The sequence below is a fragment of the Symbioplanes lichenis genome (assembly GCF_030709675.1).
GTDB classification, from domain to species: Bacteria; Actinomycetota; Actinomycetes; order Mycobacteriales; family Micromonosporaceae; genus Actinoplanes; species Actinoplanes lichenis.
On record NZ_JAUZQD010000017.1, the window covers coordinates 1 to 115343 of the forward strand.

100 protein-coding genes (1 of these 100 running past the window's edge) are annotated in these 115343 nt (G+C 72.8%); 43 read left to right on the plus strand and 57 right to left on the minus strand.

The genetic code is table 11. The features are described 5' to 3' along the window. Positions 1–54: 54 nt before the first annotated feature. The 3 genes from RAN62_RS33565 to RAN62_RS33575 all read right to left on the minus strand — a co-directional run bounded on the left by RAN62_RS33565 (position 55) and on the right by RAN62_RS33575 (position 5030). The gene (locus RAN62_RS33565) at positions 55–1914 is read right to left on the minus strand and encodes an HNH endonuclease signature motif containing protein (RefSeq protein ID WP_369077224.1); all 1860 of its coding nucleotides are present in this window, start codon (positions 1912–1914) and stop codon (positions 55–57) included. 102 nt (positions 1915–2016) lie between these two features. After that, entirely contained in the window at positions 2017–4716 is a 2700-nt protein-coding gene (locus RAN62_RS33570; RefSeq protein WP_305788860.1) for a helix-turn-helix transcriptional regulator, read from the minus strand. A 32-nt stretch (positions 4717–4748) separates the two neighbouring features. Then, positions 4749–5030, minus strand: a complete 282-nt coding sequence (locus RAN62_RS33575) for a peptidoglycan-binding protein (protein WP_305788861.1) — start codon at positions 5028–5030, stop codon at positions 4749–4751. A gap of 113 nt (positions 5031–5143) precedes the next feature. Between RAN62_RS33575 and RAN62_RS33580 the strand changes: the two genes are divergently transcribed. Beyond that, positions 5144–5932: a phytanoyl-CoA dioxygenase family protein gene (locus RAN62_RS33580; protein ID WP_305788862.1), complete on the plus strand. Its 789-nt coding sequence runs from the start codon at positions 5144–5146 to the stop codon at positions 5930–5932. A gap of 141 nt (positions 5933–6073) precedes the next feature. Continuing rightward, positions 6074–6703: a class I SAM-dependent methyltransferase gene (locus RAN62_RS33585; protein ID WP_305788863.1), complete on the plus strand. Its 630-nt coding sequence runs from the start codon at positions 6074–6076 to the stop codon at positions 6701–6703. A gap of 34 nt (positions 6704–6737) precedes the next feature. On the opposite strand, the gene RAN62_RS33590 is transcribed toward RAN62_RS33585, so the two are convergent. Together RAN62_RS33590 and RAN62_RS33595 are read right to left on the minus strand one after the other, a co-directional pair. Beyond that, on the minus strand, positions 6738–7460 hold the full coding sequence (locus tag RAN62_RS33590) for a DinB family protein (RefSeq protein ID WP_305788864.1): 723 nt from the start codon (positions 7458–7460) through the stop codon (positions 6738–6740). A gap of 90 nt (positions 7461–7550) precedes the next feature. Beyond that, entirely contained in the window at positions 7551–8126 is a 576-nt protein-coding gene (locus RAN62_RS33595; RefSeq protein ID WP_305788865.1) for an RNA polymerase sigma factor, read from the minus strand. Between the two features lie 219 nt (positions 8127–8345). Between RAN62_RS33595 and RAN62_RS33600 the strand changes: the two genes are divergently transcribed. Then, positions 8346–9254, plus strand: coding sequence for a TIGR03619 family F420-dependent LLM class oxidoreductase (locus RAN62_RS33600; RefSeq protein ID WP_305788866.1), 909 nt, complete (start codon positions 8346–8348; stop codon positions 9252–9254). 67 nt (positions 9255–9321) lie between these two features. Here the strand turns inward: RAN62_RS33600 and RAN62_RS33605 are convergent, their stop codons facing one another. Beyond that, positions 9322–10227: a lytic polysaccharide monooxygenase auxiliary activity family 9 protein gene (locus RAN62_RS33605; RefSeq protein ID WP_305788867.1), complete on the minus strand. Its 906-nt coding sequence runs from the start codon at positions 10225–10227 to the stop codon at positions 9322–9324. 113 nt (positions 10228–10340) lie between these two features. Here RAN62_RS33605 and RAN62_RS33610 point away from each other — a divergent pair, with 113 nt between their 5' ends. Beyond that, a complete protein-coding gene (locus RAN62_RS33610) occupies positions 10341–10709 on the plus strand; it encodes an FKBP-type peptidyl-prolyl cis-trans isomerase (protein WP_305788868.1) in 369 nt (122 codons plus the stop codon). A 362-nt stretch (positions 10710–11071) separates the two neighbouring features. On the opposite strand, the gene RAN62_RS33615 is transcribed toward RAN62_RS33610, so the two are convergent. From RAN62_RS33615 to RAN62_RS33635, 5 genes are all read right to left on the minus strand, one after another. Next, positions 11072–11935: a hypothetical protein gene (locus RAN62_RS33615; RefSeq protein WP_305788869.1), complete on the minus strand. Its 864-nt coding sequence runs from the start codon at positions 11933–11935 to the stop codon at positions 11072–11074. A gap of 126 nt (positions 11936–12061) precedes the next feature. Then, positions 12062–12913 (minus strand): carbohydrate ABC transporter permease, encoded by an 852-nt coding sequence (locus tag RAN62_RS33620; RefSeq protein WP_305788870.1) that lies wholly within the window; start codon positions 12911–12913, stop codon positions 12062–12064. After that, complete coding sequence (locus tag RAN62_RS33625; RefSeq protein ID WP_305788871.1) at positions 12910–13866, minus strand: carbohydrate ABC transporter permease; 957 nt, start codon at positions 13864–13866, stop codon at positions 12910–12912. Before RAN62_RS33625 ends, RAN62_RS33620 begins: the two co-directional genes overlap by 4 nt. Next, a complete protein-coding gene (locus RAN62_RS33630) occupies positions 13863–15224 on the minus strand; it encodes an ABC transporter substrate-binding protein (protein ID WP_305788872.1) in 1362 nt (453 codons plus the stop codon). The genes RAN62_RS33625 and RAN62_RS33630 overlap by 4 nt, the downstream gene beginning before the upstream one ends. A 63-nt stretch (positions 15225–15287) precedes the next feature. Beyond that, positions 15288–15500: an RNA-binding S4 domain-containing protein gene (locus tag RAN62_RS33635; protein WP_305788873.1), complete on the minus strand. Its 213-nt coding sequence runs from the start codon at positions 15498–15500 to the stop codon at positions 15288–15290. Between the two features lie 80 nt (positions 15501–15580). Between RAN62_RS33635 and RAN62_RS33640 the strand changes: the two genes are divergently transcribed. Then, positions 15581–16432, plus strand: coding sequence for a DUF1775 domain-containing protein (locus tag RAN62_RS33640; RefSeq protein ID WP_305788874.1), 852 nt, complete (start codon positions 15581–15583; stop codon positions 16430–16432). Positions 16433–16657: 225 nt separating this feature from the next. Here the strand turns inward: RAN62_RS33640 and RAN62_RS33645 are convergent, their stop codons facing one another. Continuing rightward, a complete protein-coding gene (locus RAN62_RS33645) occupies positions 16658–17641 on the minus strand; it encodes a DHH family phosphoesterase (RefSeq protein WP_305788875.1) in 984 nt (327 codons plus the stop codon). A 159-nt stretch (positions 17642–17800) separates the two neighbouring features. On the opposite strand from RAN62_RS33645, the gene zwf reads away from it, so the two are divergent. Next, positions 17801–19297 carry a glucose-6-phosphate dehydrogenase gene (zwf, locus tag RAN62_RS33650; RefSeq protein WP_438874588.1) on the plus strand — a complete coding sequence of 499 codons (1497 nt, stop codon included), beginning with the start codon at positions 17801–17803 and terminating at the stop codon, positions 19295–19297. 52 nt (positions 19298–19349) lie between these two features. Here zwf and RAN62_RS33655 read toward each other — a convergent pair whose 3' ends face one another. Then, on the minus strand, positions 19350–19811 hold the full coding sequence (locus RAN62_RS33655) for a peroxiredoxin (RefSeq protein WP_305788877.1): 462 nt from the start codon (positions 19809–19811) through the stop codon (positions 19350–19352). 133 nt (positions 19812–19944) lie between these two features. On the opposite strand from RAN62_RS33655, the gene RAN62_RS33660 reads away from it, so the two are divergent. The 4 genes from RAN62_RS33660 (at position 19945) to RAN62_RS33675 (ending at position 22823) form a co-directional block, all read left to right on the plus strand. Continuing rightward, a complete protein-coding gene (locus tag RAN62_RS33660; protein WP_305788878.1) occupies positions 19945–20277 on the plus strand; it encodes an STAS domain-containing protein in 333 nt (110 codons plus the stop codon). Between the two features lie 61 nt (positions 20278–20338). Beyond that, entirely contained in the window at positions 20339–21340 is a 1002-nt protein-coding gene (locus RAN62_RS33665) for an SEC-C domain-containing protein (RefSeq protein ID WP_305788879.1), read from the plus strand. Between the two features lie 175 nt (positions 21341–21515). Further along, positions 21516–22256, plus strand: a complete 741-nt coding sequence (locus RAN62_RS33670; protein WP_305788880.1) for a class I SAM-dependent methyltransferase — start codon at positions 21516–21518, stop codon at positions 22254–22256. 72 nt (positions 22257–22328) lie between these two features. Continuing rightward, positions 22329–22823, plus strand: coding sequence for a hypothetical protein (locus RAN62_RS33675; RefSeq protein ID WP_305788881.1), 495 nt, complete (start codon positions 22329–22331; stop codon positions 22821–22823). Positions 22824–22892: 69 nt separating this feature from the next. On the opposite strand, the gene RAN62_RS33680 is transcribed toward RAN62_RS33675, so the two are convergent. Both RAN62_RS33680 and RAN62_RS33685 read right to left on the minus strand, forming a co-directional pair. Continuing rightward, positions 22893–24809, minus strand: a complete 1917-nt coding sequence (locus RAN62_RS33680; RefSeq protein ID WP_305788882.1) for a PPC domain-containing protein — start codon at positions 24807–24809, stop codon at positions 22893–22895. Between the two features lie 116 nt (positions 24810–24925). Continuing rightward, entirely contained in the window at positions 24926–25969 is a 1044-nt protein-coding gene (locus tag RAN62_RS33685) for an ROK family protein (RefSeq protein WP_305788883.1), read from the minus strand. 115 nt (positions 25970–26084) lie between these two features. On the opposite strand from RAN62_RS33685, the gene RAN62_RS33690 reads away from it, so the two are divergent. Together RAN62_RS33690 and RAN62_RS33695 are read left to right on the plus strand one after the other, a co-directional pair. Further along, the gene (locus tag RAN62_RS33690) at positions 26085–27572 is read left to right on the plus strand and encodes a DUF1800 domain-containing protein (RefSeq protein WP_305788884.1); all 1488 of its coding nucleotides are present in this window, start codon (positions 26085–26087) and stop codon (positions 27570–27572) included. Positions 27573–27577: 5 nt separating this feature from the next. Beyond that, the gene (locus tag RAN62_RS33695) at positions 27578–28834 is read left to right on the plus strand and encodes a DUF1501 domain-containing protein (protein ID WP_305788885.1); all 1257 of its coding nucleotides are present in this window, start codon (positions 27578–27580) and stop codon (positions 28832–28834) included. Positions 28835–28988: 154 nt separating this feature from the next. Here RAN62_RS33695 and RAN62_RS41290 read toward each other — a convergent pair whose 3' ends face one another. After that, positions 28989–30428: a response regulator gene (locus RAN62_RS41290; protein WP_369077225.1), complete on the minus strand. Its 1440-nt coding sequence runs from the start codon at positions 30426–30428 to the stop codon at positions 28989–28991. Between the two features lie 86 nt (positions 30429–30514). Here RAN62_RS41290 and RAN62_RS33710 point away from each other — a divergent pair, with 86 nt between their 5' ends. Further along, the gene (locus RAN62_RS33710) at positions 30515–31219 is read left to right on the plus strand and encodes a hypothetical protein (protein WP_305788886.1); all 705 of its coding nucleotides are present in this window, start codon (positions 30515–30517) and stop codon (positions 31217–31219) included. A gap of 40 nt (positions 31220–31259) precedes the next feature. On the opposite strand, the gene RAN62_RS33715 is transcribed toward RAN62_RS33710, so the two are convergent. From RAN62_RS33715 to RAN62_RS33755, 9 genes are all read right to left on the minus strand, one after another. Then, positions 31260–32759 carry a type 1 periplasmic-binding domain-containing protein gene (locus RAN62_RS33715; RefSeq protein ID WP_305788887.1) on the minus strand — a complete coding sequence of 500 codons (1500 nt, stop codon included), beginning with the start codon at positions 32757–32759 and terminating at the stop codon, positions 31260–31262. After that, positions 32756–34564 carry a hypothetical protein gene (locus tag RAN62_RS33720; RefSeq protein WP_305788888.1) on the minus strand — a complete coding sequence of 603 codons (1809 nt, stop codon included), beginning with the start codon at positions 34562–34564 and terminating at the stop codon, positions 32756–32758. The genes RAN62_RS33715 and RAN62_RS33720 overlap by 4 nt, the downstream gene beginning before the upstream one ends. A 13-nt stretch (positions 34565–34577) precedes the next feature. Continuing rightward, entirely contained in the window at positions 34578–34889 is a 312-nt protein-coding gene (locus RAN62_RS33725) for an aminotransferase class III-fold pyridoxal phosphate-dependent enzyme (protein ID WP_305788889.1), read from the minus strand. Positions 34890–34996: 107 nt separating this feature from the next. After that, a complete protein-coding gene (gene mmsB, locus RAN62_RS33730) occupies positions 34997–36247 on the minus strand; it encodes a multiple monosaccharide ABC transporter permease (RefSeq protein ID WP_305788890.1) in 1251 nt (416 codons plus the stop codon). Beyond that, positions 36244–37758, minus strand: a complete 1515-nt coding sequence (gene mmsA / locus RAN62_RS33735; RefSeq protein WP_305788891.1) for a multiple monosaccharide ABC transporter ATP-binding protein — start codon at positions 37756–37758, stop codon at positions 36244–36246. Before mmsA ends, mmsB begins: the two co-directional genes overlap by 4 nt. Before the next feature lie 23 nt (positions 37759–37781). Next, entirely contained in the window at positions 37782–38909 is a 1128-nt protein-coding gene (gene chvE, locus RAN62_RS33740; protein ID WP_305788892.1) for a multiple monosaccharide ABC transporter substrate-binding protein, read from the minus strand. A gap of 133 nt (positions 38910–39042) precedes the next feature. After that, positions 39043–40530, minus strand: coding sequence for an L-arabinose isomerase (gene araA, locus RAN62_RS33745; RefSeq protein ID WP_305788893.1), 1488 nt, complete (start codon positions 40528–40530; stop codon positions 39043–39045). Next, positions 40527–41198 (minus strand): L-ribulose-5-phosphate 4-epimerase, encoded by a 672-nt coding sequence (locus RAN62_RS33750; RefSeq protein ID WP_305789074.1) that lies wholly within the window; start codon positions 41196–41198, stop codon positions 40527–40529. The genes araA and RAN62_RS33750 overlap by 4 nt, the downstream gene beginning before the upstream one ends. Positions 41199–41698: 500 nt before the next feature. Continuing rightward, positions 41699–42766, minus strand: a complete 1068-nt coding sequence (locus tag RAN62_RS33755; protein WP_305788894.1) for a LacI family DNA-binding transcriptional regulator — start codon at positions 42764–42766, stop codon at positions 41699–41701. Positions 42767–43027: 261 nt separating this feature from the next. Between RAN62_RS33755 and RAN62_RS33760 the strand changes: the two genes are divergently transcribed. The 3 genes from RAN62_RS33760 to RAN62_RS33770 all read left to right on the plus strand — a co-directional run bounded on the left by RAN62_RS33760 (position 43028) and on the right by RAN62_RS33770 (position 46441). Continuing rightward, on the plus strand, positions 43028–44455 hold the full coding sequence (locus RAN62_RS33760; RefSeq protein WP_305788895.1) for a DUF2252 domain-containing protein: 1428 nt from the start codon (positions 43028–43030) through the stop codon (positions 44453–44455). Then, the gene (locus RAN62_RS33765; protein ID WP_305788896.1) at positions 44452–44862 is read left to right on the plus strand and encodes a pyridoxamine 5'-phosphate oxidase family protein; all 411 of its coding nucleotides are present in this window, start codon (positions 44452–44454) and stop codon (positions 44860–44862) included. The genes RAN62_RS33760 and RAN62_RS33765 overlap by 4 nt, the downstream gene beginning before the upstream one ends. 511 nt (positions 44863–45373) lie before the next feature. After that, positions 45374–46441: a glycoside hydrolase family 43 protein gene (locus RAN62_RS33770; RefSeq protein WP_305788897.1), complete on the plus strand. Its 1068-nt coding sequence runs from the start codon at positions 45374–45376 to the stop codon at positions 46439–46441. Between the two features lie 549 nt (positions 46442–46990). Here the strand turns inward: RAN62_RS33770 and RAN62_RS33775 are convergent. Next, positions 46991–48016 carry a hypothetical protein gene (locus RAN62_RS33775; protein WP_305788898.1) on the minus strand — a complete coding sequence of 342 codons (1026 nt, stop codon included), beginning with the start codon at positions 48014–48016 and terminating at the stop codon, positions 46991–46993. 342 nt (positions 48017–48358) lie between these two features. Between RAN62_RS33775 and RAN62_RS33780 the strand changes: the two genes are divergently transcribed. Together RAN62_RS33780 and RAN62_RS33785 are read left to right on the plus strand one after the other, a co-directional pair. Beyond that, complete coding sequence (locus tag RAN62_RS33780; protein ID WP_305788899.1) at positions 48359–48796, plus strand: hypothetical protein; 438 nt, start codon at positions 48359–48361, stop codon at positions 48794–48796. Positions 48797–50043: 1247 nt separating this feature from the next. Beyond that, positions 50044–56454 (plus strand): hypothetical protein, encoded by a 6411-nt coding sequence (locus tag RAN62_RS33785; RefSeq protein ID WP_305788900.1) that lies wholly within the window; start codon positions 50044–50046, stop codon positions 56452–56454. Positions 56455–56595: 141 nt separating this feature from the next. Here RAN62_RS33785 and RAN62_RS33790 read toward each other — a convergent pair whose 3' ends face one another. From RAN62_RS33790 to RAN62_RS33800, 3 genes are read right to left on the minus strand one after another with little or no spacing between them, the layout of a single operon-like run. Next, complete coding sequence (locus RAN62_RS33790) at positions 56596–57948, minus strand: GGDEF domain-containing protein (protein WP_305788901.1); 1353 nt, start codon at positions 57946–57948, stop codon at positions 56596–56598. Between the two features lie 43 nt (positions 57949–57991). After that, a complete protein-coding gene (locus RAN62_RS33795) occupies positions 57992–59176 on the minus strand; it encodes an ABC transporter permease (protein ID WP_305788902.1) in 1185 nt (394 codons plus the stop codon). Further along, positions 59173–60192 carry an efflux RND transporter periplasmic adaptor subunit gene (locus RAN62_RS33800; protein WP_305788903.1) on the minus strand — a complete coding sequence of 340 codons (1020 nt, stop codon included), beginning with the start codon at positions 60190–60192 and terminating at the stop codon, positions 59173–59175. Before RAN62_RS33800 ends, RAN62_RS33795 begins: the two co-directional genes overlap by 4 nt. A 227-nt stretch (positions 60193–60419) precedes the next feature. Here RAN62_RS33800 and RAN62_RS33805 point away from each other — a divergent pair, with 227 nt between their 5' ends. Then, on the plus strand, positions 60420–60617 hold the full coding sequence (locus RAN62_RS33805) for a hypothetical protein (RefSeq protein WP_305788904.1): 198 nt from the start codon (positions 60420–60422) through the stop codon (positions 60615–60617). Positions 60618–60721: 104 nt separating this feature from the next. Then, complete coding sequence (locus RAN62_RS33810; RefSeq protein ID WP_305788905.1) at positions 60722–61429, plus strand: DUF8817 family protein; 708 nt, start codon at positions 60722–60724, stop codon at positions 61427–61429. 189 nt (positions 61430–61618) lie between these two features. Here the strand turns inward: RAN62_RS33810 and RAN62_RS33815 are convergent, their stop codons facing one another. Together RAN62_RS33815 and RAN62_RS33820 are read right to left on the minus strand one after the other, a co-directional pair. Continuing rightward, a complete protein-coding gene (locus RAN62_RS33815) occupies positions 61619–62365 on the minus strand; it encodes a L,D-transpeptidase family protein (RefSeq protein WP_305788906.1) in 747 nt (248 codons plus the stop codon). A gap of 111 nt (positions 62366–62476) precedes the next feature. Next, the gene (locus RAN62_RS33820) at positions 62477–63394 is read right to left on the minus strand and encodes a CAP domain-containing protein (RefSeq protein ID WP_305788907.1); all 918 of its coding nucleotides are present in this window, start codon (positions 63392–63394) and stop codon (positions 62477–62479) included. Positions 63395–63672: 278 nt separating this feature from the next. On the opposite strand from RAN62_RS33820, the gene RAN62_RS33825 reads away from it, so the two are divergent. Continuing rightward, entirely contained in the window at positions 63673–64899 is a 1227-nt protein-coding gene (locus tag RAN62_RS33825) for an acyltransferase family protein (RefSeq protein ID WP_305788908.1), read from the plus strand. A 1-nt stretch (position 64900) separates the two neighbouring features. On the opposite strand, the gene RAN62_RS33830 is transcribed toward RAN62_RS33825, so the two are convergent. Further along, positions 64901–65560: an SDR family oxidoreductase gene (locus RAN62_RS33830; RefSeq protein ID WP_305788909.1), complete on the minus strand. Its 660-nt coding sequence runs from the start codon at positions 65558–65560 to the stop codon at positions 64901–64903. Positions 65561–65603: 43 nt separating this feature from the next. Then, positions 65604–66476: a LysR family transcriptional regulator gene (locus RAN62_RS33835; protein ID WP_305788910.1), complete on the minus strand. Its 873-nt coding sequence runs from the start codon at positions 66474–66476 to the stop codon at positions 65604–65606. A gap of 68 nt (positions 66477–66544) precedes the next feature. Between RAN62_RS33835 and RAN62_RS33840 the strand changes: the two genes are divergently transcribed. The 7 genes from RAN62_RS33840 to RAN62_RS33870 are packed head-to-tail and all read left to right on the plus strand — an operon-like array spanning position 66545 to position 75484. Then, complete coding sequence (locus RAN62_RS33840; protein ID WP_305788911.1) at positions 66545–67036, plus strand: chemotaxis protein CheW; 492 nt, start codon at positions 66545–66547, stop codon at positions 67034–67036. Continuing rightward, a complete protein-coding gene (locus tag RAN62_RS33845) occupies positions 67033–68415 on the plus strand; it encodes a CheR family methyltransferase (protein ID WP_305788912.1) in 1383 nt (460 codons plus the stop codon). Before RAN62_RS33840 ends, RAN62_RS33845 begins: the two co-directional genes overlap by 4 nt. Beyond that, a complete protein-coding gene (locus RAN62_RS33850) occupies positions 68412–68942 on the plus strand; it encodes a chemotaxis protein CheW (protein WP_305788913.1) in 531 nt (176 codons plus the stop codon). The genes RAN62_RS33845 and RAN62_RS33850 overlap by 4 nt, the downstream gene beginning before the upstream one ends. Then, positions 68942–70408: a methyl-accepting chemotaxis protein gene (locus tag RAN62_RS33855; RefSeq protein WP_305788914.1), complete on the plus strand. Its 1467-nt coding sequence runs from the start codon at positions 68942–68944 to the stop codon at positions 70406–70408. The genes RAN62_RS33850 and RAN62_RS33855 overlap by 1 nt, the downstream gene beginning before the upstream one ends. After that, positions 70405–72468, plus strand: a complete 2064-nt coding sequence (locus tag RAN62_RS33860) for a hybrid sensor histidine kinase/response regulator (protein ID WP_305788915.1) — start codon at positions 70405–70407, stop codon at positions 72466–72468. Before RAN62_RS33855 ends, RAN62_RS33860 begins: the two co-directional genes overlap by 4 nt. Further along, on the plus strand, positions 72465–73529 hold the full coding sequence (gene cheB / locus RAN62_RS33865) for a chemotaxis-specific protein-glutamate methyltransferase CheB (protein WP_305788916.1): 1065 nt from the start codon (positions 72465–72467) through the stop codon (positions 73527–73529). The genes RAN62_RS33860 and cheB overlap by 4 nt, the downstream gene beginning before the upstream one ends. Beyond that, positions 73526–75484 carry a response regulator gene (locus RAN62_RS33870; protein WP_305788917.1) on the plus strand — a complete coding sequence of 653 codons (1959 nt, stop codon included), beginning with the start codon at positions 73526–73528 and terminating at the stop codon, positions 75482–75484. Before cheB ends, RAN62_RS33870 begins: the two co-directional genes overlap by 4 nt. A gap of 1421 nt (positions 75485–76905) precedes the next feature. Here the strand turns inward: RAN62_RS33870 and RAN62_RS33875 are convergent. Both RAN62_RS33875 and RAN62_RS33880 read right to left on the minus strand, forming a co-directional pair. Next, positions 76906–77559 carry a response regulator gene (locus RAN62_RS33875; protein WP_305788918.1) on the minus strand — a complete coding sequence of 218 codons (654 nt, stop codon included), beginning with the start codon at positions 77557–77559 and terminating at the stop codon, positions 76906–76908. Beyond that, positions 77556–78722 carry a sensor histidine kinase gene (locus tag RAN62_RS33880; RefSeq protein WP_305788919.1) on the minus strand — a complete coding sequence of 389 codons (1167 nt, stop codon included), beginning with the start codon at positions 78720–78722 and terminating at the stop codon, positions 77556–77558. The genes RAN62_RS33875 and RAN62_RS33880 overlap by 4 nt, the downstream gene beginning before the upstream one ends. Before the next feature lie 147 nt (positions 78723–78869). Between RAN62_RS33880 and RAN62_RS33885 the strand changes: the two genes are divergently transcribed. Beyond that, positions 78870–79616: an ABC transporter ATP-binding protein gene (locus tag RAN62_RS33885; RefSeq protein WP_305788920.1), complete on the plus strand. Its 747-nt coding sequence runs from the start codon at positions 78870–78872 to the stop codon at positions 79614–79616. After that, positions 79613–82165, plus strand: a complete 2553-nt coding sequence (locus tag RAN62_RS33890; RefSeq protein ID WP_305788921.1) for an ABC transporter permease — start codon at positions 79613–79615, stop codon at positions 82163–82165. The genes RAN62_RS33885 and RAN62_RS33890 overlap by 4 nt, the downstream gene beginning before the upstream one ends. Here RAN62_RS33890 and RAN62_RS33895 read toward each other — a convergent pair. Then, complete coding sequence (locus RAN62_RS33895; RefSeq protein WP_305788922.1) at positions 82134–82772, minus strand: hypothetical protein; 639 nt, start codon at positions 82770–82772, stop codon at positions 82134–82136. The two genes, RAN62_RS33890 and RAN62_RS33895, sit on opposite strands and share 32 nt — an antisense overlap. Positions 82773–82982: 210 nt before the next feature. Between RAN62_RS33895 and RAN62_RS33900 the strand changes: the two genes are divergently transcribed. Beyond that, a complete protein-coding gene (locus tag RAN62_RS33900; protein ID WP_305788923.1) occupies positions 82983–83753 on the plus strand; it encodes a PP2C family protein-serine/threonine phosphatase in 771 nt (256 codons plus the stop codon). A gap of 112 nt (positions 83754–83865) precedes the next feature. Here the strand turns inward: RAN62_RS33900 and RAN62_RS33905 are convergent, their stop codons facing one another. Further along, positions 83866–84393: a hypothetical protein gene (locus RAN62_RS33905; protein WP_305788924.1), complete on the minus strand. Its 528-nt coding sequence runs from the start codon at positions 84391–84393 to the stop codon at positions 83866–83868. A 975-nt stretch (positions 84394–85368) separates the two neighbouring features. On the opposite strand from RAN62_RS33905, the gene RAN62_RS33910 reads away from it, so the two are divergent. Beyond that, positions 85369–86508: an outer membrane protein assembly factor BamB family protein gene (locus RAN62_RS33910; protein WP_305789075.1), complete on the plus strand. Its 1140-nt coding sequence runs from the start codon at positions 85369–85371 to the stop codon at positions 86506–86508. A gap of 126 nt (positions 86509–86634) precedes the next feature. Here RAN62_RS33910 and RAN62_RS33915 read toward each other — a convergent pair whose 3' ends face one another. The 7 genes from RAN62_RS33915 to aceA all read right to left on the minus strand — a co-directional run bounded on the left by RAN62_RS33915 (position 86635) and on the right by aceA (position 93746). Continuing rightward, on the minus strand, positions 86635–87141 hold the full coding sequence (locus RAN62_RS33915; RefSeq protein WP_305788925.1) for a GNAT family N-acetyltransferase: 507 nt from the start codon (positions 87139–87141) through the stop codon (positions 86635–86637). A gap of 32 nt (positions 87142–87173) precedes the next feature. Continuing rightward, positions 87174–87656, minus strand: coding sequence for a MarR family winged helix-turn-helix transcriptional regulator (locus RAN62_RS33920; RefSeq protein WP_305788926.1), 483 nt, complete (start codon positions 87654–87656; stop codon positions 87174–87176). A 28-nt stretch (positions 87657–87684) separates the two neighbouring features. Next, the gene (locus tag RAN62_RS33925; protein ID WP_305788927.1) at positions 87685–88206 is read right to left on the minus strand and encodes a DUF305 domain-containing protein; all 522 of its coding nucleotides are present in this window, start codon (positions 88204–88206) and stop codon (positions 87685–87687) included. After that, complete coding sequence (locus RAN62_RS33930; protein WP_305788928.1) at positions 88191–88934, minus strand: lytic polysaccharide monooxygenase; 744 nt, start codon at positions 88932–88934, stop codon at positions 88191–88193. The genes RAN62_RS33925 and RAN62_RS33930 overlap by 16 nt, the downstream gene beginning before the upstream one ends. 278 nt (positions 88935–89212) lie before the next feature. Continuing rightward, entirely contained in the window at positions 89213–90691 is a 1479-nt protein-coding gene (locus RAN62_RS33935) for a mannitol dehydrogenase family protein (RefSeq protein WP_305788929.1), read from the minus strand. 164 nt (positions 90692–90855) lie between these two features. Continuing rightward, on the minus strand, positions 90856–92457 hold the full coding sequence (gene aceB / locus RAN62_RS33940) for a malate synthase A (protein ID WP_305788930.1): 1602 nt from the start codon (positions 92455–92457) through the stop codon (positions 90856–90858). Then, positions 92457–93746 (minus strand): isocitrate lyase, encoded by a 1290-nt coding sequence (gene aceA, locus RAN62_RS33945; protein ID WP_305788931.1) that lies wholly within the window; start codon positions 93744–93746, stop codon positions 92457–92459. Before aceA ends, aceB begins: the two co-directional genes overlap by 1 nt. A gap of 114 nt (positions 93747–93860) precedes the next feature. Here aceA and RAN62_RS33950 point away from each other — a divergent pair, with 114 nt between their 5' ends. After that, positions 93861–95303, plus strand: a complete 1443-nt coding sequence (locus RAN62_RS33950) for a helix-turn-helix domain-containing protein (protein WP_305788932.1) — start codon at positions 93861–93863, stop codon at positions 95301–95303. A 9-nt stretch (positions 95304–95312) separates the two neighbouring features. Further along, a complete protein-coding gene (locus RAN62_RS33955) occupies positions 95313–95738 on the plus strand; it encodes a nitroreductase/quinone reductase family protein (protein ID WP_305788933.1) in 426 nt (141 codons plus the stop codon). On the opposite strand, the gene RAN62_RS33960 is transcribed toward RAN62_RS33955, so the two are convergent. Next, positions 95729–96622: a LysR family transcriptional regulator gene (locus tag RAN62_RS33960; protein ID WP_305788934.1), complete on the minus strand. Its 894-nt coding sequence runs from the start codon at positions 96620–96622 to the stop codon at positions 95729–95731. The two genes, RAN62_RS33955 and RAN62_RS33960, sit on opposite strands and share 10 nt — an antisense overlap. 70 nt (positions 96623–96692) lie before the next feature. Between RAN62_RS33960 and RAN62_RS33965 the strand changes: the two genes are divergently transcribed. The 4 genes from RAN62_RS33965 to RAN62_RS33980 all read left to right on the plus strand — a co-directional run bounded on the left by RAN62_RS33965 (position 96693) and on the right by RAN62_RS33980 (position 99975). Further along, on the plus strand, positions 96693–97817 hold the full coding sequence (locus RAN62_RS33965; protein ID WP_305788935.1) for a TDT family transporter: 1125 nt from the start codon (positions 96693–96695) through the stop codon (positions 97815–97817). 192 nt (positions 97818–98009) lie between these two features. Beyond that, positions 98010–98603: a GNAT family N-acetyltransferase gene (locus tag RAN62_RS33970; protein ID WP_305788936.1), complete on the plus strand. Its 594-nt coding sequence runs from the start codon at positions 98010–98012 to the stop codon at positions 98601–98603. Positions 98604–98880: 277 nt separating this feature from the next. Continuing rightward, positions 98881–99582: an AzlC family ABC transporter permease gene (locus RAN62_RS33975; protein ID WP_305788937.1), complete on the plus strand. Its 702-nt coding sequence runs from the start codon at positions 98881–98883 to the stop codon at positions 99580–99582. Positions 99583–99666: 84 nt separating this feature from the next. Continuing rightward, entirely contained in the window at positions 99667–99975 is a 309-nt protein-coding gene (locus RAN62_RS33980; protein ID WP_305788938.1) for an AzlD domain-containing protein, read from the plus strand. On the opposite strand, the gene RAN62_RS41295 is transcribed toward RAN62_RS33980, so the two are convergent. After that, complete coding sequence (locus RAN62_RS41295; protein WP_369077227.1) at positions 99894–100217, minus strand: pentapeptide repeat-containing protein; 324 nt, start codon at positions 100215–100217, stop codon at positions 99894–99896. The genes RAN62_RS33980 and RAN62_RS41295 overlap by 82 nt on opposite strands. Next, entirely contained in the window at positions 100156–101055 is a 900-nt protein-coding gene (locus RAN62_RS33985) for a hypothetical protein (protein ID WP_305788939.1), read from the minus strand. Before RAN62_RS33985 ends, RAN62_RS41295 begins: the two co-directional genes overlap by 62 nt. 82 nt (positions 101056–101137) lie before the next feature. Between RAN62_RS33985 and RAN62_RS33990 the strand changes: the two genes are divergently transcribed. Further along, a complete protein-coding gene (locus RAN62_RS33990; protein ID WP_305788940.1) occupies positions 101138–101293 on the plus strand; it encodes a hypothetical protein in 156 nt (51 codons plus the stop codon). 59 nt (positions 101294–101352) lie between these two features. Next, positions 101353–101526 (plus strand): hypothetical protein, encoded by a 174-nt coding sequence (locus RAN62_RS33995; RefSeq protein ID WP_305788941.1) that lies wholly within the window; start codon positions 101353–101355, stop codon positions 101524–101526. On the opposite strand, the gene RAN62_RS34000 is transcribed toward RAN62_RS33995, so the two are convergent. After that, complete coding sequence (locus tag RAN62_RS34000) at positions 101513–101944, minus strand: hypothetical protein (protein ID WP_305788942.1); 432 nt, start codon at positions 101942–101944, stop codon at positions 101513–101515. The genes RAN62_RS33995 and RAN62_RS34000 overlap by 14 nt on opposite strands. Before the next feature lie 93 nt (positions 101945–102037). Here RAN62_RS34000 and RAN62_RS34005 point away from each other — a divergent pair, with 93 nt between their 5' ends. Genes RAN62_RS34005 through RAN62_RS34015 form a run of 3 tightly spaced genes read left to right on the plus strand, consistent with a single transcriptional unit; the run spans position 102038 to position 108171 of the window. Further along, positions 102038–103633, plus strand: coding sequence for an acyl-CoA dehydrogenase family protein (locus RAN62_RS34005; RefSeq protein ID WP_305788943.1), 1596 nt, complete (start codon positions 102038–102040; stop codon positions 103631–103633). 39 nt (positions 103634–103672) lie between these two features. Continuing rightward, a complete protein-coding gene (locus RAN62_RS34010) occupies positions 103673–105910 on the plus strand; it encodes a putative bifunctional diguanylate cyclase/phosphodiesterase (protein WP_305788944.1) in 2238 nt (745 codons plus the stop codon). 14 nt (positions 105911–105924) lie between these two features. Beyond that, the gene (locus RAN62_RS34015; RefSeq protein WP_305788945.1) at positions 105925–108171 is read left to right on the plus strand and encodes a putative bifunctional diguanylate cyclase/phosphodiesterase; all 2247 of its coding nucleotides are present in this window, start codon (positions 105925–105927) and stop codon (positions 108169–108171) included. Here RAN62_RS34015 and RAN62_RS34020 read toward each other — a convergent pair. The 9 genes in view from RAN62_RS34020 to RAN62_RS34060 are tightly spaced (at most 60 nt apart) and all read right to left on the minus strand, a layout consistent with a single transcriptional unit that may run on beyond the window. Then, complete coding sequence (locus tag RAN62_RS34020) at positions 108125–108367, minus strand: hypothetical protein (RefSeq protein ID WP_305788946.1); 243 nt, start codon at positions 108365–108367, stop codon at positions 108125–108127. The genes RAN62_RS34015 and RAN62_RS34020 overlap by 47 nt on opposite strands. A 60-nt stretch (positions 108368–108427) precedes the next feature. After that, positions 108428–108883: a GNAT family N-acetyltransferase gene (locus RAN62_RS34025; protein ID WP_305788947.1), complete on the minus strand. Its 456-nt coding sequence runs from the start codon at positions 108881–108883 to the stop codon at positions 108428–108430. Next, positions 108880–110364, minus strand: coding sequence for an ATP-binding protein (locus tag RAN62_RS34030; RefSeq protein WP_305788948.1), 1485 nt, complete (start codon positions 110362–110364; stop codon positions 108880–108882). Before RAN62_RS34030 ends, RAN62_RS34025 begins: the two co-directional genes overlap by 4 nt. Positions 110365–110416: 52 nt before the next feature. Beyond that, positions 110417–111169 carry a DUF427 domain-containing protein gene (locus RAN62_RS34035; RefSeq protein WP_305788949.1) on the minus strand — a complete coding sequence of 251 codons (753 nt, stop codon included), beginning with the start codon at positions 111167–111169 and terminating at the stop codon, positions 110417–110419. Then, positions 111166–112230, minus strand: a complete 1065-nt coding sequence (locus tag RAN62_RS34040; protein ID WP_305788950.1) for an MSMEG_0565 family glycosyltransferase — start codon at positions 112228–112230, stop codon at positions 111166–111168. Before RAN62_RS34040 ends, RAN62_RS34035 begins: the two co-directional genes overlap by 4 nt. Next, the gene (locus RAN62_RS34045; protein ID WP_305788951.1) at positions 112227–113054 is read right to left on the minus strand and encodes a carbon-nitrogen hydrolase family protein; all 828 of its coding nucleotides are present in this window, start codon (positions 113052–113054) and stop codon (positions 112227–112229) included. The genes RAN62_RS34040 and RAN62_RS34045 overlap by 4 nt, the downstream gene beginning before the upstream one ends. Further along, positions 113054–113866, minus strand: a complete 813-nt coding sequence (locus tag RAN62_RS34050; RefSeq protein WP_305788952.1) for a carbon-nitrogen hydrolase family protein — start codon at positions 113864–113866, stop codon at positions 113054–113056. The genes RAN62_RS34045 and RAN62_RS34050 overlap by 1 nt, the downstream gene beginning before the upstream one ends. Next, positions 113863–115215, minus strand: a complete 1353-nt coding sequence (locus tag RAN62_RS34055; protein ID WP_305788953.1) for an MSMEG_0567/sll0787 family protein — start codon at positions 115213–115215, stop codon at positions 113863–113865. Before RAN62_RS34055 ends, RAN62_RS34050 begins: the two co-directional genes overlap by 4 nt. Then, a protein-coding gene (locus RAN62_RS34060; RefSeq protein WP_305788954.1) for an MSMEG_0568 family radical SAM protein crosses the window boundary here: on the minus strand, positions 115212–115343 show its 3' end. The gene runs 921 nt beyond the window's last position; 132 of the gene's 1053 nt are visible here — the last part of the coding sequence; its start codon lies off the right edge, out of view; its stop codon occupies positions 115212–115214. The genes RAN62_RS34055 and RAN62_RS34060 overlap by 4 nt, the downstream gene beginning before the upstream one ends.

Sequence of the window (115343 nt, forward strand, 5' to 3'; positions counted from 1 at the left end):
GGCAGCGGGCAGCGGGCAGCGGGCAGCGGGCAGCGGGAGTATCGCCGGCCGGGCCTATTGGCGCGGGTGGTAGAGGTTGCGGCGGGGGTGCTGGGCCGGGTCGATGTCGGGCGGGGGTACGAAGTCGGGGTGGCGGTCGGCGCCGAGGCGGATGTGCCAGCCGGCGGTTGGGTCGTGGGCTGCGCGGTGGTGGCGGCGGCACAGTAGGACCAGGTTGTCCAGGCTGGTGGGGCCGCCGGCGGTCCAGGCGGTGAGGTGGTGGGCGTCGGTCCAGCGGGGCGGGAGGTCGCAGTCGGGGAACGCGCAGCCTCGGTCGCGGAGGCTCAGAGCTCGGCGGAGAGTGGCGTTGGCCAGCCGGCGGGTGCGGCCCAGGTCGAGCACTTGGCCGGCGCCGCCGAGCACTGCGGGCAGGATTCGTGCGTCGCAGGCGAGGCGCCGCACTGTCGTGGCGGAGAGGCGTTGCCCGGCGTCCGTGGTGGCGACGCCGAGGGCACGGGTGAGCGGCTCGTAGGCGACGGTGACCGCGAGCTGGGCCGGCTCTCCTCCGCTCTCCGGCAACTCGCCGGTGCGCAGGGCGAGCCGGCAGATGTCGACCAGCGCATCCGCGCGCCGCTGGGCCGGGCTGCGGAGATCGCGAGCGTCCGCGGCGGCACGATCGGCGGCCACGAAACCCGCGGCATCGGCAACCCAGGCAGCGGTGGGCGCGACGACGCCAGCAGCGGTGGGCGCGACGGAGCGGGCGGTGGGCGCGACGACGCCAGCAGCGGTGGGCGCGACGGAGCGGGCGGTGGGCGCGGCGGAACCAGCGGCGGGCGCGACGGAACCGGCGGCGGGCACGGCGGCGGAACCTGAGGCGAAGAGCGTGGCGGAGTGGGCGGGGGCGGGGGTGCACAGGGGGTGGAGGGCGGCTTGGACGAGGGCGGCGTCTTCGGTGCCCAGGTAGCCGGACAGGCGGACGAGGCCGTTGACCGGGGTGGACAGGGTGAAGCCGCGGGAGTGGTGGGCGCGGGCTTCCTCGCGGGCCAGGGCTTGCTCGTCGGCGCGGTCGGCCAGGTGGGGAGCCACGTGGGTCAGGATGCGGTCGCCGACTCGGCGTAGCTGGTGGGCGGACAGGCGGGCGGCCATGTCGATCATGGTTGCTTCCGCCTCGTGCAGGATGCGGGCGGCTGCGGGCGGGTCGAGCGCTTCGGCGGCGTCGGCCATGGCCGGAGCGGCGACGACACCGGCGGCGGCGTCGCGGCCGGCACCCGGACAGTCCGCGACACCGGCGGCAGCACCAGCACCAGCGGCAGCAGAAAGAGCGGCAGCACCAGCGGCGGCAGAAAGAGCGGCGTCAGCAGACCGAGCGGCAGCACCAGCGGCATCAGCACCGGCATCAGCACCAGCGGCATCAGCATCAGCGGGATCAGCGACGCCAGAAAGTGCATCAGCACCGGCAGCGGCGGCAGAACGAGCACCAGCACCGGCGGCAGCAACAGCACCGGCGGCGGCAGGGTGAGGGGCGGCGGCCAGCTCGGACAGGACGGCGGCGACGGTGTCGAGGGTTGCGGCGATCACGGCCGCCTGGCGGGCGTCCGTGTGGCCGTCGAGCCAGGCCTGCTCGACGGCGGAGTGGCGGGACAGGACGGCGGCTCGGTCGGCCAGGTCGCGGGCGGGGGCCGGGTCGAGGCGAAACTCGGTGCGGAGCCAGGCGGCGGTGGTGCGGTGGCCCCGGGCGGTGGGGAGGCCGCGGGTGCCGGCGTGCTGCAGCAGGCGGGTCTGGAGGGCGAGGACGGCCTGCTCCGCCCGGAACGCGGCGTGGAGGCTGGCGGTCACCTCGTCGTCGGCGAGCGGCCACAGCGGGGACACGGCGAGCTTCGCCGCGTCCTGCGCGAGGTGGTGCACGTCGGCCAACACGCGACCATCTTCGAACACACGTACGACAGAAAGCCAATCGGAAGCGCTCCCACCACCCCCCGATTCACCATGTGCACACCGCCATCCGGCACATCGGCTCCGAGCAGGGGATACAGCGGATCAGGCGGCCGCGGCGGTGAGGACGGCCAGCTCCGTACGCGACTTGATGTTGGCTTTCCGATAGATGTTGCTCAGGTGGTACTCGATCGTCTTCTGGCTCAGGAACAGCGTCGCCGCGGCTTCGTGGTTGGTGGCGCCGCGGGCCACGACCAGGGCGACCTGGAGCTCCTGGGGCGTCAGGCCGGGCAGGGCGGGCTCGGTCGCGGCGACGGTAGTGCCGGTGGCGCGGAGCTCGGTGCGGGTGCGGTCGGCCCACGGCTGGGCGCCGAGGCGGTCGAAGACGTCGAGGGCGGCGCGGAGGTGCTCGCGGGCCTGGGCGCGTTGCTTGGCGCGGCGCAGGCGTTCCCCGTACGCGAGATGGGTCCTGGCCTTCTCGAAAGGGAGCGCCGTGGCCAGCGCGGTCTCGAACAGCCCGGCCATGTCCCCGGGGTCCGCCAGCAGGGCGTGACAGCGCCCGGCCGCCGCGGCGACCCACGCGCCGGAGCCGGACGCGAAGGGCGACGACAACAAATTGTGCGCGTCGCCGGGGCGGCCCGCGCGTACATAGGCTTCCACCAGGTCGAAGACCCACGGCACGATGTGCGGGTCGTGGATGTGACTCGCCACGGGCAGCGCGCGCACCGCCTCGAGACAGCGGATCACCTCGGCCGTGTCGCCCGTGCTCATGGCGAGCAGCGCGCGCTGGTGACCGGTGTAGACGGGCATGCAGCCGATGCCGAGCCGGTCCGCCACTTCGTCCGTACGGTCGGCGTGCCGCAGGCAATCGGCAGCGCGACCCTGCACCGCGTCGAGCCGGCCCGCGAAGAAGCGCGCGTAAAGGTGCGCCGAACGCGTCTCCTCCGCCAGGCGCAACGTCTCCGCCGCGGCGGCCCGGGCGTCGTGCCAGCGGCCCTGCCGATAGTGCAGCTCGGACTGGATGCCGAGGGCCTGCGGGAGCACGCCGAGCGCCCCCGTGGCCCGCGCCGCACCCGCCACCCGGTCCAGCAACGCGGCCGCCCGGTCGTACCCCTCCAGCCAGATCCAGGTCAGCGCCGCGTGGCACATCTCCTGCGCGCGTTGCAGCGGATCGGTCCGCAGGAGCTCCTCGTGCACTTCATCGAGCAGCCGTACGGCCTCCGCCCGCTCCCCCTGCAACGCCCGGCCACCCGCGTACGCGACCGTCGCCACCAGTCGCGCGCGCCCGCCCACCCGGACGCCGAGCTCGTAGCCGCGGGCGACCGCCACCTGCAGCTCGTCGAGCCGGCCGACCATGAAGGACGGGGTGGCCGTGTCCGAGTACATGAGCGCCGCCCGGGCCGGATCGGCCTGCTCGACCTCCTCGGCGGCGGCGGTGAACGCGGTCAGCACCTCGTCGGGGCGGCCGCGCCACATCCGTACGTGTCCGCACATGTGCTGGACCAGCGCCCGGCGGCCGGGGTCGTCGGTGAGCGGCAGCGCCTCGTCCAGCAGCGGCAGCACCTGCTCGTTGTGCCCCGCGAGCTGCCAGCAGCGGGCGGCGCGCAGCAGCCGCCGGGGCCGGTCGGGGCCGCGGCTGAGCCGGGCGGCGTGCGTGAACGCCCGGGCCGCCGCCACATAGCCGGCCCGCTGGTCGGCGCGCTTGGCCGCGAGCTCGAGCTCCGCCGCGACCTCCTCGTCCGGTTCGAGGGTGGCCGCGGCCAGGTGCCACGCGCGGGCGTCGGCGGCGGCATCGCCCGGTTCCTCCGCGAGGGCGGCGGCGAGTACGGCGTGCGCCCGGCACCGTTCGTCGGTGCTGGCGCCGTGGTAGACCACCGAGCGCAGCAACGGATGCCGGAAGTCGACCCGGCGCGCGTCGATCGTGACCAGTCCCGCCTGCTCGGCGGGCGCGAAGTCGGCGAGTCCGAACCCGCTCGCCCGGGCCGCGGCGAGCAGCGTCCCCACGCCCGCGTCGGCGGCTGCGGCCGCGAGGACCAGGGCGGTTCTCGTGCGTACGGGCAAGGGGTCGAGCCGCCCGGCCAGCGCGCGCTCGATCCGGGAGCCGGTGGGCATCGCGGGGTCCGCCGCCGGATCGATCCACTCGTGACAGAGCTCGATGACCGCGAGCGGGTTCCCGGCGGTCGCCGCGTGCAGCCGCGCCGCCGCCCCCTCCGGCGTGACGTCCAGGTTGACCCGGACCAGCGTCTCGACCTCGGGTACGGACAGCCCGGTCAGCGTCAGCGCCGGTGACCGCAGCTCCGAAGCGTCGGCCGGGTCGCGCGTGGCGACCAGCAGCGCGATGCCCTCCGCCTGCAGCCGGCGCCCGGTGAAGAGCACGGCCTCCCGCGACGACGCGTCCAGCCACTGCAGATCGTCGACCACCACGAGCAGCGGCTGCCGCTCGGCCGCCGCCGCCAGCAACCCCATTGTCGCGGCGCACACGGAGAACCTGTCCCCGGCCACCGGCGGACCCAGCGCCAGCGCACTGCGCAACGCCGCCGCCTGCGGGCCCGGCAGATCGTCGAGCCCGGACAGCACCGGGCGCAGCAGGTCGGCCAGCCCCGCGAAGGGGATCTCCGCCTCCGCCTCCCAGCCGCGCGCCGTCAGCACCCGCATGCCACCGGCGTTGTCGATCGCGTACTTGACCAGGGTCGTCTTCCCGATCCCGGGCTCGCCGGTGAGGACCAGGGCGTCGCTGCGCCCCGCGCGGGCCCCCGCCAGCAGGGCGTCGATCGATGCGCGTTCGGCACTGCGCCCGAGCATCATGCGGCGAGTCTAAGCCCGCCGCGGCGATTCCCTCAGGCCGCCAGCCCCCGCAGCCCGCTCATCTGATCGGCGTAACGGACCAGGGCGTGCACCGTCTCCGGCCCGGCGACCCCGTCCGGCGCCAGCCCGGCGTGCTCCTGGAACCGCGCCACCACGGCCGCCAGATCCGCCTCCTCCGGCCCGACCCGCACCCCGAACCGCAGGAACAGCTCCCGCACGTCCGCCGGATCCGCCGCGGGCGCGGGCTCGTCGCTCCACCCGATCAGCCCGCCCACGGCCGTACCGACGACGCTGAACATTCCTCGTGCCGACATCGCGCCTCCTCCGCTGGCTTTCCTCCAGCATCCGCGGCGAGACTGTGCGCGACCTCTGCCCCGGGGCCCGAAAATCTGTGCGTCGCCTATGACTTCCGGCCGATACTCGGCGCATGGACATCGAAGCCTTTGTCCGTGACGGCTGGACCGTGATCCGCGGCGCCTTCGCCGCTCAGACCGCTGCCGCGTGTCGCGCGAGCGTCTGGGAGACGCTTGCCACCCAGGGTGTACGCCCGGACGACCGCACCACGTGGCAACGTCCCGTGGTCCGGGTCGACACCCCGCGCACCGAGCCGTTCCGGGCCGCCGCCGCGTCCCCGGCCCTGACCGCCGCCTACGACGAGCTGATCGGCGCGGGCCGCTGGCGGGCCAACCCCCACGTCGGCGGCACGATCCCGGTCCGCTTCCCGTCCGAGCAGTTCCCGGGCGACGCCGGCTGGCACATCGAGGGCTCCTGGTGGGGCGGCACCGAGTACTGGAGCAACGTCCGCAGCCGCAACCGGGGCCTGCTCGGCCTCTTCCTCTTCTCCGATGTCGGCCCCGACGACGCACCGACCAAGCTCATCCCCGGCTCGCACCACTACGCTGCCGCGGCCCTCGCCACCCGGGGCGAGCAGGGCATGCCGGGCGGTGACGTGCCCGGCCTCCTGCGCCCCTCGACCTTCGTCCGCACCACCGCCGAAGCCACCGGCACGGCCGGCGACGTCTACTTGTGCCACCCCTTCATCGTCCACACCGCCACCTGGCCGCACCGGGGCACCGAACCCCGCATGATGGCTCAGCCCGCCATCACCGCCCCCGACGGCTTCACCCTCGACGGCACCGACCCCTCCCCCGTCGCCCGCGCCATCGTCGCCGGCCTGGCCGACACCAGTCAGCTCCGCCCCACGAGACAGGTCTGACGGACTCCCGCGTCGGCCACACCGTCACGCCGGGTAACGCCCGGGCGTCAAGCCAGCGACCGGGCGAGCGGATCCGGGGCGTGCCTCCGTGGTCCCGCGCGTCCTGGGATCGGCAGGTCCTGGAACAGGCGGTGATCAACAGTGACAGTGGATCAGCGCCGGGACGGGCCGGGGCACTGGTCCGGGGAGTTTCTGGTGTCGTTCCTGCTGGAGTTCGTGCGTGATCCGCTGACCGTCGGTGCCGTGCGGCCGAGCGGGCCGGCGCTGGCGGAGGTGGCCACGGCGGTGGTGCCGCGGACGGGGGCGCCGACCGTGGTGGAGCTGGGGCCGGGCACCGGGGCGTTCACCGGAGCCATCCAGCGGCGGCTGGCCGGGGCGGGGCGGCACATCGCGGTCGAGCTGAACCCGCGGCTCGCGGCGCACCTGGCCGCGCGGCATCCGGCGGTGGACGTGGCCGTCGCGGACGCGGCCGCGCTGGGTGATGTGCTGGCGGCGCGAGGTGTCGGGCGGGTCGATGCCGTGGTCAGCGGGCTGCCGTGGGCGGCGTTCGGGGCGCAGTCGCAGCGGGACGTGCTGGCCGGGGTGGTCGCGGCGCTGGACCCGGCGGGTGTGTTCACGACGTTCGCTTATGTGCACGCGCGGTGGGCGCCGCCGGCCCGGCGGTTGCTGCGGTCGTTGCGGTCGCGTTTCGATGAGGTCGTGGTCAGCCGGACCGTCTGGGCGAACGTGCCGCCCGCCCTCGTCTACGTCTGCCGCCGCCCGATCGCCTGAGAGCAGGAACGGGCGGGCTCACAAGCTGCGCTGCCTACGAAGCGTCCTGCCGCGCCAGCTTGTCCAGGTCGCGTACACAGAAGCCGTGGTGCTCCCGCTCCTCGTTCAGCACGGTCCTGAGGCATTGCCGCACGCTGCGCCCCTGTGCGTACGGGGGCCAGCGGTCGTCGTCCGGCACCGGCGCGGGCGCGGCGAGCTGCCCGGGGGTGACCGCGGCCAGCCACGCCTCCCGCTCCGCCGCCTGCCGGTCCCGCACGGCCAGCACCTCGTCGAGGGCCGGCGCGGCGGAGGTGTCCAGCCCCAGCCCCTGGTGATCGGGCACGAACGGCGACGCCAGCCCCAGGGCCGTGAACGGCTCGGTCATCCCCAGCACGCAGCGCCGGAACCACGAGTCGTGGACGAAGACGAGATGCCGCAACGTCTGCACCATCGACCACTCGCCGTCGACACCGGCGTGTTCGCTGCCCTCGGGCATCGACCGGATCCGTGCGACGGTCTCCGCCCACGCCGCCCGGAGCTGCCGCCCGGCCTCGCGCAGGTCGGCCGGCTCGCCGGACCGGATGAGCAGCCGCACGGGATGCCGCCGGTCGAGCTCCGCCTCCACGTACGGCATCACGTCCACGCCGTTGACCACGAGGTTGGTGACCAGGCCGTCGATCTCGGCGTCCTGCATCACCACGCCGACCAGCCGCGCCCGGCTCAGGTCGCACTCGCGGAACTCCGCACCGGTGAGATCTTCGTCGTCGAAGCGTCGCATGCGGACAGACTAGGGTCTGTTTCGGACACAACGGCGCGAACGAGCCGCCGCCCGGACCGGCCCCGTGGTCCGGTCCGGGCGGCGGCTCCGTCAGTGCCAGGCGTACGGGCCGAGGCCGCTGCCCTCGAGCTCGCTGCGCAGCTTGCGCAGCGAGCGCATCCGGGTCGGGCCGATGCTGCCGACCGGCATCCGGGCCGTCCGGGCGTACTCCGCGTAACCCGGCGCGTTCCCGCTGGTCAGCGTCGTCACGAGGGCGCGAGCCGGCGCCGGGAGGCGGTTGACGTGCTCCCAGAGCAGGGCGTTCATGGCGTGGTCGACGGCGACGCGTTCCGGATGGGGCGCGCGGTCGTCGGCGGGGTCGGTCTCGGCGGGAAGGCCGATGACCTCGCGCCGGCCCGAGCGGAGCAGGCGCAGGCATTCGCGGCGGGCCACGGTGACGAGCCAGGCGCCGGTGCGGGCCGGATCACGGATCTCGGGGAGGTGCTCCACGAGGCGCAGCCAGGTGTTCTGGACGGCGTCCTCGGTGTCGGCCTCGGACAGGCGGAAGGTGCGGACCGTACGCCGCACGGCCGTGTCGAAGGTGCGTACCAATGTCTCGTAGGCCCGGGTGTCGCCGGACTGCGCGTCCAGCACGGTCTGCCGCAGGTCGTCTTCGGTGATCGTCATCGCGCCGTTCCTCCTCCGCCGCGTTCGTGCGCCGCCCTCCACACGCGCGAGTACTACTCAGAAGGCGGTGATCGAAGTGCTCAACTGCCGCCGGCGGGCGAACCACCGGCACCCAGACGACGCTAGGCGGGCCCGGCCCCGGGGGAATCCGGGAAAGCACCCTGGTCGTCCCCGAACCCACCCTGGGGCCGGCGGGACCGGCCCTTAGGATGACCGTCCATGCGCATCGGCCTGAACCTGCCGCACTACGGGGCGCTCACCGGCCCGGAGGACATCACCGAGGTCAGCCGGGCGGCCGAGGACATGGGGTACGACAGCCTGTGGACCGGCGACCGGCTGCTCTCCCCGGTGCATCCCCGCGACCGCTACCCGGGCGGGAACGGCGAGATGCCCGCGGAGATGAACGTCTACCTCGACCCGTTGACGGCCCTGAGCTTCGCGGCGGCGTCGACCCGGCGGGTCCGGCTCGGGACCAGCACGCTGAACGCCGGCTGGTACCCCCCGGTGCTCCTCGCGCGTACCCTCACCACGCTCGACGTGCTGAGCGCGGGCCGGCTCGACGTGGGGCTGGGCCTGGGGTGGTCACGCGACGAGTACGAGGCCGTGAACGTCCCGTGGGAGGACCGGGGCGGCCGCCTGGACGAGATCCTCGACCTGCTGGAGAAGATTTGGGGCGGCGGGGTCGTCGCGCACGAGGGGGCCCGTTATCGCGTACCCGCAAGTGGCATCGAGCCGAAGCCGGTGCAGCTGCCGCGCCCACCGGTCCTGCTCGCGGGGCTGCAGCCGGCCGCGCTGGGCCGCGTCGCGCGCCGGGCCGACGGGTGGCTCGCGGTGGGCCTGCCGCTGCCGGTCCTGACGGCGATGTGGCAGAAGATCCAGACCCAGGCCGAGGAGTACGGCCGGGAGCCCGGCGCCGTCCGCATGGTCCAGCGGCTCAACCCGCGCCTCACGGCCGGGCCGGTCGGCGACGCTCAGGTGCCGGCGCGGGGAACCCTCGAGCAGATCGCCGAGTACGCGAAGAGGGCCGCGGCCGACGAGGTCTTCATCGACCTGACGCTGACCGTGACCGGCCGGGCGCAGATGCTCGATCTGGCCGGCCGGTTCCTGGAGCTGATGCGGGCGGGCTGATTCTCGTCGGTGCCCGGGCGCCCCGCGCCCGGGCTTCAGTGCGCCCGGGCTTCCCCGCGCCCGGGCTTCAGTGCGCCCGGGATGATCGGGTGGCGAAGCCGACGACGAGGGCGACGACGATCACCGCGAGCGCGCCGCCGATGATCCAGTGGCCGAGGGACGCGTCGTCGGTGCTGTGCGAGGCCACCGGGTCGAGGGCGGGCGGCTCGGTCGTCCGGGTCGCCTTGCTCGCCGGGGCCGTCCTGCTCGGCGGTCCCGCGGAAGCCGGCGCCGTGGTCTCCGGAGCCTTCGACGGCTTCTTCGTGGCCTTGATCGCGGGCGCCTTCGTGGTCGGGGCGGGGGTCGCCTTCTCGGCCGGGAAGATCAGGTCGGAACACGAGTAGTACGTGTCCGGCGTGCTCGACGTCTCCCACACCACGTAGAGCACGTGCCGCCCCGAGCGGTTCTCCGGCAGCTTCACGCTCATCCGGTACGAGCCGTCGCGCAACGGCGGGTCCGTCACCTCGGTCACCGGGTCGGTCGTCAGGTCGCCCCAGCTCAGCGGCTCGGAGGGGTCGTAGCCGGCCTTGGTGAGATAGAGCCGGAACGTACCCTTGTGCGGGATCGTGCCCGCGTAGCGCACCTTCAGCGTCGTGCCCGGCTCCACCTCGGTCGCCGGCCAGTCCGTCCGCGCCAGGTCCAGGCCCCGATAGTCGTCGAGCCCGCCGCTGCACAGCTCCCCGTCGGGCACGACTCTCTTGTCGCGGCCGCCGACGTTCGCGATGCGCAGATTGTCGAAGTTGCCGAGCGAGCCGCCGTTCGCCTTGCGCGCCGCCTGGCACGCCTTGGCGCGGGTCTCCTCGCCGCCCGAGGCGCAGGCGGCCGTGCGACTGATCGGCTGGGTGGGCGCCCCGTGCGCCAGGGCCGGCGCGGCGGGGGCCAGCGCCACTGCCGCCAGGATGCCGGCGGCGGTGGCCAGACCTACGAACCTCATGAGCGGGGGTACGGACGGCAGCCGCCAATCGTTCACTACGGTGCGTCGTGCTCGTGGTTACAGGTGGGCGCTGTGGTTGCATGGGGTGGAGGAACTCGGACAGAGGAGTACACATGGAGAAGCCCGACGTCGGCCCCATCACCGGTGAGCCGCCCGCCGAGCTCGTCGTGGAGGACCTCGTCACCGGCGACGGCGACGAGGCGAAGCCCGGACACCAGGTCAGCGTCCACTACGTGGGCGTGGCGTTCTCCTCCGGCAAGGAGTTCGACGCCTCGTACAACCGGGGTGAGGCCTTCGACTTCGGCCTCGGAGCGGGCCAGGTCATCGCCGGCTGGGACCAGGGTGTCGCCGGCATGAAGGTCGGCGGCCGCCGCAAGATCACCATCCCGCCGCAGCTCGGCTATGGCCAGCGCGGCGTGCCGGGCGTCATCAAGCCCGGGGAGACGCTCATCTTCGTGGTGGACCTGCTCGGCGTCAGCTGACCGGCAGGCAGGCACGACGACGGGCGGGACCCACGTGGTCCCGCCCGTCGCCCTTTGTCAGGCGATCGCTGCCGGGGCGGGATCTCGGCCGAGGTTCCGCCCGCCGCTCGTCAGCGCGGCGCGTATTCCGGGCGGGCGACCCGTCGTGAATTTCCGGTCCGGCCGCTCGTAGCGGCCGATCGGCTCATGCAGGACCCAGCTTCACGAGAAGCGGCGCGGCGGGCCGGGGCGGCGGGAGCTGAGCCAGGGGCGGCAGGCCGGGCGGGCCGGGGCAGGGAGGGAATGCCCCGGCCCGGGGCCCGCGCCGCCCGGGGGTGCGGCGCGGGGGGTCTCGTCCGGGTCGAAGGGTTCGTCGATCGGGGTCACGAGGCGGACTTCAGGGCGTCGCAGCCGGTCTCGTCGGGCAGGAGCGGCCGCAGCCGTACGGCATAGCCCTCGTTGTTCCACACCCACGGCGTGGTCTGCGTCGCCTCCTTGGCCGCCTTGAGCACGGCGTCGCGCTCGGCCCCGGTGGCCGTGACGCAGGAGAGCTTGAGCCCGTCGGCGATCGACAGACCGGGCAGCGCCGGACCGGGCCACTCGACGGTGCGGGGGCGGCCGACGGAGTCGTCGTTGTGGACATAGGGGCTGACCACGGCGGCGAGGATCTCGGGCGTGTAGGGGACGGCCTCCTGCGCCTGGAAGCCGTTGGTCAGGTCGTCGAGCTTGGTGAGGAACGCCTTGACCTTGGTGCGGGCGGCCTTCTGCGCGGCGGTCAGCTGGGGATCGTCCGCCCGGGCCTCGTTCAGGGCCTCCACCCCGACGACGGTCTCGCCGACGGTGAACTGGGTGGTGGGGACGTCCGCGACGCCGGGCCGCCCGAAGTCGGCGCCCGGGACCAGGCCGGCCGCCCCGGCCTCGGTGACGAGCTGCCGGGCCCGTTCCGGCGAGATGCTCGCGACGACGACGTTGGGCACCGCCGGGCCCGGATAGATCGCCGGCTCGGGGCCGAGGAAGATCACGCGGCCGTCGGCGTACACGCTGGTGGTGGGCAGGCGGCCCGCACGCATGTCCGGGGTCACGAAGCCGCCGGCCGAGGCCACGCGCAGGAGGAGGTCGTCCGCGCCGCCGGGGCTGGGGAGGCTCGGCGGCGCGGACGACGGCGAGGAGCCCGCGGCGCCGGTGGCTGCCGGCTGCGCGCAGGCGGCGAGGAGCAGGATCGTGGCGGTTGCAGCGGCGGTCCGCAAGCCGCGAAATGTCGTCATACCGGGTGGGACGCACCCTCCGTCCCGACGGTTCCGGCCCCGGCGAAAAAAGGGCGGTGGCCGGCCCCCACGAGGAGGACCGGCCACCTGACAGGGCGGGGGAAAGGTCTATTTCACCGAGCCGAGCGACAGCCCCTGCACCAGCTTGTCCTGCGCCGAGAAGCCCGCCACCAGCACCGGCAGCGAGATCACGAACGCCGCCGCGCACAGCTGCGCCAGGAACAGCCCCTGGCTCGTGACGAAGCTGGTCAGGAACACCGGCGCGGTCTCGGCCACGGTGGCGGTGAGGACGCGGGCGAAGAGGAGCTCGTTCCAGCTGAAGATAAAGCAGATCAGCGCGGTGGCCGCGATCCCGGGCGTCACCACCGGGGCGATGACCGAGCGCAGGGTCTTGCTCAGGCCGGCGCCGTCCATCGCGGCCGCCTCGAGCATCTCGACCGGCACCTCGGACAGGAACGAGCGCATCATCCACACCGCGATCGGCAGGTTCATCGAGGTGTAGAAGACGATGAGCAGCCAGATGTTGTCGAGCAGCCCGGTGTTCTGGGCGAACAGGTAGAGCGGCAGCAGCCCGGCGACGATCGGCAGCATCTTGGTGGAGAGGAAGAAGAACAGGACGTCGGTCCACTTCTTCACGGGCTTGATCGACAGCGCGTACGCGGCGGGGAACGCCAGCAGCAGCACCAGCGCCGTGGAGAGGACGCTGGCCGTCAGCGAGTTGAGCAGCGGCGGCCACGGCGAGGCGCCGCCCGAGAAGAACTCCCGGTAGCCCTCCAGCGTGAGCGGCGCGAAGACGGCCGGCGGGTTCGTGGCGGCGTCGGCCTCGCTGTGGAACGACGTGAGCACCATCCACACCACGGGCAGCACGAACAGCACGCCGATGACCCACGCGAGCAGCGTCAGCCAGATGCCGCCGCGTTCCTTCTTCTTCGGCCCGGATACCGCTGTGAGCGTACTCATCGGCCGGTGTCCTCCTTGAAGAGCGACGAGACCGTCCGCAGGGCGAAGGTCGCGATGATCATGGTGCCGATGACCACGATCACGGCCGCCGCGGAGGCCCGGCCGTAGTCGTGGGCCTGGTAGAAGATCTGATAGATCGTGTACGGCAGGTTCGCCGTGCCCAGGCCGCCGGACGTGATCGTGAAGACGGCGTCGAAGTTCTGCACGATGTAGATCGAGCCGAGCAGCGCACCGAGCTCGAGGTATTGCCGCAGGTGCGGGAGCGTCATGCTGCGGAAGATCTGCCAGTTGTTCGCGCCGTCGATGCGCGCGGCCTCGATGACGTCCAGCGGGCGCCCCTGCAGCCCGGCCAGCAGGATCAGCATCATGAACGGGGTCCACTGCCACACCAGCGCGAAGATCACCGACCAGAGCGGGGCGTTGCTGATCCAGTCGGGCTGCGGCGGGCTGTCCGAGCCGAACCAGCCCCACACCCGGGTCAGCGCGCCGTTGAAGAGCCCGTACTCCGGGTTGTAGAGCGCGTGCTTCCACAGCAGCGCCGCCGCGACCGGGACGACGAGGAAGGGCGCGATCATCATCGTACGGACGGCGCCGCGGCCCCGGAACTTGCGATCGAGCAGGAGCGCGACGCCGAGCCCGAGGACGAGACTGATGAGCACGACACCCGCGGTCAGCAGGATCGTGGTGACCACCGCGTCGCGCATGTTGATGTCGGTGAACACCCGCCGGAAGTTGTCGACGCCCGCGAAGCCGACCTCGTCGGGGTAGTACGCGTTCCAGTCCATGAACGAGATGACCAGCGTCGCCAGGAACGGCAGCTGCGTCACGACGATCATGAAGACGAGCGCCGGGAGCAGCGGCGCGCGACGGGCCCAGTTGCTCGCCTTGCGCACGGCCCCCTGCGGCGGCGGCTGGGTCGTCGCCTGTCCCGGCCGTTCAGTTACCGAGGTCATCGGTTCTCCTCCCGGGACTGGTAGCGCTCGGCGACGTCCTCGGCGAGGCGCTGGCCGCGGTCGAGGGCCTCGGGCACGCTCAGCTGCCCGGCGATGGCCGAGCTCACGTACTGCGACACCTGCGTCCCGAGATCGGTGAACTCGGGGATGTCGACGAACTGGATGCCGATCGCGGGGCGGGGCTGCACGCCGGGGTTGCGCGGATCGGCACTCTCGATCGACTGCCGGGTCGGCTCGGCGAAGGCGCCGGCTTCGGAGAGATAGTCCTGATTGGTGTACGTGGACGCGCGCTTGCCCGCCGGAACGCGCGACCATCCGAGCTGCGCGCCGACCAGCTCCTCGTACTGGCGGCTGGAGGCCCACGAGATGAACTTCCAGGCGTTGTCCTTCTTGGTGCTGGCCTGCTGGATGCTCCACGACCACGCGTAGAGCCACCCGGAGCTGGCCGTCTTGACGACCGGGGCGGCCACGTAGCCGATCTTGCCCTTGACCGGCGAGTCGGCCGCTTCGAGGGAACCCGCCGCGCTCGTGGCGTCGTACCACATGGCGACGTTGCCCTGGATCAGGTTGTTGAGGCATTCGGTGAACCCGGCCTGGGGCGCCCCGGTCTCCCCGTGCTCGCGGACCAGGTTGACGTAGAACTCGGTCGCCTGGCGGAACTCGGGCGAGTCGACCCGCGCGTTCCAGTCCGCGTCGAACCACGTACCGCCGAAGGTGTTGACCACCGTCGTGAGCGGGGCGAAGATCTGGCCCCAGCCGGGCTGGCCGCGCAGGCAGATGCCGGCCATGCCGGGTTGCTTGCCGTCGACCCGGGCCGCGATGTCCGCCACCTGCTGCCAGGTCGGCTTCGCCGGCATCGGTACGCCCTGCGCGTCGAGCACGTCCTTGCGGTACATGAGGAACGACGACTCGCCGTAGAACGGTTCCCCGTAGAGCTTGCCGTCCTCGGCGGTCAGCGACTGCGTCATCGGCGGCAGGACGTCGGCCTGGTCGAAGACGCTGTCCGCGGTCACGTAGTCGTCGAGCGGCGCGATCCACTTCGACTTCGCGTAGATCGGGATCTCGAAGTTGCTCAGCGACGCGACGTCGTACTGGGCGGCCTGGCTGGAGAACTCCTGGCTGATCTTGTCCCGGACATCGTTCTCGGGCAGGACCGTGAAGTTGACCTCGATGCCGGTCTGCTTCGTGAAGTTCGCCGCGGTCAGCCGTTGCAGGTCGATCATCTGCGGGTTGTTGACCATCAGCACGTCGATGCTGTTCGCCCCGCCGGACCCGCCGCCGCCCCCGCCCCAGCCCGCGCATCCGGCCGTTCCGGCGATCAGCAGTGCCGCGGTCGCGGCGGCCAGTGCGCGAGCCATGGGGCCTCCCCACTGAGGCGTACGTCACATCGGCCCCAGTAGATGCCCTTTCTTAACTCAAAGTCAACCTCTCGTCACTCGCGCCTCACGGCCCTGGACGGCCACCACGTCGCCGTGCCGCAACTGGCGGCCACGGCGGGTGTCGACCTCGCCGTTGACCGTCACGTCGCCCTCGGCGATCAGCACCTTGGCCTCGCCGCCCGTGTCGATCAGGTCCGCGAGCTTGAGGAACTGTCCGAGTCTGATCACGTCGTCACCGACGGGTACTTCGCGCATGGTCACATTGTCGTCGACGGGCCGCGGAAAAAATCTCGCGGGCTTTGAACCTTTCCCCGCCCCGGCCCGAACTACTTCCCGTGAGCCGACTCTTCGAGCACCTCCGGGCGGGCGCCCTGGCCGCCACCGCCGCCGCCGGTGTGCTGGGCTTCGCGGCCCCCGCCGCGGCCGACGCGACCGTCACGCCGTCGATCGTGCCGCAGGGCACCGGGCAGAACATCCTCTTCCACGTGACCAACACGGCCAAGAGCCCGATCACCAAGGTCAAGGTCACGCTGCCGAAGGAGATGCCGGTCGCGGAGGTCTATCCGCTCTCGGTCAACGACTGGGCGCCGCTGATCGACAGCATGACCCTGGACACGCCGCTGACCACGATTCACGGCGGCACCCCGGTCAGCTCGACCGCGGCCGCGATCACCTGGGTCGCCGTGAAGGGCAAGGAGCTCCCGCCCGGCCAGTCCGCCGATCTGACCGTCTCCCTGGGACCGATCCCCACGACCGGCACCGAGATGAAGTTCACGATCGAGCCCACGTACGCGAACCCGGCCCAGGGTGCGCCGATGCCGCCCGTGACGCTGGAGCTGGCGCCGCCGAGCGCGGCCGACCAGCAGTCCACGCACTCGGGGCACGACGGCGGCACCGGCACCACGTCGGCCGACGACGAGGCGATGTTCGCGGCGCTGGCCGAGGCGGCGCAGGACGACGGGCCGGGCTTCTGGACGATCGCCGGCTGGGTCCTGGCCGGCCTGATCGCCGTCGCGGGCGCCGTGGTGCTCCTGCGGGGACGCCGAAAGGAAGAAGCGGCCGACGACTCGTCCTCTCCCGAGGCTGACAAGTCGGACGATGAGCTGGTCAGCGTCGGTGCCGGGGCGACCGGCAAGGCCAAGAAGTCGAGCTGGCGCTACCAGGAAGACGGCCCGTCGAAGGAGTAGAAGCGTGTCCGCGCAGGTGGGCGCGGGCGCAACGAGGATTTGTTCGCGGCGGTGGAGATCAGGCGTCTCCCCTGCGCAAGTGCCACTTCAGGTGGGCCGCGAAAAACCCTCGGTCGTGAAAAAGCGCGTGGGGCGCGGAACACGACATGCAAGTGGGGTCAAGGGCAAGATCCGCGACTTGCGTCCGGCGGGGTGGGAGGCGACTCCCACCCCGCCGTTTAACGTCTAGGCAGCTTTGGCGGCGGCCGCGGCGGTCGTCACGAAGCCCTTGAAGAGGGCCGCCTGCGGCGTCTTGAGCGCCTCGATGATCTCGCGCTCGACCCGGGCGGACTCCTCGTGCGGCACCTGGCACGTGCCGGCCGCCAGGTGACCGCCGCCGCCGTACTTGAGCATGACCGAGCCGATGTCGACCGGTGACGTGCGGTCGAGGATCGACTTGCCGCACGCGAACACCGTGTTGACCTTGTTGCGGCCCCAGATGCAGTGCACGGAGACGCGGGCCTCGGGATAGAGGGCGTAGATCATGAAGCGGTTGCCCGCCATGAGCGTGTCCTCGTTGCGGTAGTCGACGATGACCACGTCGCCCTCGACCCGGCTGACCCGGCGCAGCTGCTCGACGAAGAGGGCGGAGCACTCGCGGTACATCTCGGCGCGCTCGGCGACGTCCTTGAGCTCGAGGATCTCGTCGACCGAGGCCATCTGGATGCAGGCGTCGATGAGCAGCATCATCAGCTGGTAGTTGGAGATCCGGAACTCGCGGAAGCGGCCCAGCCCGGTGCGGCTGTCCATGAGGAAGTTGAGCAGCGTCCAGCCCTGCGGGTCGAGGATGTCGTGCAGCTCGTACTGGGCGGCGTCGGCCTGGTCGACCGCGCGCATCAGGTCGTCGGACACCTCGGGGAAGCGCTCGGCGCCCCCGTAGTAGTCGTAGATCACCCGGGCCGCCGACGGCGCGTCGGCGTCGATGACATGGTTGGTGCGCTCGTCGCCCTCGTTACGGATAGTTTCCGAATGGTGGTGGTCGAAGACCAGGTGAGCGCGGGCGTCGTACGGCAGGTTGGTGAGAATGTCACGGTCCGTGATCTCGACGACGCCGTCCTGCACGTCCTTGGGGTGGACGAACATGATGTCGTCGGTCAGGTCGAGCACGCGCAGCAGCACGGCACACACCAGGCCGTCGAAGTCGCTGCGGGTCACGAGCCGATACTTCACGAGGTCTCCTCTGCCGGGTTGGCGGCTTACCCGCCATATTGCCACTTTTGAGGCTATGGCTTTGGACGCATCGGCAAGGTCGTTTGATCCCTGAGGACACCTTGCTGCGTAAAGTCGGGAGCAAGCGCACACGTACTCGGTCGGAGGATGACCAGAACGATGGACAACGCTCCCCAGCTCGCCGCCCCGGATCGCAACGCGCCCCCCGCCACCCTGGTGATCTTCGGGGCCTCCGGCGACCTGACCCGCCGCAAGCTGCTCCCCGCCGTGGAGAGCCTCGCCCGGCACAACCGCCTGCCGAACGAGTTCGCCCTGGTCGGCGTGGCCCGCACGCCGATGGAGGACCACCAGTTCGCCGCGAGCGCGCTCGGCAGCCGCAGCCTGGCCGACAAGGCGCAGCTGCAGGGCGGCATCCGCTACGTCTCCGGCGGCTACGACGACCCGGCCACGTACAAGCGGCTGGCCGAGACGCTCGACGAGCTGGACGCCACCCGGGGCACCGCCGGGAACAGGATCTTCTACCTCTCGACGCCCGCCGAGGCCTTCGAGCCGGTGATCAACGGCCTGGCCGGCGCCGGGCTCAACGTCGCACGCGAGGGCTCCTTCGCGCGGCTGGTCATCGAGAAGCCGTACGGGCACGACCTGGCCAGCGCCCGCGAGCTCGACGGCATCGTGCACGCGGCGTTCGACGAGCCGCAGGTGTTCCGCATCGACCACTACCTGGGCAAGGACACCGTCCAGAACGTGCTCGCCCTGCGCTTCGCCAACGCCATCTTCCAGCCCATCTGGAACCGCTCGTGGGTCGACCACGTGCAGATCACCGTGGCCGAGACGCTGGGCGTCGGCACCCGCGGCGGCTTCTACGAGCACGCCGGCGCCATGCGCGACATCGTGCAGAACCACGTGCTCCAGGTGCTCGCCCTCGCGCTCATGGAGCCGCCGGCCTCCTTCGACGCCGAGGGCCTGCGCAACGAGAAGGTCAAGCTGCTGCAGGCCATCCGCCTGCCCACCGACCGGGACATCGCCGACGTCGCCGTCCGCGGCCAGTACACGCGCGGCGGCACGCGTGAGGACCTCATGGCCGGCTACCGCGACGAGGTGGGCGTCGACCCGCTGTCGCGTACGGAGACGTACGCGGCGATGCGTCTCAACGTCGACAACTGGCGCTGGGCCGGGGTGCCGTTCTACGTGCGGACCGGGAAGCGGCTGCCGGCCCGGCTCACCGAGGTCGCGCTGCAGTTCCAGCGGCCGCCGCACCTGCCGATCCCGACCAACCAGCTGACCGATCTCGAGGCGGACGCGCTGATCCTGCGCATCCAGCCCAACGAGGGCATCTCGCTCCGCTTCGGGGCCAAGGTCCCCGGCCACTCGTTCCGGGTGCGGACGGCTTCGATGGACTTCTCGTACGAGCAGACGTTCCGCGAGGAGTCCCCGGAGGCGTACGAGCGGCTGCTCCTCGACGCCCTGCTCGGCGACCCGACGCTGTTCATCCGCACCGACGAGGTCGAGCAGTGCTGGCGCATCGTCGACCCGATCATCGAGCACTGGGCGGCCGACAAGTCGCCCATCCCGACGTACGAGGCCGCGAGCTGGGGTCCCACCGACGCCGACCGCCTCATCGGCCGCTCCGGCCGCAAGTGGCGCAACGAGGTCTGAGCCGCCGCGGGTCGCGCCGCTCGCCCTTCGGGGGCGCGGCCCGCTGCCTGCCCTACGCGCCGCTCGCCACCTCGAGGGCGCGGGCGGCGTGCTGGTTCATGTCCAGCTCGCTGTGGATGACGTCGAGGATGCGCCGGTCGGGGCCGATGACGAAGGTGAGCCGCTTGGTGGCGATCGGCCCGAGCGGAATCCGGCGCTTCACGCCGTACGCCTCGATGGTTGTCATCCCGGGGTCGGACAGCAACGGATAGTCGAAGCTGAACTTGTCGGCGAACTCCTTCTGCTTTCCGACCGGGTCCTTGCTGATGCCGATCCGCTGGACGCCGGCCGCGCGGAACTCGGCCGCCAGGTCGCGGAAATTGCACGCTTCGGCCGTGCAGGCGCGGGTGAGCGCGCCCGGATAGAAGAAGAGCACCACGGGCCCGTCTTGCAGCAGCTCACTGAGCCGCCGGGGCGTGCCGTCCTGGTCGGGCAGCTCGAAGTCGGGCGCGATGTCGCCCTTGCCGATACTCACGACGATCACCGTACGCCGCCGCGCACGATTCGCCCGTGAGCGCGCGCTCGCATAGGGTGTAGTGACCACCGCCACTCGATCCCTCGAGTTCCACGGCTGACCCCTGCCCTCCCCCAGAAAGCGACACCCCACGATGCAGGTCTCGGTCGCGCACCACCCGCCGAACACGGCCGTGCTGACCCTCCGCGGCTCCCTCGACATCGACACCGCCCCGGCGTTGAAGGCCAACATCGGGCGGCTCGTCGAGCGCTCCACCCCGCACATCGTCGTCGACCTCTCCGGGCTCGACTTCTGCGACTCCATGGGCGTCGGCGTCCTGGTCACGGCGCACGGCCGCGCGATGGAGCGCGGCGGCTGGGTCCGGCTGGCCGCGCCGTCCGGCTTCCTGCGCCGGCTGCTCGACACGCTGGGACTCACCAGCTATCTGTCGTTGCACCCCGACGTCGAGACGGCGATGAAGGAATGACTCGCCAGAGTGAGATGCAGATCAACATCCACGCGGGGACGGTCCGCAGTAGCGTAGCGGCGTGCTGACTTCAACCGACCTGACCAACGACGGTCTCCGGGAGCTCCGCCAGACCGCGCTCGGCCGCCCCGACCCGCTGGGCCTCGCCGCCGAGCTCGCCGAGGCCGCGGAGGCCGGGCGCCTCGCCGAGCCCGACGACAGCGGCACCGCCCTCGTGCTCGCCGCCGAGATCGCCGAGGCCCGCCACAAGTTCGACGCCGCGCTGCGCTATGCCGACCGGGCCGTCGCGTTCTACGGCACCCGCGACGACGGCCCCGCCGTCACCGCCAAGGCCGCGCACGCCCGCATGCTGTTCCAGGCGGGCCGCCCGGACGACGCGCTGGCCGAGCTCGAGCCCCTGCGCCCGGCGCTGACCAAGCACTCGGACGCCGCGGCCTACATCAGCGCCGCCCTCTCGATCGGCGGCCGCAACCGGATCGCCCTCGACTGGCTGACCGAGGCCGTCGAGGAGGCCCTGGCCGAGCGCAAGGCGTCCGGCGGCACCGCCGAGCCGTCCAGCGCGGACGACGCGGGCCTGCTGTTCTTCCTGCTGCAGCAGCGCCACCGGGTGCGCCACGCCCTCAACCTGCCGCACGACACGCACGACAACCTCGCCGACCGCCTGGAGACCCGCCTGGCCAACGCCGCGACGGCGACCCAGGCCGACAGCCTGCTGTTCTTCCCGCAGGCCGAGTTCGACAAGGTCGTCGCCCAGTGGCCGGCCCTGTCCGAGTCCTACGGCAAGGACTGGGAGGAGCACCGCGCCCGGCTCGAGCGCGAGCTGGTCCGGCTCACGGGCACCGGCCGCACCGGCCTGACCGTCCTCTCCGGCACCGCCGACGGCCTGACCCGCGCCGCGGCCGACGGCGACGACCCGGCCGACCCGAAGTCCCGCGCCGCCTACGCCCGCCAGCTGTCCGGCGGCACGAGCCAGATCCCGTGGCCGCCGGAGCGCAACGGGGCGTGCTGGTGCGGCTCGGGCAACAAGTACAAGAAGTGCTGCCTGCCCCGCTCCCGCAGCTGACACTGATCCGCATCGGCCGGTCGCGCGGCTCCTCGCGCGGCCGGCGACGGGCTCGTCCGCAGCCCGGCGTTGTGCGCGGGCAGCTTCGCGCGCGGGCAGCTTCGCGCGCGGGCAGCTTCGCGCGCGGGCAGCTTCGCGCGCGAGGCGGGCGGCCGGGGGCGGGTACCCTCGGGCCGTGTTCTCTCCCCGCGGCCCGTCCCTGCGTGAGCTCACCGTCCAGGCCCTGTCCTCGGTCGAGCACGGCTACGACCTGCTGGCGCCCAAGTTCGACCACACCCCGTTCCGCACCCCGGAAAGCGTCCTCGAGGCGACCGCCGCGGCGCTCACCGGGCTCGGCCCGTTCCACCGCGGCCTGGACGTCTGCTGCGGCACCGGCGCCGGCCTGCGCGTCCTCGACGGCCTCTGCCCGGAAGGGATCACCGGCGTCGACTTCAGCGCCGGCATGCTCGCCCAGGCCCGCGCCGCCCGCCCGCACGCCACCTACGTCCGCGCGGACGCCCGGTCCCTGCCCTTCACCGGCGAGTTCGACCTGGCGGTCACCTTCGGCGCCCTCGGCCACTTCCTCCCGGAGGAACGCCCCGCCGTCTTCCGCGGAGTGCACCGCGCCCTGCGCCCCGGCGGCCTCCTCGCCTTCCCGATCGGCTCCCCGCCCCCGATCACGTCGGTCGCCTACTGGGCCTACCTCGGCTTCGACCTGACCATGCGCGTCCGCAACGCCGTGTGGCGCCCACCCTTCGTCATGTACTACCGCACCATGACCCTCCCGGCGATGCGAGCCGACCTCACGGCGGCGGGCTTCGACGTCCGAACTGTGCCCCTGCCGGTCCCCGGTCTCGCCCGCGACGGGAGCATCACCGGCCTCGACGGCACCGGCACCGCCCGCGCCCATCTCGTCCTGGCCGGCAAGCCCGGCTGACGGTCTCCCCCGAAGCTGCCAAGATCCCTTGATCCAGGGCGCCTCGCGGACGGGCGCCCTAGGGTGGGCGCCATGGAGATCGCCGCTGTGCCGCTGGCCACGCCCGACTTGAGCGGGGCCAATCCGTTCGCGATCGCTTACGAGGTGGTGCGGGCGGTCGGCACGTTCCTGGGCGGGGCCTGGCCGTACCTTCTGCTGTTCGTGGCCATCATGGTGGCGATCCTGTTCGCCGTGTCGTGGGTGCTGCGGCGCTGGACGGCCCGTCGCGCCGCCGACTCGGCCGGGAGCGGTGACTCGGCCGATGGCGGTGACGACGCCGCGGGCGGTCACGACGCCGAGGGCAGTCACGACGCCGCGGGCGATGACGGCGCTGGGCTCGCCACGATGGCAGCCATCCCGCCGGTCGAGGCGGAGGAGACGACCGAGATGATCGCCACGCACGAAGCGACCGAAGCCATCGCCGTGGAGGAAGCGACCGACAGGATCGCTGTGGACGAGGCGACCGCCCTGACCACGGCGGACGACACGCGGTCGCGCGAGGTCGGCGTAAGTATTTTCCGAAGCTGAGGGCGGGCGGCGGACGCACAGCGGCCGGCCCCCGGGAGGGAGCCGGCCGCCGCCGGGTGCGGTGAGGTCCTAGCTGGTCAGGCCGAAGGCGATGCGGCCGAGGGTGTCCTCGGTGCCGATGAAGCCCTCGGCGGGGCTGAAGCGGTCGAGACCGAAGTCGACGTCAGTGTCGTCCGCGGTGCCGCCGATGCCGTCGGGGCCGACGCCGAAGAGGGCGTCGAAGTTGGCGCCGCCGGCGTCCTGCAGGTTGACGTCCGGGCTGGCGTTGTCGGTGTGCCAGTTGCCGAAGAAGTGGCCGGCCTCGTGGGCGATGACGTTGCCCTCGGCCTGGGCGACGAAGGCGATCCGGTCGCTGGCCGGGGTCAGATAGGTGTTGAGCGAGGCCGGGGTGTCCTCGCCGCCGGGCTCGCTGAGGACGTCCTGGAGGACCAGGGCGGTCTCCTCGGTGCCGAAGTTGCCCGGGTCGATGCTCTGGGCGATGCCGATGGTGGGCACGCCGCTCTCGGCGATGGTGCCGCCGACGACGATGCGGCTGACGTTCTCCTGGCCCCACGGGTCGGCGTGGTCCTTGCTGTTGAGGATGCGCAGCTTGAACCGCTTGTTGAGACCGCTGTCGATCATGTCCTGCTTGAGGTTCTCGGTGACCTCGGCGACGATCCCGTCGATGAGCTCGTCCTCCTGGGCACGCGGGATGCCCCACTTGGCGACGAAGGCCGAGAACGGCGACAGGGTGACGTTGCCCGTACCCCCGAAGATGCCGGTGTTGACCCGGCCGCCGTCGAAGTCCAGGAACAGCGTCTGGGTCGGCTTGGCGCCCTCCAGCGGCGGGCGGTAGGCCTCGACCGTGATGTCGTACGCGCCGCTGCCCGAGGTGACGCCGACGTAGTGCCAGCCGGCCTTGGTCGCGACGTGGTCGGTGGCCGCGTTGCCGCCGCCCGGCAGCGGGGACTGCGGCGGGTAGATGGAGGTCGCGTCCTGGCTGGAGCCGTGGACCTCCTTGGGGTCGGTGTCGTAGACGGTCAGGTAGGTCGCGGAGCCCTTGACCGACGCGCCGAGCACGTCACCCGGCTTGAGCTGGATGGCGTAGAAGTCCGTGTCGGCGACCGCGGCGGAGATGGTGACCGAGTACGCGCCCTCGGTGCCCGGCGCCAGGCCGCTGCCCGAGTCGAAGGGGTCCTGCGGCTGGCTGGGCCATCCCTCGACGGCCACGTAGTAGGCGCCCGCCGTGGTCACCCGGTAGGTCGCGAAGCTGTCGAAGGTCTCCAGCGACTGGTCGTCGTTGAAGGCGACCCGGGTGCCGTCGGCCGCGTAGATCGCGACCATCGTGTCGAGCGGGCCGTCCGGATCGGTGAGGGTGTCGGCGGTGATCGTCTGCCCGGCGGCCGCGTCGACCCGGTAGAAGTCGAAGTCGCCGGTGCCGCCGGCGGCCCGGCCGTGCGGGCCGTCGCCGATCTGGGCGGCGATCGTCGCGGCGCCGGAGGCGGGACCGACGCCGGAGGGCCCGGCGAGCGGGATGGAGCCGTCGTCCTCCGGGTTCGCGGCCCGCGTGACCGGGGTGACGGCCTCGTTGTCGAGCTGCCCGAGGATCCGGATCGCCGCGTTCTGCTTGGCGCCGGTGCCGAAGTTGCGGACCCGCTGCGCGTCGGCCGGGGTCTCGTTGCTGCCGCTGGTGCCGTCGGGCTCGTCCTCGTCGACCACGACCGCGGCCGCGGCCTTGGCGGCCAGCGAGGTGCCCTGGCTCTTGAGACGGGCGGCGGTCTTGGCGGCCGCCTGCGTCTTCAGGTACTTGGCCCAGCCGAGATAGTCGGGCTGCGCGCCCGGCGGCAGCTCGGCCAGGAACGGGTTGGGGCCCTTGGGTTTGGCGCCCGGTGCGGCCTTGGCGGTGGCCGCCTGGGCCGGCTCCGGAGCGGCCTGGGCGACGCCGGGTGCGAGCGTGGCGAGCCCGAGCGCGGCCACCGATGCGGCCGCGATGGATCGTCTCTTCACGAATTCCCCCTTCGGCGCGTCCGGGACCCCCGCCCCGGACGGGCACAGTGGACGCTACCGATGAGGGTGATCAATATCCAGTGGTGTCAATACTTCGATGGACATGTAAATCCTGGTCAGACCACCGCGACCGAGTCGAGGGCGGCCACGGCGGCTCCCCGCGCCCCGGCCATGTCGAGATCGGGGACCAGGGCGAAGGCGGCCGCGGCCTGCTGTTCCCGCCGCAACTGGGTGTGCTCGCGGACGGTGTTGAGGAACCACTGGCGGAAGTGCGGGGCGGCCTCGACCACTCCCCCGCCCAGGAAGTACGCGTCCGGATCCGTGAAGTTCGCCGCGATGGTGAACAGCGACCCGATCGCCTTGGCCTGCTGCCCGAAGACGGCGAGGGCGAGCGGGTCCTCCTTCTCGCCGTAGCCCCGCAACAGCTTGGCGGCCCGGTCGATCGGCTCGGCGGCGAGCGGGTGGTCCGGGAAGCGCGGCAGCCAGTACGGCAGCAGGTTCTTCTTGATCCCGGTCAGCGACGCGATGCTCTCCACGTCGCCGGTGAACCCGCAGTTGCACAGGGGCAGCGGCTGGTCGTCCTCGAGCACCCCGTGCAACGGGATCTGCACGTGACCCAGCTCGCCGGCCATGCCCGCGGCCCCGCTGACCACCTTGCCGTCCACGACCACCCCGCCGCCGAGGCCCGTGCCCACGATCGCCGCGACGGAGGATCGGTTCGCGGAGTCCGTACCGAAATGGCGGTTGTGGGCGAACAGAGCCGCCGCGTTGGCGTCGTTCAGATAGACGACGGGCAGGCCGAGGCGCGCCTCGAGCGCGCCGCGGATGTCGAAGCCGTGCCACGAGACCTGGGAGAAGTTGGTCGAGCCCTTGGACGAGATGACGCCGTCGGCGCTGGCCGGGCCCGGGGTGTCCAGGCCCACCGCGCGCACCAGGCTCAGCGGCGTGCGGGTCAGCTCGAGGATGTCCTCGAACGCCTGGGCCAGCGACTCGACCGCCGACTCGGGCCCGTCCTGGACCCGGCTCGGGTTCTCGACCAGCCGGTCCACCAGGTAGCGCCCGGTGGCGTCCAGCACGGTCGCGTTGTTGCAGGTGCCGCCGTTGTCGAGACCCACCACGACCCAGGAGGAGGGGGTCCGCACCGCATCAAGACCATCCACGATCCCGAGCGTACGACGGGAGCGCGCCGGAAGCGACGGGTGCGCGTGGATTGCGATGGGGAAGCGTTGGGGTGCAGGGTTGCTTCGATAAACCGCGGAAGCCGAACTGCCCGGCATGCAGACGACTCGACGTGCCGTTCTCGCCGGAGCCGCCGCCACCGCCGCCGCCGTGCTCATCCCCCAGTCGGTCGCCCTCGCGGCGGAGACCCCGGCCACGGACCCGATCCTGCACCTGCTGCGCCGCGCGACGTTCGGCCCGACGCCCGCGAGCATCGCCGAGGCCACCAAGCTCGGCGTGGCCGGCTGGCTCGACAAGCAGCTGGCCCCGGCGACGATCGCCGACACCCAGCTGGACGCGCTGCTCACCCGGCTGCCGCTGGCCAATGCCGACATCGCCACCGTACGCGCGAAGCTGCCCGTCCACTCGTACGACGCCTTCGGTCAGCTGGGCCGCGCCGCCGTGGCCCGCGCGATCTGGAGCAACCGCCAGCTGTTCGAGGTGACGGCCGCGTTCTGGGCCAACCACCTGCACATCGCCGCGCCCTCGAGTGGCGTGTGGGACAGCCGTTCCGACTACGACCGGGTGCTGCGCACGCACACGTTCGGCAAGTTCTCGGACATGCTCAAGGCGTCCGCCCGGCACCCCGCCATGCTCACGTACCTCGACAACCGCTCGAGCACCAAGACGCTGCCCAACGAGAACTACGCCCGCGAGGTCATGGAGCTGCACACCGTCGGCCTGATCTACAGCGAGGCCGACGTGAAGGCGGCCGCCAAGCTGCTCACCGGGCTCACCGTGGGCTCGGCCGGCACGTACACCTACACCGCCGCCAAGCACATGACCGGCGCGGTCCAGATCCTCGGTTTCAGCCACGCCAACGCGACCGCGGAGGGCGGCGAGGCGGCGGCCCTGGCGTTCCTCGACTACCTGGCCACGCACCCCGCCACGGCCGAGCGGATCGCCACCAAGCTGTGCGTGCGGTTCGTCGCCGACGAGGCCCCGGCGACGCTGGTGGCCCGGCTGGCCAAGATCTACCTCGACAACGGTACGGCCGTCGCCCCCGTGCTCAAGGCGCTGTTCACGTCGCCGGAGTTCGCCGCGGCGGCCGGGCAGAAGACGCGCACGCCGTTCGAGGATCTCGCGGCCTCCGTGCGTACCCTCGGGCTGGGTCCGGAGACCTCGGGCGTCGCCGGGCTGGACGCGCTCTACAACGCCCTGGTCAACGCCGGGAACGCGCCCTTCCGCTGGAGCCCGCCCAACGGCTTCCCCGACGTGGCCGCCGCGTGGGCCTCGCCGTCGGCGTTCCTGCTGCGCTGCAACAACCACCTGAACCTGGCGACCGGCTGGTACTTCAAGCAGCTCACCCGGCCCGCCGACCTGCTCAAGTCGCTCGTGCCCGTCCTGCCCGCCACGTACGGCGCGCTAATCGACGCGCTTGCCGTCCGCCTGGTCGGCGCGAAGTTGCCGGCCGATCACACCGCCGCCGTGCTCAGTGTCGCGCAGAAGCTGCCGACCAGTCCTCTGACCGCGTCCTCCGTCGCAAGCCACGTCCCCTATCTGGTGGCGCTGGTTCTCGACGCGCCCGCCTTCCAGCTGAGGTGATCTCTGTGAGTTGCTGTGACTTCCTCTCCTCCCGCCGCACGTTGCTGAAGCGCACCGCCGTGGCCGGTGGGGCGGCCGCGCTCACCGGGCTGGTCGGCGAGGGGCTGTCGACCCGGCTGGCGTTCGCCGCGGGCACGTACACGGCTGACACATTGATCGTCCTGTCGCTGCGCGGCGGCTTCGACGGCCTGAGCGCGATCGCGCCGATCGGCGACGCCGGCTACTACAAGGCCCGGCCCACGATCGCGCTGCCCAAGAGCCAGGCGATCGGCGGCAACGAGATGTTCGGCCTGCACCCGGCCCTCGCGCCGCTGCTGCCCATGTGGAAGAGCGGCACGCTCGGCGCCGTGCACGCGGTGGGCCAGCCCAACCCGACGCGCTCGCACTTCGCGGCGATGGAGGAGATGGAGCGGGCCGCCGCCGGCACCTCCCTGCGTACGGGCTGGCTCGACCGCATGCTCGGCATGACCGGCGCCACGGGACCCCTCGCCGGGGTCTCGCTCGGCGGCGCGATGCCCACCCGCCTGTTCGCCGGGCCGTCGGCCGACGTGTCCATGGCCTCCGTCGACGGCTTCACGCTGGCCGGCGAGAGCGCCAAGCGCCCGATGGCCGCGGCCCTGCGCAGCATGTACGCCACCGCGCCCGCCCCGCTCGCCGGCCCGGCCCTCGCCGCCGACGCCGCCCTGACCGCCACCACGTCGATCCGCGCGACCGCCTACGCGCCCGCCAACGGCGCCGTCTATCCCAAGACCGAACTGGGCGCCGCCCTGCGCGACGTGGCCCGCCTGGTCAAGGCCGACGTGGGCCTGGCCGCGGCCGCCGTCGACTCCGGCGACTGGGACATGCACGAGGGGCTGGGCACTGCCACCAAGGGCCAGCGCATGTACGACAACCTGGCCGAGGTGGCCGAGGCCCTGGCCGCCTTCGCCACCGACCTCGGCCCGGCCGGCATGAACAAGGTCACGCTGGTGACGGTCAGCGAGTTCGGCCGGCGCGTCGCGGAGAACGCCAGCCGCGGCGTCGACCACGGCCACGGCAACGCCATGCTGCTGATGGGCGGCGGGGTCCGGGGTGGCACGGTCTACTCGCAGTGGCCGACCCTCGCCCCGGCCGCCCTGGCCGACGGCGACCTGGCCGCCACGACCGACTACCGCGCGGTGATCGGCGAGATCCTCCAGCAGCGCTGCGGCTTCGGCGCACTGACCGACGTCTTCCCCGGCGTCAAGCCGTCGTCGTTCGGGCTGGCCGCGGCTCGCTCATGAGCGTCTGGGTGCCCAGCACCGTCGCCAGCCGTAGTCGCTCGGCGCCGCAGGGACCGGTCGGCCGGACAGCGGGCCGGCGCGTCGCGCCTACCCTCCGTCCCCATGCGCGACCCCGAGTACGCCGCCCGCTACATGGCCGAGACCCGGGCACTCCTCACGACGCCGTGATCAGGCCGGCCTCGTACGCGGCGATGACCAGCTGGGCGCGGTCACGGGCGTGCAGCTTGCTGAGCAGGCGACCGATGTGGGTCTTCACCGTGCCCCGGGTGATGTGCAGCTCGCGGGCCAGCTCCGCGTTGGACCGGCCCCGGGCGATCAGTACGAGCACCTCGCGTTCGCGCTCGGTCAGCAAGCCGAGCAGCGGGCGGCAGGCGGTCCCCGGGGCGAGCAGTGTCTGGCCCCCGGCCACCGCGCGCACGGCGTCGAGCAAGGCGGCGGCGCTGACATCTTTGACGAGGAAGCCGCTGGCCCCCGCCTGCACCGCCGCGTGCACGTAGTCGTCGAGGTCGAAGGTCGTCAGGATGATCACCCGGGGCAGCGGTCCGGCGGCGGTGAGGCGCCGGGTGGCCTCGAGGCCGTCGAGGCGGGGCAGGCGGATGTCCATGAGCACGACGTCCGGCCGGCAGGCCCGGCCGGCCGTGACCGCTTCGAGGCCGTCGCCCGCCTCGCCGACGACCACGAAATCCGGCGAGCTCTCGAACAGCAGCCGGAAGCTGTTCCGCACCACCGTGTGATCGTCGGCCAGCAGCACCCGGATGCTCATGACGCGTACGGCAGGGTCACCGGGCCGGCTTTGCCGCGGTTGTACGGCAGGGTCGCCGTCACTGAGAAGCCGCCGCGATCGTGGGGGGCCGGCGCTGAGCGTCCCGCCGTAGAGGGCCACCCGCTCCCGCATGCCCGTCAGCCCGTGCCCGGCCCGCGGCTCGCGCGGCGCGTCCCGGCCGTCATCGGTGACCTCGACGGCGAGCCCGTTCTCCCGGGTGAACACGGCCACCCGGCACGACCCGGCCGCCGCGTGCCGCACGACGTTGGTGAGGGCTTCCTGCACGATCCGGTACGCCGTCAGGGCCACCGCCTCGGGCACAGCGTCCTCCGCCCGTACGTCCAGAGTGGTCTCGACGCCCGCGGCCCGCGCCGAGTCACACAGTGCCCCGAGCTGCGCGAGCCCCGGCACCGGCTCCAAGCCCGGCTTGAACGTGTTCAGCAGCCGGCGTGTCTCCTCGAGCGCGGCCCGGCTGATCTCCTCGATGTCGGTCAGCGCGGCCTGCACCTGGTCGGGCCGCGTCGCCGCGACATGGTTGGCGACGGTCGCCTTCACCGCGATCACGCTCATGCTGTGCCCGACGATGTCGTGCAGGTCCCGCGCGATCCGCAACCGCTCGTCCGCGACGGCCGCCCGGGCCCGCTGCGCCGCGACCTCCCGCCGCCACCGCACGACGGCACCGGCCACCCAGCCCGCGACGAGGAACACCACCGTCTCGTCCAGCGCGTGGACGACCGGCGTCACAGCCAGGCTGCCGGCCAGCGCGAAGATGCTGGGCGTGGTGGCGAGGATCAGCGCCAGCCCGGCGGCCGGCCACACATCAACCCTCACGGCTGCACGCTAACCCCGCGCGACCCCCTGACGCGTCTGCCCACGGTCCGATGTGTACGCCGCCCCGCCGCGCCAGGGTGGCCGCCATGACCTACTCGTTCCCCGGGCGCTGGCTCGGCGGCTCCGCGCTGGTGCTCGGTCCCGTGCTCGTGCTGGCCGGCGTCCTGCTCCGGATCCGGTTCGGCTTCTTCTTCCCGGCACAGTTGGCGGCGTACGCGGCGCACCCGCAGTTGATCGTCACGGCCATGAGTCTGTTCACCGGCGGGATGCTGGTGCTCGCCCCCGCAGTGCTCCTGCTGGGACGCATGATCGGGGTTCACCGGCCCCGCTGGGCAGCCTGGGGCACGGGCCTGGTCCTGCTGGGCCTGTTCACCCGGACCTTCCACGGCGGCATCGACCACCTGGCGTACCAGCTCGTCCGCGTCCAGGGCCCCGCCACCGCCGTCCAAGCGGTCGCCGGCAGCTACGGCGCGTGGCACCTCTACCGCATGCCGGCGCTGGCCGTGGTCACCGGCTGGGTGGTGCTGGCGGCGGGCGCCTGGCGGTCGGGCGTGCTGCCGCTGTGGCGCGCGATCGCCCTGGCCCTGATGTCGGCGCTGGCCCTGGGCACCCTCAAGGGCACCCAGGTGCCGCAGTCGTTGATCGCCGTGGGCGGCCTGTGCGTGGCCCTCGTCCCGCTGGGCGTGACGGTGCTGCTGACCGGCCCACGCCCGTCCGGCCGGGCCGCCACCGTAGCCGCCCTGGTCGTCGCGGCGCTCACCCTCCTGTACTTCTTCGGCCCCGAAGGCTGAGCCGAGCCTCGCCGATCTGCTGAAGCACGGCTCGTCATGGTCAGCAGGCCTGCGCGGGGGTGCCGGGGTAGCGGCGGTCCATGAACTCCACCTTGGCCTCCGGGAGCAGGGTGATGATGGGGACGGCCTTGTTGACGGCGTCGCCCCGGCGGCCGGGTTCGGTGGCGAAGGCGACCGGGCCGGCCGCGCCGCAGTACGGGTCGCCCGTGGTGATCTGGCTGAAGCCGTTGACCAGGGAGCCCAGGGACGGGGGGCTGCCCGCGGCGGCCACCGAGCGGATCGCGCGGACGGTGACCGAGACGGCGTCGTAGGACATCATGGCGATGCCGTCGCGGTAGTCGAGGCCCACGTGGCCGGCGCGGTCCGCGATCCAGTCCTGGAGGGTTTCGAGGGCGGCCGGGCGTACGGGTGAGTCTCGCCACTCGTCGGGGTGGGCGAGGCCGGTCATGAAGAGCGAGAAGACGCCGCGGCCCAGGGCGGCGCGCAGGGCGGGGTCGGTGCTGTCGATCAGGTCGCTGGCGTCGTCGCCGGTGAGGACGGTGACGCGGCCGGGGCGGGCGCAGGCGGTGCCGAGCTCGACGAGGAAGACGCGCAGGTGGGCGGAGCGGGCGGCGAAGTAGACGGCCACCGGATCGGGGCGGCTGCAGACCTCGCGGGCGATCGCCGCGACGGCTTCGGTCCAGCCCAGGGCCGTGGGGTCGAAGGAACGGGTGGCGTACCCGTCGACCTTGCTCTCGAAGGCGGTGCGCAGCTGGCGGACGTACGCGTCGCCCGGGTCCTCCGCCACGGCCAGGTAGGTCTGCTCCTTCGGGTCGTGCCGGCGGGTGGCCAGGAAGGACAGCAGCACCTTCACCTCGTCGGAGTTGTCCGGGCCGACCCGGTAGAGGTGCGGGAAGTCGTGGCCGTTCAGGTCGTCGGCGGTGATCGTGGAGCCGACCATCGGCAGCTCGGCGTCGGAGAGGACCCGGGCGAGGCGCTTGGTGTTCTCGAGGCTGGCGCCGAGCCCGGCCACGGCGGTGATGCGGTCCTCCTCGCGCCGGTCGAGCAGCTGGTCCGCCACGGTGCGCCAGGCCTGCCCCTGGCGGCCGATGTTGGCGACGAAGAGCTTCAGCTTCGGTGTGCCGTCGCCGTTGTTGCCGGCGTTGGCCTGCGCCTGGGCCGCGTACGCGCCGGCCAGCTGGTGGACGATGTGCTCGTCGCTGACCACCCCCTGGCCGGCCCACGGCATGGGCAGGACGAGCACGATCGTCCGGTAGGAGGGGTCGTCGACCGCCTCGTTCTCCGCCGCGATCAGCCGCTGGAAGTCGAGCAGCCCGGGCACCTCGCCCGAGGCGCCCAGCGTGAACAGGTAGCCGCCGTCCGAGACGCCGACGCACTCGGCCGGGTCGTCGTCGGTGCGGGCGATCGCGCGGCCGTCGCAGTGGGCGGCATTCCAGCGCAGGACCAGCACGAGCCCGGCGACCGCGAACACGGCGAGCACCGCGCCGGCGGCCAGCAGCGGGCGCAGCCACTTGTTGCGCGGGACGATCTGGCTGGTCATCCGGGCAGCTCCTCGTGTCGGGCGTACAGGGCCTCGGACAGGGTCGGGTGGCTGCGCGCCACCTGGCCGGCCACGTCGCCGTACCGCCGGCGCACGTAGGCGTCGAGCCGATCCGGGCCGAGCGGGTCCGCGCGCAGCCACTCGCCGGCCACCAGCCGGGCCAGCGGATAGATCAGCGCGGGACCGGTCCGCCGGACCGGCTCGACCAGCCGGTCCGGGTCCGCGGGCACCGGCCCGGCGAGCGGGTTGGGCGCCGCGACCGTCGCGTCGAAGGCCGCCAGCCACCCCTTCGCGTCGTCGCTCAGCAGCTCGTAGAGCGCCGTCGTCACCTCGTCGATCCGGCACCGGGCCAGCGCGTGATAGCGCGCGCGGTCGCGGTCGTAGCGGTGCTCGTAGTGCAGTTGCAGGCGCCTGTGCGTCGCCTCCCACGCGTCCGGCTCGGACTGCAGCCGCAGCAGGAGCAGGCGGCGCAGGAGGGGATGCAGGCTTGCCGGTCCGGCGCCGTCCCCCCTTTTGTACGCCCACAGCCCGCCGATCATCGCGGTCCGCAACGGTACGAAGTCCGCCTCGAGCCCGGTCCCCTCGGTCGCCACGTGTTCCGTGGTCGCCGTCAGCTGATCGGCCGCCGCCGTGTGCACGAGCCGGCGCAGCGTCGTGGCATCGGGCCCGGCGAGGTCCGGCAGCAGCTCGCCCACGAGGAGTCCGGCGGACTCGTTCTGCCGCAGGGCGGCCAGCGCCGGATCGTGGCGCAGCAGCCAGCCGAGCCCGCCGGGGTGGCCGCGGGTGAGCCGGTGCAGCGCCGCGACCACCGCGGGATCCCGGACGTCGTGCTGCTCGGCCAGCAGCGCGGTCTCACCGACGGTCAGGCCGGCCAGCGGCTGGGGGTCGAAACAGCCGCGGGCGGTGTCCGTACCGTCGAAGGAGAAGGACCCGACCGGCGCGCCCGCCGCGGCAACCACGGTGAGCGGGTCGGGGGCCGGCGTCTCCTGCCGCACCCGCGCGAGGAGATCGAGCAACTCCCAGCCTGCGCCGTGCTCCACGTTGTCCAGCAGGACGACCGCGGTGAAGTCGTCGGACGGCCGCCACCACCGCTCGCCGTAGGCCGCGCGCAGGTCGGCCAGGAACGCCCGCACCAGCAGCTCCTGCGACTGCGCCCAGCGGTGCGAGGCCGGCCCCTCGTGGATCCGGCTGTTGAGCTCGACCAGCACGTCCGCGGCCGGGCGCCCGCGCTGCGCCCACCAGCGCTCCCCCGCGGTCCGGCGCCGGCTCAGACCCGAGGCCAGCGCCGACACGAGTACGTCCCCCACGCCCGTCGCCGTGGTTCCGAGCGCCCCGGCCACCACGTCGGCCGCTCCCCCGGCGAGATCGCGCACGTAGTCGGGCAGCTTCGGCCGCTTCTGATCATCGAGCAGCCGCTGCACGAGCTGCCGCGTGACGTCCCGCCGGTCGCTGGGGGCCGGCTGGAGGGCGAGCAGCCCGAGCACGTACCGGGGGAAGCTGAGCCGGCGCAGGTTGGCCCGGTGGCCCATGAGCTCGTACACGAGGACGGTCAGCAGCGCGGCGATCGGCGACCGCCCCGGCCCCGGGGTCCCGGTGGCGGCCAGCCGCCCGGCCGCGAGATCGACGTACGCGGCGTGCAGATGTTCGGTGGTCTCCTCGACCTGCCGCAGGAACGTCGTCTTGCCCCCGCCGCTGGGCGCCCCGACCAGCGTGATCGGCGGACTCTCGGCCACCGGCCACGCCAGCCGCGCACGCACGACCGCGTCCAGTCCCTCCCGGACGACAGTGCGTGCTCGATCGGTCACCCATCCATTGTCATCACGCTGTCCACAGTGCGCTGCCCCGGTGTGACGCGAATCGCGAGGTGACCTCGGTGAGGGCCTGGTCGAGGATCTCCAGGCCGAGGTCGAGCTCGCCCGTGGTGGAGGTCAGCGCCGGCGCGATCCCGTCCGGCGTGGTGATGTCCGGCCGGTAGGTGGCGTTGGCGGCCGCCTGGGTCATGCCGTGCCAGGACCGGGCGAACGACACGATCTCGTGCTTGCCGGTGACCAGCTTGGCCATCCGGATCGCGGCCTCATTGCTCTCGGCGCCGGTGGTGAGCAGGAGCACCTTGCTCAGCGGCTCGGGCACGAAGGGCCGGGGCCCGGAAACGCGGACCGCGCCGGCACCGTCATGGATCCCGGTACCGGCGCGGAGTGCGCGAGCCGCGCCGGGAGAGCCCCCCGCGCGGCGGTGGATCAGCGGGACGCGCCCGCGCGGCGCTTGGTGTAGACGTCGAAGGCGACGGCCGCGAGGAGCACGGCGCCCTTGACCAGCATGACGCGCTCGGACGGGGCGCCGAGCAGCTGCATGCCGTTGTTGATGACACCCATGATGAGGCCACCGGTGATGGCGCCGACGACCTTGCCGACGCCGCCCTGGACCGCCGCGCCGCCGATGAAGGCCGCCGCGATGGCGTCGAGCTCGGCGTTGTTGCCCGCGGTCGGGCCCGCCTGGTTGAGGCGGCCGGCGAAGACGATGCCGGCGACCGCGGCGAGGACGCCCATGTTGACGAACAGCCAGAAGGTGACGCTCTTGACCTTGACGCCGGACAGCGTCGCGGCCTGCAGGTTGCCGCCGATGGCGTAGATCTGCCGGCCGAAGACCGCCCGGTTGGTGTAGATCGAGTAGCCGATGATCAGGGCCGCCAGCAGCACCAGGACCCAGGGCAGGTTGTGGTAGCGGGCGAGGGCGACCACGACGAACATCACGACGACCGCCGCGACCGCGATCTTCGTGATGAACAGCCAGACCGGGTCGACCGCCTGGTTGTACTTGAGCCGGCCGGCCCGCTGACGCCACTGGGTCCAGGCGATCGCGGCGACCGCGAGGATGCCGACGATCAGCGTGAACAGGTCGGCGCCGCCGAGCGCGCCCAGGCCGATGTTGCCCAGGTAGCCGTCGGTGAAGCCGTTGGCCAGCGTGCGGACGTCGTCCGGGATCGGGCCGATGCCACGGTTGCCCAGGATCGTCAGCGTGACCGCGCGGAAGAGCAGCATGCCCGCGAGGGTCACGATGAAGGCCGGGATCCCGAAGTACGCGACCCAGTAGCCCTGCCACGCGCCGATGAGGCCACCGGCGATCAGCGTCGCCAGGATCGCCACCGGCCACGGCACGTTGTGGTTGACCATCAGCACCGCCGCGAACGCGCCGGTCGCGCCGACCACCGAGCCGACCGAGAGGTCGATGTGGCCGGCGATGATGATCAGGATCATGCCGATCGCGAGGATCAGGACGTACGAGTTCTGGACGATGATGTTGCTGATGTTCTGCGGCGCCAGCATGTCGCCGCCGGTGAGGATCGTGAAGAGCAGCACGATCGCCGCGAAGGCGAGGTAGATGCCGCTCTCGCGGAGGTTGAAGTTGAACTTCCGCGGCGAGTTCCCCGGCTGGCTGGCCGAGGGGGTGCCGAGCGCGAGGTCGGCGTTCGTGGGTGCCACGCTCGTCACCGCGCGACCTCCTGTCCTGTCATCAGGGTCATGAGACCCTCCTGGGTCGCGTCGGCCCGGGCCACCTCACCGGTGATCCGTCCCTCGGCGAGGGTGTAGATGCGGTCGCAGAGCCCGAGCAGCTCCGGCAGCTCGCTGGAGATCACCAGCACGCCCTTGCCCTCGTCGGCCAGGCGGTTGATGATCGTGTAGATCTCGTACTTGGCACCGACGTCGATGCCGCGGGTCGGCTCGTCGAGGATCAGCACGTCCGGATCGGTGAAGATCCACTTGGACAGCACGACCTTCTGCTGGTTGCCGCCCGAGAGCTTGCCGACGATGCTCGCGACGTTGGGCGCCTTGATGTTCATCGACTTGCGGTAGTCGTCGGCGACCTTGTATTCCTCGTTGTCGTCGACCCAGCCGCCCTTGGCCAGCTTCTTGAGCCCGGCCGCGGACACGTTGCGCTTGATGTCCTCGATGAGGTTGAGGCCGTAGCGCTTGCGGTCCTCGGTGGCATAGGCGAGCCCGTGCTTGATGGCGTCCTGCACCGACTTGACCTGGATCTCCTTGCCGTCCTTGAAGACCCGGCCGGAGATGTTGGTGCCGTAGGTGCGGCCGAAGACGCTCATGGCCAGCTCGGTCCGGCCGGCGCCCATGAGCCCGGCCAGGCCGACGATCTCGCCCCGGCGGATGCTCAGGTTGGCACCGCGCACGACGACCCGCCCGTGCTGGGTGGGGCTGTGCACGGTCCAGTCCTCGATCCGCAGCACCTCGTCGCCGATGTGCGACTCGTGCGGCGGGAACCGGTTGTCCAGGTCGCGCCCGACCATGCCCGCGATGATCTTGTCCTCGGTCACCTCGTCGGTGGCCAGGTCCATCGTCTTGATGGTCTGCCCGTCCCGGATGATCGTCACCCGGTCCGCGATCGCCATGACCTCGTTGAGCTTGTGCGAGATGATGACGCAGGTGATGCCCTCGTCCCGCAGCCCGCGCAGCAGCTCGAGCAGGTGCGCGGAGTCGTCGTCGTTGAGGGCCGCGGTCGGCTCGTCGAGGATGAGCAGCTTGACGTCCTTGGTGAGCGCCTTGGCGATCTCCACGAGCTGCTGCTTGCCCACGCCGATGTCGAGGACCTGGGTGGTGGGGTTCTCGCGGAGGCCGACGCGGCGCAGCAGCTCGGCGGCCGCCGCGTTCGTCTTGTTCCAGTCGATCATGCCCCGCGTCGCCTGCTCGTTGCCGAGGAAGATGTTCTCGGCGATCGAGAGGTTGGACGCCAGCGCCAGCTCCTGGTGGATGATGACGATGCCCTTGTGCTCGCTGTCGCGGATGCCGGCGAACCGGCACGGCTCGCCGTCGAAGAAGATCTCTCCGTCGTACGAGCCGTGCGGGTACACGCCCGACAGCACCTTCATCAGCGTGGACTTGCCGGCGCCGTTCTCTCCGCAGATCGCGAGGATCTCGCCGCGACGCACGTCCACGTTGACGTCCGACAGGGCCTTGACGCCAGGGAACGTCTTGGTGATGCCCTGCATCCGAAGGATGATGTCGGCTTCGGTCACTTCAGGTCGGCCTCGGTGTAGTAGCCGGTGTCGATGAGCTCCTTCTTGTAGTTCTCCTTGGTCACGATGACCGAGTCGAGCAGCTGCGAAGGAACGACCTTGACGCCGTTGTTGTAGTCGGTGGTGTTGTTCGTCTTCGGGGTCTGGCCCTTCAGCACGGCGTCGGCCATCTCGACGGTGGCCTTGGCCAGCGCGCGGGTGTCCTTGTAGATGGTGCTGTACTGCTCACCCTTGATGATCGACTTGACCGAGGCGGCCTCGGCGTCCTGGCCGGTCACGGTCGGGTAGGGCTGCGAGGCGGTGCCGTAGCCGCTGCTCTTGAGCGCGGAGAGGATACCGATCGACAGACCGTCGTAGGGCGAGAGCACGCCGTCGACCTTGGCGCCCGAGCGGTAGGTCGAGGTCAGCAGGTTCTCCATGCGGGCCTGGGCCGTCTCCGGCTTCCAGCGCAGCGTGGCGGCCTGCTCGAACTTGGTCTGGCCGGACTTGACGACCAGGACCTTCTTGTCGATGTACGGCTGGAGCACGCTCATCGCGCCGTTGAAGAAGAACGTCGCGTTGTTGTCGTCGGGCGAGCCGGCGAAGAGCTCGATGTTGAACGGGCCCTTCTTGTCGGTCTCCTTGCCGGACGCGTCGAGCACGCCGAGGCCGGTCAGCAGCGAGGTGGCCTGCTGGACGCCGACCTTGTTGTTGTCGAAGGTGGCGTAGTAGTCCACGTTCGGGCTGTTGCGGATGAGGCGGTCGTACGCGATGACCGGGATGTTGTTGGACTTCGCGCTCTCCAGCTGCGTGGTGATCGCGGTGCCGTCGATCGACGCGATGACCAGGAGCTTGGCGCCCTTGGTGATCTGGGTGTCGAGCTGCTGGGTCTGGGTGGCGATGTCGTCCTCGGCGTACTGCAGGTCGACCTTGTAGCCCAGCGCCTCGAGCTGCTGCTTGACGTTGTCACCGTCGGCGATCCAGCGCTCGGACGACCGGGTCGGCATGGTCACGCCGATGAGCGCGCCCTTGTTGTCGGTGCTGCCGGCCTCCTGGTCGACGGTCTTCTCGCTGGAACCGCAGGCGGCCATCGCCGCGGCCAGCGTCACGGCCGTGGCCACGGACGCGAGACGGGTGAACCTCATCGTTCTCTCCTTGGGAGGGGGTTATGTGGAGTGACGATCGATACGCACGCACAGATGAGACGACTATCACGCACGTACGATCAGAAGTGAACAGCTCTGCACACTGTTGTTAGCGGGGCGTTACCTTCTCGGCTCAACGGGCGTACTGGCGGTAATAGGCCTGATTCCAGCGCACGCGGTCCGCGAAGTCATGGGGTGTCGTGGTCTCGTCGATCACGAGCAGCTCGGTGTGCAGCATGGTGGCGAAGTCGCGCAACGCCTCCACGCCCACCGCCTGGGTCAGCACCGTGTGGTGCGGGCCGCCGGCCGTCAGCCAGCACTCGGCCGACGTGGACAGCGACGGCTGCGGCTTCCACACCGCGCGGGCCACCGGCAGCTTCGGCAGCGGCTCGTCCGGCGCGGTCACCTCGATGGTGTTGGCCACCAGCCGGAAGCGGTCGCCCATGTCGGCGATGCCGATCACCACGCCGGCGCCGGCCTGGGCGTCGAAGACCAGGCGCACCGGGTCCTCGCGGTTGCCGATGCCGAGCGGGTGGATCTCGCAGGACGGCTTCGCCGACGCGATCGACGGGCACACCTCGAGCATGTGCGCGCCGAGGATCTTCTGGTCGCCCGGGCCGAAGTGGTAGGTGTAGTCCTCCATGAAGGAGGTGCCCGCCCCGGTGCCCGTACCCATGGCCTTCACGGCCGTGAGCAGCATCGAGGTCTTCCAGTCGCCCTCGCCGCCGAAGCCGTAGCCGTCGGCCATGAGCCGCTGGACGGCCAGGCCGGGCAGCTGGCGCAGGCCGCCGAGGTCCTCGAAGTTGGTCGTGAAGGCGCCGAAGTCGCCCTCGGTCAGGAACTTGCGCAGGCCGGCCTCGATCCGCGCGGCGTAGCGCAGCGAGTCGTGGCGGTCGCCGCCCCGGGCCAGCTCCGGCGCGAGCACGAACTGGTCCGCGTACTCGTCGACCAGCGCGTCGATGTCCTTGTCCCCGACGCCGTCGACGACCTCGACCAGATCATTGACGCCGTACGTGTTGACCGAGACGCCGAAGACCAGCTCGGCCTCGACCTTGTCGCCCTCGGTCACCGCGACGTTGCGCATGTTGTCGCCGAACCGGGCGAGCCGCAGCCCGCGCAGCTTCGCGTACCCGGTGGCCGCCCGGGCCCAGCCCTCGACGCGCGCCGCGACCGACGGGTCCGAGGCGTGCCCGGCGATCGTCTTGCGGGCGACGCCGATGCGGGTCTGGATGTAGCCGAACTCCCGGTCGCCGTGCGCCGCCTGGTTGAGGTTCATGAAGTCCATGTCGATGGACGACCACGGCAGCGCCTGGTTGAGCTGCGTGTGCAGGTGCAGCAGCGGCTTGCGGAGCACGTCGAGGCCGGTGATCCACATCTTGGCCGGCGAGAACGTGTGCATCCAGGCGATGACGCCGATGCAGTTCGGGTCGGCACTGGCGTCGATCATCACCTGACGGATCGCGCCGCTGTCGGTCAGCACCGGCCGGCCGACGAGCTCGGCGCTCGTGATCTGGGCGGCCAGCATGTCCTGGATCTGCCGGGACTGGTCGGCGACCTGCTGCAGGGTCTCCGGGCCGTACAGGTGCTGGCTTCCGGTCAGGAACCAGATCTGGGGCTTCACTTCTTGGGCTCCTGTCCGTAGACGTTCTGGTAGCGGGCGTACAAGGAGTCGATGTGCTCCTGGGCGATGGGCACCGGCTCGCCGATCTGGCGGGCGATGTGCACGGTCCGGGCGACGTCCTCGCACATGACCGCGGCCTTGACCGCGGCGGCGGGGTCCGGCCCGATGGTGAAGACGCCGTTGTTGCGCAGCAGGACGGCCGGCGAGCGGTGGCCGTCGAGGGTCTCGACGATCCCGCGGCCGACCTCGTCGTCGTCGCCGTCCGGCGCGGACGGCCCGACCGGGATCTCGCCGCCGAACTCGTCGGCGATCACGGTGAGGACGCAGGGGATCGCCTCGCCGCGGGCGGCCCACGCTGTCGCGTACGTGGAATGGGTGTGCACCACGCCGTTGACGTGCGGCATGTGCCGGTAGACGTAGGCGTGGGCGCCCGTGTCGCTCGACGGGGCGAGATCGCCCTCCACCACCGTGCCGGCGAGATCGGTGACGACCATGGCGTCGGCCGTGATCTCGTCGTAACGCACGCCGGAGGGCTTGATCACCAGCAGGTCCGCGCCGGGGACCCGGGCCGAGACGTTGCCGGCGGTCCAGACCACGAGTTCGTTGCGCGGGAGCTCGGCGTGCAGGTCGGCAACCTGCTGCCGGGTCTCCTTGATGTCGGCGCTCAAGCTCACCGTGCCACCTTGGGCATGCGCTCCTGGCCCTCGCCGCCCAGGCCGTCGCCGTCCTGCGCCGGGTGCAGCTCGGTGCGGTCGGTCATGCCGCAACCTGCACGGGGGCCGGCGAGCGGGCACTCGGACATCGTTCTGCTACCTCCGGGGGACGAACCGGGCGTGTCCCAGGACACACGCCGGGCGGCGTGGTCCGAGTGTGAGCGCTAACAATTCGCGTGTCAACAGCGCGGAGCAACGTCGTGGCAATCTTGTCGAAATGACGTGGCTCACGGCGCCGGTCCTTCGATCGGGACCTTACGCTCACTCGTGCGGGTGAGCTGCCCCTTACCGCGCCCTTCACCCGGGCGGCGCTGCCGGCCTTCTTCCGCGGCGCTGCCGACCTTCTTCAGCGGCGCTGCCGGTCCTTCCGCGCGGCGCCCCTGCCTCTTCTGCGCGGCGCCCCTGCCCTCCCGCGGCGCTGCCGGCCCTCGGCAGCGCGGTCCTCGGCGCGGCGGCTACTGCTCGACGGGGCGGCGCTCCGGCTCGCGGGGGCGGGGCGCGACCGGGCGGACGGCGGGCGGGGCCACGCTCGACCGCTCCACCAGCGACGGGGCGATGACGATCCGCTCGGGCGGCGCGTCGGGGTCGGCCAGCTGGGTCAGCAGCGAGTCCAGCCCGGCCTGCGCCACCTCGGCGAAGGCGGGCCGCACGGTCGTCAGCGGCGGGATGAAGTACGCGGCCTCGGGCACGTCGTCGAAGCCGACCACCGACACGTCGTGCGGCACCCGGCGGCCGTGCTCGCTCAGCGCCCGGAGCAGCCCGAGCGCCTGGTGGTCGTTGGCCGTGAAGACCGCAGTGACCTCCGGCATGCGGGCCAGCATGCGCCCGGCGTCGTAGCCCGAGGCGGCGGACCACTCCCCCGCGACCGTCGGCGGCACCTCGGCCCCGGCGGCTTCCAGGGCGGCTCGCCAGCCTTCGATCCGGCCCGCGGCGTCGTACCAGTCCGGAGGGCCGGAGACGTGCCAGACCGTCCGGTGCCCCGCGGCCAGCAGGCACTCGACGGCGAGCCGGGCGCCGGCGGCCTGGTCGACCGTGACCAGCGAGTGCGGGCGCAGCGGGTTGCCGTCGATGGTGACCAGCGGGACGTCGGCCGGCATGTCCTCGAGCGCGTCGTCGGCCGACGCGACCGGGGCGATGACGACGAGCCCGGCGACCCGCTGGTCGAGGTGGCGCTCCACGGCACCGGCGATGGACTCGCGGTCGAGCCGGCCGACGCTGCCCACGCTCACCGCGAAGCCCGCCTCGGCCGCGGCCTGCTCGAACGCGGCGAGCAGCGAGGCCGGGCCGTACAGGGTGCTGTTCTGCGCGACGACGCCGATGAGCTGGGAGCGGCCGGTGACCAGGGCCCGGGCGGCGCGGTTGGGACGGTAGCCCAGCTCGGCGATCGCGGCGCGCACCCGCAGGCGGGTCTGCTCGCGGACGTTGGGATGGTCGTTGAGCACCCGGGAGACCGTCTGGTGGGACACCCCCGCCAGCTTGGCGACGTCGGTCATGGCGGGGCTGCGGGCTCCCCTGACGTCCATCGCCGCACCTCGTCCCTGTAATGTGCGGTCGCAACCGCGAGGCACGGCGGCGCCGGTCGATGTGTGACCGGACGATCACGCCGTGATCACCGCATCGTAACGCCGGACCGGGCGCTCTTGTCCATCCGCCGCGGCGTCCCGCCATGTGGACCCGTGCAGGCATTGTTAGCGATAACAAGGCGACCGTCAACGGGCTCCGCTTGATCGACTTTTCCCGGCTGCGTACGTGCGGCTTTTCCCGGCTGCGTACGCTCGGCGCTGATGGACGTTCCGATCGAAGCGCCGCCCAACGGCCATGTCGTGCTCGACACCCGCCGGGACGAGGGCTTCACCTCCCTGCGCCGCCCCGCCCCGCCCCGGGCCGAGCGCTACGAGCTGGGCCGTTCCCTGCGCGACCGCTCCCCCCGCTCCGACCTGGCGCACTGGCGACCGGCGAGCGGGCGCGTCGATCCCGTCACCCAGCTCGCCGAGGCCCACCAGGGGCGGCTCGACCGGCTGATCCCGGTGCGGGTCGGGCGCATGCACGCGTCGCCCTACGCCTTCCTGCGCGGCTCGGCGAACATCATGGCCGACGACTTCGCCACCCTCCCGCACACCGGCATCACCCCGGTCATCTGCGGCGACGCGCATCTCGGCAACTTCGGTTTCTACGCCTCGCCGGAGCGGGAGCTGGTCTTCGACCTCAACGACTTCGACGAGGCCCACCCCGGCGCCTGGGAGTGGGACCTGCGCCGGCTCGTCACCAGCGTGCACGTCGCCGGGCGCCAGAACGGCTTCCGCGAGCACGCGTGCGCCGACGCCGTACGCCATTGTGTCGAGGAGTATCGCGAGCAGATCCAGTACCTCGCCGAGCAGCCGCTGCTGGCCCGCTCCTTCGACACGCTGGACGTCGACGACCTGCGCAAGGCGGCGAGCAAGGCGTCCTTCAAGGACGAGATCGAACGGGCGGCCCGGCGGGCCCGGCGCCGCACGAGCGACCGCGCGCTGCCCCGCTTCACCGAGCAGCGCGACGGCACCGCCCGCCTCGTGCAGGAGCCGCCGCTGATCACCCGGCCCAGCGACGAGGACCTCGAGCGGCTCGCCGGGGCCCTGGACGGCTATCTCAACACGCTGCCACCGCACTGGGCGCGGATCCTGGCCGGCTACCGGATCGTCGACATCGCGCACAAGGTGGTCGGCGTCGGATCGGTGGGGCTCCGGGCGTACGTGGCGCTGTGTGAGGGAAGCAGCCCCGACGACGTCGTCTTCCTCCAGCTCAAGGAGGCCCGGCGGTCCGTCGTCGCGAAGCACCAGCACGGCGCCGCGGCGTGGCACCGGCACCAGGGGCAGCGCGTCGTCGAGTACCAGCAGGCGCTGCAGACGGTCAGCGACCCGCTGCTCGGCTGGACCACGGTCGGCGACCACCAGTACTACGTGCGGCAGTTCCGCGACATGAAGGGCGCCATCCTCGTCGAGGACATCAGCGCGTCCGCCCTCGAGGACTACGCCGGCATCTGCGGCTATCTGCTGGCCAAGGGCCACGCCCGGACCAGTGGCGCCTCGATGATCGCCGGGTACATCGGCGGCAGCGACAAGCTGGACGACATGCTGAGCCGGTTCGCCCGGGCGTACGCGGACCAGGTCGAGGCCGACCACCAGGTGCTGGTGGACGCGGTGCGGCGAGGAGCACTACCGATGGAGATCGCATGAGTGGGCAACTCGACCTCGGGGCGCCGCAGGTTCAGGAGTTCTGGACCGAGCGGCATCTCTGCACGCTGACGACGCTGCGGGCGGACGGGTCGCCGCACGTCGCCCCGGTCGGCGCGACGCTCGACCTGGCGGCCGGACTGCTGCGCGTCATCTCGTCGGGCGAGTCGGCCAAGGTGCGCCACATCCGCAATGGGCAGACCCGGGTCGCCGTCTGCCAGTTCGAGGGGCCGCGCTGGTGCACGGTCGAGGGTGTGGCGATGGTCAACGACGATCCGGAGGCGGTGGCCGAGGCGGTCAAGCGGTACGCCGAGCGCTACCGTCAGCCGCGCCCCAACCCGCGCCGCGTCGCCATCGAGATCACGATCACGAAGGCGCTCGGCTCCGCCTCCCTCGGCGCGCCGCGGTAGGCCTCTCCCAGCTTCGCGAACCGGCCGCGGTAGCCCCTTCCCGGCTTCGCGAACCGGCCGGGGATTCCGCAACAATCCCCGGCCGGCCCACCTGTCATCGTAGAGAACCTCAAGATCGTTCGGCTCGTGCTCGCGGCCGTCCCGGTTCCGGATCTCGGCCGGGGCCGATCCGCCCTTCCAGGGGTGGCGTGCCCCGCCTCGCCGCCCGTGGTCGTCGTCGGTGTGGCGCCGGCCTTCCTCCCGGGCGGCGTGGCGCCGGCCTCCCGCCCGCGCGGACCCTTCCCGGGCGGATCCCTCTGGGCGGATCCCTCTGGGCGGATCCCTCCCGGGCGGAGATCCATCACGGGTCGATTTATCCGGGTGGATTGACATCGATGAGAGTGAGATCGATGCTCGGGGCACGGTCAGGGCTGCTTCCCCGTCCCGCCGCCCCGCGCAGCCTGCCCGGACGTCATCCCCGCCGGCCCCCACCGGCACGGCGTCGCAACGGCGGCAGACCCCGGATGTGACCATGAAGATTCCCCGCCGTCTGTTCGGCCTCGGCGCGCTCGCGCTCGCCGGTGTGCTGGGCCTCACCCAGGTGGTGACGATGGCCGGCCGTGCCGACGCCGCCCAGACCTCCCTCCGCGCGGCCGACCCCAGCGTGCTGCGGGTCGGCTCCACCTACATCTCGGTGCAGTCGGCCGGCAACGGCATCCAGGTGCGCCAGGCCTCCTCTCCCGACGGGCTGGCCGCCGCCGCCGCGACGCGCGTCTATCAGGACCCCGGCCTCGGCGAGCTGTGGGCCCCCGAGATCCACTACGACGGCGGGCGCTACTACATCTACTTCACCATGGGTACGGGCTCCGCCCACCGCATGTACGTGATCAGCTCCACGTCCCCGGCCTCCGGCTTCGGCGCCGCCACGAAGCTCAACCTGCCCGACGACAAGTGGGCCATCGACGGCACCATGTTCACCTTCAACTCCCAGCGCTGGTTCGTCTGGTCGGGCTGGGCGGGCGACACCAACGTCGAGCAGAACCTCTACATCGCCCGGATGAGCAGCCCGACCGCCGCCACGGGGGCGCGCTATGTGATCTCCCAGCCCCGCGAGAGCTGGGAGCGGGTCGTCGGCAACCCGTTCATCAACGAGGGCCCCGAGGCCATCAAGGACCCGAACGGCCAGCTGCACATCGTCTACTCCGCGAACGGCAGCTGGAGCGACCAGTACTGTCTCGCCGACCTCCGCCTGCGCGCGGGCGGCGACCCGACCTATGTCTGGGACTGGTACAAGAGCAACGGCTGTCTCTTCGGCAGCAACCGCAGCACGATGATGTCCGGCTGGGACCCGACCCTCAATGTCAACGGGCCTGGTCACCACACCTTCGTCCTCCTCAACGGCGACATCAACACCAGTCCCCCGGCCGGCCCCCGCTTCCCCCTGATGTTCCACGCCGTCCCGAAGGGCACCCCGTACTCCTGGGCCAACCGCTACTGGTACACCGGCACCTTCACCTGGTGGGGCAACACCACCTACACCCGGGCCAACGTCCCCGGTGCCACGACCAACACAGGCTGGAGCCTCAAGTTCTTCGAGTGACCCACCCTCGGATCGGGCCGCTTCCCCTCGCGGCCCGGCCCGGTGTGACACTCGGGCCCGGCTGACCGCGCCCACGGCCCCGGGTCAATCGGCGCCATGAGCATGGCTCGTCCCGCCACGAATCCCGGCCGCTCATGCTCGCGGCTCCGCAGTGCCGGCGACGCGGCTCGGCTCATCGCGCCATGGCTCAGGTCCGCCGGCGCGGCTCAGGGCGAGGCCGGCGCGGCGCTGCTCAGGGGGCCGTCGAAGCGCGGCTCAGGACGGGCCACCACGGCGCGGCTCAGGACGGGGCCGTCGGAGCGCGGCTCAGGGCGATGCCGGCGCGGCGCGGCTCAGGACGGGGCAATCACGGCGCGGCTCAGGGCGAGGCTGGCGCGGCGCGGGTCAGGGCGCCGCCGGCACGCGGCTCGGGGTCGCCGGGACGCAGCTCGCACTCGCCGAAACGCAGCTCGGACCCGCCGAAACGCAGCTCGGACCCGCCGAAACGCAGCTCGGACCCGCCGAAACGCAGCTCGGACCCGCCGAAACGCGGCTCGGCGGGTGGCCGGGTTATTGGAAGGTGACGAGCTCGGGGACGTTGCTGAACTTGAGGAGGTCGCGGGCGCCGTAGCGCTTGATGTCTTCGTCGTAGAAGAGCTTGTAGCCGAGGTGGAACTGCTGGGGACGGCGGAGGCGGTCCCAGGTGGCGTCCTTCTCGGAGCGGGTGCCGAAGCCGTCGACGTGCTGGACGAGGGCGAGGCCGGGGCGCTTCTGGATCTTGCTGATGTCGGGGAGCATCGAGGACCGGAACTGGTGCACGACGAACAGCTTCTCGGGCAGCCGGTGCTGGGCGACGAGGCCGGACACGTACGCGGAGACGCGGTTGACCTCGGCCGCGCTCACCTTGCCGATCGTCTTGCCCGGGACCTTGCCCGCGGGCATGCGCCACTCGGGGTCGAGGGCGAGGCCGACGTGCGGCTGGACGAGGAAGCGCTCGAGCTGCTTCGCCTGGGGCAGGAAGTCGCCGCGCCCCGGCTGGAGGTCGAGGATGACCATCACCTTGTTGCGGCGGGCCTGATCCACGTACTGCTGAATCTTGCTCAGCGGGATCATCTGGCTGTAGTCGCCGTCCCGGCCGGGGCCGGCCTGCGCCACGCTGGCGATCAGCTCGTAGGCCGGCTGGATCTTGCGGTCGCCGGCGAACGGCTTGGCGGCCGCGCGGAGCTTGGGCAGCATCGTGTCGGGGCTGCCCTCGCCGAGGACGCCGAGCGTGCCGGTGCCGGCCGTGCCGTAATAGGCGACCACGCGGTAGTCGGGGAAGATCTTCGTGCCGCCCAGGGGCAGCTGCTGGGTGTCTCCGCCCGCAGTGGACGGCGCGGCAGCCGACTGGCCCGGCGCCACGGATGCCGCCGCCGAACCGGAGGGCACGGCAGCCGGGTCCGAAGGTGTGGCAGCCGCGTCGGAGGGCGCGGCCGATGCCCCCGGACCACCGGAGGGGTTGCCGGCCGACGGCGCGGCCGAGGAGTCGGCGTCGTTGGTGCCACAGGCCGCGAGGGCGGCCACGAGCAGGACGGGCAGAACACGGCGCACCAGCACATCGACCTCCTTTGTCGGCGAATTGGGGGCCACCGTAGCGCGACCGGCGGGCATCGGCAGCTCGGAGAAGCGGGTTGAGCGGCCGGGAGGACGGTGTCCGGGCAGGTCACCGGGCCTGCGAGAAAGAGGCATGACGCCTGCCACGCCGCTACGTGAGGTTTGTGCGGAAGCGAGCCGCGGGCGGGCCGGGGACAGCAGCGGAAGCGGGCCGCGGGCGGGGCGGAACAGCAGCGGAAGCGGGCCGCGGGCGGGCCGGAACAGCTGGTGACGACGTATTGACGGGTCGGCGGGGGCGGCGGATCGTGGAGGTACGCCCGTTTCGCACGGGGTGAGGAGTTCGCCGTGAACCTTGTCGACGTCGGGAAGCTGGCCATCATCACGTTGACGCCCACGTTGCTCGGGGCGGCGGTGGTCTTCGGGCCCCGCGTCTGCTCGGCCGTCGCCCGCGTGTGGACCGACCGGACTCCGCACGATCCGGAGCCGCTCGGCCCGCCCATCGAGCAGCTCGCCGCGGACCTGCGCCGGCTGTTGCGGCTGCACGATCATCTGACCCGGTCGGCGCATCTCGCCATGCGGGCGCACCGGCTGTGGGCGGTGGAGGCGGCCATCGGGACACGCGCGGTGGAGACGGCCCGGGCGCTCGGCGTTGCGCATCCGGAGCCGGAGCGGCCCGGCGACCTCACCCGGGTCGAGCTGGCGGCGCTCCTGCGTTCGCTGACCGCGGCGGGTCTGGTGCTGCCCGAGTCGATCGGGCACTTCACCAGCGACGGGCGCCTCTGAGCCCCGCCGCCGCGCCGACCGGCGAGAGGGGACACACGGCCGGAAGCAGAGGACGCGGGGCCGGCGCGAGGGGGCCGCCGTCGGCGTGACGAGGACGCGCGGACAGCAAGAGGGGAACGCGCGGCCGGCGCGGGGAGACAAGGGACGGCCGCCTCCCACGGGGGCGAAGGAGACGGCCGTCGTTTTCCTCGATCGAAACGGGGCGAGGAGGAGCGCCACCGTTTCGCGGGCCCCGGCGGGCTCAGCGGGGGGGAGCCGGCACCGGCCGGGGAGTTTCTGGCGCACCGCCGCCGGACAGAGCCGGAGCGGCTGAGACGCGGACCGCAGCTCTGGCTGGGCCGCGGTGGCACGGCCCGGGAACGGGCCGCGACAGCTGCCGCCGGCCCGGAACCGTGACGGCCCGGCGTCAGGCGCGGGGCGGTTGGTTGGTGAGGGTGTCGAGGGTCCAGGCGTCCAAGCGGCGGAGGGCCGTCCGGAACGTGGCGCGGACGGCGCCGAGGTCGAGGCGCGGCATGGTCCGCTCCTTTCGGTCGGTGTCGTGTATCTGTCAGTCGGCGGCTCACGGATCGAGCCCACCGGGAACCGGCACTGCGCCGGGCCGGTCACCTCCACAACCGTGACACCGGCACCGGCCATGATCCGTGGCTCGCGGACGTGTCCCTCGCCACGCTCGCCCGGGCACCCCGGGCGGGTGCACATAACGGACGATCCAGGAGGGACACCGGCGGTTCCGTCACGGTACGTGTTCGTAACTTCGGGACCCGTGGTGGCGTACCCAAGGGAAGTTGTTGTGAGGGGTCTCAGCCGTGTCTTAAGAATGGGTTAATTCGGAGCCTGATCCATGGCGGCGAAACGCTTGGGGCGCTTGAGAGGAGGCGTTGCACCCGCGAATGTCGCCATCACTCTCCGTCGAGGACTTTCGATCGAGGCTCCGGCGCGCCGCTGAAAAGACGCTGGATGTGAACCGAACGGGCGTCGGACCCGTACTGTGCGTCGAAGAGCTTTTCCCGGCGGCCGCGGCGACCGGGCGGCCCGGCGGCGCCAGGGGGCGTCCTCGGGTCGGGTGACTAGCCTCCGTGGGCGGTAGCGCGCGGCGTAAATCCGTGGTTAACCTTCCAACCCGACCGGGCTGAGGGGAGCCCGGCCGCGCGGGCGACCGCACGCGGGAGCGAGGACGGGGGGACACGGATGCGGCAGCAGCAGGCCGGATCGCAGCTCCTCCACGCCCGCCTCGGCGGGGTGATCCGATGAGCTACGAGGACGACGAGTACTGGGAATCCGAGTACGACGACAAGCGCCGGCGCAAGCCGTACGTGGAAACGACCGCTACGGCCCGTGACTCGTACGCGGATGCGGCTGTCGAGTCGCGCTGGGGTCCCGAGGTGCGCCGCCCCGTCGCGCGCGAGGACGACGCGCCCCGCCCGCCCGAGACCCCCGACTCCGAGCCGGCCGTCGACGAGCTCGCCGAGCGCCGTCAGCGCCGCCAGGGCGGTTACAAGCGGTCACGAAGCCGCGACAAGCAGATGGAGCAGGCCTTCGACGCCGACCGGCCGAGCTGGCTGGACGACCCGGGGTTCGAGGCCGCCGATCTCGACACCGCCCCCGTCTCCCCCGCCATGGGCCTGGGCGGCTGGGAGATCCGCAGCATCGACTTCGACGAGCTCGAGTACGACGACCGCGAGTTCGACGCCGACGACTGGGAGACCCAGCGGCGCTACACCGCGGCGCAGCGGGCCAAGCGGATCGAGACGTCGTCCTTCTGGGACGGTGACCTCGAGGCGGAGCAGGAGCCCCCGCGCCAGCCTCGGCGCGACGACGACTCCCGGCCCGCGGCCCGTGGCAGCCGATCCCGGGCGGACTACGACACGCCGGAGGAAACGGACGACGGGCGCCGGGAGGTTCCGGGCGAAGGTGGCAAGCGGAAGCGGTTCGGGCGGCGCGATGCCGGGGCCGAGCGCGGCGGGTCCGCGGATCGTTCGGCCGGTGAGCGGCGGCGCGATGACGCCGGTGCTTCCGATGAGGGGCGGCGGGGGCGTGGGTCGGCGCCGGCTGCGTTCCGGCGGGAGGACGAGGCGCCGCGCCGGGACAGCGAGTCGCGGCGGCGGGATGTCGACCGTCGGGGCGCGGAGCGGCGGGACTCTGAGCCGGCTGATCGGCGGGACGCGGATCGGCGCGAGGCTGACCGGCGGGACTCTGCGCGGCGGGACTCCGACCGGCGGGACGACCGTGGGCGGCGGGGTGATTTCGCTGCTCGCGATGAGCGGGGGCGGGTTGACGCCGAGGGGCGCGGGCGGGTTGACGCCGGCGGCCGGGCCCGGGTCGATGGCGGGCAGGGTCGTGCCGGTCTCGACGGACGGGATCCCGGCGCGCGGGATCGTGGTGCGCGTGAGCCTGGTGGGCGGGATCTGGGCGCGCGGGATGCCGGGCGGCGGGACGAGTTCGGGCGGGATCTCGGTGGGCGGGACGACCGGCGGCGTGTCGGTTCCGGTGGGCGGGACGAGCGGCGGCGCGGGGAGTTCGACGAGCGGGACGGCTGGGGCTTCGACGAGCGCCGGCGGGGACGGGTGGAGTTCGTCGGCGACGGCGGTTATCCGCGACGCGCCGAGGGTGGATACGACGAGGCGGCGCGTTATCCGGTTCGCGAGGACGCCTCGCCGCAGCGGGACGACGCATATCCCCGGCGGGACGAGGCGGCGGCTTTCCGGCGTGAGGACGAAGCTGCCGCGTACGCTCCGGAGCGCTCGAGTGACGCGCCTCAGCGCGAGCCCGTGGTGTTGCAGGGCGAGTTCTACGAGCACGACACGCCGGCCGTGGCGCCCGGGAACGCCGGGCGGTTCGCGGCGGCCGCACGGGTCGGCGAGACCATTCGTTACGACGACGGCGTGCCGGTGGTGGACGAGAACCGTCGGCGTGTCGAGGAGACGGCTCGCTTCGATCAGGACGGCGCCGCTGCTGGGACCGGACCGCGCGCTCAGCTCGAGGGTGCTCCCGGCCAGGACCAGCGGGAGGGCGCCGGGGCGGATGATCCGCATGCGCCGTACCGTCCGCCGGCCGCGCCTGCCGCCTCCGTGCAGCAGCGGGACACCCAGGAGGACAACCCGCAGGGTGCTGCGCCCCGGGTGATCAGCCGGGCCACTCCACCGCCCGCGCCTCGGGTGATCAGCAAGGCGACGCCGCCGCCTGCTCCCCGTGTGTTGAAGGCCGAGCCGCCGGCGCAGCCTCGGGTGGTGGGGGCGCCTTCGGAGTCCGCGCCTACTTCGCCGGCTCCGGCGTTTGCGCCTGGGTCGCCCGTTCCGGGGCAGCCTGCGGCGGCGGCACAGGGTCCGGGTGGGTCCGGCGCGCCGAATCAGCAGGCTGGCTCTCACGGCGTGCCGAACGAGCAGGCCGCGTCTTACGGCACGCCCAACGATCAGGGCGCGTCCTATGGCATGCCGAGCGAGCAGGCTGTCCCTTACGGCGCGCCGAATGAGCAGGGCACGTCCTACGGCGCGCCGGGGCAGCAGGGCGGTTCGTACGGCGCGGCGGGGCAGCACGGCGCTCCGCCGGCGGGTCAGCAGCGATCGGCGGGTGCGGCTCCGGCGGCGCATGAGGACGCGCGGGGTGGGGCACGTCCGGCGCGTGTCGGGTACATCACGTCGGACGGGCCGATCATTCCGCCGGGGCAGGATCATGCTCAGCGGTCGCGGGCTTCGGCGCAGGTGCCTCAGCAGTACGGCCGGCCCGAGGGTGCGGACCAGCAGTGGGGGGCGTACGCGCCTGGTGCGGCGGCGGCCGGTCAGCAGTGGACGCCTGGCGCGGACGGCTCGGGTCAGGCTGGCGCCGTGCCGCAGCAGCCTGTTTCGGGGCCGCCGCCCGGGCTGGTCTCTCAGCAGCCTGGTTCTGTGCCGCCGTCTGCGCCTGTATCTCAGCAGCCGGTTCCTCGTACTGCTGGCGCCGGTGCTGGTTCTGCGGCGCAGTGGGACGGGGGGCGCCAGCAGTGGCCGGTGCCTTCTCAGGAGCAGCGGTCAGATGAGCGGGCGCCGGTTTCGCCTGCCGCTTCTTACTCGGCTGGCGCGGCGGGGGTTGCGTACCCTCCGGTGTTGCCGGAAAGCGCGCCCACTCCGGTGCCGCCGGCGGCCACTCCCCCGGTGCGACGGCCTGCCGCTGGTGCGCTGCCGCAGCGGCAATCGGGCGCTGCCGTGCCGCCTTCGGCGGGTCCGACATCCGCGGCTCCGCCTTCCGTGGTCTCGCCTTCCGCGGCTCCGCATTCCGCGGTTCCGCCTTCCGCGGCTCCGCATTCCGCGGCGGAGACGAGGGCTTACCCGCCGCAGGCGCCTACGTCGGGTGGCGCGCTGGCAGGTTCTGTCCACGGTGGGCAAGGGGCGTTGCCGCAGCCTCAGGCATGGCAGGCGCCGCAGACTTATCCGCCGGGCGCGTATCCGGAGCAGGGGCAGACCTATCCGCCGGGGGCTTACCCGGAGCAGGGGTGGCAGGCGCCTCGGCAGCACGCTCACCCGGAGCAAGGCCGGCAGGCGTGGAACGAGAACGCGCAGCCGCAGGGTCATGGCACGCCGGACGGTTCGTCGTGGGCAGCGCAGGCGGGGACGCCGCAGAGTGGGCTTCCGTACGCTGGACCGGCGCAGAACGGCATGCCGCAGAGTGGCGCTCCGTATGGTGGGGCGCCGCAGGGCGAGGGGATGCCGCAGAGCGCCGTGCCCTACAGCGGCGGTCCGCGGGGTGCTGTGCCGCCGGGACATGCGGGGCCGGCGGCCGGGTCCTGGGGTGAGCAGGGCGCTTCCGGTCCGGCGGCTGGGCCTTGGGGTGGGCAGGCGGCTTCGGGGCCGGGCGACGAGTGGCGCGGGTCCGAGACGGTGGAGCGGCCGATTGTCGGTGGGCCGCGTACGGCGATGATTCTGCCTACCGGCGACGGGATGCCCGTGCCTCCTTCGCTGCGGCCGCCGTCGCGGATGGCGCCGGTCAGTGGGGCCGGGGTCCAGCAGGATCGGCCCGTCAGTGGTGGGGCCGGCCAGCGTCCGGTGAGTGCTACGCCGCAGCCGCCGATCAGTGCGATGCCGCAGCAGCCCGGCGGGGGTGTGCCTTCGCAGCCTGGCAGCTTTGCGCCGCAGCCGCCGATCAGTGGTGCGCCTCAGCAGGTGCCTGGGAGCGTTCCGCCGCAGCCGGGAGCGCCGGGCGGCGAGGGGCCGACGATGCCGATGGCTCGGGCTGGGGTTGTTCCGGTGCCGGCGCAGCGGGGGCCGCAGTCGGATCGGGCGCTGCAGCCGGGTCAGGACGAGGTTGCGCGGCAGGTTGAGGCGGCCCGGCGGGCTGAAGAGGCTCGGCGGGCGGAGGCGGCTCGGCAAGCCGAAGAGGCTCGGCAGGCTGAGGAGGCTCGGCGCGTCCAAGAGGCTCAGCGGGCTGAGGCTGCGCGACAGGCGGAGGATGCGCGCCGTGCCGAGGCCGCACGCCAGGCCGAGGAGGCTCGGCAGGCAGAAGAGGCTCGGCGGGCAGAGGCAGCACGGCAAGCCGAAGCCGCGCATCAGGCCGAGGTCGCGCGACAGGCTGAGGAAGCTCGACAGGCGGAGGCTGCGCGGCAGGCTGAAGCGGCGCGCCTGGCTGAGGAAGCACGTCGGGTCGAGGAAGCCCGGCAGGCGCAGTTGGCCCAGCGGGCTGAGGAAGCGCAGCGGGCTGAGGCGGCAAGGCAGGCTGAGCAGACGCGGCAAGCTGAGCAGACGCGGCAGGCTGAAGAGGCTCGGCGCGTGGAAGAGGCACGCCGGGCCGAGGAGGCTCGCCGGGCGGACGAGGCACGCCTTGCTGAACAGACACGCCAGGCTGAGGCGGCGCGACAGGCTGAGGAGGCTCGGCAGGCTGAGGCTGAGGCTGCGCGGCAGGTGGCGGCTTCTCGGCAGATGTTGCAAGGGCAGGCTGGGGCGTCCGGGCCGGGGCAGGTTTCCGTGGTGCCGCCGGCTTCGCGGCCGGGGCCCAATCCGGCGGCCAATGCGTTGCCGATCGGGCGGCTTGCGGTTTCCGGGCCGGACGCGCCTCGGAAGTATGCCGATCAGGAGTTGGGTGCCACCTGGTTCGGGGCCAAGCCGGAGGGCGGGTCAGCCGAGGCGGGTTCGGCCGGCGACGGCTCGAGCCTCGACAGCGCTGCGGATTTGGCCGGCGACCGATCGGGCGTCAGTGGCGCTGCGGATTCGGCCGGCGACGGTTCGGGCGAGAGGGGCGCTTCGGGTACGGACGGTGCTGGAGGCGGGGCGGTCAGTGCTGTTCGCGCCGAGGGCGGTGCCACGGGCGGCGCGGTGTCGGGTGGCAGTGCGGCCGGTGACCAGGTAGCCGGTGCTGGCGCCGAGGGACGTGGCGCTGGCGGGGATGGCTCGGAAGCTCCGGGAGCTACAGAACCTGCGGGCGCTGCGGGTGCTGCGGGTGCTGCCAGTGCTGCGGGTGCTGCCAGTGCTGCGGGTGCTGCGGGTGCTGCCGGCGCTGCAGCTCAGGGTGCGCCGGAGGCTTCGGGGGCTTCGGCCGAGCGCGGGGCGGAGTTGCCGGATGCGCGCGGGGTCGTACTTGATCTGGACATCACCGGGCTCATGAGTGGGATCGTTGCTGCGGCCGACATGGTGCGGCCGTTGCAGGCGGGCGCCGAGACCGAGAGTGTGCTTGGCGCGGAGTCGAAGGGCCGAGCCAGCGCGCAGACGGGCGAACGAGCCCACGCACAGACGGGTGAACGAGCCCACGCGCACACCAGCGAACAAGCCAGCGCCGAGGCGGGCGATCGAGTCGGTGCGGATGCGGTTGACCAAGCCGGCGAGCCGGTGGCAGGCTCGGTCGAGCGGCAGCCGGGCAGCGCGGGCGGCGCCGGGACGGGCGGCACGGCCGGGACGGAAACGGGTGGCGTCGCCGGGACGGAAACGGGCGGCGCGGCTGGGACGGAGCCTGGGGCGGACGGCGCCGGGTCGAGGGACGCTGGAGCGTCGGAGCGGGATTCTCGGGCGGTTCCTCTGATTGCGGGCGAGGCTCGTGGGCGGGGCCCGCGGGTGCCGGTGAAGGAGAAGCCGCGGCCGTTGGGGCCGGAGGATCTGGCGGCGATCCGGTGGCGGTTGGACGGAGCGACGCTCAAGGAGATCTCGGACGACCGGGATGCGTTGCGGGAGCTCGGGGAGCGGCTGGACGGGCCGCTGGCCGACGAGCTGGACAACGTGGCGCGGGCGGGATTGTTGAGCGTGCGGGCCGAGGTGTACCGGCTGCTGGACGAGTTGGGCATGGCCGCCGCCGCCAGTCGGCTGGCGCTGGCGCACGCCGAGTCGGCCGGGGACGTGCAGGCGATTGTCATCGCGCAGGCGGAGCTGGCGCATGTGCTGCGGTTGCGGGGCGACTATCAGGAGGCGGACCGGCTGTTCGAACAGGCGGCCAGCTCGGAGGCGCCCGATCAGCTGCGCAGTGTGGTGCACGAGAACGCCGGGCGCAGCGCCTTTGATCAGGGGCGGCACATGGAGGCGCTCGATCACTTCACGCGGGCCGTGCGGTTGGGGCTGCCCGAGGATCAGGAGCTGATCCAGCGGATCGATGTGGCGCTCGAGGCGATCTACATCCACGTGCTGCGGGACGGGTGGGGGCCCTATCCGCGGCTGCGGCGGGAGATCCTGGGCCTCGTCAAGGCCGCCGACGCCGAGCAGGGCAGCTGACCCCGAGCCGGCGACGGCCGACGGCGACGTGCAGCACGCTGCGGACGACAGCTGGCGACGACATGCAGCGCGCGGCGGACGACAGCTGGCCACGGTCGACGACGACGTGCAGCGCGCTGCGGGCGACAGCTGACGGGGGGATCAGGGGCGAGGGTGGGGGACGGCCGGCGTGATCGTCGGGACGGCGTCCACGTTCTGTCTCGGGCCGGCCAGGGTTGTGCGGCCTCGGCCGGTGGATTTGGCTTCGTAGAGGGCGGCGTCGGAGGCGGCCAGGAGTTCGTCGATCGTGGTGGCGTCGGCGGGCAGGGTGGCTATGCCGATGCTCAGGCTGGGCGGGCCGCCGGGTAGGTCCGTGTTCGCGGCCACCAGGCTTCGCAGGTCTTCCGCGTAGCGGGCGGCGGTGAGGCGGGCGACCGGGCCGGCCAGCAAGGTGGAGGGACTGGCGAGCGAGGCGTCAAGGCCGGCGGACGAGGCGGCAAGACCGGCCGGCGAGACGCCAGGACCGGCGGGTAAGGCGCCAGGACCGGCCGGCGGCCCGAGCCGCAGGAGCAGGACGAACTCGTCGCCGCCCAGGCGCGCCGCGATGCTGCCGGCTTCGGGAGGCGAACTCGAGCCGGCGGGCGCTGCCTCGAGAAAGCCCACACTGCCCGAGCCACGCGCGGACCCCACGCCGCCCGAGCCAGGCGCAGACCCCACGCTGCCCGAGCCACGCGCGGACCCCACGCCGCCGGGGCCGGGCGCGGATCCCACAAGCGGGCCGGTCAGCGTACGCAGGGAATCGGCGACCGCTTGCAGGGCCGCGTCGCCGGCGGGGTGGCCGTACGTGTCGTTGATGATTTTGAAGTGGTCGAGGTCGATGCTGAGCAGGGCGAGGCTGCCGCCGGTGCGCCGCGCCCACTCCCCCGCCTCCGCCAGCGACCCGGTGAACGAGCGCCGGTTGGCCAGCCCCGTCAGCGGGTCCGCGTTGGCCTGCTGTTCGAGGTCGGCGCGCAGTCGACCGGCCCGGGCGCGGAGACTGGACACGACGATCGTGGTCATGGTCATGGCCAGGGTCATCGCCACCCAGTCGGACAGGCCCTGGGCGGCGCCGAGCACGTGGAGCACGACCGCCGCGTGACCGGCGAAGACGAGGGCCAGGTTGGCGTAGAGCTGGCGGCGGGGCAGGAAGTTGGCCGCGTACAGGACGGGCCACAGATAGAAGAGCTGGGCGCCGGTGCTCGCGTCGCCGGTGCCCAGGTTCAGCCCGGTGACCAGGGCCGTGGCGACGACCGGGGCCGCGTACCAGAAGAGGGGCGGGAGGATCGCCGGGCGCAACCAGCAGATCAGACCGGTGGCCGTCATGAAGAGGGCGGCGGCGACCACGGCCGCGATGCCGGCCGCCGGGACGGTGGGCCAGATGACGCCGGTGACGAGCACGTACGGGGCGCCGGCCAGGGTGAGGTACGCGATCGCGCGCGCCGCGCCGGGCTGGTCGCGCAGCCGGGCCTCCCTCACCCACACGTCCGTCAATCGGCCGGCGGGGGCCCGAGGTGAGGGTTTACTCGGTGCGGAGGGCCTCGACGGGATCCAGCCGGCCCGCGCGCTGAGCCGGAACCACCCCGAAAAGGATCCCCACGGCGGCCGACACCCCGAACGACAGCGCCAGCGACCACCAGGTGATCGCGGCCGGGACCGGCGACAGGGCGTCGACGAGCAGCGCCGCCGTGCAGCCGAGGGCCATGCCGAGGACGCCGCCGATCGTGGTGAGGAGCACGGCTTCGAGCAGGAACTGGATCCCGATGTCGCGCGGGCGGGCGCCGACCGCCTTGCGCAGGCCGATCTCGCGGGTGCGTTCGCGGACGGAGACCAGCATGATGTTGGACACGCCGACCCCGCCGACCAGCAGGCTGATCCCGGCGATCGCGGCGAGGACCCCGGTCAGCACGCCCAGGATGTCGCCGAGCACGCCCAGGATCTGCTGCTGCGTGACGGCGCTGAAGTCCGTGCCGGGGTGACGTTCACCCAGCGTACGAACGATCCGCGCACCAAGCTCGTCGATGCGCGCCCGGTCCGGGGCCCGGATGGCCAGCCCGTCGATCCGGTCCGTGCCGAGGAGCCGCTGCGCGGCGGTCACGGGTACGTGCACCTCGCTGTCCCGGTCCACGCCGAGGCTCTGCCCCAGCGGCTCGAACGTGCCGATCACCCGGAACCGCACCCCGCCCACGGTCACCTGGCGCCCGATCGGATCCCGGTCCCCGAAGAGTGTGTCCGCCACGGTGGCGCCCAGGACCACGACGCGGCGGCCGGTGCTCACGTCGGAGCGGGTCAGGTACGCCCCGCGGTCGAGCCGGCGGACGAACACGCCCGGCGTCGTCTCGAGGACGCCCTGCATGCTGCCGAAGACCGAGCGGCTGCCCGCGCGTACCGTCTCGCCGGAGGCGATGGTCACCGCGACGCGCGACCGGTCGCCGACCACCCGCGTGACCGCGTCGGCGTCGTCCAGCGTGAGCGTGCTGACCGCAGGCGCGGATCCGGCCTCGAGCCGACCGGGTACGACGATGAGCAGGTTGGATCCGAGCCCCTCGACCTGCTGTTCGATCTGGCGCCGGGTGCCCGTGCCGATGGAGACGAGTGCGACGACGGCCGCGACGCCGATGACCACGCCGAGCATGGTGAGCAGGCTCCGCAACCGGTTGGCCCGCAACGCGCCGACGGCGACCCGCCACGCCTCGGCAACCCTCACGGATGCACCCGGTACGACACCCCGCCGCGCGCGGACGTCGTCGGCAGCAGATCCACGGACCGTACCGTCGCGTCCCACGTCACCCCGGGCGCCGCGTCCAGCTCGACCGTCCCCTTGCCGCCCGGCTCGACCAGCAGGATGTCGGTCTCGTCGACCTCCGCGGTGACACCCGGCGCGCTGATGTCGACCACGGTCAGGATCGGCGTGCCCACACCCACGGGCGCGCCCACCGGCAACGCCTCGCTCACCCCGGGCAACGGACCGGAATTTCCGGCGGCCGCCGTCGGCAATAGGTCGGTCAGCGCGGGGCCGGTCATTGTCCCGCTGCCCCCGAGCTGCACCACCCCGGCGACCGGAGCGCGCAGGGTCAGGGCGTCCACGGCGGCCTCGGCCAGGTCGTACGCCTGCCGGGCCTGCACACGCTGCGCGGTGGAGAGCGCCGCGACCGCCTCACCCACGCCTGCCACCCCCCGCTGCAGCGCCCGTACGGTCTCCGCGGCCGCCGTGGAAGCCGCCAGGTACTGCTTCCGCGCCGCGTCGAGCTGGGCCGTCAACGCCTTCGCCACGGCCGGATCGGTCACCTCGGCGGCGTGCTCGCGAGCCGTGGCGAAGGCTTGCTCCGCCGCCGCGTCGGTGCGGACGCGTACGGCCTCGAAGTCGGACCCGGCAGCGACCGTGCCCCCGCCGGTGGAGGTGGCGTCGAGGGCTTCCGCGGCGGCTTCGAAGCGCTGCTCGGTGGCGGGCGATGCGATCACGGCGACGACCTGCCCCTTGCGCACCCGGCCGCCGGGCTCGACCCGCAGCGCGGCGAGGGTGCCCTCGGCGGGTGACGTGACCGTTCCGGCGGCGCGCGCGGTGACCGCCCCGGAGGCCTCGACGATCTCGGTGACCGTGCCGCGCGTGGCCTGCCCGAGCGTGATGCCCGAGGGCTCGTCGGTGCAGGAGGCGGCCGTCAGCGGCGGCAGCAGGAGGCACGCGGCGAGCGCCACCGCGGCCCGCCGGGGGGTCGAGACCACGACATCACTCTATGCCACGGAAAGAGCACAGATCGGCGCGAAGCCTGCCGATTGCTATCACTATCGGACAGCTCCGGAAAGGATCTAGACAGATACATCAGCCAGTGACATGTTCTTGACGGCGAGTGTTGCACCCGGGTGCCACGCTGGCCGAAAGGTCATTTCAGACGTCACGATGAACCGCGCGACCCCCGCGCCACGTAACCGCGTACGTGAAGGGAAGTGACATGCCCACGATGCAGCGCGCCGACGAACTGACCGTCGTGCACCACGACGACACGGTCAGCAGGTTCACCGACGTGACCTACTCCCTGAGCCGCGAGGGCCTGCGCGTCATCACCGCGACCGGCGACGAGAAGGCCTTCCCCTGTCACGACATCCTGACCACGCACGTCCGGTACGCCCACGACAGCCTGGCCGCCTGAGGCGGCCGCGCTTGGTTTCCGGTCATCGGCCGAAGGGCCGGCCGACGGCGATGATCGGTCATTTCCATGTGCGACGGGCATGCCACGCCGTCTAGGCAGGACGCATGGCCAACGAGACAACCGTCCCCCTGCTGCCGTGCGCGTCCATCGACGACATCGAGAGCTTCTACGGGGTGCTCGGCTTCCGCACCACGTACAAGCAGCGCAAACCCAACCCGTGCGTCGGGGTGCAACGCGAAGGCCTGCACCTGCAGTTCTTCGAGATCGCCGGCTTCGACCCGGAGCAGTCCTACGGCTCCTGCCTCGTGATCACCGAGGACATCGAGGGCTTGCACCGGGCCTTCACGGCCGGCATGCGCGCCGCGTACGGCAAGGTCCTGGTGTCCGGAACGCCCAGGATGACCCGCCCCCGCGCCCGCAAGAACGCCGACGGGATCGGCGGATTCAGCGTCATCGACCCCGGCGGCAACTGGATCCGAGTCTTCAGCAGGACCGCCACCACTCCGGCCCCGGCCGGCCGGCTGGCGAAGGCCCTCGCGAACGCCGTCGTCCAGGCCGACTCCCGGGGCAACCCCGAGCAGGCCGTACGGATCCTCGACAGCGCACTGGCCCGCCCCCGAGCCGGCGACGACCCGGTCGAGCAGGTGGAAGTCCTCGTCTACCGCGCCGAACTCGCGCTGGTGCTGCACGACCCGGAAACCGCAACCGCCATGCTGGCCCGCGCCCGATCCGTCCCGCTCACGGAGGCCGAATCCGAACGAGCGGCGCCCGCCTTCACCAACGCCGCCGACGTCGCGACAGCCGTGGAATAACCCGAAGCACGGCTTTCGGGCGCTGAGGGCCGAACCCCACCCTCCCTGGGGGAGCCCCCGCTGAACAGTGTGGCGGAGAGCGCGGCCAGCTGCGGGGCAGCCTGTGGACAACTTCCCGATGTGGAAAACGCGCGCCGGGCACGGCAACAGCCCGCCGGCAGGAACGCCGGCGGGCCGGGGTGGATCCGATCAGGTGCCGGGGCGACGCCCGTAGACCTTGACCGTGGATCCGATCTTGCCGATGGAGTACCAGGTCTTGGCGTCGGCCGGGAGCATGTTGATGCAGCCGTGGGAGCCGCGCCAGCCGTCGTGGATGTAGGTGGTGGTCTGGTGGAAGCCGATGCCGCCGACGAAGCGCTGCCAGTAGGGCATCCACACCTTGTAGGGGTTCGACCATTCCTTCTTGGTGCGCTTGTTGATTTTGTACGTGCCGGTCGGGGTGCGGTAGCCCTTCATGCCGCTGCGGATCACCGTCGGCTTCTTGAAGACCTTGCCGTTCTTCATGACGAAGGTGGTCTGCTGGGTCAGGCTCACGCAGAACGTGACGCCCTTCTTCCTGGCCTTGCACGCGGCCGTGTTCGTCGAGGCGAGGCGCTTGGCCACGCCGTAGGTCGTGGGGCCGGCGAGACCCGCGGCGGGCTTGATGCCGTACCTCTGCTGGAATTTCTTGATGGCCTTGCAGTCGGCGGCGGACTGCTTGCCGTCGACCGTGACGGCGCCGAAGCCGCCCAGCTTCTTGAGGTAGCCCTCGACCTGCTTCTGGTACTTGCCCTTGGCGCACGAGGCCGCGGCGGCCTTCGTGACGACGACGGCGGCCACCGGCGCCGCCGTGACCACGGGTGCGGCGGTGGCCGCGCCCGGGCTCACGACGGCGGCCAGGCCACCGCCGACCGCGCATGCCGTCAGAACGGCGGCTGTTCGTCCGGAAACCCCCACAGTGTGCCCCTCCCCAGGAAGCCGGAAGACGTGTCTCGATATAGAAACACACCGAAGCGGGGAGGAAGATCGGCAAATTGACTGGTGGCACGAAGCCGGGAGGGCGGAACCTCACTGCGGAGTGGCGAAATCCTGCACCCAGTAGGGCGTACGGTCCGGCGCGAAGGCCAGACCGAGACCGACCTGCTGCAGCTTGCAGTCCATGATGTTCTCGCGGTGCTCGGGGCTGTTCATCCAGCCCTTGACCACCTCGTAGACGCTGTCCTGGCCGCGCGCGATGTTCTCGCCGTAGCGCTTCCAGCGGTAGCCGGCGCCCTCGACCCGCTCGCCGGCCATGTCGCCGTTGGGGCTCTCGTGGGCGAAGTAGCCCCGGCGGGCCATGTCGGCGGCGTGCTCGTTGGCCGCCCGGATCAGCCGCCGGTCGGCGCTGACGCCGCCACAGCCGCCGTCGCGCCGGTTCTGGTTGACGAGCTCGAGGGCCTGGCGCTGGACGTCGCCGCGGGGATCCGACGACAGCGCCTGGCTCTTGGTCACGTCGCGGTGCGCGGCGGCCGTGAGCGATCCGGCCCCGGGCTCGGCCTGCTGGGCGGCGGCCCGCTGCGGTTGCTGGGCCGGGCGCTGGAACGCGGCCGGCCGCCGCGGGCGCTCGACCGGGGCAGCGCCGGCCGGCTCGTCCGACGGAGACGGCGCGGGGCCTCCGGGCCGCCTGGGCGTCCGGGTCGCGGCGGCGGAAGGCTCGCCATCACCAGCGGGATCGTCCCCGGGCGAGGGATCATCCGCAGCAAAGGATGCCGGGCCGCGATCGTCCGCAGCAAAAGAAGCCGGGTCGCGGTCGTCCGCAGCAAAGGAAGCCGGGTCGCGGTCGTCCGCGGGCAGCTCCGGCAGATCCGGTACGTCGTCCATGGCACCGGCCGCGGGGATCGCCGGCAGGTCCGGAGCAGTCTCCGCACCGGCCGTGGTGGCGACCATGACTCCGCCGGCCAGCACCGCCGACACCGCGACGGCCACGACGACAGCGGGCTTGCGCATGCCGTAGTTCCCTTCGTTGTCCTCGTCGGTGGCACGCCTGGCGCCACCCTCGACGGGGTCCAACGCGGCGAACCCGGCGGGGTGACTACTGGATCATTTCCGGCCCCTCGGCGAGAAACCGCGTAACATGCGCGCTGACCTGGACAAACCTCGAACGGCCCGACGCACAGTCGCACCGGCAAAAGGGACGCTTCATCCGTACGGGGTAACCCGGCCGGGCCCTCTTGCCGACCGACCGAACGGTCCCGCCGCCCCGGCGCCGTGGCTACCGTTCCACGGTGCGCAACCGCTACCTGGACCTGCTGAGGGCCGCCGCCATCGCGCGGGTCGTGGTCTACCACCTGTTCGGCTGGCCGTGGCTGTCGATCCTGCTGCCCGCCATGGGCATCATGTTCGCGCTGGCCGGGTCGCTGACCGCCGCCTCGCTCGACAAGCGTGCGGCCAAGGCCGTGGTGACCTCCCGCGTGCGCCGCCTGCTGCCCCCGTTGTGGCTGCTGGGGGCGATCGCCGTCCCGGCCATGCTGTACGCCGGATGGGAGGGCGAGTCCCCGTACAGCTGGAAGCTGGCGTTGTGGATCCTGCCGCTCGGTGACCCGCCCGGCAGCACGGCCGGCATCGACGTGTGGGAGCCGCTCTGGTACATCCGGGCGTACCTGTGGTTCGTGCTGCTGACCCCCCTGCTCTACGCGGCGTGGAAGAAGGCGTCGTGGGCGCTGGTCGCCGTCCCGATCCTGCTGCTGGCCGGACTGGACAAGACCGGCTTCGAGCTGCCGTTCGGGCGGGCGGACGCGGCGATGTGGGACTTCGTCACGTACGGGGCGTGCTGGATCGCCGGCTTCGCCCACCACGACGGGCGCCTGCACCGCCTGCGCGGCGGCGTCGTGTATCCCGTCGCGATCGTTCTGGGTGCGCTGGCCCTCTACTGGTTGCACGGTCACCCGGGCGAGGGCGGCTGGGACCTCAACGACGTGCCGGAGTCGCAGGCGCTGTGGTCCCTCGCCTTCGTGCTGGTGGTGCTGCGCTGGCAGCCGGACATGACGTGGCTGGCCTACCTGCGCCCGGCCGACCGGACCGTGAGCCTGCTCAACAACCGCGCGGTGACGATCTATCTGTGGCACAACATCGCCATCGCCGCCATCTGGCCGGTGCTGACGCTGCTCGCCCTGGACGACCTCGGCGGCGGCATGGAGGGCCCGGTCTCGCTGGCGATGACGCTGGTGCTGACGGCGCTCGCGGTGCTGCTCTTCGGCTGGGCGGAGGACCTGGCCGCGAAGCGCCGCCCGCGCCTGTGGCCGGCCGCCGCGACACCCCGCCCGCCCCGCGAGCCGGTCGCCCCCACCCCGGATCCCGCACCGGCGGCCCCGGTTCACCCGGACGGCCCGCCGCTGTCCGAGCGCACCACGATCAATCTGCACCCCGGGCCGCCGCCGGTCAGGGAGGAGCCCCGCGACCCCTACGGCGAGGAGCCCGTGGTCTCGTGGTTCGGCGACAGAGACCGCCGGTGACCTATTTCAGGACGCTGCCGCCGTCGACGAGCGCCACGGTCCCGGTCACGTAGTCCTGGTCGAGCAGCGCCACGTACGCCTTGGCCGCGTCCGACGGCTCGGCCACCCGTCCCAGGAGCGTGCCCGCGCCGAGCCGGTCGAGCAGCCCCTCCGGCGCCTGGGACCACAGCGGCGTCCGCACGATCCCGGGGGCGACGACGTTGACCCGGATCGGCGCGAGCTCGATGGCGAGCGATCGGGCGGCGGCGATCACGGCGCCCCCGATCGTGGACCCGAGCAGCCGGCCCGGGCCCCCGTGGAACGCGGCGGCGCCGGCGGTCAGCGTCACGGATCCACTCGCGCCGAGGGTCGGCAACGCCAGCCGTACGGCATCCAGCGCCCGGAACAGCCGTACGTCGAAGAAGTCCCGCGCCCGTACCGGGTCGTACTCCGTGATCGGCCCGCTGACCAGCTCGTCGCCGGCGGTGTAGACGAGGTGGTCGAAGGCGCCGGCCGCGGCGAAGAAGGCGGCCAGCGACGCCGGCGAGGTGACGTCGGCGCCGGACGAGCGGGATCCCACGGTGACCCGGGCGCCGGTGGCCGCCGCGGCCTCGGCGACGGCCCGGCCGATGCCGCTGGAGCCGCCGAGGACGATGACATGGGATGCAGCACTGAGTGACATGCGTCCAGCCTCGCGGCCTCGGCCGGGCCACGTCCAAGACCGATCAGGCGTCAGTTGATGCCGCATCGGCATGAGCCGCGCGCAGCAGCCCGGGCCCGGCGGCCATCAGCTCGCGCAGTACCGGCGACCGGCGGCGGGCGTCGGTCACCAGGCAGACCTGCGCGGGCGGCAGGTCCCTCACCCGCGCGAACGTCACGTCCGGCCGCCGGTAGTAGCGGGTGGCCGACTCGGCGATCACGACGACCCCGCGACCGGCGGCGACCTGCTCGAACTTCTCCTCCACGGTCGGCGTGACGGCGCAGCTCGCCGGGAGCGTGACCGGGCCGGGCCAGCCGGGCACGGCCGCCGCGGGCTGGGCCAGCGCGTCCCCGGCCAGGTCGGCCAGGGAGACCTCACCCTTCCCGGCGTACGGGTGACCGACCGGCAGGGCCACCGCCCGCGGCTCGGCATAGAGGTCCACCACGGTGAGCCCGTCGTCGTCGAACGGCCGCTGGGCGAGACAGGCGTCGAACCGGCCGTCGCGCAGGCCGGTGAGCTGGTCGGTCCACGAGGTGCGCAGCATGTCGACGCGCAGCCCCGGGAAGCGCCGCTCCAGGTGGCGCACCACCGGGGTGAGGATCGACCCGGGCAGGAAACCGATGGTCAGCGTCTGCCCCTCGCGTACCCGGCGTTGCAGGGTCTCGGCCGCCCGCAGCAGGCCGGGGGCCTCCCGCAGGAGCCGCTCCCCCGCGGCCGTCAGGCGAGTGCCGGAGCGCGACCGGTCGAAGAGCGTGACCCCCAGCTCGCGCTCCAGGGCCGTGATCGCGCGGCTGAGCGCCGGCTGGGCGAGGTGCAGCGCCTCGGCGGCCCGCCCGTAGTTGAGGGTGCCGGCCAGCGTGACGAAGTACCGCAGCCGGCGCAGGTCCAGATCAGCCACGGGGAACGACGATAGCCGAGTGAAACAATCTCGCCATAAACGACTGATTTGCCCGCTAGCCTGAGCGAATGGTGCAGCCCGGACAAACGGCTACCGCCGCGACCGGTGGGCCGGGCGAGGCGTCGGCCCTGGTCTTCCGGGCCGGCACGCTGCTGTGCGCGCTGCGCCTCGACGAGGTCATCGAGACGATGCGGCCGCTGGCCACGCATCCGCTGGCCGGCACTCCGCCCTATGTGAGCGGGATCTGCATCATGCGCGGCCTCCCCACGCTGGTCGTCGACGTGGCGCGGCTGCTCGGCGGCGGGACGGCGGACGTCACGCGGTTCGTGGCGGTGCGGTCCGAGCGCGGTCCGGTGGCGTTCGCGACGGGCGAGATCTCCGGGGTCCGGGCCGTGGCGGCGGATCCGCAGGCCCGGCACGAGGCGCTGCTCGGGGACGCCCCGGCGCGGCTGGTGGCGGCGGTCGGCACGATCGACGCCGAGCCGGTGCTGCTGTTGCAGAGCATGCGGCTCGTACCCGACGAGGTGTGGGCGGCCGCGGCCGCGGCGGGGTCGCCATGATCGCGCAGGCGGGGGTGCCCCGCTTCCGGCGGGTGCTCGCGGCCCGGCTGGGCTGGAACTTCGACGACAACGACGCCGGCCACCTGGGTCAGGTGCTCGGACGGCGGGCCGAGGCGACCGGGTACGGCACGGACGTCTATCTGGACCGGCTCGGGACCGGCGACTGGGACGCGGAGACGACCGTGCTCGCCGAGCTGCTGACCATCAACGAGACGTACTTCTTCCGGCACGCCGAGCAGTTCCGGGCCCTGGCCGAGGTGGCGCTGCCCGAGCGGATCCGCGACCGGGAGGCGCACCGGGTGCTCCGGATGCTGTCCGTCGGATGCTCGTCGGGCGAGGAGGCGTACACGCTGGCGATCGTCGGGCGGACCGTCCAGCGCGATCCCGGCTGGACCGTCTCCGTGCTGGGTCTCGACGCGAGCCCGGCGGTGCTCGCGCGGGCCGAGGCGGCGCGCTATTCCGCGTGGTCGCTGCGGGAGACACCGGACGGCGTACGCCAGCGCTGGTTCCGCCCCGACGACAGCCACTACGTGCTCGACGAGCGGATCCGCCGGGCCGTGCGGTTCAAGCTGTGCAACGTGGCCGAGGCGGACGATCCGGTGTGGCGCCCCGGCCAGTACGACGTCGTCTTCTGCCGCAACCTGCTGATGTACCTGACGCCCGAGGTGCAGGCCGGGCTGATCCGGCGGATGACGGACGCGCTGGCCCCGGGCGGCTTCCTCTTCCTGGGCCACACGGACACGCTGGGCAGCCGCCCCGAGGGGCTCGAGCCGCAGCACACCCACGGGACGTTCTACTACCGGCGGGGTGCGAGCGGGGCCCCGGCACCGAGGCGGGAGCCGGTGGTGGTGCACACCCCGGTGATCGAGCCGCCCGAGCCGGAGCCGGACCGCCGGACGTACGACCGCGCCTACACGCTGCTGCGCGACGAGCGTTTCACCGAGGCGCTGGCCGTGCTGGTGCCCCGGGACCGGCGTGACCATCTGCTGCGCGGCGTGCTGCTGGTGCAGGCCGGGCGGCTCGACGAGGCGGAGACGGACGCGCGGCGGCTGGTCGCCTCGGACGGGCTGGATCCCGACGCGCACCAGCTGCTGGGCGTCTGCGCGGAGGGGCGCGGAGCGGACGCGGTGACGGCGGCGGAGCAGTACCGGCTGGCGGCGTACCTGGACACGGGCTTCGCCATGCCACGGCTGCGGCTGGGCCTGCTGGCCCGGCGCCGGGGCGACAACCGCTCGGCCGCCGGCGAGCTGGAGCAGGCGCTGGTGCTGCTGAACCGCGAGCGCGAGGACCGGATCGTGCTGTTCGGCGGCGGGTTCGGCCGGGTCGCCCTGGCCACGCTGTGCCGCACCGAGCTGGACGCGTGCGGGGTGCGCCGGTGAGCCCCGAGGTCCGGCAGCGGCTCGACACGCTGCGCACGGACTTCGACCGGTCGTTCGCCGAGCCCGCCCGGCGCCACGAGGAGCAGTTCGCCGAGCTGCTGGCGGTGCGCGCGGGCGGGCGCCCGTACGCGCTGCTGCTCTCCCAGGCGTCGGGGCTCTATTCCGACAAGCCGGTGACGCCGTTGCCGGGGCCGCAGGTCGCCCTGCTGGGGCTGGCCGGTTTCGGCGGCGCCACCGTCCCCGTCTACGACCTGGCCGCCCTGCTCGGGCACGCCCAGCCGGAGCGTCCCCGCTGGCTGGTCTCGGCGGCCGGGTCGCCGCCGCTCGCCCTGGCCTTCCACGAGCTCGACGGGCACTACCGCATCACGACCACCGAGATCGTGGGCGCCACCGGCGGAGCCGGGCGCGAGCTGGTCAGCGGCATGGTCCCGCTGCCCGGCGGCACCCGCCCGCTCATCGACCTGCCGGCGGCGCGGGCCGTGGTGCACCGCCTGACCGGCCACACCGACGTACGCGAGGAGCACTGATGGCACGGCGCACCTTCGGCAACAAGCTCGCGCTGAGCTTCGGCATCACCGTGGCGCTGACCCTGGTCATGGGCGTCGCGTCCGTGGGCGCGCTCACCCTGGTGGTGAACGCCAAGGACGACGCCATCAGCCTGGCCTCCGGCGCGCTGGTCGACGCCGAGCACCTGACGACCAAGGCCGAGACCCGGATCGGCGACTGGCGGCTCTATCTGCTGACCGGCTCGCAGGAGAACCTGGACCAGGCCGACGCGGACCGGCAGGACTTCCTCGACATGCTGGCCAAGCTGCGGTCGACGCTCACCGACCCGGCCGCGCTGTCGTTGCTCGCCACGGTCGCCGCGGCCGAGGAGAAGCACGCCGCGGCCCTGCAGACCGTCGCCGAGACCCGGGCCAAGCTGACCACCTTCGCCGATGTCGGGCAGCTCAACGCCACTGCGGTCGGGCCCCTGCGCGACGAGCTGCGCAGCGCGATCGCCGCCCTCATCGGCCGGGTCCGTACGGACGTCGAGGCCGCCCGCGAGCAGTCCTCCACCCGCGCCACCCAGTCGATCGTGATCATCGTCGTGGTCGGCCTGCTGTCGATCTGCTTCTCGGCGGCGGTCGCGTGGCGGCTGAGCCGGGACCTGCGCCGGGAGGTCGGCGCGGCCGTCGGGCACATCCAGAGCTCGTCGGCGCAGCTCGAGGCGGCCGCGTCGCAGCAGGCCGGGGGCGGCCGCGACCAGGCCAGCGCCATGAACGAGATCACCACGACGATCAGCGAGCTGCTCATCACCTCGCGGCAGATCGCCGACAGCGCCCAGCGGGTGTCGCAGATCGCCGAGGAGACCTCGGACGCGGCCCGCACGGGTGACGCCACCATCGACCAGACCCGGGCGTCGATCGCGGCGATCCGGACCCAGGTCGACCAGATCGTGCAGCACATGCTGGCCCTGGGCGAGAAGTCGCAGCAGATCGGCAGCGTGGTGGACCTGGTCTCCGAGCTGGCCGAGCAGACCAACATCCTGGCCATCAACGCGACCATCGAGGCCAGCGGGGCCGGGGAGTGGGGGCGGCGCTTCGCGGTGGTCGCCGAGGAGATCCGCAAGCTCGCCGACCGTACGGCCGGATCGGCCAAGGAGATCCGCGCGCTCATCGAGGACGTCCGCGGCGCGGTCAACACGACCGTCATGGCCACCGAGATCGGGGCGAAGTCGGTCGACGCGGGCGCCCGGCAGTTCGACGACGCCACGAACTCGTTCCGGCGCATCGCCCAGCTGGTGGCGACCACGAACGACGCGACCCGCGAGATCGAGCTGTCGACCAAGCAGCAGACCACGGCGGTCGAGCAGGTCAACGTCGCCGCCTCCGACACCGCCCGGGTGACCCGGGAGACCGAGGCCAGCGCGGTGCAGACCCGCCAGACCGCGGCGCACCTGTCCAGCCTCTCCGGCGACCTGCTCGAGCTGGTGGGCACCGGCCGGTCATGAGCCAGGACCCGTTGCGGTACTTCCGCGTCGAGGCGCGCGAGCTGGTCGACCAGATCAGCGCGGGCGTCCTCGACCTCGACCAGCAGAGCGGCACCGAGCCGGTGGCGCGGCTGCTGCGGTTCGCGCACACCCTCAAGGGCGCCGCGCGGGTGGTGCGCCAGCAGGAGATCGCGGACCGGGCGCACGCCTTCGAGGAAGTGCTGGTCCCGCACCGCGACGAGGACGCGCCGCTGGCCGCCGAGGAGCTGCGCGAGCTGCTGCGGCTCAACGACGAGATCGAGTCGTACGTGGCCGCGCTCGAGCCCCGGGCCGAGCCGCCCGCGCCTCCCCCGCCGGTCGTCGAGCCGGTGCCGGAGCCGCCGCCGGAACCCCGGCCGGAGCCGGCCGCGCCCGCCGCGCGCGGGGCGACCGCCGACGTGGACGAGCTGCTGGACGCCATCGGCGAGGCGCACGCCCGGTTCGCGCCGCTGCGCACGCGGGGCGCCTCGATGGAACGGCTGCACCGCACGGCCGAGTCGCTCGTGGACCAGCTGCGCGTGGGCCGGGCCCCCGCGGAGACGACCCGGGCGACGGCGGCCCGCCTGGCCACCGACCTGCGCACCCTGGGCCGGCAGCTCACCGACACCGTCGAGCAGGTGGAACGCGAGCTCGACGAGGTCCGCGGCCGGGCCGAGCGGCTGCGGCTGGTGCCCGCGTCCAGCATCTTCACCGCGCTGCACCGGGCCGTGCGCGACGCCGCCGACGCCGAGGGCCGCCGGGTCCGCTTCGAGGGGCGCGGCGGCGACCTCCGGATGGATCCGCAGGTCCTCACCCTGGCCTCCGGCGCGCTGCTGCACGTGGTCCGCAACGCCGTCGTGCACGGGCTGGAGGACGAGTCGACCCGCCTCGCGGCCGGCAAACCCGCGGAGGGCCAGGTCGTCGTGACGGTCGAGCGCCGCGGCCGCTACGCGGCGTTCAAGTGTACGGACGACGGGCGCGGCTTCGACCTGGCCGCCGTGCGCCGGACGGCCGAGGCGCGCGGGCTCCTCACGCCCGGCAGCCCGGATCCGGGTGAGGCCGTGCTCCTGGATCTCGTCCTGCACGGCGGCATCAGCACCCGGTCCACCGTGGACGAGGTGTCCGGTCGCGGGATCGGGCTCGACGTGGCGCGCGACGTCGCGGACCAGCTCGGCGGCGACGTGACCGTCCGGTCCGATCGGGGCCACGGCAGCACGGTCGAACTGGTCCTGCCGCTGGCGTTGCTCGCCCTGCACGGGCTGGTCGTGGAGGCGGCGGGGACCGTGGCGACGGTACCGCTGGACGCCGTGCGTACCTGCCTGCGGCTGGAGCCGGACCAGGCAGCGGCCGCGGCCGTGACCGGCAAGCTCGCCCACGACGGCACCGCCCTGCCCTTCCTGCCGCTGGCCCGCGCGCTGTACGCGCGCACCGAGGTCCTGGACACCGGCAGCCCCGGCGTGGCCGTCGTCGTCGCGGCCGACGGGGTCGCGGTGGCCGTGGGCGTGGACCGGCTGACCGGCACCTCCACCCTCGTCCTGCGGCCTCTGCCCGAGCTGGCGCCGGCCGCCCCCGTGATCGGCGGCGTGTCCATGGACCTCGACGGGAACCCGCAGCTCGTGCTGGACGCGCAGGGCCTGGTCGCCGAGGCGGCCCGGCCGGGCACCGGCGTGGCCCCGCCCCAGAAGGCGCCGGAGCGGCTGCCCATCCTCGTCGTCGACGACTCGCTGACCACCCGGATGCTCGAGCGCAGCATCCTCGAGTCGGCGGGCTACGAGGTGGACCTGGCCGCGTCCGGCGAGGAGGGACTGGAGAAGGCGCGCGCCCGCGAGTACATGCTCTTCCTCACCGACATCGACATGCCGGGCATCGACGGGTTCACGTTCGTCGCGCAGACCCGGGCCGACCCGCAGCTGGCCCACGTGCCCGCGATCCTGGTCAGCTCCCGGGCCAGCGCCGAGGACCGGGCGCGGGGCGCGGCGGCCGGCGCCGGGGCGTACGTGGTCAAGGGCGAGTTCAACCAGGAGGAGCTGCTCGCCCACATCCGCCGGCTGGTCCCGGCATGATCCGGGTGCTGCTGGTCGAGGACTCGGCCACGATGCGCGCGCACCTGCGCGAGTCCCTCGCGGCCGACCCCGAGTTGCAGGTCGTCGGCGAGGCCGTGGACGGCGCGCAGGCCGTCGAGCTGGTCGGGCGGCTGCGTCCCGACGTGGTGACCATGGACATGATGCTGCCCGCGATGAGCGGCCTCGAGGCGACCGAGCACATCATGGCCGAGTACCCGACGCCGATCCTGGTGGTGTCCTCGGCCGACCGGCGCGAGCTGTTCACCACCTACAACGCGCTCGCCGCCGGGGCCGTCGACGTGATGGAGAAGCCGCGCGGCGACGCGTCGGACGCCGGCTGGGCGCTGCGGCTGTGCTCGGCCGTCCGGATGGTGTCCCGCATCCGCGTCATCCGGCATCCCCGGGCGCGCCTCAACAGCAGCCGGGCGGCCCGGGTGGATCCCATGCCCACACCGGCGCCGCTGACCAAGGCCGGGCTCGGCGTGGTCGCCGTCGGCGCCTCCACGGGCGGGCCCGGGGCGCTCACCGACCTGCTGCGCGCGTTCCCGCCCGGCTTCCACACGCCGGTCCTGTGCGTGCAGCACATCGCGTCGAGCGAGCCCTTCGCCGTCGCCTTCTCCGACTGGCTCGCCGGGCACAGCGGCCGGGCGGTCAGCTATGCGGTGGACGGCACCCCGGTCAGCGCCCTCGGCGGCCGGGTCGTGCTGGCGCCCCCGGACCGGCACCTGCTGGTCCGGGACGGGATCCTGCGGCTGAGCGACGCCCCGCCCCGGCACTCCTGCCGGCCCGCGGTGGACGTGCTCTTCGAGTCGGTGGCCACGGAGTTCGGCCCGGCCGCGGCGGGCTGCCTGCTGACCGGCATGGGCCGCGACGGCGCCCAGGGACTGCTGCACATGCGCAACGCCGGCGCCGTGACCTTCGCGCAGGACGAGGCGAGCTGCGTCGTCTACGGGATGCCGCGCGAGGCCGCCCTGCTCGGCGCGGCCATGTACGTGCTGCCGCCGGCCCGGATCGCCGCCCGGGTGGCCGACATCGCCGCGGCACCGGGGGTGCGGCGATGACCGCTCCGACCGTGCTGATCGTGGACGACAGCCTCACCGTACGGATGGACCTGCACGAGGCGTTCGAGAACGACGGCTGCACCACCATCCTCGCCGCCGACGGGGCCCAGGCCCGCGCGGCCTTCGCCACGGGCGGCTTCGACATCGCCGTGCTCGACGTGCTGCTGCCCGACGCCGACGGGGTGGAACTGCTGCGCGAGCTGCGCGCCACGGCCGGCGGCGACGACGTCGTCGTGATGCTGCTGTCCAGCGAGGCCGAGGTCGCCGACCGGCTGCACGGGCTCAACACCGGCGCGGACGAGTACGTCGGGAAGCCGTACGACGCGGGGTATGTCGTCGCCCGCTCCCGGCAGCTGCTCGCGAACCCGCTCCCCGCCGCGGCGGGCTCCACGACGGTGCTGGTCATCGACGACAGCACGACCTTCCGCGAGCGGCTGCGCGAACTGCTCGAACCCGAGGGGTACGCCGTCATCACCGCCGCCTCGGGCGAGGAGGGCCTGCGGACGGCCGCCGACCGGCGCCCCCAGGCGGTCATCGTCGACGGCGTCATGCCCGGCATCGACGGGGCCACCGTGATCCGGCGGCTGCGGCTGGACCCGGCCCTGCGCGACACCCCGTGCCTGCTCATGACGGCGGCCGACGACTACGCGACCGAGGTGCAGATGCTGGAGGCGGGCGCCGACGCGTTCGTCCGCAAGCAGCAGGACCTCGCCGTGGTCATCGCCAAGCTCGCCGCCGTCCTGCGCACCAGCGCCGAGCAGCTGCCGATCGAGGCCACCGGCAGCCTGCACGGGCCGGGCAAGGTGCTCGTCGTGACCCCGCACCGCGACCTGCTGACCGGCCTGGGCGACGCCCTGCGGGCCGACGGGTACGACACCGTGGCCGCCGCCCACGGCGACGACGCGCTGGACCTGCTGGCCGCCCAGCCGGTCGACTGTGTCGTCCTGGGCCTCGACGACGATGCGCTCGCCACCTGCCGCCGCCTCAAGGAAGTGCCCCGCATCGGCGACACGCCGGTCGTCATGACCGGCGACCAGGAGGACGCCCTCCTGGAGTGCCTGGCCGCGGGGGCCGACGACTACGTCCGCTGGACCGCCGGCGCCGACGCCCTGCGCGCCCACGTCCGCTCCCAGATCCGCCGCAAGCAGTCCCTCGACGAGAGCCGCCGCATCCGCGAGGAGCTGATGCGCCGCGAGCTCGACGCCGCCGCCGAACGCGCCGCCCGCCAGCTCGCCGAGACCCGCGCCGCCCTGGTCGAGGAGCTGGAGTGGCGCAACCGCGAGCTGGAGGCCTTCAGCGGCTCGGTCTCCCACGACCTGCGCGGCCCGCTCCAGGTCATCAGCAGCTTCGCCGAGACCATGCTCGACGAGGACGACGAACCGCTCGGCCCCCAGGCCCGCCACCGCGTCCAGCGCATCCACGCCGCCGCCGGCCGCATGGCCGACCTGGTCGAGTCGCTGCTCATCCTGGCCCGCGCCAGCCGCGGCGACCTGCGCCGCCGCCGCTTCGACCTCACCGCCACCGCCTGGCAGGTCGTCCACGAGGTCGAGGCCCGCGACCCCACCCGCAAGGTCGACTTCCAGGTCGCCGACACCATGTCCGCCGACGGCGACGAGGGCCTGGTCCGGGTCATCCTGGAGAACCTGATCAACAACGCCGTCAAGTTCACCCGGAAGGTCGAGCACCCGGTCGTCGAGATCGGCTGGACCGGCCCGGCCGAGAGCCCCCGCTACTACGTCAAGGACAACGGCGCCGGCTTCCCGTCGGGCAAGGCGATCGAGTTGTTCCGGCCGTTCGCCCGCCTGCACAGCGCGGCCGACTTCCCGGGCACGGGCATCGGCCTGACCACCGTCCACCGCGCCGTCGAACGCCACGGCGGCGAGATCCAGGCCGAGGGCGAGGACGGCCGCGGCGCCACCTTCTGGTTCACCCTGCCGCCGGTCCGGAAGCCATAGCTTTCCTGCTACGCCCGGCCGGGCGCGGTGTGCCGGTCGTGGCCCCTTCGGCGATTGTTGTCCTCTCGTTCGCATGACCCAGGCGCATTGTGGTACGAGACGATCGTCACGATTCCCGGCATGATCAGAAGCGAATCCGAGTCGATGTTTTCCGGGCCGGGCGGGGACAATTACCGGCATGGGGCAGTTGCAGATGTTCTCGGCGGCGCAGGTGGCTTGCATGCGCGATCGGACGAGGTCGCGCACCCATTCTCCCGAGCGTGACGAGTTCCGTCGTGGCCACGAGGTCAGGCGCGCGTGGGGCAAGTTCCGGCGGCACACGCGGCGGCAGCGCGAGTTGCTCGCCCGCGGTGAGGGCTTCGCCCCGGTCAGCCTCGCGGGCCCGGACGAAGTGGTGACTGTGGTGCCGGCGCCGCCAGCACGCCCGTCGTTGACAGCCGGGCAGCCTTCGCCCCGGCCGGCTTCGGCTTCGGCTCCGGCTCCGATCGTGCGTCCTCCGCTGCCACCCGCGCACTCATCCGCGTTGGCCGCGGAGCCTTCACCCTCGCCCGGGCGACTCTCATGGCCGCCGGCGCCGCTGCCTCCGGCTCCGTCCGTGCGAGCCGTTGTTCCTTCTGCGCTCACTTCGGTCCGCCCTGTGCGTGCCTCGGTCCCGACCCTGCCCAGCTCGGCGCCGGGCCAGCGGCCTTCGTCTCCGGCCGTCGCCGCGCCGGCTTCGGCCCCCGCCGCGCACGCTTCGGCCCTTGCCGCGCACGCTTCGGCCCTTGCCGCACCCACTTCGGCCCTCGCCGCCCGCTCCGCCCCGCCGCCCGCTTCGGCCTTCGCCGCTTGCCGCGGTGCTGGGCGATCCGCGGGTCAGCGTCGACTCGGTCCGGGCGGCTGCTTCTCGACCGGTCGCTTCCGCCCCGCCGTTGACGGTGGGCTGCCCGACGGTCCTGTCGCGTCGAGCGGTGCCCGCGCTCCCATGTCGGCGCGCCTCGGAGTCGCTCGCGCCGGCACGCCCCGGAGTCGTTCGCTGCTTCGGCGCGGACCGGCGTTACTCGTCGCTTCGGCGCGGACCGGCGGCACTCATTGCTTCGGCGCGGACCGGCGGCACTCGTCGCTTCGGCGCGGCCGGGGCGGGCCCTGATGGGCGGCGGATGCACCGCCCGCGGGTCGGTTCACCGTCGAGATGGTCGTCCGGCGCGGCTCCACGATCGCGTGAGGAGACGGCGGCGAAACGAAGACCCGAAGCGACGCCTACAGAAAAAGAACCGACAGGGAGTGTGCCTTTTTCATGGGGCCGGAGGGGCATGCCCATTCGATAGGGCGGCGCGCGACAATTGTTCATGCCGCGCGAGGATTGGCGCAGCGTCTCTCGTCGGCGAATCCGGATGTCCGTGGAGACAATGCCCTGCGTGATGGGCCGGGGGCGGCGTGGGTCAGCCGACGAGGCGGCGTTCCCAGGCCCAGGCGGCGATCTCGACGCGGTTGCGGGCGCCGAGTTTGGTCTGGACGCTGCCCAGGTGGGTCTTGACCGTGCCGACGGAGATGAAGAGCTGGGTGGCGATCTCGGCGTTGGTGAGGCCCCGGGCGGCCAGTTTGACCACGTCGAGCTCGCGCGGGGACAGGCCGCCGTCGTCGGTGGTGGGGGCCGGGGGCGACAGGTGCTCGAGCAGCCTCACGGTGATGGAGGGGCTGATGAGGGCGTCGCCGGACATGGCGGCCCGGACGGCTTCCACGAGGAGGGCGGGGCCCGAGTCCTTCAGGAGGAAGCCGGCTGCTCCGTTGCGGAGGGCCTGGTGGACGTACTCGTCGAGGTCGAAGGTGGTGACGACGACCACCTTGACCGGGTCGGTGACGCCGGGGCCGGCCAGGAGGCGGAGGGCTTCGAGGCCGTCCATGCGGGGCATGCGGATGTCGAAGAGGGCGACGTCGGGGCGCAGCTTGCGGGCCAGGGCGACCGCCTCGACGCCGTCGGCGGCCTCGCCGACGAGCTCCATGTCGGGCTGGGCGCCGATGATCATGCCGAAGCCGGTGCGGACCATCGCCTGGTCGTCGGCGATGAGCACGCGGATCTTGTCGCCGTCGGTCACCCGAGTCCTTTCGCAGAGCCCAAGGGCAGGGCGGCGTCCACCACCCAGCCGCCGTCGATGCCGGGGCCGGCGGTGATCCGGCCGCCCAGCGTGCGGACCCGCTCCTGCAGGCCCACCAGACCGTAGCCGCCGTCGCCGCGCGGCGCCGCACCGGGCGGCGGGCCGTCGTTGGAGATCCGGACCAGCAACCATCCTTGCGTACGCCGGACCCAGACGTCCGCCACCCGGGCCTGCTGGGCGTGGCGGCGGATGTTGGTCAGCGCCTCCATCGCCACCCGGTAGGCGGACGTGGACACCTCGACCGCCAGGCCGCCGAGATCCCCGTCGGTGTGCAACCGCGTGTACGGGCCGCCGACCTCGTTGAACTGGTCGACCAGCGCGCCGAGCTCGGCGACGCCGGCCAGCGGGGCGAGCGGGGCGTCGGGGGCGGCCTGGGGGTCGCGGAGCACGCCGACCATCCGGCGCATCGACGCCATGGTCTCCGCGCCGGCGGCCTCGATGCGCTCGAGGGCCTCCGCCGCCCGCTTCGGATCCTGCTCGGCGATGTAACGGGCGCCCTGCGCCTGGACGACGATGCCGGTGACGTGGTGGGCGATGAAGTCGTGCAGGTCGCGGGCGAACTCGGCGCGCTGCTCCGCGCGTACGGCATCCATCGCTCTTTGTCTGTTGGTCGCGATGAACCGCACGTAGACGCCCGCGGCGATGACGGCGGCGGCGACGAGACCCTGGACCAGGCCGACGACGATCAGCACGTAGTCGAGGCCGCTGCGCAGCGGCATGAAGCCGACGGCGAGGGCCAGCGCGAGGACGGCGCCGATCGACCACTGGGCCTCGCCGCGCCGGGCCACCACGTAGAGGACGGCGAGCAGGCCGGCCGTCTCCGCGAACCCGTACGACCCGCCCGTCCCGCTGGCCGCGCCCGTCAGCACGGTAAGCAGCAGGGATCCGATCGCCAGGCCCAGGGCGACGATCGGCAGCCGCCGGGATCCCTGCTCGTGCCGGCGCAGGAAGACGACCGCCGTGGCGATCGCGGCGCCGACCTGGAGCAGTCCCAGCGGGCCGGAGATGCCGCCGGAGGAGACGTCGAGGAGCCCCAGGCAGAACATCGCGAACAGGGCCGCGAGCTGCCCGAGCCGGAAGAGCACTTGTCGTTGCGTGACCATCGTGAGCCCAGCGTAAACGCGGGCGACGGCCCGGGCCCTCGGCCGAAAGTAAGAGCCGGGTCCCTGTCCGTGGTCCGATGCGCGTGGTGTCCGCTCTCCGCCAGTGTGTGCCCCGTCCCCGGCCCATCGCATCCCAGGAGTCAGAACATGCATCCGGAGAACGGCCACACCGCCGTCGCCGCCGTCGACCTCGTCAAGGTCTACGGCAGCGGCGACACCGCCGTGCACGCCCTCGACGGCGTGACCGTCGGCTTCGCCCGCGCCCGCTTCACCGCGATCATGGGCCCGTCCGGCTCCGGCAAGTCCACGCTCATGCACTGCCTGGCCGGGCTGGACACGGCCACCTCCGGCCGCGCGCTGCTGGGCGGCACGGACCTCACCGCGCTCAGCGACAAGGTGCTGACCAAGGTGCGGCGGGAGCGGATCGGCTTCGTCTTCCAGTCGTTCAACCTGCTGCCGCAGCTGACCGCCGAGCAGAACATCACGCTGCCGCTCGACCTGGCCGGCCGCAAGCCCGCCCCCGGCCTGCTCGCGCAGCTCGCCGGGGTGCTGGGCATCACCGGGCGGCTGGCGCACCGGCCCAGCGAGCTCTCCGGCGGTCAGCAGCAGCGGGTCGCGCTGGCCCGGGCGCTGGTGTCGCAGCCCGAGGTGGTCTTCGCCGACGAGCCGACCGGCAACCTCGACTCCCGCTCCGGCGCGGAGGTGCTGGGCTTCCTGCGCAACTCGGTGCGGGAGTTCGGCCAGACCGTCGTCATGGTCACCCACGACCCGGGCGCCGCCGCGTACGCCGACCGCGTGGTCCTGCTCGCCGACGGCCGCATCGCCGGCGACCTCGACAACCCCGACCGCGCCGTGGTCGCCGACGCGCTGCAGACGCTGGGGGCGCCGCGATGAGCGTCCTGCGGACCCAGCTCGCCGGCGTGGCCCGGCGCCCGTCGCGGCTGCTGCTGACCGGCCTGGCCGTGCTCGTGGCGTCGTTCGTCGTCTACGCGACCGTGCTGGCCCGCGACATCACCGAGAAGACCCTGCTCGACCAGGCCTCCGGTACGCCCGCCGCGGCCGGACTGGTCGTCGGCGCCGACCCGGCCACCTACGACGGCGTCGTGATCAAGGGCGCGGACTTCACCCGGCTCAAGGCGCTGCCCGGGGTCGCCGGGGCCGAGGGCCGGTTGTCGGCGGGCGGGCAGGTCGGCACCGACTACCTGTCCGTGGACGCCGACCCCGGCGCGGGACCGCTCGCCAAGTCCCGCCTGCGCGAAGGCAAGTATCCCGCGCGTACCGGCGAAATCGCGGTGACGCCCCGGACCGCCGACCGGATGGGCATGCCCGTCGGCACGACGCTCACCATGACCACCGAGTGGACCGACGAGGGCAAGCCGGCCAAGACCAAGAAGCTGACGGTCACCGGCATCGTGGACACGCCGGAGGACTACGGCAGCGCCGCGTACGCCCCCCAGTCCGTCGTCTCCGCCCTCGCGGGCACCACCGACCTCAACCAGGTGGAGCTGGTGCTGGCGCCAGGAGCAGACCCTTCAGCCGTACGGGCGGCAGCCGAGCAGATCATCGCCGCCGGACCCGCTCCCGAGGAGGGCATGAGCCGTCCCCAGGTCTTCACCGGCGCCGACTTCCGGACCGCCGAGGCGCGCCGGGCGGTCAGCGACATCGACGACATCTTCCTGGCGGTCGGGCTGTTCATCCTCATCGCCGTGGGCGCCGCCGGGCTCGTCGCCGCCTCGACGTTCCGGATCGTGTTCGCCCAGCGGATGCGGCAACTCGCGCTGCTGCGGGCGATCGGCGCCGGCCGGGGTCCCATCCGCCGCGCCCTGGCCGTCGAGGGCGCGCTGACCGGCCTGGTCACCGGCGTCGCCGGGGTGCTCGCCGCGCTCGCCCTCGGTCAGCTGGCGCCCCCGGCGCTCCGGGCCTCCGGCGTCGAACTGGCGTCGCCCGGCTTCCCGCTGCTGCCCGCCCTGGGCGTGGTCGGGCTGGCGATCGGCATCACCGTGCTGGCCGTCCTGGCGCCCGCCTTCTCCGCCGCCCGGGTCGCCCCGCTCGAAGCGCTCCGGGCCTCCAGCACGGCGCAGGGCCGCCGGACCATCGGCTGGTTCCGCGCCACCGTCGGCATCCTGCTGGCGCTGGCGGGTGCGGCGCTGGCCGCGTACGTGATCAGCAGTCTCCCGGGCCGCGACACGCTGAACTACGACCCGCAGACCCCGCTGCTCGCGACCGTCGCGTCCGGTGGCCTGGTCTTCGGGGCGCTCATGGCGCTCGGGCCGGTGCTGATCCGGCCGGTCCTCGCGGCCGTCGGGCTGCCGCTGCGCCGCCTCGGCCCGGTCGGCCGGCTCGCGGTCGGGGGCGTCGGCGGGGCCCCGCGCCGGGCCGCCGCGGTCTCCACCGTGGTCGCCCTGGGCGTCACGCTCATCGCCGGGGTGGTCGTCACCGGGGCGTCCTTCCGCGAGTTCGCCGAGCGGGAGCTCGCCACGTCCGCCCCGGCCGACTTCGAGATCGCGGCGACCGGCGACGAGCGGCTCAGCCGGGCGGCCGTCGACCAGGCCGCGGCCAGCCCGGATCTCGCGCACGTCACCCCGTACCGGCGGCTGCCCGATCTGAAGCTCGGTGACCTGGCGGCCGACGCGGTCGACCTGGACACCCGGGCGCTGCCGGAGCTGGCGAAGGTGCGCGAGGCGAGTGGATCCCTGGCGGACGTCGGGCCGGGCAAGGTGGCACTTTCCGGATACCTGAGCGACACCACGGGTCTGCGCACCGGCGACACGACGACGCTGACCGCGGGCTCGCGCCGGGTGCAGGTCCAGGTGGCCGCCACGCTGCCGGACTCGGGGCCGCTGCAGGCCGGCGTGCTCATGGCGCCCGCGGACCTGACGAAGCTGGGGGCTCCGGCGGACTACTCCGGGCTGCTCGCGGATGCGGCGGCGAGCGGGGAATCCGGGCGTACGGCGGGATTGCAGGCCTTGAAGCAGGTCGTGCAGGGGCAGCCGGGCTTCGGCACCACCGTCCTGGCCGACCAGCGCGACGAGATCAACTCGGTCGTGAACAACCTGCTCGCCGTGGTCATCGGCCTGATCGGGCTCACCGTGGCGATCGCCGTGGTCGGCGTCGGCACCACGACCGCGCTGTCGGTCGTCGAACGGGTCCGCGAGTCCGGACTGCTGCGCGCGGTCGGGCTGTCCCGCAGCGGGTTGCGCACGATGATGACCACCGAGGCCGGCTTGTACGGCATTGTGGGCGCTGTGCTGGGGCTGCTGCTCGGGGTGCCGTACGCGTGGCTGGCGGTGAAGGCGTTCGGCGTGGGCGCCCCGCTGGCGTTGCCGGTGTGGCAGCTGGCGGCCGTGCTCGTGGCTTTGGCCGGGCTGACCGCGCTGGCGGGGGTGCTTCCGGCGCGGCGGGCGGCGAAGGTCAGCCCGGTTGCGGCGCTCGGGGTGGACTGAGCAGGCTCGTCAGGTCATCAAGATCGTTCCGATGCTGCCGGAGGTCCTCCGTCGCCGCGGCCAGCTCCGCGCGGCGGGGGAAGTCCGGCAACACTCCCGGCAGGCGCAGCAGGTTCATGGCCGGCCCCACCCAGCCGGTCAGCGCGAACCACCCGTCGGCCAGCTCGATCGCCCGCGCCACGGGCAGCCCGGGACGCCGCAGCCACGGGCGGCCGCGGGACAGGCGGGCGAAGGCATCGTCGTACGCGCCGGGGCCCTCGGTGGGATCCGGCAGCCGCGCCCACCGCCCGGCTGCCGTCCGCCACGCCGCCGCGAACCCGGCCGCCGCGGGCACCAGCCGCGCCAGCGCCCCGGACACGACCTCGGCGACGGGCTCGTGCGGGGCGCCGCGTTCGACCATCCCGACGGCGAGCACGGCCAGCTGCCCGGTCGCGCTCAGCGGCACCGCGGCGAAGAACCCGAGGACCCTTTCGAGTACGGCCGCGGCCTCCATGGGATCCGCATCCTCCACGGCCACCCAGAGCGGGGCGACGCCGAAGCGGAACGCGACGGTGTTTCCCGCGCGGGCCGCGGCGCTGAGCGCCTCGATCTGCTGGTCTCCAAGCACGGCGCGGAATGCTAGAGCACAACGGGCCGCCACACGGGGACGCCCGCATGCCGGGCGTTGCGAATCCAATGCCGACCGTCGATCCCGTTCGCGCCGGCGCGGGTGTCGTCGCTGGTCATGGTGTTGTCGCCTCGGCGGGGTCACCGGCGGCCGGGCTCGCTCCGGGCCACCGGCGGCCGGGAGGCGGCGGGCCCGCTCTAGGCTGGCGCCATGGCGATCGACACGGCGCAGTGGCAGGTGGGCGCCCGCCGGGTGGTGGCGGCCGCGGGCAGCATCGTGGGCAACCGGTACCGCGAGAACTACGACGTCCTGCACCTGGACGCCGCCCGCCCGCTCGCCGTGGTGGCCGACGGCATGGGCGACGGCCCGGGCAGCACAGCCGCCGGACGCACCGCGGTGGACACCTTCGTCGCCACCCTGTCTCCCCCGCCGGGCGGCTCGGATCCCACTTCAGCCGGTGCGGATCCGGACGGTGCAGCCACGTTGCTGGCCGCGGTGGCTCACGTGCAGCAAGCTGTCCTGGCGGCGGGCCGCGACCTCCCCGGCCACCTGACCGGATGCACGCTGACCGCCTTCGTGGCCGGCCCGTCGGTGGCGTGGCTGGTGCACCTGGGCGACTCCCGGGCCTATCGGCTGCGCGACAACCTGCTCGAACAGCTGACCACCGACCACACCATGGCCTGGATCGGCGTCCAGAACGGCTGGTTCACCCCCGACTCGCCCCAGGGCCACCGGGCGCGCTACCAGCTCACCCGCTATGCCGGCCACTCGCGCGCCCCGGAACCGGACATCCTCGCCGCGACCCTCCGCCCCGGCGACACCTATCTGCTGTGTACGGACGGCATCGCCGACCAGGTGCCCTACGAGCGCCTGGCCGAACTCCTCACCGAAGACCCCGCCCCAGCCACCGAAGCCCTCCTCGCCGCCACCCTCCCCACCGGCGCCGACAACGCAACAGCCGTCGTCATCCGAGTCTTCTGACCGCCGCAACCTCCTCTACCAGCTGCACCCCCACTCACGCCGCCGCACCTTCCCGACCAACCGCAGCCTCGCTACCGCCGCGGGCAAGTTGCCGGCCGGCCGCAGCCCCCAATCAAACCGCCGGAAGAATCCCGGCCAGCCGCAGCGCCAGCTCGAGCCGCCTCATCGTCTCGTCCGCCACCACGCCGGCCCGCCGAGTCAGGTCGCCGGCGGTGAGGGTGATCTGCCACGTGCAGAAGATCCGTTCCGAAGTCGGCAACGCCACCCGCACCACGCCGGCCCCGCCCTCGAACCCGACCGGCACCTCGACACCCACCGGAGCCGTATGTTCCCCGGCTCTGGCCGGCCGCGCATCTCCCCTGACACGGCCAGGACCCGCATCCGCCTCAGCATGGGTCGCCCCAGCATGGGCCGCCTCTGCATGGGCCGCCTCAACGCCAGCCGCTTCTGCGCGGGCCGCCTCAACGTGGGCCGCCTCTTCCGGAGTCAACAGCACGGACCCACGTTTCTGCTCCTCCGTGGCCGCCGCAACGAGCTGCATGGCCAGAAACTCGCCCGCCGCGGATCCCGAGACCAGCACCACCGGCCACATCTCGTCCGCCGTCGACCACCAGACCTCGCCCCGCTCCGCCTCCGCCATGCCGCAAGTCTGCCCGCCGCTCCACCATGCGGCCGCCCCGCCCCGCCCCGCCCCGCCCCGCCCCGCCGTGCGGTGCCGCGCCGTGCGGTGCCGCGCCGTGCAGTGCCGCGCCGTGCAGTGCCGCGCCGTGCCGCGCCGTGCCGCGCCGTGCGGCGCCGCGCCGCGCCGTGCCGTGCGGCGCCGCGCCGTGCCGTGCGGCGCCGCGCCCTGCCGCGCCGTGCGGTGCCCTGCCGCGCCGTGCCGCGCCGTGCCGCCGTGCCGCCGACGTGCGCCGCTCACCGCACCTCCGCTTTGGCCCCGGCTCCGGCTCTGGCCTCGGCGCGACCCCACGGCAGGGGGAATGTCCCGCGAAGCGACCCCGGCGGGCGCGCGGCACCTGACGATCGCGCCATGCACCTCACACGAAGCGGCCTCGCGATGGCCGCGCTGATTCTGCTCGCTCCCGCCATGGCGCCGAACGCGCAGGCGCCCATGAGCGCGCGATCGTTCGCGCAACCGCATGGCGGAACACGTGCGCCCGCGAACGCCGAAACGCGCATCGCCGCCGGCATTCGCGCACAGGCGCACGACGGAGCACGCGCGAGTGCGGAAGCGATGACCCGCGCCGCCGGGGAGTCGCGCGCAAACGCGCTGGACGAAACGCTCACGCACGACCATGCCCGAGGCGAAACGAGCACACGCGCGGACGGGCACAGCGGAACGCGCGCAGGCATCGGAAGACACAGCCGAACGCGCTCAGGTGTGGAGGGACACAGCGAAAAGCGAGCAAGTGGGCGCGACGCATCGCGCGCGAACGAGCTCGACACGACCCGCCCGCTGAGGCTCGATGCGACGCGCGCAAGTGCGCATGACGCAACGCGCGCAAGTGCGCATGACGCAACGCGCGAAAGTGAGCACTACGCAACGCGCGCAAGTGCGCATGACGCAACGCGCGAAAGTGCGCATGACGCAACGCGCGAAAGTGGGCACTACGCAATGCGCGGGAGCGAACTCGGCGTGACGCGCGGGCGGGGACTTGATGGGGGTCGGGCCGCTGGGTTGGTGGAGAGGTGGGGGCAGGACGGGTACGGGGCGGGGCACACCTTTTACAACCCAGGTGAGTCGGTCATCAACTCGGACAGTGTTCGGCGGCTTCGGACGAGGTGGGCGGTGACGCCGCGGGGGGCTGGGGACGGGTGTCCGCTGGCGCCGGTTGCTCCGATTGTGGCCGGGGGGCGGATGGTGGTGCTGGAGCCGTCCGGGAATCAGGTTGCCGCTTTCGACACTCGGACCGGGGCGCAGTTGTGGAGTTCGCAGGTCGGGCAGCTCGAGGCCACGGGGCTGGCGATGGCCGGGGACACCGTTGTCGTGTCCGATGTCGCGTGTTCGTCGCCGAGCGGTGATGACAGCAACGTCATTGCGCTTGATGCGCGGACCGGGGCGCTTCGGTGGGACAGCTTGTGGGCGTACACGACAGATCTTTTCGTCGTTTCCGGGCCGACCGTTGTCACGTCCGGGCATTGCGACATGTGCGTGGGCGACGAGGCGTACCAGGTGGCGGGGTGGCGGTTGAGTGATGGGCAGCGCATGTGGAGCCGGAGTGGGGTGGTGCTCGCGGGGCCGGCGGCGAGCCGGGACGGGCTCGTGCTGCTCAGTTCGACGTCGCGGGAGCTGACCAGTGTGGCGGAGGCGGCGAGCGGGCGGGGGCGGTGGAGCACCGGGATCCGGTACGAGGTCAGCGCCGCGGATCCCGTACGGCGGCAGTGGTATGCGACCGGAAAGGCCGGGCTGCGCGCGCTCGATCAGGACACCGGGCGGACAGTGTGGACGGTGCGGGGTGAGACCGGGGAGCTGGCCACGGACGGGCGGCGGGTGTTCGTCGCGTCCGCCGGGCGGGTCAATGTCTACGACGCCGCGCGGGGGCGGTTGCTGTGGACGCGGGCGCTGCGGACGCCCAGCCATCCGGTGCGCGCCGGCGGCCTGCTGTACGTGACCAGCCGCCGATCACTCCTCGTCCTCGCCCCCACCACCGGAGTCACCGTCCGCACCTTCGGCTCCGCCACCGACCACGTCGTCGCCGCCGGCGGCCGCCTCTACGTGACGAACGGCCGCACCGTCAAAGCGTTCAGCCCGTGACGTGAAAGCGCCGAACCCGGAACGCCGAACCAGAAGCCCCGGAGCAGAAGCGCGGCACCGCAAGCGCCGAACCAGAAGGACCGGAAGCGCCGAGCCGAGTAACGCCGAGCCGGAAACGCCGAAGCGTCAAGACACAGGCACCTTGACCCAATACCGCCGCACCGGCCCGTGACCCCGAATCGCCCGAACATCTTCCAGCACCCCGCCGCACCGCTCAATCGTGCGGCGGGACGGGACATTGTCCTCGTCACACGTGATCAGCACCCGATCAAGACCCAACCGCCCCGCGTACGGCAGCACCCCCGCCACCGCCCGCGCCGCAAGCCCCCGCCCCCGCGCCGCCGGCCGCACCCCGTACCCGACATGTCCCCCGACCTCCAGCAGCTCATCGGTCAAGGTGTGCCGCAGCGCGATGCTCCCCAGCACCTCGTCCCCGGCCGCGATCCACCAGTACGTGCAATGGACCCACCCCGGCGCCGGCGGAATCCCGGGGTCGGACGACCGCAGCAGCCGGCGCACCCACGCGGCGAAGCCGTCCGGGCTGTCGACGTCGTCGGAGCGGAAGAGCCCCGACCCCGGCTGGTGCACGCCCCTCCCCCAGTCGTCGCGCGCGGCGAGCCACGAGCGGTGCAACCGGGCAGTGGGCGCAATCAAAAGCCCCGGCGTCAACCCAGGTCCGCGGAGTCCAGGCGGGCCAGGATGCGCCGGGCCATGTCGCCGAACCGGGCGAACTCCTCCGGCGACAGGGCGTCGAGCACGAGCGTCCGTACCGCCTCGACGTGCCCGGGGGCGCTGTCCAGCACCTTCTCCCAGCCCGCGTCGGTGAGCACCGCGTTCGTGTAGCGGCCGTCGTCCGGGCACGCGCGGCGCTCGACCCAGCCCTTGCCCTCGAGCCGCTTGACCACGTGGGAGAGCCGGGAGAGCGAGCCGTTGGCCAGCGCGGCGAGGGCGCTCATCCGGCGGGTGCGGTCCGGCGCCTCGGAGAGGTTGGCCAGGACGAGGTACTCGAAGTGGCTGAGCCCCGAGTCACGCTGCATCTGCGCGTCGAGGGCGGCGGGCAGGCGCAGGAGCAGGCCACCCACGGGCAGCCAGGCCGAGAGTTCGGCGGTGGTCAGCCAGCGGGGCGGGTCGGCGGGTTCGGCGCTCACGCTGACATCGTACTGTGAGTTTGAAGCTTCAACCCGCAGCCGCGAGCGCCAGGAGGCGCTGGATCGTCGACTGGTACGCGGTCACGGACTGCTCGGCGAGAGCCTTGGCGGGCGGGTACGTGCCGCCGGTCGCTTCCATCCGCGCCACCTCGACGCAGTTGTGCAGGTGCCCGAGCAGCAAGCTGACGGCCGTACGGTCGAAATCCGCACCCCGCGCCGCCGTCAGCTCCGCGATGTCCGAAGCGCGCAGCGAGTGCACGTCGCCGTGGCCCACGTGCGAGGCCGCCACCAGGGGCTGCTCCCAGCCGAGCAGCCACCGTTCCATCGTCCCGGCGTCGGCGGACCATTGATCACGAAGCTCCCCGGCGATCGCGCGTACCCCCGGGTCGGCCGCCCGGTCCGCGGCCGGCGTGACGACCTGCTGACCCTGGCGCGCGTACTCCAGGGCCATCTGCAGGTACATCACGTCGGTCGCGTTGGATACCGGAGCCGCGGGCCGACCGCACCCGGCCAGCACCAGGAGCAGCGCGACGATCAGGCGCGTTCCCACAGCGCCGGCACGTTCGGCGGCTCCCACCCGGCCAGCGCGGTGTGCGCCTGCCGGCACCGGTACGTGACCCCGCCGTACGTGACGGTGCTCCCCGGCACGTACGCGGTGCCCGCGGCCCAGGTGCCCCCGGTCGCCGGCGGCGGCGTGGTGGGCGGGGGCGTGGTCGGGGGCGGCGTGGTCGGAGGCGGCGTCGTGGGCGGGGGCGTGCCGCCGCCACCGCCGATGTTCAGGTCGACGCAGGCGTAGAAGGCGTTGACCGTGTCGGCGATGTTCCAGCGGGCGAGCACGGTCTGCCGGCCGGTGAAGCCGCCCATGCTCACGGTGTGCGACTTCGTGGCGCCGGGCTGGGCGCCGCCGTCGTTGAACGACGCGAGCCGCGTGTTGCCGATGAAGTACTCCCACGTGGAGGTGGAGTGCCGGGCGGTCAGCACCCAGTTGAAGGTGACCGTCTGCCCGACCGAGGCGGCGGGCCAGGCGCGGCTGGTGTCGTTGAGGACGGCGAACCGGCTGCCGCCGCCGTTGCATTGCATCGAGCCCTTCGGGGCCTCGACACTCTGCGGTTCGTACACAATGTCGCCGCAGTTGGACACCGCGCCGCTGGCGCAGTTCGCCTGGCGGCTGGGCGGCGACGAGATGTAGCCGTGGGCCGACGCCGGCGCGACGGCGACGAACAGGGATCCGGTGATCGCGGCGGCGCTGAGCAGGGGAAGAGCGATACGGCGTCGCATGTGCCACTCCTGGGGGGAGAGGGGGACGGCAGGCCGGGCTGGGGGAACCCGGCCCGCCCGGGACGGGTCCGCGGAGCCGATGGGGGATGTTCCGCGGGCCGTACGCCCAAAATAAGATAAACCTTATTAACAGTAAAGAGACGCAACGAAGTTTTTCGATATAGCGTGGCCGCGCGCCGGCCGCGGCGACAGGAGGCGGGCAGCGCGACGCCCGCCCCGAACGGGCCCGGCCGCAGTCGCGGCGATCCCGGCCGGGGCGGGCCCGTCCGCAAGAAACGCTAGGCGTCGGCCGCCAGGTCCTCGAGGGTCGCGCGGGCGCCCTTGCTGTGCAGCGAGGCGAGCACCGTCTTGTACGTGGAGACGAAACGCTCGTTGTCGCTCAGATCCCCGAAGAGTTCGCGGTTGCGGACGAACGCGAGTGGATCCTCACGCTGCGACCGGGCGAGCGGCACGAGCGAGTCGCGCAGCCGGTCGACGACCTCGATCGGGTGCCCCTGCTCGTCGGTGCCCTCGGCGTAACGGGCCCACGAGGCGACCACGGCCGTGGCGCGCACGATCTCGCCGCCGTTCTCCAGGTTCCAGCGGATGACCGGGAGCAGCCACTTCGGGATCCGATCCGAGCTTTCCGCGCACAGGCGGGCCACGGTGTCGCGTACCTGGGCGTTGGAGAAGCGCTCGATCAGCTGGTGCTTGTAGGCGGTCAGATCCACCCCGGGCACGGGTGCGAGCGTCGGGGTGGCTTCGCGATCCATGTACGCGAGGAGGAAGTCCGCGAACAGCGGATCCTGCGCGGCGTCGTGGACCAGCCGGTAGCCGGACAGGTAGGCGAAGTAGCACAGCGCTTGGTGGCTCGCGTTGAGCAGGCGCAGCTTCATCAGCTCGTAGGGCTCGACCTCGGGCACGACCTGCACGCCGGCGTCCTCGAAGGGCGGCCGCCCGAGCGGGAACGCGTCCTCGAGCGCCCACTGGGTGAACGGCTCGCACACGACCGGCCAGGCGTCGTCGATGCCGAAGCGCTCCTTGACGTGGGCGCGGTCCTCGTCGGTGGTGACGGGGGTGATCCGGTCGACCATGCTGTTGGGGAAGGCGACGTGCTCCTCGACCCACTTGCCCAGGTCCGGATCCCGGAGCGTGGCGAAGGCGACGAACCCGCGCCGGGCCACATGCCCGTTGCCCTGGATGTTGTCGCAACTCATGATCGTGAAGGGCGGCAGGCCCCGGTCACGGCGGCGGGCGAGGGCCTCGGTGATGAGCCCGAAGTGCGTCCTCGGCGCGTTCCCGGCGGTCAGGTCGTACGCGATGTCAGGGTTGTCCGCGACGAAGTCGCCCGTGACGGCGTTGAAGTTGTAGCCGCCCTCGGTGACCGTCAGGGATACGATCCGCACCTCCTCGGATGCCATCTTCTCGATGACGGCCTCGGGGTCGTCCGGGGCGTAGAGGTACTCCTTGATCGAGCCGATCACCTGCGGCGTCCACGTGCCGTCGGGCGCCTTGACGACCAGCGTGTAGAGCCCGTCCTGGGCGGTCAGCGCGTCCCGCATGCGCGCGTCGGCCGGCATCACGCCCACCCCGCAGATCGCCCAGTCCAGCGCCTTGCCCTCGCTCATCAGGCGGTCGAGGTACATGGCCTCGTGGGCGCGATGGAACCCGCCGACGCCGAAGTGCACGATCCCCGTCCGCAACTGCCCCCGGTCGTACGCCGGGACGGTCACGCCCCCGGCGAGGGCGGCGAGGGTGCGGTCGTTCAGCGGTGACATCGGTGTGACCTCCTGGTTGCGGAGCTGTGACCGCCCCAGCATCGCACCTGTCAGCGCCGGTCGTTCCAAGATCTTTTCCCCGCCCCGCCGAGCCGGGCACGGGCGCCGCCGAAACGGTCACGGCCCGGCGGTGCACCACCGCCGGGCCGCAAGATCATCGCAGGTCAGGCCGCGATCACCGGGCTTTCCGCGGGCTTCGATCCGGTCATGTGCCGCAGGTAGGCGGGCAACGTGAGGAACTCGGGGCAGACCCGCTCGGTGAGCAGCACGGACAGCAGCGTCCGGGCCTGGCCGAAGCAGCGCGCGGACTCCTCGTCGAGCGCGCCGGTCTCCGCGAGGACGTCCAGCTCCTCGCGCAGCATCCGGTGCACGAGACCGGCGGTCACCGGGACGCCGTAGTCGGTCGGCGTCCCGCGGTGGATCCACTGCCACAGCTGGGTGCGGCAGATCTCGGCGGTCGCCGCGTCCTCCATGAGTCCCCCGAGGGCCACCGCACCGCGGCCGCCCAGCCACGCCGCGACGTACCGGAGGGCCACGCTCGCGCTGGTGCGCAGGGCGACCTCGGTGACCTCGACCCCGCCCGGCCGCACGTCGAGCAGGTCCGCCGCGGTCACCCGGACGTCCTCGCGCTGCCGGACGATCTGGTTCGGCTCGAAGCCGAGCCACTGGTCGAACACCTCGCGGCAGGTCTCGACCAGCGCGGGGTGCGCCACCCAGCTGCCGTCGAAGCCGTCGCCGACCTCGCGCCGTTTGTCCTGGCGGACCTGGTGGAGAGCCCGGCGGCCCGCCACGGGATCCCGGCTGGGGATCACGGCGGCCATGCCGCCGATCGCGTGGGCGCCGCGGCGGTGCGCGGTCCGCACGAGCAGTTCCGTGTACGCCCGCATGAACGGCGCGGTCATCGTCAGCTGTGACCGTTCGGGCAGCACCACGTCCGGCCGGTTCTTGATCATGCTGAACAGGTAGTCCCAGCGGCCGGCGTTCAGCCCCGCGGAGTGCTCGCGCAGCTCCCAGAGGATCTCCTCCATCTCGAAGGCCGCGGGCAGCGTCTCGACGAGGACCGTCGCCCGGATCGTCCCGCGCGGGATCCCGAGCAGGCGCTGGGCGCTGACGAACACGTCGTTCCAGAGCCGCGCCTCGAGATGGCTCTCCAGCTTCGGCAGATAGAAGTACGGCCCGCTCCCCCGCTCGATCTGCCGTTGTCCGCAGTGGAACAGGTACAGGCCGAAGTCGACCAGCGACGCCGACACCGCCCGCCCGCCGATGCGCACGTGACACTCGGGCAGGTGCCAGCCCCGCGGCCGCACCATGATCGTCGGTAGGGTGGTGCCGACCTCGTACTCCCGGCCGTCCGCCGCTGTGAAGCCGAGCGTGCCGTCCAGCGCGTCGCGCAGGTTCCGCTGGCCGCTGAGGATGTTGTCCCACGTCGGCGCGGTCGCGTCCTCGAAGTCGGCCATCCAGACCTTGGCGCCCGAGTTGAGCGCGTTGATCGTCATCTTGCGCTCGGGCGGGCCGGTGATCTCGACGCGCCGGTCCATCAGGTCCTCGGCGGGCGGAGCCACCGTCCACGACGTGTCGTTGCGGATGTGTGCGGTCTCCGGGAGGAAGTCCATTTCTGACGTTCGGGTGGTGCGGCGGCGCCGGCGGCGGTCGAGCAGCTGCACGCGCCGGGCCCCGAACTCGCGGTCCAGGGCCACGATGAAGCCGATGGCCTCAGGCGTCAGGATGTCGTCGTAGTCCGAGGGGGCCACGGTCACGGGTTCCATCAGAACTGCTCCGCCTCGGTCGAGCCCGTGAGGGCGGTGGTCGAGCTGTGCGGATTGAGGGCCGTGGACACCGCGTCGAAGTAGCCGGTGCCGACCTCGGCCTGATGCCGGGTCGCCGTGTAGCCGTCGCTCTCGGCGGCGAACTCCGCCTCCTGCAACTTGACGTAGGCGCTCATGCCGTCGGTCGCGTACCCCCGGGCCAGCTCGAACATCGAATGGTTGAGCGCGTGGAAGCCGGCCAGCGTCACGAACTGGAACTTGTATCCCATCGCGCCGAGTTCTTTCTGGAACCGGGCGATCGTGGCGTCGTCCAGGTTGCGCCGCCAGTTGAACGACGGCGAGCAGTTGTAGGCGAGCAGCTTGTCCGGATGCTCCCGGTGGATCGCATCCGCGAACGAGCGCGCGAAATCCAGATCCGGCGTTCCTGTCTCCACCCAGAGCAGATCCGCATACTCCGCGTACGCGACCCCGCGCGCGATCGCCGCGGAAGGTCCGCTGCGCACGCGGAAGAACCCCTCGGCCGTCCGCTCGCCGGTCAGGAACGGCCGGTCCCGCTCGTCGACGTCCGTGGTGAGCAGGTCGGCGGCCAGCGCGTCGGTGCGGGCGATGACGATGCTCGGCACGCCGGACACGTCCGCGGCCAGCCGGGCGGCGTTGAGCGTGCGGATGTGCTGACCGGTCGGCACGAGCACCTTGCCGCCCAGGTGACCGCACTTCTTCTCGCTGGCCAGCTGGTCCTCCCAGTGCACCCCCGCGGCGCCGGCGGCGATCATGGCCCGCATCAGCTCGTACGCGTTGAGCGGCCCGCCGAACCCCGCCTCCGCGTCGGCCACGATCGGGGCGAACCAGTCCCGCTCGTACCGTCCGGCGGCCGTGTCGATCTGGTCGGCGCGCAGCAGCGCGTTGTTGATCCGGCGCACCACGGCGGGAACCGAGTTGGCGGGATACAAACTCTGGTCCGGATAGGTCTGGCCGGACAGGTTCGCATCCGCGGCGACCTGCCAGCCGGAGAGGTAGATCGCCTTGAGCCCGGCGCGGACCTGCTGCACGGCCTGGTTGCCGGTCAGCGCGCCGAGGGCGTTGACGTAGTCGGTGTCGTGCAGCAGCTCCCAGAGCCGGCGGGCGCCCCGCTCGGCGAGGGTGTGCCGCTCCTGCAGGGTCCCGCGCAGCCGCACGACGTCGGCCGCCGTGTAGTCGCGCGTGACGCCCAGCCATCGGGGATCGCCGGCCCAGGCTCGGGTGAGGTCCGCGGCGGTACCGCCCCTGACGTCGGTCAGCTGATCAGTCATCGTCCCGCCTTCCGTTGCGTGCGTTGCCTGGCTTCACGTTCGCTGGTCGGCCCGGGTGCGCTGAAGGCATTTGTGAGCAGAAGAATCGACGTTCTTCTGTTAGCGTCAAAAGGCATGACGGCTTCCCCCGACGTCGACCTCGTGACCCTCGGCCAGCGGCTGCGGCATCTGCGGCGCGCCAAGAACATGACGTTGGAGCAGCTCAGTGCCGTGGTCGGCCGGGCGCCGTCGCAGCTGTCGCTGATCGAGAACGGCAAGCGGGAGCCGAAGATCGGCGTGCTGCAGGCGATTGCGGGGGCTCTGGGCGTACAAATGCAAGATCTTCTGCGCCCGGAAGCGCCGAGCCGGCGCGCCAAGCTGGAGATCGACCTGGCCCATTTCCAGCGGGAACCCGCCTACGCGGCGCTGGGCCTGCCGGTCGTGCGGCCCGGACGGCGGCTGCCGTCGGACGCGTTGGAGTCATTGATCGGGCTGCACCGCGAGCTCGGCCGCCTGCTGCGCGAGCAGAGCGCGACGCCGGAGGTCGCCCGCCGGGCCAACCAGCAGTTGCGCGAGCAGATGCGCGAACGCGACAACTACTTCGCCGACATCGAGCAGGCGGCGGCGACGGTGCTGCAGTCGGTTAAGCACACGACCGGCCCGCTGTCGCAGCGCGGCATCCTCGACATCGCGGCGCACCTGGGCTTCACGCTGCACTACGTGCCGGACCTGCCGGGATCCACCCGCTCGGTCACGGACCTGCGCCACAACCGGATCTATCTGCCCCAGGTGGCCAGCAACAAGGGCCACGACCCGCGCGCGGTCGTCCTGCAGACGCTCGGCCACTTCGTGCTGGGCCACAACGACCCGGCCGACTACGGCGACTTCCTGCGCCAGCGGGTCGAGGCCAACTATTTCGCCGCGGCGCTGCTCATGCCCGAGAAGTTCGCCGTGCAGTTCCTGCGGGCCGCCCGCGCCGACCGTGCCCTCGCCATCGACGACCTGCGCGACGCCTTCGGCGTCTCCTACGAGACCGCCGCCCACCGCTTCACCAACCTGGCGACCCACCACTTCGGGATCCCGGTCCACTTCGTCCGGGTCCACGAGAGCGGGACGGTATACAAGGCGTACGAGAACGACAACGTCCGCTTCCCGGCCGACGTCACCGGCGCGATCGAGGGCCAGCCGGTCTGCCGCCACTGGGCCTCCCGCACCGTCTTCCAGGCCACCGACCCGTACTCGTCCTTCTACCAGTTCACCGACACCGTCGGCGGGACGTACTGGTGCACGGTCCACGTCGAGTCGACCCGCTCGGGCGAGTTCTCCGTGACGGTCGGCACCCCGTACGAGCACGCCCGCTGGTTCCGCGGCGGCGACACCACCCGGCGTACGGTCTCCCGCTGCCCCGACCCGTCCTGCTGCCGCCGCCCGCCGGCCGGCCTGGTGGACCGCTGGTCGGGCCAGAGCTGGCCGAGCGCCCGGGTGCACTCCCACCTGCTGGCCGCCCTGCCCCCGGGCACCTTCCCGGGCGTGGATGCCCAGGACGTCTACGAGTTCCTCGAGCGCCGCGCCACCTAGGATGACCATGTGAGCAGCCCCTACCGCGACTTCAACGCGCAGATCATCGACGAGTTCCGGGCCAAGGGCGGCAAGGGCGTCGCGCACTTCGGCGACCGGCTCCTGCTGCTGCACCACGTCGGCGCCCGCAGCGGAGCCGAGCGGGTGAGTCCCCTCGCCTACTTCGACGACGGCGAGCGCCTGGTCGTCGTGGCCTCCAAGGGCGGCGCCCCGGACAATCCGGCCTGGTACCACAACCTCAAGGCCCGCCCCGAGGCGACGATCGAGGTCGGGGCCGAGAGCCGCTCGGTCAAGGCCGTCGAGATCCTCGGCGACGACTACGAGCAGACCTGGGCCCGGGTCACCGCGGCGATGCCGAACTTCGCCGAGTACCAGACGAAGACGTCGCGCCGGATCCCGCTCATGGCCCTGGTGGATCCTTCGACCTATCGGTGACGGCGGGCGATCGCGTAGAGGTCCCGCGCCGGGCCGGTGAGCTGATCGCCCGCCTTCCACACCGCGCGCAGCCGCCGCTGCAACGCCACCCCCGTCGGCACGGCGACCAGCGTCCCCGCCGCCAGCTCGGCCGTCACCGCGAGCGAACTCAGCACCGCCGCCCCCGACCCGGCCGCCACCGCGTGCTTGATCGCCGTCGTCGACGACAGCTCCAGCAGGGGTGCGGCCTGCGCCAACCCCAGAGCCTCCTCGTACGCCCGGCGCGTCCCCGACCCGGCCTCCCGCGACACGAGCGGCGTGGCGGCCAGCTCGGCCGCCGCCACCGAGCGGCGCCGGGCCCAGGGGTGACCCGGGGCGACCACCACGGCGAGCCGGTCCGTGGCGACGGTCTCCGCGTGCAGGCCGGCGGGCTGGTCGGGACCCTCGACGAAACCCAGCTCGACCCGCCCGGCGAGCACCGCGGCGGCCACGTCGGCGGAGTTGGCGGCCTGGAGGGTGACGGTCAGGCCGGGGTGGGCGGCACGGAGGGCCACGAGCCACGGGGGCAGGAGATACTCGGCGACGGTCTGGCTGGCGGCCACGGCGAGACGGCTCTCGTGGGTGACGCGCAGGGCGGCGACGCCGGTGGCGAGGGCGTCCGCGGCGTCGACGGCGGTGCGGGCCCAGTCGGCGACCAGCGCGCCGGTCCCGGTCAGGGTCGACCCCCTGGGCGTACGGTGCAGCAGGGTCAGCCCGAGGCGCCGCTCCAGCTCGCGCAGCTTGGCGCTCGCAGCCGGCTGGGAGACGCGGTGCTCGGTGGCGGCGCGGCCCACGCTGCCGAGCCGGGCGACGCTGAGCAGCAGGTCGAAGCCGGTCAGGTCGGCGACCAACGGGGGCAGAGGCATAACGCCAGCTTATGACCTCAGCGGTGATCACCGCCTACCGGATCACGCCGGTGGGGGCGAGCCTGGATCCATGATCACGCCGAACTGGTACGCCTCCGTCATGGGCACGGGCATCGTGGCCACCGCCGCCGCGTCCCTGCCCGTGACGGTGCCCGGGCTCCGGCCGGTCGCCACGGTGGTGTGGGCGCTGGCCGCGATCGTGCTCGTGGCGGTCGTGGTCGCCTCCGTCCGGCGCGGCCTGGGACACCGCGACGACCCGGTGCTGCTGCACTTCTGGGGCGCGCCGCCGATGGCCCTGCTCACGGTCGGCGCCGGCACGCTGCTGCTCGGCCGGGACTGGATCGGCACGCCCGCCGCCGTAGCCGTCGACCTCGTCCTCTGGACCGCCGGCACGGTCGCCGGCCTGATCGTCGCCGTCGCCGTCCCGTACCGGATGATGGTCCACCGCCCCGCGACCGGCGGCGACGCGTTCGGCGGCTGGCTCATGCCCGTCGTGCCGCCGATGGTCTCCGCGGCCACGGGCGCGCTGCTGGTGCCGCACGTGCCGGACGGCCGGGACCTGCTGCTGGCGTGCTACGCATTGGCCGGCGTGAGCCTGATCGCGGCGTTCGTGGTGCTCACCCAGATCTGGGCGCGCCTGATCCGCCACCGGGTCGGCCCGGCGGCCACCGTCCCGACACTGTGGATCGTGCTGGGACCGCTCGGCCAGTCGGTCACCGCGTTCCACCTGCTCGGCAAGGCGGCGCCCGGCGTCCTGCCCGATCCCTACGCCACCGGGGCGCAGGTCTTCGCGCTGCTCTATGGCGTACCCGTGCTGGGTTTCGCTTTGTTCTGGGCGGCGCTGGCCGCCGCGGTGACCGTGCGGACCGCGCGGGCCGGGCTGCCCTTCTCGCTGACGTGGTGGAGCTTCACGTTCCCGGTGGGCACGGTGGTGACGGGGGCGAGCGGCCTGGCGGTCCGGTCCGGCTCGCCGCTGCTCACGGTCCTTTCCCTGCTGCTGTACGCGGCCCTGGTCGCCGCCTGGGCCGTGGTGGCCGTGCGCACGGGGCGGCTCGTGCTGTCGCGCCCGTCCGCGCGTCCCGCCCCTCAGCCGGCGCCGGCCCGCCCTGTCTCTCGCCCGGCGGCTGCTCACCCGGCGCCGCACCAGGCGGCCCCTCAGTCGGCGGCCTTCAGCCCGGCAGGCCCGCGCCGGTGACCATTCAGCCGGCGGCCCCTCAGCCGGCGGCCTTCAGCCCGGCGGGCCCTCGCCGGTGACCCTTCAGCCGGCGGCCTCGCACCCGACGACCTCAGGCCCGGCGGCCTCGCACCCGACGACCTCACGCCCGGTGCGGCCTCGGCTGCCGAAAATGGATCCCGTCGCCGGGGAGTTGTCGCCTACCGTGACGCGGTGAGCTCCGCGATCAAACCGACACTGAACGGATTGCGCGTTTCGCTACGCCCCTTCGCGCCCGGCGACCATCCGGCGATCGTCCGGGCGTTGCAGGACCCGGAGGTCGTGCGCCTGACCGGCAGCCCCGTGGCCGAGTTCGACGAGCACCGGCTCCGCGACTGGTACAGCACCCGTCACGAACAGGACGACCGCCTCGACCTCGCCGTCGTCGACCGGGCGACCGGCGCGTGGGTCGGCGAGGTCGTCCTCAACGAGCTCGACCGCCCCAACCAGTCGTGCAACTTCCGCATCCTGATCGGACCGGACGGCCGGGACCGCGGCCTCGGCACGGAGGCGGTCCGGCTGCTCCTCGCGTACGCCTTCCAGCACCTCGGCCTCCACCGCATCTCCCTGTGGGTCTACGCGTTCAACCCGCGCGCCCGCCACGTCTACGAGAAGGCCGGCTTCGTGGCGGAAGGAACGCTCCGCGACGCCCTCCGCACCCCGGACGGCCGGGTCGACGCGACCGTCATGGCCGTCCTGGCCCCCGACTGGGCCGCGACGGGCTCACCGTGCGCATGCGTGGCCTGCGCGGTCGCGACCTCCGACTGAGCCGCGACGTATTCGCCGCGCGCGTGCGCTGCCTGCGTGTTCGCGGCCGCCGACCGAGCCGCGCACGCGCCCGCCGTGCGCGCATGCTGCCTGCGCGGTCCCGGCCCGCGACCGAGCCGCGACGGGCTCGCCGTGCGCGTGTGCTGCCTGCGCGGTCCCGGTCCCCGACCGAGCCGCGCACGCGCCCGCCGTGCGCGTGCGCTGCCTGTGCGGTATGACGAACACGTGCAGACAGCGTCCAAACGCGCATGTGATCCCTGTGCGACATGAGCGAGACGTGCAAGCGGAGCCGTCCCCCCGCCGCCGCTTCCTCGACGGCGTCCGGGTCGGGACCGGCCTGGCGGCAGCGAGCTTCGTCCTGGCCCTGACCTTCGGCGCCGCGGCGCAGGAGCAGGGCTGGAGCGTGCCCGCCACGATCGTCGCCTCGGTGGTGATCTTCTCCGGCTCGGCCCAGTTCGCGCTGCTCGCGGCCCTGGCCGGCGGCGGCGCGACGCTGCCCGCGATCGCGGCCGCCCTGCTGATCAACGGCCGCTTCCTGCCCATGGGCCTGGCCCTCGGCCCGAGCCTCACCGGCGGCCGGATGCGCCGTGCGCTCCAGGGCCAGGCCGTGGTGGACGCCTCCTTCGTCGCCGCGCACACCGGTCACGGCCGCTTCGACCGCTACCGGCTCTTCGGCGCCACGGTGCCCCAGTGGCCGGCGTGGGTGGCGGGCACGGCGATCGGCGCCTTCGCCGCGCCGCCCGGCGATCTCGTGCACGACCTCGGGCTCGATGTGGCCTTCCCCGCCTTCTTCGTCCTGCTCCTGATCGGTGAGCTCCGGTCGGCCCGCTCCGGCTACCTGTCCGCCGCGGTGGGCGCCGGCGTCGCCGCCCTGCTCCTCTGGTGGGCACCCGCCGGCGTCGCCCTGCTCGCCGCGACGGTCGGCGCCCTGCTCGGACTGCGCGCCCGTCCTCTGAGCGAAACGAGCGATCAATCATGAGCCTTCGGGAAGCGAGCGATCAGTCATGAGCCCCCCGAGAAGCGAGCGATCGCTCATGAGCCCCTGGAAAGCGAGCGATCAATCATGAGCCTCTGGATCGCCATCGCGGCCGTCGCGGCCGGTAGCTTCCTGATCAAGGGCATCGGCCCGGCCGCCCTGGGCGAGCGCGAGCTCCCGAAGTGGAGCACGGGCATCCTCGCCCTGCTCGCGCCCACTCTGCTGGCCGCGCTCGTGGTCGTCGAGGTCCTCGGCCGCCGCTGGGCCGACTTCGACGCCACCGTCCTGGCGGGACTGGCCGCCGCGGTCGCCGCCTACCTCCTCCGGGCGCCGATGCTCCTGGCCGTCGTCGCCGGCGTCGTCACAACCGCCCTCCTCCGCCTGGCCCTCGGCTGACCAAAACGCCGGCCGGCCAAACGCGCACCGGCCAAACGCGCACCAGCCAAACGCGCACCAGCCAAACGCGCACCAGCCAAACGCGCGCCAGCCGAACGCGCGCCAGCCAAAAGACCGGCCGAGCGAACGCGCGCCAACCAAACGCGCGCCAACCGAAACGCCGGCCGAAGAAGCCGACGCTCATCGCTTGCGAGCGTGCTCAGCCGCCTCCCGGAACCGATCGCGCAACGACTGCCCGTCACGCTCGGCCACCGGCTCGAGATAGCTGTTGAGAATCCCCAGCACCGCCATCCCGAGCAGATTGCCGCGATCCTCGTCCCCGGCGATCCCCGCGTTCGGGTCACCCAGGTGGTGGACGGCGAAGCCCTCGGTCACCGCGGCCAGCATCATGGCGAGCTGGTCGAGGGTCACTCCGGGCCGCAGCTGGAATCCCCGCGAGGCGAACGTGGATTCGTAGATCTTCTTCCAGGGTCCCAGCGCACCCTCGTAGCTGTTCGCGATCACCGTGTGGATGCCGTCGTTGCGGTCGGCCGTCGCGACCATGATGAGCTGCAGCCGGAAGAGCGGCATCCGGCAGATGGCCTGCAGCTCCGCATAGGTCGCCCGGTCGATCGCGTCGACGAAGCTTTCCTCGTCGTCGAGCCAGCCGCGGGTCTCCAGGCTCGCGTTGTACTGCGGGTCGTAGTTCATCGCGTGGAACAGGAACGTGAGCAGGTCGTTCAGGTAGTCGTCGTGACTGGCCCAGGTCGCCCGATAGGGTCCCAGCCCGCGCTGCCGCAGGAACGGCGGCTCGAGCTGCTCCATCTCCCGTGACAGCGCGCGCTCGGTCAGGAAGCGCAGCCCCGACCAGTACTGCTTGTCGCTCGTCGCCATCGTCCAGTCCCAGGCGCCGAGGTTCTGTTCGACGAGGTTGGCGCCCGCCTTGAGATAGGACGCCACCTTCGGCGAGTTGACCAGCGCCGCGCGGGTCGACTCCTTGATGCCCTTGACGCGCGTGACGATGCCCGTCAGATCCTGGTTGTACGGATACGGGAAGTCCGGCTTGCGCTCGTGAGCGGTCGCCTCGGATCCGTCGGTCACCGGCTGCCCCCTCCGTCGTCGCTCACAGGCAGCATGCCACGTCCCGCCCACCGCGGTTGCTCCCGGTGCCCACAGTGCCCGCATGATCTCACGCCGAGTCACATTCAGCGCGGTCGTTCTGCTCACGCCCGGTGGCTGCGCCGGCCCGAGCGCCGCCGACCTCGCCCCGTCGCGCCACGATCGCATCCCGCACGCCGCGAAGAGGATCCACGACGCCGGCATCCGCGCACATGCCTAGGCCGGCCTTGCCCCCATCTCGACCGCCCTGGCGTCGCCGAAGCCACCCTGGCCGCGGCCTTGTCGGTGCCCGACGCGGGAGAGCGAGCCCGGCTGCTGCTGACGACGGCCACCCTCCTCCCGGCACCCAGCCGGCCCGACGCCCTCGACGCGGCCTGGGCTGCCCTCACCACCAAGCCGCCGGGACTGGACCAGAGCGTGATCCGGCTGACGGTGGCGGTCAGGAGCGCCTGACCGCCACGGTGACGCGCTGCGGGGTGGCGAAGATGGCGCCGGCCCAGCCGGCGTCGTCCCGGAAGGCGAGGCTCGTCGTGCCGTCGGTGACGCGGTCGGCGACGATGGTGAAGGCGGCTCGGGGCAGGCTGTCGCGATAGAAGGAGAGGACCGCCTCGGGACCCGGATCGGCCAGCGTGAACGAGGCGCCGGACGCGCGGTCGGAAAGGTCGGTGACGCGGCTGCCCGGCGGCAGGCGGAAGGCGGCGGGCAGGTTGCGCACGACGGGTGCGCCCGGCGCCATCGTCCGGACGCCGGGCGCGGCGAGCCGGGGTGCGGGCGCGGCGACGGCGGCGGACGCGGACACCGCGGACGCGGCGGCGGCACCGGCGCCGGCCACCACGGCGGCCACCACGGCGGCGATCCGTCTCGCGAGCATGCCCACCATCCTCGGTCATCCGGTCAAGCCCGAACGAATCCTACCCGCATCGACGGACTTCAGTGGCTGCGTGGCTGGGGCTACATTCGCGTGATGGGGATCACGCACGAGGTCGTCAATCAGCCGCCGGTGCTGGTGGGGCACGATGTGGCAGCGGACGCCGCGCTGGTGGAGGCGGTCGGGCGCGAGGGCGCCGGCGCCACCATCGGCGAGCTGCACGAGCTGGGGAAGCTGGCCGGGCAGGAGGAGGCCCAGCGGTGGGCCGAGGAGGCCAACCGGTACGAGCCTCGCCTGATCACCCATGACCGGTACGGCCACCGCGTCGACGAGGTCGAGTTCCATCCCGCGTGGCACCGGCTCATGGACGTGGCGGTGACGCGGGGGCTGGCCGGGACAGCGTGGGGCGAAAAGGAGAACCCCCACGTCGCGCGCGCGGCCAAGCTGTTCGTCTGGAGTCAGGTCGAGGCGGGGCACACGTGCCCGATCTCGATGACCTACGCCGTCGTGCCCGCGCTGCGCCACAACCCGGAGCTGGCGAAGCTTTACGAGCCGCTGCTGACGAGCCGCGTCTACGATCCGGGGCTCCGCCCGCCGGCCGGCAAGCGCGGGCTGCTCGCGGGCATGGGCATGACGGAGAAACAGGGCGGCTCCGACGTACGCGCGAACTCGACCTCAGCCACCGAGCAGCCCGACGGCACGTGGCGGCTGCGGGGGCACAAGTGGTTCACGAGTGCGCCCATGTGCGATCTGTTCCTGGTGCTGGCGCAGGCGCCGGAGGGGCTGTCGTGCTTCCTGGTGCCACGGGTGCTGCCCGACGGCGGTCGCAACACGTTCCGGATCCAGCGGCTGAAGGACAAGCTCGGCAACCGGAGCAACGCCAGCTCGGAGCCGGAGTTCGACGACACCGTCGCGTGGCTGGTGGGGCCGGCGGGGCAGGGCGTACGCACGATCATCGAGATGGTGTCCATGACCCGGCTGGATTGTGTCACGGGATCCGCCGCCGGGATGCGGGCCGCGCTCGTGCAGGCGATCCACCACGCCCGGCACCGGTCGGCGTTCGGCGGGCCGTTGCTGGGCAAGCCGCTCATGCGCAATGTGCTGGCCGACCTGGCGCTGGAGTCCGAGGCCGCGACTGCGCTGGCGCTGCGGCTGGCCGGGGCGGTCGACCGCCACGAGACGGCGTTCGGGCGGCTCGCCGTGGCGGTCGGCAAGTACTGGGTGTGCAAGCGCCAGCCGGCCGTCGCCGGGGAGGCGCTGGAGTGCCTCGGCGGCAACGGATACGTCGAGGAGTCCGGCCTGCCCCGGCTCTACCGCGACGCCCCGCTCAACTCGATCTGGGAGGGGTCGGGCAACGTGCAGGCGCTCGACGTGCTGCGGACGCTGCGGCGGGATCCGGCGGGCTGGGATGCGTACCGGAAGGAAGTCGAGGCCGCGGCAGGCGCGGACCGCAGGCTGGACGCGGCCCTGAAGAGCCTGGTGACGCTGGAGCCGAGCGAGGATCAGGCGCGGCGGCTGGTGGAGCGGATGGCGCTGGTGCTGCAGGGGTCACTGCTGGTCCGGTACGCGCCGCCGGCCGTCGCGGACGCCTTCTGCGCGAGCCGGCTCGGCGGTGACGGTGGTGCGACCTTCGGCACACTGCCCGCGGGCACGGACACCGGGGCGCTGTTAGAGCGGGCGTTCCCTGGCTGACGACCCTCAACTGCGCCCCCGCGCTGCCGATGGCCCATTGTGCGGAAGGGACCGGCCGACCGGGTCGTCGTGGCGTGGATCCTCGCGGGGCTGACAGTCACCCTCGCGTACCCGATGCTGTCCGACGGCACCCCGCTCGCCGCCGTGGTCTACAACAGCTTCGGGCTGGCAACGCTCGGCGCGATCGTCGCGGGCATCCTGCGCAACCGGCCCGCCCAGCGGCTCGGCTGGTGGATCTTCGCGGCCGCCGTGCTGTGCCGGATCGCGGGCGACATCACGTACGAGATTTGTCGCCAGGTCCTGCAGCAGCCGCCGTTCCCGTCGGTCGCCGACGTGTTCTACCTGGCCGCCTGTCCGCTGCTGATCACCGCCACAGTGCTGCTGACCCGCGGCCGGGTCCGGTCCGACCGGGGCGGGCTGATCGACGCCGCGATCATCGTGGGCGGGCTGGGGCTGGTGTGGTGGCTGTTCTTCATCGGCCCGACCGCCGCCAACCCGGAGATCCCGCCGGTGCAGCGCCTCATCCTGGCCGTCTATCCGGCCAGTGACCTGGTGCTGCTCGCCGTGGTGGCCCGCCTGCTGGCCCGGGGCGGCCGGCCGCACCGGAGCCTGCTGCTGCTCTTCGCCGGCATCGCGGGCCTGCTCTACTCCGACGTCGGCTACCAGGTCGTCGTCGCCTGGGCGCCGGCGCTCGAGGGCGCGATCGCGGTCGGCTGGCTGCTCGCGAACACCTTCTGGGCCGCCGCGGCGCTCGATCGCTCGAGCGGCCGGCCGGTGCCCACCCGGGACAAGGCCGGCCGGATGGGGCGGACCCGGCTGATCTTCCTGACCGCCAGCATGCTGCTGATCCCGGCGCTCCTGGCCGGGGGCCGCTTCTCCGCCGACGAGCGCGGCGCGCCCGGCTGGGTGGCGGTCGGCATCGGCGCGGTCGTACTGTTCTCGCTGGTCTTCGCCCGCATGTCCGGCTTCGTCTTCCAAGTGCAGCGGCAGGCCCGCCAGCTGGAGGACCTGGCGCTGCGCGACCCGCTGACCGGGCTGGCGAACCGCCGCCTCTTCGAGGAGCGCCTGGCCGCCGCCGTGGCCGCCGGCACCGGGCACAGCCCGCAGGTGGCGGTGCTCGACCTCGACGGCTTCAAGGACGTCAACGACCGGCTCGGGCACACCGTGGGCGACAAGCTGCTGGTCGTCGTGGCGACCCGGCTGGCCCGGGCCGTCCGCGAGGGTGACCTGGTGGCCCGGCTGGGCGGGGACGAGTTCGCCGTGCTGCTCACGGACGCCCACTTCACCGTCATGGACGGCATCGCCGAGCGGATGGCCACCACGCTGCGCCGCCCGATCGAGGCGGACGGGCACCAGCTGCTCGTCTCGGCCAGCATCGGCAGCGCCGACGGCACCGGCCTGGACCGGCCGGGCGAGCTGCTGCGCCGCGCCGACCTGGCCATGTACGCGGCCAAGGAGACCGCCGGCGCCCGGCACCGCCGCTACACCCGCGACCTCGACAAGCGCGCGGGCGAGGAGGCGAAGCTCGGGGCGGAGCTGCGGACGGCCCTGGACACCGGCCAGTTCCAGGTCGTCTACCAGCCGATCGTCGCCCTGCCGGCCGGCACGACCGTCGCCGTGGAGGCGCTGGTCCGCTGGCACCACCCCGGGCGTGGCCTGATCAGCCCGGCCGAGTTCATCCCGGTCGCCGAGCACAACGGGCTCATCGTCGAGCTGGGCGCGTGGATCCTGCGGACCGCCTGCGCCCAGGCCGTCGCCTGGCAGCATGAGCTGGGCGCCGCGGCCCCGGAGCGGATGTCGGTCAACGTGTCCGCGCGCCAGCTCGCCGAGCCGGGCTTCGCCGGCCTGGTCGCCGAGACCCTCGCCGCCACCGGGCTCACGGCGCACCGGCTGGTCGTGGAGGTCACCGAGACGTCGGTGTTCGGCGGCGGCCAGACCGTGCAGACCGTGCAGGACCTGCACGAGCTGGGCGTCAGGATCGCGCTCGACGATTTCGGTACGGGCCACTCGTCGCTCGGCCTCCTGCAGACCGTCCCGGTCGACATCCTCAAGGTCGACAAGTCGTTCGTCGACACGATCACGATGGCGGGGCGGCACGCGGTCATCGCCACCGCCCTGATCCAGGTCGCGGGCGGGCTCGGGCTGCAGGCCGTCGCGGAAGGCGTCGAGACCGCCGAGCAGGCCGCGGAGCTGCACCGCCTCGGCTACCGGCTGGCCCAGGGCTACCACTTCGGGCGCCCCGCCGCCGTCCCGGACCTCGCGGCGGTCCGCGCATGAGCGGCGGTCCGCGCATGAGCCGCGACAGGATCTGGCGGTGGTGGCTGCTCTCGGGTGCCGCCGTGGTGGTCGTCTACTACCTGGTGCCCCGCGACTCGCTCGCGAACAACCTTGTGTACGACGCCCTCGGTCTCGTATCCAGCGCGCTGATCCTCGTCGGCATCCGGCTGCACCGGGCCGAGCGCCCCGCCCTCTGGTACTGGTTCGCGGCCGGGCAGACCACGTGGGTCCTGGGCGACCTGACCTGGGAGTACTTCAAGTACGTCCGGCACGAGGAGCCGTACCCGTCGGCCGCGGACATCTTCTACCTGTGCGCGTATCCGATGCTGGTCGCCGGGCTGCTGATGCTCGCGCGGGGGCGCTCGGGCGGGCGGCGCGACGTGGCGGCGCTGGTCGACGCGGCGATCGTGGCCACCGGGCTGGGCCTGGTCTTCTGGGTCTTCGTCATGCACCCGATCGCGGCGGACACCACGGCCTCCACCGTCGAGCGGGCGGTCGGGGTGGCCTACCCGGTCTGCGACGCGCTGCTGCTGGCGATGCTCGCGCGCTTCTACACCGCCGTCGGCCGGCGCCCGGCGAGCATCCGGCTGCTCGGCGTGGCCGCGGTGCTGCTGCTCGTCTCCGACATCGGATACTCCCTGGTCGGCCTCTACTCCGACACCGAGCAGAGCGTGCTCGACGCCGGCTGGCTGCTCTCGTACGTCTGCTGGGCCGCCGCCGCCCTGCACCCGTCCATGCGCGACGCCGGCGCCGTGGCCCCCACCCCGAACGGCGCCCGCGTCGGCCGCTCCCGCCTGGTCGTCCTGACGGTCTGTTCCGTCCTCGCCCCGGCGATGCTCTTCCTGCCGGGCATCGGCGGCGACGAGGTCGACCGGATCACCATCGCCGCCGGGGCGGTCGTGCTGTTCCTGCTGGTGCTGGCGCGGATGAGCGGGTTCGTCGGGCAGGTCCAGGCCCAGGCCGACCAGCTCGAGGAGCTCGCCATGGCCGACGACCTGACCGGGCTGGCCAACCGCCGCCGCTTCGAGCAGGACCTGCACCGGGCCCTGGCCGCCGGGCCGGCCGCGGTGGCGCTGCTCGACCTCAACGACTTCAAGGGCGTCAACGACAAGCTGGGCCACGCGGTCGGGGACCGTCTGCTCACCGTCGTCGGGGATCGGCTGCGGGTGGCCGTACCGGAGCCGGTGCTCGTCGCCCGCATGGGCGGTGACGAATTCGCCCTGCTCATGCCCGGCTTCCCGGGCCCGGCGGCGGACGCCACGGTCGCCATGCTGGCCGAGGTGCTGCGCGCGCCCGTCGTCACCGGCGACCACGAGCTGCTCGTCCGGGCCAGCATCGGCGTGGCCGACGGCACCGGGACCGCGGATCCGTGGGAGGTGCTGCGCCGCGCCGACGTCGCCATGTACGCGGCCAAGGAGGGCGGCGAGGGCCACCACCGCTGGACGCCCGAGCTCGACCTGCGCGCCGAGGAGCAGGCCCGCCTGGGCGCCGCGCTGCGGGTGGCCCTGGACACCGGCCAGTTCCGCGTGGTCTACCAGCCGATCGTTGCCCTGCCGACCGGCACGACCGTCGCGGTGGAGGCCCTGGTCCGCTGGCACCACCCCGAGCGCGGGCTGGTCAGCCCGGCCGAGTTCATCCCGGCGGCCGAGCGCAACGGGCTCATCGTCGAGCTCGGCGCGTGGATCCTGCGCACCGCCTGCGCCCAGGCCGTCGCCTGGCAGCGCGAGCTCGGCGACGCCGCCCCGCAGCGCGTGTCGGTCAACGCGTCCGCACGCCAGCTGGCCGAGCCAGGATTCGCCGGCCTGGTCGCCACGGTGCTCGCGGAGACCGGCTTGGATCCCTCCGGCCTCACGGTGGAGATCACCGAGACCGCGGTGTTCGGCGGCGGCCTCGCGGTGGAGGCGGTGGTCGCCCTGCGCGCGCTGGGCGTCCGGGTCGCCCTCGACGATTTCGGTACGGGCCACTCGTCGCTGACGCTGCTCGAAACGGTCCCCGTCGACGTCCTCAAGGTCGACAAGTCGTTCGTGGACAACGTGACCCGGGCCGGGCGGCACGCGGTCATCGCCACGGCGCTGATCCAGGTGGCGCGGGGGCTGGGCCTGGCCGCCGTGGCCGAGGGTGTCGAGACCGCCGAGCAGGCCGCCGAGCTGCACCGGCTCGGGTACCGGCTGGCCCAGGGCTTCTACTTCGGCAAGCCCACCCCCGACGCGGGCCTCACGGCAGCCGGTAGACCGGCACGTGCGAGCGCGACTCCGCGGTGAACTCGCCGCCGGACCAGTCGGCGTGCCGGCTCTCCCGCTCGAACCCGGCCAGCTGCGCCATCAGGTCCAGCTCGGCCGGCCAGATGCAGCGGTGCGGCGTGCGCCCCACCCGCGCCTCGCGCCGGTCGGGCCGGTCCGGGTCGAAGGTGAAGTGGTACGACACCAGCCGCTGCTCCACCACGTCGAAGTGATCCACCCCGAAGTAGCCCAGGTTCCACTCCGCCCCGAAGGTGACAACCTTCGATGCATGAGCTTGTCACAGGTGGTGGATCAGCGCGGCGCCCGACGGGGTGTAGCCGTGGCGGGCGTAGAAGCGGACGGCGCCGGCGTTCGCGTGGTGGATCCCGGCGGTCAGGTACGCGATCCCCTGCGCCGCCGCCCAGCGATGCGCCGCGGCCACGAGCCGCGCCCCCGTCCCGTGGCCGCGCGCGGCCGAGTGGACGACCGTGTGGATCTGGGCGGACGGGAGGGGGCGGAGGATCTGGTGGTCCGGGGGCGGCGGGTTGCGGACGATCTCCACCATGCCGCCGCCCGGCTCGAGCAGCACGACACCCCGGGCCGGGTCGGCGAGGAAGGCCCGGAAGTGGCGTTCCACGGCGGCCCGCTCGGGGATCCGGTAGGCCCGGGGGTCGAGGGCCAGGTGCGCCGCCGCGTTGGCCTCGCGCAGGGCGCACAGCTCCGGGAGATCCGTGGCGGTCGCCGGGCGGATCACCGGCCGGTCAGCTCGGTGATGCTCGCCGTCAGGTCGGCCTGGCCGATGGGGTCGACGATGCCGCCCGTACGGGCGTCCTGCATGGCCTTGGCCAGCTGGACCCGGCGCAGGGCCTCCTTGATGTCGGCGCCGGTCATGCCGTGGCTCAGCCGGCCGAGCTCGGCGAGGTCCAGCCCGGCGGCGAACATCGTGAAGCCCGGCTGCTCGTGGGTGGCCGCGAGCTGGGCGATCATCTTGCGGAAGATCTCCGTACGGCCGGTGTCGTCGGGCTTGGGCACGGAGATCTTGATGTCGAACCGGCCCGAGCGGATGAGCGAGTCGTCGACCCGGTGCGGGAAGTTGGTGGTGGCGATGACCAGGACGTTGGGGTTGGCCTCGATGAGGTCGTTCATCTCCTGCTTGAAGATGCCGGCGACGGCGTTGATGGCCTGGCTGGCCGCGTCGCCGCCCGCCCCGGCATAGCTGATGATCGAGTCGAACTCGTCGAAGAGCATCACGGTCGGCACGCGGTAGCGGCGGGCGTCGCGGAAGATCTGCTTGATGTTGCGCTCGGAGCCGCCGAGCCACTTGTCGAGGATCTCGGGCGTGCGGATCTCCCGGAAGTCGGCCCCGATCTCGTTCGCGAGGGCGCGGGACAGCATCGTCTTGCCGGTGCCCGGGGGCCCGTACATGAGGATGCCCTGCGGCCGGCGCGCCCCCCAGCGGGCCATCGCCTCGGGGTGCCGGAACGACACGGCGATCTGGCGCAGCTGGGCGACCACGTCCGCGAGCCCGCCGACCTGGTCGAGGGTGACCTCCTGGGTGGTCGTCGTGACGCGCGGGATGGACTCGCGGGCGACCACGTAGTGCCGTCCCGACAGATCGGTGTCCGAAGGCGCCAGGCTCACGACCACTTGCAGCGTCAGCCGGACCATCGCGGCCAGGTGCTCGGGCGTCACCTCGTCGCGCGGCACCTCGGCCCGCAGCCGCACCAGCGTGCCGTCGTCGGCGTAGGTGACCTGCGCCTGCAGGCCGGCCGCGGCGTCGGCCAGGATGTCGGGCCGGTCGTCGTGCTCCGGCGCCGGGCCGTTCGGGCGATCGAGACCGAGCTTCTTGTACGCCGCCACGGCCGCCGTCCCGACCCCGTCCACGATCTTTGTCGCGATCGGGTCGCCGGCCTTGATCCGCTTGGTGAGCAGCTGCCCGATGGGGTCGTTCCCGAGCACGACCGCCCGGATCCTGTCCCGTTGCGGCGTGCCGTCGTCCACCGTGCTGATCTCGGATACAAAAACGTGCACGGCGTCGCCCGGCGCATCCGCGACCGCCACGCCACCGCCGCCCGTTTTGTCGGCACTGGAGACGGTCAGCCGCACCCGCCGCACGGGCGCCGGGAACGTGGCCCGCCCCAGCAGCTCCACCGGATTCACCCGCGCCGCGGCCAGGATCGTGCCCGCCTCGACGATCTCCACGGTCGCCCCGGCGTACGGGAAGGACTCGGTCATGGGGACCCCCTCTCCCCTCCCAGAGTGACACGCCGGTGCCGCAACGTCCTGTTCAGCGCTCACTGAAGGGGGTGACGGGACGATCGAGGCGCTCGCCGTCCAGGGTGATGTCGACCTCCTCGTTGAAGAAGGCGACCAGTCCCGCGATCGCGGCCACGGCGGGCGCCGGATAGGCGTACGACCAGGCGAGATCGGGATACGACCCGGCGGGCGTCCGCACGGTCCAGTAGTCGCTGGTCCGCCCCTTGTACGGGCACAGCGTCACCGTGTCCGTCCGCTCCAGCACCTCGGCGTTCAGCGCGGTCCGGTCCAGGTAGTAGCGAGGCGGCAGGGTGGTCTCGTACAGGATCACCGGCGCGTGCGACTCGGCCAGCAGGACGCCGTGCTTCTCGACGCGGATGTGGCGGGTCGAGCGGAGGGCGTCCACCCGGGAGTACGGGTTGCGCGGGTGGCCGAAGATCTCCTCGTCCTCCTCGTACCAGTGGTCGAGGGCGTCCCACCGGAAGCGGACCTTCTCGTCGGGATAGACGAGGGCCGCGCCCGGCTTCTCGAGGCCGCCGGCGCGCAGGGCGAACCGGCGGGCCGTACCCTGGTCGGTCTTCTCCTCGGTGTCCTCGTCGACCAGCGTGCCCTCGGTGATGTCGGCGAGCGGGACGTAGTAGGCCGGGAAGTAGGGCACTTCCCACAGATAGACGGCGTGCGTGGTGTCGACGACGGTCTGGCCGCCGAGAAGAGCCCGCACGCGCCGCGGGGAGGGCTCGGTGTGGTTGACCTGGACGGGCGGGCCGGGATATTCGACAGTCATACCTGCCGGTCTACTCCGCCGGGGCCGGCATAGAAAGCCTCGTGGGCGGCGGCGGCCGCGTCCCAGGTGTGGGCGAAGGCCAGGTCGCGTCCCGCCGCGGCGCGCGTGGGATCCGGTTCCTTGATCGCGGTACGCAAGGCGGCGGCCAGCGAAGCCGGGTCGGTGCCGTAGCCCACGGACGGGCCGAAGACCTCGCGCAGCACCGGCAGGTCCCGCACGACCACCGGCACCCCGGCGGCGAGGGCTTCCATCGCGGCCAGCCCGAATCCTTCCTTGGTGGACGGGAACGCGAAGGCCGCCGCGCCCGCGACGATGCCCGGCAGCTCGTCGTGGCCGACCGGGCCGAGCACGACCGGCTCGATCCCGAGGGCGGCGGCGCGGGCGTCCCACGCGGTCCGGTAGTCGCGGTAGTCGAACAGCGTCTCGCCGCCCGCGATCACCAGGCGCAGATCCGGAAGGTCGCGGCGCAGCCGGGCATAGGCCTCGAGCAGGTCGATCGAGCCCTTCCGCGGCTCGATGCCGCCGACAGTGAGCACATAGGAGCCGTGGATCCGGGACGGCTCGGCCCGGGCGAAGCGCGCGGCGTCCACGCCGTTGGGGATCACGGTGGGATCCAGGCCCCAGCCCGCGCGGACCTCCGCGGCCACGGCGGCGGAGACGCAGAGATGGGCGTACGGCCGGACGATCGCCTTCTCGTGACAGGCGGCCAGCTCCGGGGTCGTGAACGTATCCAGGTGGTGAACAGTGCGCACGCACCGGTCGACCGCGTTGGCGCTGATGCAGTCCTGGGCGTGCACGATGTCGTAGTCGCCCGCGAACGCCGCCCGCAGCACCGCGATCGAGCGCAGGATCCGCTCCCCCACCGGCTCGCCGGCCCGGTCGGGGAACGGGACGACGGCCAGCCGTACCGCCGGGGCGACCGGCCGGAAGAAGCCGCCGCCCCGGCCGAGGGTCCACACCGTCACGTCGTGGCCGCGGGCGGCGAGCGCCTCGGCGAGGGCGAGCGTGTGGACCACTCCCCCGCGCGGCCGGGTCGAGTAGGTCAGCAGGGCGATCCTCATGACGCGACCGGGCGGTAGGAGGCCGGCTTGAGCTCGTCGAGGTGGCGCAGCACGCGGCGGGCGGCGGCGATCTCGGCCGCCACGTCCAGCTCGGCGACGGCCAGGCCCGCCTTGGCCCACGTACGGGCAAGGATGTCACCGCCCGGGCCGACCACTTTGGCCTGGCCGAGGAAGCGCATGCCGCCGGCCGCCCCGGTCTGGTTGGCGGACACGACGACGATCTGGTTCTCGGCGGCGCGCGCGCAGTCGTAGAGGTCGAAGAGCCGGGACTGCCGGTCCTGGGAGAGCTTCGGCGCCCGGTTGGTGACGCTCACGGGCCACGCCGACAGGCAGGCCACGATCTGGGCACCGCCGAGAGCCAGCGTACGCGCGGACTCCGGGAACGTCTTGTCGTAGTCGATCAGCATCCCCAGCCGGCCCACCGGGGTGTCGAACGGCGTGAAACAATCGCCCGCCCGATAGACGGTGACCTCGGCGGCGGGCAGGTGGACCTTGCGGTGCCGCCCGAGGACGCCGTCGCCGGTGAGACAGACGGCGGCGTTGTACCGGTCGTCGCCGTCCGCCTCGCAGTAGCCGACGCAGACGACCAGGTCGCGGGCCATCGCGGCGATGCGATCCAGGATCGGGTCGCCGGGATCCAGTGCCGGCGGAAGGGCATCCGGATCGGGGTGCCGCAGATCCGCGAGGTAGCCCCCGATCGCCGCGTCCGGCAGCACGAGCAGCGCGGCGCCGGCCGCCCGGGCATCGTCGATGAGCTTGCCGATGCGCCCGAGGTCGTACTCGACGTCGCGGCCGAAATGGGCGGCGGCAGCAGCGATCCGCATCATCTATAGGTTTCCGGGCGGCGGTCGCGGAGGTGTCCCATCGAGCGGCGGGCCGTGGCCAGGGCCCGGGCCACGTCCACCTCGGCGATCGCCATTCCCGGGGCGTACCCGGTGGTGGCCAGCACGTCGCCGCCCGGATCCACGATCTTGGCGCTGCACACGAAGCGCAGCGAGCCGAAGGTGCCGGACTGGTTCGCCGACAGCCACACCACCTGGTTCTCCAGCGCCCGCGCGCGGTCGAAGAGGTCGAAGCGGCGGGTCCAGCGATCGTCGGCGAGATCCGCCGGAGCATCGGTACGGCTCCCCGGCCACGCCGACACGCACACGATGATCTCCGCGCCGTCCAGTGCCAGCGAGCGCGCCGACTCCGGGAACGCCTTGTCGTAGCAGATCAGCATCCCGATCCGCCCGACCGGCGTGTCGAAGGCCGCGAACGAGGATCCTGAGCTGTAGCTGGCGTTCTCGCGCAGCGGCTGGTGGACCTTGCGGTGCACCCCGAGCACCCGCCCGCCGCCGACGGCCACGACACTGTTGAACCGGCGGTCGCCGTCGGCCTCGCAGAAGCCCGCGCACACCACCATGTCCCCGGCGAGCCCGACGAGCCGCGCGATCTCCGGCCCGTCCACCCGCAGGGCCGGCGGAGGCGCCGCCGCACCGTCCAGATCGGCCAGATAGCCGCCGAGTGCGGCCTCCGGCAGGGTCAGCAGGTGGACGCCCTCGGCGCGCGCGGCGCCGATCAGCTTCTCGACGCGTGCGAAGTCCTGCTCCAGGTCGCGGTCGAAGGCCTCCGCGACCGCCGCCACCTTGATCATGCCTGCCCCAATCCCGTGACGCCGCCCTCGACGGCGTCGGTGAGTTCTCCGTCCGGCCAGCGCAGGCGGACCCCGCGCCCGGCCACGAGCTCGCCGCACGCGGCGGTGACGGCGGGCCCGGCCGGGGCGGTGCGCAGCTCGCCGGCGGTCAGCATCGCGAAGCCCGGGAAGCACGTGAGCCAGTCGCCGGCCGACGCTCCGGCCGGGCGCGGCACCGCGGCCACGTCCAGCACCGCCCCGCAGCCGCTCGCCTCGGCCAGCATCCCGAGGGATCCCGCGATGCCCGCCATGGACACGTCCTTGGCCGCCCGGGGTCGCGCCGCGGCGACGAAGCCGGTCATCGCGCGCAGCTCCGCGGGCGACCGGTGGCTCGTCGAGTCCCATTGGCGGCCTTGGTATCCCGGCCGCCACCCGCCGCCCAGGTCGGCGGTCAGCCGGATCCGGTCGCCGGGCCGGCCACCCCCGCCGGGGACCGGGTGCGCTGTCCGCCCGAGCGCCGTCGCCGACAGGGCCGCCGGTACGCCCAGCTGGGTGTGCCCGCCGAGCACCGGGATCCCGTACGCGTCCGCGCCGCGCCGCACCCCCGCGAGCACCCGCGCGACGAACGCCGCGTCCCGCCCGGCCACCGCGTCGAGCAGCCCGACCGGCGTGGCGCCCATGGCCGCCAGGTCGTTCACGTTGACCAGGACCGCACACCAGCCGGCCCACCCGGGATCCCGTTCCACCATGGACGGCAGGATCGCGTCGCACGCGGCGACCAGGTCACTGCCCGGCACGGGAGCACCGTCGTCGCCCGCCCAGCCCGCCGGCGTCAGGCCCCGGACCAGGTCGCCCAGCGGATTCTTGGTCGCCGCGGCCAGCGCCTGCAGCCGCCGGACCGGCCATCGCATCAGCGCGTGGGGCTGCCCGGCCACGGACACGTCCCGGATCCGCTGCCAGCCCAGGCGGCGGAACATGGTCTCCCACCGCCGCTGGACGGTCGCCTCGAAACGCAAAGCACCGGCGCCCTCGGCGTAGGCGCAGGCCGCCCGGACCAGCGCGGGCCCGATCCCGTGGGCGCCCCGGACCGCCGGGTCCACGACCAGCCGGCCGCCCACCCACCAGCCCAGGTCCGGGCCGCTGTCCACCGGACCGACCCGGACGCCGCCCAGCGTGGTCCCGTCCGCCGCCCGGGCGACCAGCACGACCGTACGCGGGTCGGCGTCGCGGTCGTCGAGGTCGTCCCTGGCGAACAGTCGCTGCTCGTCGACGAAGACCTGCCGCCGCAGCCGGTGGTAGTCGCGCCGGTCCGCGTCCGGCGAGATGACGAAGGTCGGGGTCCCGGTGAGCACCGGCGCCAGGTCGGTCATCCGCCGGCCGCCTGCAGGACGCCGCAGGCACCACAGGCCGCGCAGCCGGCCTTCTGGTCGGCGCCGAGCATGCCGGCGTCCCGGAGCAGGGCGGCGACCCGGGCGCTGACGTCGCGGACCAGCGACGG

Coding starts and splice junctions, on each gene's coding strand:
- RAN62_RS33570 (WP_305788860.1), bottom strand. CDS start 4,716: ATGATGCTCGGGCGCAGTGCCGAACGCGCATCGATCGACGCCCTGCTG.
- RAN62_RS33575 (WP_305788861.1), bottom strand. CDS start 5,030: ATGTCGGCACGAGGAATGTTCAGCGTCGTCGGTACGGCCGTGGGCGGG.
- RAN62_RS33580 (WP_305788862.1), top strand. CDS start 5,144: ATGGACATCGAAGCCTTTGTCCGTGACGGCTGGACCGTGATCCGCGGC.
- RAN62_RS33590 (WP_305788864.1), bottom strand. CDS start 7,460: ATGCGACGCTTCGACGACGAAGATCTCACCGGTGCGGAGTTCCGCGAG.
- RAN62_RS33595 (WP_305788865.1), bottom strand. CDS start 8,126: ATGACGATCACCGAAGACGACCTGCGGCAGACCGTGCTGGACGCGCAG.
- RAN62_RS33600 (WP_305788866.1), top strand. CDS start 8,346: ATGCGCATCGGCCTGAACCTGCCGCACTACGGGGCGCTCACCGGCCCG.
- RAN62_RS33605 (WP_305788867.1), bottom strand. CDS start 10,227: ATGAGGTTCGTAGGTCTGGCCACCGCCGCCGGCATCCTGGCGGCAGTG.
- RAN62_RS33610 (WP_305788868.1), top strand. CDS start 10,341: ATGGAGAAGCCCGACGTCGGCCCCATCACCGGTGAGCCGCCCGCCGAG.
- RAN62_RS33620 (WP_305788870.1), bottom strand. CDS start 12,913: ATGAGTACGCTCACAGCGGTATCCGGGCCGAAGAAGAAGGAACGCGGC.
- RAN62_RS33625 (WP_305788871.1), bottom strand. CDS start 13,866: ATGACCTCGGTAACTGAACGGCCGGGACAGGCGACGACCCAGCCGCCG.
- RAN62_RS33630 (WP_305788872.1), bottom strand. CDS start 15,224: ATGGCTCGCGCACTGGCCGCCGCGACCGCGGCACTGCTGATCGCCGGA.
- RAN62_RS33635 (WP_305788873.1), bottom strand. CDS start 15,500: ATGCGCGAAGTACCCGTCGGTGACGACGTGATCAGACTCGGACAGTTC.
- zwf (WP_438874588.1), top strand. CDS start 17,801: ATGGACAACGCTCCCCAGCTCGCCGCCCCGGATCGCAACGCGCCCCCC.
- RAN62_RS33660 (WP_305788878.1), top strand. CDS start 19,945: ATGCAGGTCTCGGTCGCGCACCACCCGCCGAACACGGCCGTGCTGACC.
- RAN62_RS33675 (WP_305788881.1), top strand. CDS start 22,329: ATGGAGATCGCCGCTGTGCCGCTGGCCACGCCCGACTTGAGCGGGGCC.
- RAN62_RS33690 (WP_305788884.1), top strand. CDS start 26,085: ATGCAGACGACTCGACGTGCCGTTCTCGCCGGAGCCGCCGCCACCGCC.
- RAN62_RS33710 (WP_305788886.1), top strand. CDS start 30,515: ATGACCTACTCGTTCCCCGGGCGCTGGCTCGGCGGCTCCGCGCTGGTG.
- RAN62_RS33715 (WP_305788887.1), bottom strand. CDS start 32,759: ATGACCAGCCAGATCGTCCCGCGCAACAAGTGGCTGCGCCCGCTGCTG.
- mmsA (WP_305788891.1), bottom strand. CDS start 37,758: ATGCAGGGCATCACCAAGACGTTCCCTGGCGTCAAGGCCCTGTCGGAC.
- chvE (WP_305788892.1), bottom strand. CDS start 38,909: ATGAGGTTCACCCGTCTCGCGTCCGTGGCCACGGCCGTGACGCTGGCC.
- RAN62_RS33755 (WP_305788894.1), bottom strand. CDS start 42,766: ATGGACGTCAGGGGAGCCCGCAGCCCCGCCATGACCGACGTCGCCAAG.
- RAN62_RS33760 (WP_305788895.1), top strand. CDS start 43,028: ATGGACGTTCCGATCGAAGCGCCGCCCAACGGCCATGTCGTGCTCGAC.
- RAN62_RS33765 (WP_305788896.1), top strand. CDS start 44,452: ATGAGTGGGCAACTCGACCTCGGGGCGCCGCAGGTTCAGGAGTTCTGG.
- RAN62_RS33770 (WP_305788897.1), top strand. CDS start 45,374: ATGAAGATTCCCCGCCGTCTGTTCGGCCTCGGCGCGCTCGCGCTCGCC.
- RAN62_RS33785 (WP_305788900.1), top strand. CDS start 50,044: ATGAGCTACGAGGACGACGAGTACTGGGAATCCGAGTACGACGACAAG.
- RAN62_RS33805 (WP_305788904.1), top strand. CDS start 60,420: ATGCCCACGATGCAGCGCGCCGACGAACTGACCGTCGTGCACCACGAC.
- RAN62_RS33810 (WP_305788905.1), top strand. CDS start 60,722: ATGGCCAACGAGACAACCGTCCCCCTGCTGCCGTGCGCGTCCATCGAC.
- RAN62_RS33820 (WP_305788907.1), bottom strand. CDS start 63,394: ATGCGCAAGCCCGCTGTCGTCGTGGCCGTCGCGGTGTCGGCGGTGCTG.
- RAN62_RS33830 (WP_305788909.1), bottom strand. CDS start 65,560: ATGTCACTCAGTGCTGCATCCCATGTCATCGTCCTCGGCGGCTCCAGC.
- RAN62_RS33840 (WP_305788911.1), top strand. CDS start 66,545: ATGGTGCAGCCCGGACAAACGGCTACCGCCGCGACCGGTGGGCCGGGC.
- RAN62_RS33845 (WP_305788912.1), top strand. CDS start 67,033: ATGATCGCGCAGGCGGGGGTGCCCCGCTTCCGGCGGGTGCTCGCGGCC.
- RAN62_RS33855 (WP_305788914.1), top strand. CDS start 68,942: ATGGCACGGCGCACCTTCGGCAACAAGCTCGCGCTGAGCTTCGGCATC.
- RAN62_RS33860 (WP_305788915.1), top strand. CDS start 70,405: ATGAGCCAGGACCCGTTGCGGTACTTCCGCGTCGAGGCGCGCGAGCTG.
- cheB (WP_305788916.1), top strand. CDS start 72,465: ATGATCCGGGTGCTGCTGGTCGAGGACTCGGCCACGATGCGCGCGCAC.
- RAN62_RS33870 (WP_305788917.1), top strand. CDS start 73,526: ATGACCGCTCCGACCGTGCTGATCGTGGACGACAGCCTCACCGTACGG.
- RAN62_RS33880 (WP_305788919.1), bottom strand. CDS start 78,722: ATGGTCACGCAACGACAAGTGCTCTTCCGGCTCGGGCAGCTCGCGGCC.
- RAN62_RS33885 (WP_305788920.1), top strand. CDS start 78,870: ATGCATCCGGAGAACGGCCACACCGCCGTCGCCGCCGTCGACCTCGTC.
- RAN62_RS33890 (WP_305788921.1), top strand. CDS start 79,613: ATGAGCGTCCTGCGGACCCAGCTCGCCGGCGTGGCCCGGCGCCCGTCG.
- RAN62_RS33900 (WP_305788923.1), top strand. CDS start 82,983: ATGGCGATCGACACGGCGCAGTGGCAGGTGGGCGCCCGCCGGGTGGTG.
- RAN62_RS33905 (WP_305788924.1), bottom strand. CDS start 84,393: ATGGCGGAGGCGGAGCGGGGCGAGGTCTGGTGGTCGACGGCGGACGAG.
- RAN62_RS33910 (WP_305789075.1), top strand. CDS start 85,369: ATGCGCGGGAGCGAACTCGGCGTGACGCGCGGGCGGGGACTTGATGGG.
- RAN62_RS33930 (WP_305788928.1), bottom strand. CDS start 88,934: ATGCGACGCCGTATCGCTCTTCCCCTGCTCAGCGCCGCCGCGATCACC.
- RAN62_RS33935 (WP_305788929.1), bottom strand. CDS start 90,691: ATGTCACCGCTGAACGACCGCACCCTCGCCGCCCTCGCCGGGGGCGTG.
- aceB (WP_305788930.1), bottom strand. CDS start 92,457: ATGGAACCCGTGACCGTGGCCCCCTCGGACTACGACGACATCCTGACG.
- aceA (WP_305788931.1), bottom strand. CDS start 93,746: ATGACTGATCAGCTGACCGACGTCAGGGGCGGTACCGCCGCGGACCTC.
- RAN62_RS33950 (WP_305788932.1), top strand. CDS start 93,861: ATGACGGCTTCCCCCGACGTCGACCTCGTGACCCTCGGCCAGCGGCTG.
- RAN62_RS33960 (WP_305788934.1), bottom strand. CDS start 96,622: ATGCCTCTGCCCCCGTTGGTCGCCGACCTGACCGGCTTCGACCTGCTG.
- RAN62_RS33965 (WP_305788935.1), top strand. CDS start 96,693: ATGATCACGCCGAACTGGTACGCCTCCGTCATGGGCACGGGCATCGTG.
- RAN62_RS33980 (WP_305788938.1), top strand. CDS start 99,667: ATGAGCCTCTGGATCGCCATCGCGGCCGTCGCGGCCGGTAGCTTCCTG.
- RAN62_RS33990 (WP_305788940.1), top strand. CDS start 101,138: ATGATCTCACGCCGAGTCACATTCAGCGCGGTCGTTCTGCTCACGCCC.
- RAN62_RS34000 (WP_305788942.1), bottom strand. CDS start 101,944: ATGCTCGCGAGACGGATCGCCGCCGTGGTGGCCGCCGTGGTGGCCGGC.
- RAN62_RS34005 (WP_305788943.1), top strand. CDS start 102,038: ATGGGGATCACGCACGAGGTCGTCAATCAGCCGCCGGTGCTGGTGGGG.
- RAN62_RS34015 (WP_305788945.1), top strand. CDS start 105,925: ATGAGCCGCGACAGGATCTGGCGGTGGTGGCTGCTCTCGGGTGCCGCC.
- RAN62_RS34030 (WP_305788948.1), bottom strand. CDS start 110,364: ATGACCGAGTCCTTCCCGTACGCCGGGGCGACCGTGGAGATCGTCGAG.
- RAN62_RS34035 (WP_305788949.1), bottom strand. CDS start 111,169: ATGACTGTCGAATATCCCGGCCCGCCCGTCCAGGTCAACCACACCGAG.
- RAN62_RS34040 (WP_305788950.1), bottom strand. CDS start 112,230: ATGAGGATCGCCCTGCTGACCTACTCGACCCGGCCGCGCGGGGGAGTG.
- RAN62_RS34045 (WP_305788951.1), bottom strand. CDS start 113,054: ATGCGGATCGCTGCTGCCGCCGCCCATTTCGGCCGCGACGTCGAGTAC.
- RAN62_RS34050 (WP_305788952.1), bottom strand. CDS start 113,866: ATGATCAAGGTGGCGGCGGTCGCGGAGGCCTTCGACCGCGACCTGGAG.
- RAN62_RS34055 (WP_305788953.1), bottom strand. CDS start 115,215: ATGACCGACCTGGCGCCGGTGCTCACCGGGACCCCGACCTTCGTCATC.